This window comes from Shinella granuli (assembly GCF_004341885.1).
Taxonomy (GTDB): Bacteria; Pseudomonadota; Alphaproteobacteria; order Rhizobiales; family Rhizobiaceae; genus Shinella; species Shinella granuli.
Genome location: NZ_SLVX01000001.1, coordinates 510,990 through 624,893, shown reverse-complemented (window position 1 = coordinate 624,893; position 113,904 = coordinate 510,990). Strand labels below are relative to the sequence as shown.

Annotated in this window: 107 protein-coding genes and 1 riboswitch (2 of these 108 running past the window's edge); of the genes, 40 read left to right on the top strand and 67 right to left on the bottom strand. The window is 66.4% G+C overall.

The genetic code is table 11. The annotated features are described in order from the left end of the window. The 8 genes from EV665_RS02940 to hemN form a co-directional block, all read right to left on the bottom strand. Positions 1-608 carry the 5' portion of a PAS domain-containing protein gene (locus tag EV665_RS02940; RefSeq protein ID WP_084437910.1) on the bottom strand. It extends 16 nt beyond the left edge of the window, so the window shows 608 of its 624 coding nt (coding positions 1-608); the start codon lies at positions 606-608; its stop codon lies beyond the left edge, outside the window. A 322-nt stretch (positions 609-930) separates the two neighbouring features. Further along, on the bottom strand, positions 931-1,860 hold the full coding sequence (locus EV665_RS02935) for a lipid A biosynthesis lauroyl acyltransferase (protein ID WP_133033066.1): 930 nt from the start codon (positions 1,858-1,860) through the stop codon (positions 931-933). Positions 1,861-1,870: 10 nt separating this feature from the next. Then, complete coding sequence (locus EV665_RS02930) at positions 1,871-2,899, bottom strand: zinc-binding dehydrogenase (protein WP_133033012.1); 1,029 nt, start codon at positions 2,897-2,899, stop codon at positions 1,871-1,873. A 13-nt stretch (positions 2,900-2,912) separates the two neighbouring features. After that, entirely contained in the window at positions 2,913-4,199 is a 1,287-nt protein-coding gene (locus tag EV665_RS02925; RefSeq protein ID WP_064330333.1) for a beta-ketoacyl-ACP synthase, read from the bottom strand. Between the two features lie 9 nt (positions 4,200-4,208). After that, positions 4,209-5,408, bottom strand: a complete 1,200-nt coding sequence (locus EV665_RS02920) for a beta-ketoacyl-ACP synthase (protein ID WP_133033011.1) — start codon at positions 5,406-5,408, stop codon at positions 4,209-4,211. A gap of 2 nt (positions 5,409-5,410) precedes the next feature. Then, entirely contained in the window at positions 5,411-5,893 is a 483-nt protein-coding gene (locus EV665_RS02915; RefSeq protein ID WP_133033010.1) for a 3-hydroxyacyl-ACP dehydratase FabZ family protein, read from the bottom strand. A gap of 116 nt (positions 5,894-6,009) precedes the next feature. Further along, the gene (locus EV665_RS02910) at positions 6,010-6,294 is read right to left on the bottom strand and encodes an acyl carrier protein (protein WP_133033009.1); all 285 of its coding nucleotides are present in this window, start codon (positions 6,292-6,294) and stop codon (positions 6,010-6,012) included. 125 nt (positions 6,295-6,419) lie between these two features. After that, positions 6,420-7,769 carry an oxygen-independent coproporphyrinogen III oxidase gene (gene hemN / locus EV665_RS02905; RefSeq protein ID WP_133033008.1) on the bottom strand — a complete coding sequence of 450 codons (1,350 nt, stop codon included), beginning with the start codon at positions 7,767-7,769 and terminating at the stop codon, positions 6,420-6,422. Positions 7,770-7,979: 210 nt separating this feature from the next. On the opposite strand from hemN, the gene EV665_RS02900 reads away from it, so the two are divergent. Beyond that, positions 7,980-8,705 (top strand): Crp/Fnr family transcriptional regulator, encoded by a 726-nt coding sequence (locus EV665_RS02900; protein ID WP_064330336.1) that lies wholly within the window; start codon positions 7,980-7,982, stop codon positions 8,703-8,705. A gap of 9 nt (positions 8,706-8,714) precedes the next feature. Here the strand turns inward: EV665_RS02900 and EV665_RS02895 are convergent, their stop codons facing one another. The 6 genes from EV665_RS02895 to EV665_RS02870 form a co-directional block, all read right to left on the bottom strand. Then, entirely contained in the window at positions 8,715-9,143 is a 429-nt protein-coding gene (locus EV665_RS02895) for a L,D-transpeptidase (protein WP_133033007.1), read from the bottom strand. A gap of 150 nt (positions 9,144-9,293) precedes the next feature. Continuing rightward, positions 9,294-10,274, bottom strand: a complete 981-nt coding sequence (gene cbiB / locus EV665_RS02890; protein WP_133033006.1) for an adenosylcobinamide-phosphate synthase CbiB — start codon at positions 10,272-10,274, stop codon at positions 9,294-9,296. Next, the gene (gene cobD, locus EV665_RS02885) at positions 10,271-11,284 is read right to left on the bottom strand and encodes a threonine-phosphate decarboxylase CobD (RefSeq protein WP_133033005.1); all 1,014 of its coding nucleotides are present in this window, start codon (positions 11,282-11,284) and stop codon (positions 10,271-10,273) included. Before cobD ends, cbiB begins: the two co-directional genes overlap by 4 nt. Continuing rightward, a complete protein-coding gene (locus EV665_RS02880; protein WP_133033004.1) occupies positions 11,281-12,588 on the bottom strand; it encodes a cobyrinic acid a,c-diamide synthase CobB in 1,308 nt (435 codons plus the stop codon). The genes cobD and EV665_RS02880 overlap by 4 nt, the downstream gene beginning before the upstream one ends. Continuing rightward, complete coding sequence (cobA, locus tag EV665_RS02875; protein ID WP_064330341.1) at positions 12,585-13,427, bottom strand: uroporphyrinogen-III C-methyltransferase; 843 nt, start codon at positions 13,425-13,427, stop codon at positions 12,585-12,587. The genes EV665_RS02880 and cobA overlap by 4 nt, the downstream gene beginning before the upstream one ends. Continuing rightward, entirely contained in the window at positions 13,427-13,903 is a 477-nt protein-coding gene (locus EV665_RS02870; RefSeq protein WP_133033003.1) for a cobalamin biosynthesis protein, read from the bottom strand. Before EV665_RS02870 ends, cobA begins: the two co-directional genes overlap by 1 nt. 321 nt (positions 13,904-14,224) lie before the next feature. On the opposite strand from EV665_RS02870, the gene EV665_RS02865 reads away from it, so the two are divergent. After that, positions 14,225-15,010 carry a TSUP family transporter gene (locus EV665_RS02865; protein ID WP_064330343.1) on the top strand — a complete coding sequence of 262 codons (786 nt, stop codon included), beginning with the start codon at positions 14,225-14,227 and terminating at the stop codon, positions 15,008-15,010. A 153-nt stretch (positions 15,011-15,163) separates the two neighbouring features. Here the strand turns inward: EV665_RS02865 and cobO are convergent, their stop codons facing one another. The 8 genes from cobO to EV665_RS02825 all read right to left on the bottom strand — a co-directional run bounded on the left by cobO (position 15,164) and on the right by EV665_RS02825 (position 26,745). Further along, a complete protein-coding gene (gene cobO / locus EV665_RS02860; protein ID WP_133033002.1) occupies positions 15,164-15,805 on the bottom strand; it encodes a cob(I)yrinic acid a,c-diamide adenosyltransferase in 642 nt (213 codons plus the stop codon). Between the two features lie 26 nt (positions 15,806-15,831). Next, entirely contained in the window at positions 15,832-19,953 is a 4,122-nt protein-coding gene (gene cobN, locus EV665_RS02855) for a cobaltochelatase subunit CobN (protein ID WP_133033001.1), read from the bottom strand. 253 nt (positions 19,954-20,206) lie between these two features. Next, entirely contained in the window at positions 20,207-21,256 is a 1,050-nt protein-coding gene (cobW, locus tag EV665_RS02850; RefSeq protein ID WP_133033000.1) for a cobalamin biosynthesis protein CobW, read from the bottom strand. Between the two features lie 3 nt (positions 21,257-21,259). Continuing rightward, on the bottom strand, positions 21,260-21,784 hold the full coding sequence (gene cobU / locus EV665_RS02845; RefSeq protein ID WP_133032999.1) for a bifunctional adenosylcobinamide kinase/adenosylcobinamide-phosphate guanylyltransferase: 525 nt from the start codon (positions 21,782-21,784) through the stop codon (positions 21,260-21,262). Between the two features lies 1 nt (position 21,785). Next, a complete protein-coding gene (locus EV665_RS02840) occupies positions 21,786-22,580 on the bottom strand; it encodes a CbtA family protein (RefSeq protein ID WP_133032998.1) in 795 nt (264 codons plus the stop codon). A 12-nt stretch (positions 22,581-22,592) separates the two neighbouring features. Then, a complete protein-coding gene (locus EV665_RS02835; RefSeq protein WP_064330349.1) occupies positions 22,593-22,769 on the bottom strand; it encodes a CbtB domain-containing protein in 177 nt (58 codons plus the stop codon). A gap of 47 nt (positions 22,770-22,816) precedes the next feature. Next, positions 22,817-23,184, bottom strand: a riboswitch (cobalamin riboswitch). Between the two features lie 79 nt (positions 23,185-23,263). After that, positions 23,264-25,144, bottom strand: coding sequence for a peptidoglycan-binding domain-containing protein (locus tag EV665_RS02830; protein WP_133032997.1), 1,881 nt, complete (start codon positions 25,142-25,144; stop codon positions 23,264-23,266). A gap of 137 nt (positions 25,145-25,281) precedes the next feature. After that, positions 25,282-26,745 carry a cobyric acid synthase gene (locus EV665_RS02825; RefSeq protein WP_133032996.1) on the bottom strand — a complete coding sequence of 488 codons (1,464 nt, stop codon included), beginning with the start codon at positions 26,743-26,745 and terminating at the stop codon, positions 25,282-25,284. Positions 26,746-26,991: 246 nt separating this feature from the next. Here EV665_RS02825 and EV665_RS02820 point away from each other — a divergent pair, with 246 nt between their 5' ends. The 6 genes from EV665_RS02820 to EV665_RS02795 all read left to right on the top strand — a co-directional run bounded on the left by EV665_RS02820 (position 26,992) and on the right by EV665_RS02795 (position 32,958). Continuing rightward, entirely contained in the window at positions 26,992-27,135 is a 144-nt protein-coding gene (locus EV665_RS02820; protein ID WP_023517380.1) for a hypothetical protein, read from the top strand. Positions 27,136-27,886: 751 nt separating this feature from the next. Continuing rightward, positions 27,887-28,885, top strand: a complete 999-nt coding sequence (locus EV665_RS02815; protein WP_064330352.1) for an ABC transporter substrate-binding protein — start codon at positions 27,887-27,889, stop codon at positions 28,883-28,885. 256 nt (positions 28,886-29,141) lie between these two features. Next, the gene (locus EV665_RS02810; RefSeq protein WP_064330353.1) at positions 29,142-30,053 is read left to right on the top strand and encodes an ABC transporter permease; all 912 of its coding nucleotides are present in this window, start codon (positions 29,142-29,144) and stop codon (positions 30,051-30,053) included. Then, positions 30,046-31,089: a quaternary amine ABC transporter ATP-binding protein gene (locus EV665_RS02805; RefSeq protein WP_064330354.1), complete on the top strand. Its 1,044-nt coding sequence runs from the start codon at positions 30,046-30,048 to the stop codon at positions 31,087-31,089. The genes EV665_RS02810 and EV665_RS02805 overlap by 8 nt, the downstream gene beginning before the upstream one ends. 355 nt (positions 31,090-31,444) lie before the next feature. After that, positions 31,445-32,458: a betaine--homocysteine S-methyltransferase gene (gene bmt / locus EV665_RS02800; protein WP_064330355.1), complete on the top strand. Its 1,014-nt coding sequence runs from the start codon at positions 31,445-31,447 to the stop codon at positions 32,456-32,458. A 170-nt stretch (positions 32,459-32,628) separates the two neighbouring features. Beyond that, the gene (locus EV665_RS02795; protein WP_133032995.1) at positions 32,629-32,958 is read left to right on the top strand and encodes a DUF1330 domain-containing protein; all 330 of its coding nucleotides are present in this window, start codon (positions 32,629-32,631) and stop codon (positions 32,956-32,958) included. On the opposite strand, the gene EV665_RS02790 is transcribed toward EV665_RS02795, so the two are convergent. After that, positions 32,955-34,094, bottom strand: a complete 1,140-nt coding sequence (locus tag EV665_RS02790) for an aminotransferase class I/II-fold pyridoxal phosphate-dependent enzyme (RefSeq protein WP_133032994.1) — start codon at positions 34,092-34,094, stop codon at positions 32,955-32,957. The genes EV665_RS02795 and EV665_RS02790 overlap by 4 nt on opposite strands. Then, entirely contained in the window at positions 34,091-34,738 is a 648-nt protein-coding gene (locus EV665_RS02785) for a helix-turn-helix transcriptional regulator (protein ID WP_133032993.1), read from the bottom strand. Before EV665_RS02785 ends, EV665_RS02790 begins: the two co-directional genes overlap by 4 nt. Before the next feature lie 185 nt (positions 34,739-34,923). Here EV665_RS02785 and EV665_RS02780 point away from each other — a divergent pair, with 185 nt between their 5' ends. Continuing rightward, positions 34,924-35,271, top strand: coding sequence for a hypothetical protein (locus tag EV665_RS02780; protein ID WP_133032992.1), 348 nt, complete (start codon positions 34,924-34,926; stop codon positions 35,269-35,271). Here the strand turns inward: EV665_RS02780 and EV665_RS02775 are convergent. Continuing rightward, on the bottom strand, positions 35,256-36,140 hold the full coding sequence (locus EV665_RS02775) for a LysR family transcriptional regulator (protein ID WP_133032991.1): 885 nt from the start codon (positions 36,138-36,140) through the stop codon (positions 35,256-35,258). The genes EV665_RS02780 and EV665_RS02775 overlap by 16 nt on opposite strands. Positions 36,141-36,237: 97 nt before the next feature. Here EV665_RS02775 and EV665_RS02770 point away from each other — a divergent pair, with 97 nt between their 5' ends. Continuing rightward, on the top strand, positions 36,238-36,537 hold the full coding sequence (locus tag EV665_RS02770; RefSeq protein ID WP_133032990.1) for a hypothetical protein: 300 nt from the start codon (positions 36,238-36,240) through the stop codon (positions 36,535-36,537). Between the two features lie 145 nt (positions 36,538-36,682). Here the strand turns inward: EV665_RS02770 and EV665_RS02765 are convergent, their stop codons facing one another. The 5 genes from EV665_RS02765 to EV665_RS02745 all read right to left on the bottom strand — a co-directional run bounded on the left by EV665_RS02765 (position 36,683) and on the right by EV665_RS02745 (position 42,565). After that, entirely contained in the window at positions 36,683-38,770 is a 2,088-nt protein-coding gene (locus tag EV665_RS02765) for a YfbK domain-containing protein (RefSeq protein WP_133032989.1), read from the bottom strand. A gap of 14 nt (positions 38,771-38,784) precedes the next feature. Next, positions 38,785-39,306 (bottom strand): RNA polymerase sigma factor, encoded by a 522-nt coding sequence (locus tag EV665_RS02760; RefSeq protein ID WP_133032988.1) that lies wholly within the window; start codon positions 39,304-39,306, stop codon positions 38,785-38,787. An 81-nt stretch (positions 39,307-39,387) separates the two neighbouring features. Then, positions 39,388-40,140: a phosphodiester glycosidase family protein gene (locus tag EV665_RS02755; RefSeq protein ID WP_064330364.1), complete on the bottom strand. Its 753-nt coding sequence runs from the start codon at positions 40,138-40,140 to the stop codon at positions 39,388-39,390. 53 nt (positions 40,141-40,193) lie between these two features. Continuing rightward, positions 40,194-40,886: a 4Fe-4S dicluster domain-containing protein gene (locus EV665_RS02750; protein WP_133032987.1), complete on the bottom strand. Its 693-nt coding sequence runs from the start codon at positions 40,884-40,886 to the stop codon at positions 40,194-40,196. 107 nt (positions 40,887-40,993) lie between these two features. Beyond that, positions 40,994-42,565 (bottom strand): trimethylamine methyltransferase family protein, encoded by a 1,572-nt coding sequence (locus EV665_RS02745; RefSeq protein WP_133032986.1) that lies wholly within the window; start codon positions 42,563-42,565, stop codon positions 40,994-40,996. Between the two features lie 368 nt (positions 42,566-42,933). Here EV665_RS02745 and EV665_RS02740 point away from each other — a divergent pair, with 368 nt between their 5' ends. Next, positions 42,934-43,629 (top strand): corrinoid protein, encoded by a 696-nt coding sequence (locus tag EV665_RS02740; RefSeq protein ID WP_064330367.1) that lies wholly within the window; start codon positions 42,934-42,936, stop codon positions 43,627-43,629. A gap of 51 nt (positions 43,630-43,680) precedes the next feature. Here EV665_RS02740 and EV665_RS02735 read toward each other — a convergent pair whose 3' ends face one another. After that, entirely contained in the window at positions 43,681-43,815 is a 135-nt protein-coding gene (locus tag EV665_RS02735) for an entericidin domain-containing protein (protein ID WP_244769674.1), read from the bottom strand. 92 nt (positions 43,816-43,907) lie between these two features. Between EV665_RS02735 and EV665_RS02730 the strand changes: the two genes are divergently transcribed. The 8 genes from EV665_RS02730 (at position 43,908) to EV665_RS02695 (ending at position 51,079) form a co-directional block, all read left to right on the top strand. Further along, positions 43,908-44,498 carry a DUF1638 domain-containing protein gene (locus EV665_RS02730; RefSeq protein WP_133032985.1) on the top strand — a complete coding sequence of 197 codons (591 nt, stop codon included), beginning with the start codon at positions 43,908-43,910 and terminating at the stop codon, positions 44,496-44,498. Between the two features lie 242 nt (positions 44,499-44,740). Further along, the gene (locus EV665_RS02725; protein ID WP_162852948.1) at positions 44,741-45,508 is read left to right on the top strand and encodes a formyl transferase; all 768 of its coding nucleotides are present in this window, start codon (positions 44,741-44,743) and stop codon (positions 45,506-45,508) included. Between the two features lie 110 nt (positions 45,509-45,618). Continuing rightward, positions 45,619-45,921, top strand: a complete 303-nt coding sequence (locus tag EV665_RS02720; RefSeq protein WP_133032983.1) for a virulence factor — start codon at positions 45,619-45,621, stop codon at positions 45,919-45,921. After that, positions 45,914-46,498, top strand: coding sequence for a methylenetetrahydrofolate reductase C-terminal domain-containing protein (locus tag EV665_RS02715; protein WP_133032982.1), 585 nt, complete (start codon positions 45,914-45,916; stop codon positions 46,496-46,498). Before EV665_RS02720 ends, EV665_RS02715 begins: the two co-directional genes overlap by 8 nt. 3 nt (positions 46,499-46,501) lie before the next feature. Continuing rightward, positions 46,502-47,596, top strand: coding sequence for a methylenetetrahydrofolate reductase (locus EV665_RS02710; protein ID WP_064330371.1), 1,095 nt, complete (start codon positions 46,502-46,504; stop codon positions 47,594-47,596). A gap of 90 nt (positions 47,597-47,686) precedes the next feature. Further along, entirely contained in the window at positions 47,687-48,646 is a 960-nt protein-coding gene (locus tag EV665_RS02705; protein ID WP_133032981.1) for a methyltetrahydrofolate cobalamin methyltransferase, read from the top strand. Between the two features lies 1 nt (position 48,647). Beyond that, entirely contained in the window at positions 48,648-48,971 is a 324-nt protein-coding gene (locus tag EV665_RS02700) for a hypothetical protein (RefSeq protein ID WP_064332534.1), read from the top strand. 38 nt (positions 48,972-49,009) lie between these two features. Further along, the gene (locus EV665_RS02695) at positions 49,010-51,079 is read left to right on the top strand and encodes an ASKHA domain-containing protein (protein ID WP_133032980.1); all 2,070 of its coding nucleotides are present in this window, start codon (positions 49,010-49,012) and stop codon (positions 51,077-51,079) included. 277 nt (positions 51,080-51,356) lie between these two features. On the opposite strand, the gene EV665_RS02690 is transcribed toward EV665_RS02695, so the two are convergent. Beyond that, positions 51,357-52,274 (bottom strand): LysR family transcriptional regulator, encoded by a 918-nt coding sequence (locus EV665_RS02690; RefSeq protein WP_064330374.1) that lies wholly within the window; start codon positions 52,272-52,274, stop codon positions 51,357-51,359. A gap of 116 nt (positions 52,275-52,390) precedes the next feature. On the opposite strand from EV665_RS02690, the gene EV665_RS02685 reads away from it, so the two are divergent. Next, on the top strand, positions 52,391-52,609 hold the full coding sequence (locus EV665_RS02685; protein WP_133032979.1) for a hypothetical protein: 219 nt from the start codon (positions 52,391-52,393) through the stop codon (positions 52,607-52,609). Between the two features lie 105 nt (positions 52,610-52,714). Next, the gene (locus tag EV665_RS02680; RefSeq protein ID WP_133032978.1) at positions 52,715-52,918 is read left to right on the top strand and encodes a hypothetical protein; all 204 of its coding nucleotides are present in this window, start codon (positions 52,715-52,717) and stop codon (positions 52,916-52,918) included. Between the two features lie 88 nt (positions 52,919-53,006). On the opposite strand, the gene EV665_RS02675 is transcribed toward EV665_RS02680, so the two are convergent. Then, positions 53,007-53,615, bottom strand: coding sequence for a GNAT family N-acetyltransferase (locus tag EV665_RS02675; RefSeq protein WP_133032977.1), 609 nt, complete (start codon positions 53,613-53,615; stop codon positions 53,007-53,009). A gap of 298 nt (positions 53,616-53,913) precedes the next feature. Here EV665_RS02675 and EV665_RS02670 point away from each other — a divergent pair, with 298 nt between their 5' ends. Continuing rightward, a complete protein-coding gene (locus EV665_RS02670; protein ID WP_133032976.1) occupies positions 53,914-54,921 on the top strand; it encodes a GlxA family transcriptional regulator in 1,008 nt (335 codons plus the stop codon). 28 nt (positions 54,922-54,949) lie between these two features. On the opposite strand, the gene EV665_RS02665 is transcribed toward EV665_RS02670, so the two are convergent. The 5 genes from EV665_RS02665 to EV665_RS02645 form a co-directional block, all read right to left on the bottom strand. Beyond that, positions 54,950-56,194, bottom strand: coding sequence for a GGDEF domain-containing response regulator (locus EV665_RS02665; RefSeq protein ID WP_133032975.1), 1,245 nt, complete (start codon positions 56,192-56,194; stop codon positions 54,950-54,952). 221 nt (positions 56,195-56,415) lie between these two features. Continuing rightward, positions 56,416-57,243, bottom strand: a complete 828-nt coding sequence (locus tag EV665_RS02660; RefSeq protein ID WP_064330378.1) for a response regulator — start codon at positions 57,241-57,243, stop codon at positions 56,416-56,418. Between the two features lie 184 nt (positions 57,244-57,427). Further along, the gene (locus EV665_RS02655; protein WP_064330379.1) at positions 57,428-57,691 is read right to left on the bottom strand and encodes a hypothetical protein; all 264 of its coding nucleotides are present in this window, start codon (positions 57,689-57,691) and stop codon (positions 57,428-57,430) included. A 146-nt stretch (positions 57,692-57,837) separates the two neighbouring features. Then, on the bottom strand, positions 57,838-60,315 hold the full coding sequence (locus tag EV665_RS02650) for a mechanosensitive ion channel family protein (protein ID WP_245507635.1): 2,478 nt from the start codon (positions 60,313-60,315) through the stop codon (positions 57,838-57,840). Positions 60,316-60,422: 107 nt separating this feature from the next. Then, complete coding sequence (locus EV665_RS02645) at positions 60,423-60,980, bottom strand: DUF924 family protein (RefSeq protein WP_064332537.1); 558 nt, start codon at positions 60,978-60,980, stop codon at positions 60,423-60,425. 152 nt (positions 60,981-61,132) lie between these two features. Between EV665_RS02645 and EV665_RS33045 the strand changes: the two genes are divergently transcribed. Continuing rightward, positions 61,133-62,530 (top strand): calcium-binding protein, encoded by a 1,398-nt coding sequence (locus tag EV665_RS33045; protein ID WP_133032973.1) that lies wholly within the window; start codon positions 61,133-61,135, stop codon positions 62,528-62,530. A gap of 203 nt (positions 62,531-62,733) precedes the next feature. After that, entirely contained in the window at positions 62,734-63,060 is a 327-nt protein-coding gene (locus tag EV665_RS02635) for a DUF3307 domain-containing protein (protein WP_064330382.1), read from the top strand. 37 nt (positions 63,061-63,097) lie between these two features. On the opposite strand, the gene EV665_RS02630 is transcribed toward EV665_RS02635, so the two are convergent. Continuing rightward, positions 63,098-63,997 carry a hydrogen peroxide-inducible genes activator gene (locus EV665_RS02630; protein ID WP_133032972.1) on the bottom strand — a complete coding sequence of 300 codons (900 nt, stop codon included), beginning with the start codon at positions 63,995-63,997 and terminating at the stop codon, positions 63,098-63,100. A 168-nt stretch (positions 63,998-64,165) separates the two neighbouring features. On the opposite strand from EV665_RS02630, the gene katG reads away from it, so the two are divergent. After that, positions 64,166-66,340, top strand: coding sequence for a catalase/peroxidase HPI (katG, locus tag EV665_RS02625; protein WP_064330384.1), 2,175 nt, complete (start codon positions 64,166-64,168; stop codon positions 66,338-66,340). 116 nt (positions 66,341-66,456) lie between these two features. On the opposite strand, the gene EV665_RS02620 is transcribed toward katG, so the two are convergent. From EV665_RS02620 to EV665_RS02605, 4 genes are all read right to left on the bottom strand, one after another. Continuing rightward, on the bottom strand, positions 66,457-66,636 hold the full coding sequence (locus tag EV665_RS02620; protein ID WP_133032971.1) for a hypothetical protein: 180 nt from the start codon (positions 66,634-66,636) through the stop codon (positions 66,457-66,459). Positions 66,637-66,707: 71 nt separating this feature from the next. Next, positions 66,708-67,739, bottom strand: coding sequence for an ABC transporter ATP-binding protein (locus EV665_RS02615; protein WP_133032970.1), 1,032 nt, complete (start codon positions 67,737-67,739; stop codon positions 66,708-66,710). Continuing rightward, on the bottom strand, positions 67,727-69,421 hold the full coding sequence (locus EV665_RS02610) for an ABC transporter permease (protein ID WP_133032969.1): 1,695 nt from the start codon (positions 69,419-69,421) through the stop codon (positions 67,727-67,729). Before EV665_RS02610 ends, EV665_RS02615 begins: the two co-directional genes overlap by 13 nt. A gap of 17 nt (positions 69,422-69,438) precedes the next feature. Further along, positions 69,439-70,416 carry an ABC transporter substrate-binding protein gene (locus EV665_RS02605; protein ID WP_133032968.1) on the bottom strand — a complete coding sequence of 326 codons (978 nt, stop codon included), beginning with the start codon at positions 70,414-70,416 and terminating at the stop codon, positions 69,439-69,441. Positions 70,417-70,784: 368 nt separating this feature from the next. On the opposite strand from EV665_RS02605, the gene EV665_RS02600 reads away from it, so the two are divergent. Further along, a complete protein-coding gene (locus EV665_RS02600) occupies positions 70,785-71,675 on the top strand; it encodes a DMT family transporter (protein ID WP_133032967.1) in 891 nt (296 codons plus the stop codon). 114 nt (positions 71,676-71,789) lie between these two features. Here the strand turns inward: EV665_RS02600 and EV665_RS33040 are convergent, their stop codons facing one another. Together EV665_RS33040 and EV665_RS02590 are read right to left on the bottom strand one after the other, a co-directional pair. Next, positions 71,790-72,023 (bottom strand): tautomerase family protein, encoded by a 234-nt coding sequence (locus EV665_RS33040; RefSeq protein WP_064330390.1) that lies wholly within the window; start codon positions 72,021-72,023, stop codon positions 71,790-71,792. A gap of 131 nt (positions 72,024-72,154) precedes the next feature. Beyond that, entirely contained in the window at positions 72,155-72,766 is a 612-nt protein-coding gene (locus EV665_RS02590; protein WP_064330391.1) for a TerC family protein, read from the bottom strand. Between the two features lie 293 nt (positions 72,767-73,059). On the opposite strand from EV665_RS02590, the gene EV665_RS02585 reads away from it, so the two are divergent. The 12 genes from EV665_RS02585 to argE all read left to right on the top strand — a co-directional run bounded on the left by EV665_RS02585 (position 73,060) and on the right by argE (position 87,182). Further along, a complete protein-coding gene (locus EV665_RS02585) occupies positions 73,060-74,535 on the top strand; it encodes an NAD-dependent succinate-semialdehyde dehydrogenase (protein WP_133032966.1) in 1,476 nt (491 codons plus the stop codon). A gap of 223 nt (positions 74,536-74,758) precedes the next feature. Beyond that, on the top strand, positions 74,759-76,015 hold the full coding sequence (locus EV665_RS02580; RefSeq protein ID WP_133032965.1) for a flavin-containing monooxygenase: 1,257 nt from the start codon (positions 74,759-74,761) through the stop codon (positions 76,013-76,015). Between the two features lie 158 nt (positions 76,016-76,173). Next, the gene (locus tag EV665_RS02575) at positions 76,174-77,133 is read left to right on the top strand and encodes a LysR family transcriptional regulator (protein ID WP_064330394.1); all 960 of its coding nucleotides are present in this window, start codon (positions 76,174-76,176) and stop codon (positions 77,131-77,133) included. Beyond that, entirely contained in the window at positions 77,130-78,611 is a 1,482-nt protein-coding gene (locus EV665_RS02570) for an aldehyde dehydrogenase (protein WP_064330395.1), read from the top strand. The genes EV665_RS02575 and EV665_RS02570 overlap by 4 nt, the downstream gene beginning before the upstream one ends. A gap of 270 nt (positions 78,612-78,881) precedes the next feature. Continuing rightward, positions 78,882-80,963 (top strand): oxidoreductase, encoded by a 2,082-nt coding sequence (locus EV665_RS02565; protein ID WP_133032964.1) that lies wholly within the window; start codon positions 78,882-78,884, stop codon positions 80,961-80,963. 10 nt (positions 80,964-80,973) lie between these two features. Further along, positions 80,974-82,065, top strand: a complete 1,092-nt coding sequence (locus EV665_RS02560; RefSeq protein ID WP_064330397.1) for an ABC transporter ATP-binding protein — start codon at positions 80,974-80,976, stop codon at positions 82,063-82,065. Beyond that, positions 82,062-82,991 carry an ABC transporter permease gene (locus EV665_RS02555; protein WP_133032962.1) on the top strand — a complete coding sequence of 310 codons (930 nt, stop codon included), beginning with the start codon at positions 82,062-82,064 and terminating at the stop codon, positions 82,989-82,991. Before EV665_RS02560 ends, EV665_RS02555 begins: the two co-directional genes overlap by 4 nt. Beyond that, a complete protein-coding gene (locus EV665_RS02550) occupies positions 82,988-83,797 on the top strand; it encodes an ABC transporter permease (RefSeq protein WP_133032961.1) in 810 nt (269 codons plus the stop codon). The genes EV665_RS02555 and EV665_RS02550 overlap by 4 nt, the downstream gene beginning before the upstream one ends. Before the next feature lie 34 nt (positions 83,798-83,831). Further along, positions 83,832-84,848 carry an extracellular solute-binding protein gene (locus tag EV665_RS02545; RefSeq protein WP_133032960.1) on the top strand — a complete coding sequence of 339 codons (1,017 nt, stop codon included), beginning with the start codon at positions 83,832-83,834 and terminating at the stop codon, positions 84,846-84,848. A gap of 58 nt (positions 84,849-84,906) precedes the next feature. Further along, entirely contained in the window at positions 84,907-85,329 is a 423-nt protein-coding gene (locus tag EV665_RS02540; RefSeq protein ID WP_064330400.1) for a RidA family protein, read from the top strand. An 11-nt stretch (positions 85,330-85,340) separates the two neighbouring features. Then, positions 85,341-86,018, top strand: a complete 678-nt coding sequence (locus EV665_RS02535) for a DUF1028 domain-containing protein (protein ID WP_133032959.1) — start codon at positions 85,341-85,343, stop codon at positions 86,016-86,018. 3 nt (positions 86,019-86,021) lie between these two features. Next, positions 86,022-87,182 carry an acetylornithine deacetylase gene (gene argE, locus EV665_RS02530; protein WP_133032958.1) on the top strand — a complete coding sequence of 387 codons (1,161 nt, stop codon included), beginning with the start codon at positions 86,022-86,024 and terminating at the stop codon, positions 87,180-87,182. Positions 87,183-87,279: 97 nt separating this feature from the next. Here the strand turns inward: argE and EV665_RS02525 are convergent, their stop codons facing one another. The 13 genes from EV665_RS02525 to EV665_RS02465 form a co-directional block, all read right to left on the bottom strand. After that, entirely contained in the window at positions 87,280-89,469 is a 2,190-nt protein-coding gene (locus tag EV665_RS02525; RefSeq protein ID WP_133032957.1) for a VWA domain-containing protein, read from the bottom strand. Between the two features lie 26 nt (positions 89,470-89,495). Continuing rightward, positions 89,496-90,296, bottom strand: a complete 801-nt coding sequence (locus EV665_RS02520; RefSeq protein WP_162852946.1) for a CbbQ/NirQ/NorQ/GpvN family protein — start codon at positions 90,294-90,296, stop codon at positions 89,496-89,498. Between the two features lie 58 nt (positions 90,297-90,354). After that, the gene (locus EV665_RS02515) at positions 90,355-91,374 is read right to left on the bottom strand and encodes an alpha/beta fold hydrolase (protein ID WP_133032955.1); all 1,020 of its coding nucleotides are present in this window, start codon (positions 91,372-91,374) and stop codon (positions 90,355-90,357) included. A gap of 46 nt (positions 91,375-91,420) precedes the next feature. Next, positions 91,421-92,752 (bottom strand): purine-cytosine permease family protein, encoded by a 1,332-nt coding sequence (locus EV665_RS02510; RefSeq protein ID WP_133032954.1) that lies wholly within the window; start codon positions 92,750-92,752, stop codon positions 91,421-91,423. Between the two features lie 71 nt (positions 92,753-92,823). Continuing rightward, the gene (locus EV665_RS02505) at positions 92,824-93,858 is read right to left on the bottom strand and encodes an aliphatic amidase (protein WP_133032953.1); all 1,035 of its coding nucleotides are present in this window, start codon (positions 93,856-93,858) and stop codon (positions 92,824-92,826) included. Between the two features lie 11 nt (positions 93,859-93,869). Next, entirely contained in the window at positions 93,870-94,565 is a 696-nt protein-coding gene (urtE, locus tag EV665_RS02500; RefSeq protein WP_064330407.1) for an urea ABC transporter ATP-binding subunit UrtE, read from the bottom strand. Then, positions 94,558-95,322, bottom strand: a complete 765-nt coding sequence (urtD, locus tag EV665_RS02495) for an urea ABC transporter ATP-binding protein UrtD (protein WP_064330408.1) — start codon at positions 95,320-95,322, stop codon at positions 94,558-94,560. Before urtD ends, urtE begins: the two co-directional genes overlap by 8 nt. Beyond that, complete coding sequence (gene urtC / locus EV665_RS02490; RefSeq protein WP_133032952.1) at positions 95,319-96,446, bottom strand: urea ABC transporter permease subunit UrtC; 1,128 nt, start codon at positions 96,444-96,446, stop codon at positions 95,319-95,321. Before urtC ends, urtD begins: the two co-directional genes overlap by 4 nt. 27 nt (positions 96,447-96,473) lie before the next feature. Next, a complete protein-coding gene (gene urtB / locus EV665_RS02485) occupies positions 96,474-97,343 on the bottom strand; it encodes an urea ABC transporter permease subunit UrtB (protein ID WP_133032951.1) in 870 nt (289 codons plus the stop codon). 64 nt (positions 97,344-97,407) lie between these two features. Beyond that, a complete protein-coding gene (locus EV665_RS02480; protein ID WP_064330411.1) occupies positions 97,408-98,655 on the bottom strand; it encodes a transporter substrate-binding protein in 1,248 nt (415 codons plus the stop codon). Positions 98,656-98,935: 280 nt separating this feature from the next. After that, positions 98,936-99,640, bottom strand: coding sequence for an ANTAR domain-containing response regulator (locus EV665_RS02475; protein WP_084437922.1), 705 nt, complete (start codon positions 99,638-99,640; stop codon positions 98,936-98,938). Then, positions 99,641-100,792, bottom strand: coding sequence for a transporter substrate-binding domain-containing protein (locus tag EV665_RS02470; protein WP_064330412.1), 1,152 nt, complete (start codon positions 100,790-100,792; stop codon positions 99,641-99,643). Between the two features lie 321 nt (positions 100,793-101,113). Then, positions 101,114-101,440, bottom strand: a complete 327-nt coding sequence (locus EV665_RS02465) for an ArsR/SmtB family transcription factor (RefSeq protein ID WP_133032950.1) — start codon at positions 101,438-101,440, stop codon at positions 101,114-101,116. 76 nt (positions 101,441-101,516) lie between these two features. On the opposite strand from EV665_RS02465, the gene EV665_RS02460 reads away from it, so the two are divergent. Next, the gene (locus EV665_RS02460; RefSeq protein WP_210234597.1) at positions 101,517-102,713 is read left to right on the top strand and encodes an MFS transporter; all 1,197 of its coding nucleotides are present in this window, start codon (positions 101,517-101,519) and stop codon (positions 102,711-102,713) included. 57 nt (positions 102,714-102,770) lie between these two features. Here the strand turns inward: EV665_RS02460 and EV665_RS02455 are convergent, their stop codons facing one another. From EV665_RS02455 to EV665_RS02440, 4 genes are read right to left on the bottom strand one after another with little or no spacing between them, the layout of a single operon-like run. Next, a complete protein-coding gene (locus tag EV665_RS02455) occupies positions 102,771-103,505 on the bottom strand; it encodes a molybdate ABC transporter substrate-binding protein (protein WP_133032949.1) in 735 nt (244 codons plus the stop codon). After that, complete coding sequence (locus tag EV665_RS02450) at positions 103,498-104,289, bottom strand: ABC transporter ATP-binding protein (protein WP_064330415.1); 792 nt, start codon at positions 104,287-104,289, stop codon at positions 103,498-103,500. The genes EV665_RS02455 and EV665_RS02450 overlap by 8 nt, the downstream gene beginning before the upstream one ends. Next, positions 104,279-105,313 (bottom strand): FecCD family ABC transporter permease, encoded by a 1,035-nt coding sequence (locus EV665_RS02445; RefSeq protein WP_133032948.1) that lies wholly within the window; start codon positions 105,311-105,313, stop codon positions 104,279-104,281. Before EV665_RS02445 ends, EV665_RS02450 begins: the two co-directional genes overlap by 11 nt. Next, complete coding sequence (locus EV665_RS02440) at positions 105,310-106,368, bottom strand: ABC transporter substrate-binding protein (RefSeq protein WP_133032947.1); 1,059 nt, start codon at positions 106,366-106,368, stop codon at positions 105,310-105,312. The genes EV665_RS02445 and EV665_RS02440 overlap by 4 nt, the downstream gene beginning before the upstream one ends. Positions 106,369-106,567: 199 nt before the next feature. On the opposite strand from EV665_RS02440, the gene EV665_RS02435 reads away from it, so the two are divergent. Next, entirely contained in the window at positions 106,568-106,777 is a 210-nt protein-coding gene (locus EV665_RS02435; RefSeq protein ID WP_064330418.1) for a TOBE domain-containing protein, read from the top strand. Between the two features lie 52 nt (positions 106,778-106,829). On the opposite strand, the gene EV665_RS02430 is transcribed toward EV665_RS02435, so the two are convergent. The 5 genes from EV665_RS02430 to EV665_RS02410 all read right to left on the bottom strand — a co-directional run. Then, positions 106,830-107,843, bottom strand: a complete 1,014-nt coding sequence (locus EV665_RS02430; protein ID WP_133032946.1) for a FecCD family ABC transporter permease — start codon at positions 107,841-107,843, stop codon at positions 106,830-106,832. Next, the gene (locus EV665_RS02425; RefSeq protein ID WP_133032945.1) at positions 107,844-108,875 is read right to left on the bottom strand and encodes an iron ABC transporter substrate-binding protein; all 1,032 of its coding nucleotides are present in this window, start codon (positions 108,873-108,875) and stop codon (positions 107,844-107,846) included. It abuts the gene before it with no gap. Between the two features lie 84 nt (positions 108,876-108,959). Continuing rightward, on the bottom strand, positions 108,960-110,195 hold the full coding sequence (locus tag EV665_RS02420) for a molybdopterin molybdotransferase MoeA (protein ID WP_133032944.1): 1,236 nt from the start codon (positions 110,193-110,195) through the stop codon (positions 108,960-108,962). A gap of 9 nt (positions 110,196-110,204) precedes the next feature. Further along, positions 110,205-110,552, bottom strand: coding sequence for a gamma-glutamylcyclotransferase family protein (locus EV665_RS02415; RefSeq protein ID WP_133032943.1), 348 nt, complete (start codon positions 110,550-110,552; stop codon positions 110,205-110,207). A gap of 308 nt (positions 110,553-110,860) precedes the next feature. After that, a protein-coding gene (locus EV665_RS02410; protein ID WP_133032942.1) for an efflux RND transporter permease subunit crosses the window boundary here: on the bottom strand, positions 110,861-113,904 show its 3' portion. Its footprint extends 103 nt past the window's final position; only the last 3,044 of its 3,147 coding nucleotides appear in the window; the start codon falls outside the window, past its right edge; the stop codon is at positions 110,861-110,863.

Below are 113,904 nucleotides of genomic sequence, written 5' to 3'. Positions count from 1 at the left end.
CCCTGCTGCGCCGTTTCCTGCAGGACCAGAATGGCGCCGAGCACGTTTCCGGCCGCCGACAGGCAGGGCGTCATGCGGCAGCGCGTGATCGCCTGGCCGCGGCGCGGGGACACATAGTCGTATTCCACCACGTCGCCGGCGAAGCAATGGTCGAGATTGCGCTTCACGCGGCTCTCGAATCGCTGCACGCCGATGAACTCCACGATGTGCCGGCCGACGAGGTCGATGGGCTTTTCGCTGAAGCGCTCGGCATTGAGCGGGTTGGAATAGAGATAGCGGTAATCCGTCGTGATGACGGCGACGCGGTCGGGAAGGCTGTCGAGGATCGCCTCGTTGAGCAGCCCGTCCTCCGCCACGCGCGGCGTGATGGCGGGACGCCCGGCCCCCGGCATGTCGATCCGGAAGGGCGCGGCGGCCTCCTCGGTCCCGAAATACCGATCCAGCAGCAGCTTGAAATGATGCGCCTGCCGGAGCACGCAGGCCTTGTCATCCGCCTCTTCCCGAAGCAGGTCCACCACGAATTGGAACTGGGAACGAAGTTCGGAAGCGTCGCTCGCCTCCTTCCGCAGCACGGCCGCCAGGGCCGGCTCGATTTCCCTGTCCAGCATGGAAACGAGCCTTTCGTTCCCGGCCCTCACGGCATGCTGGAGTTGTGAATACTTAAACCAGAACAACTCTACAAGAGCTTTCAATTCATGCTCCCCGAATTGCTGAAATCTACAGCAATTGCGCCACTACACTATTTGAAATGTTCAGAAACGAGATAAAGCTTTGACCCTCTCCTCCCGAAATATGCTGTCGAAAGCGCTTACATTAGCAAAATGGTAACAGCGTACGGAAGGATGTCAAACCCCAAATTAGCCTAAAGTCGCATATTCCGGGAAACTGAACGTATTCAAAATTGAGGTGGAAAGAAACGATCGTAAGCAGTCAAGTAATAAGGCCGCGCTTGATATTCCACCGGTCGTGATACCAGAGCCACTGGCCGGGATATTCGCGCACCCATTGCTCGACCTTGTCGTTCAGCATCTGCGCGGTCGCATCGACGTCGACGGCGCCGTTCTCCTTGCGGGGGATGTCCATCGCCGGCTCCAGCTCCAGGCGGTAGCGGTTGCCGGGCAGGCGGATGCAGCGGGCGGGATAGACCTCGCAATCGAACTGGCGCACCAGCTTGGCGAGCAGCGGGTTGGTCTGCACCTTCCGGCCGAAGAATGTCGTGTGCAGGCCCTTGTTGAACTTCTGGTCGACCAGCACGCCGACCGGACCGCCCGCCTCCAGCTTGCGGGCAAGCGTGAAGGACGAACCGGCATGGGAGGGCACGAGGTCGCCCATGCGTGCGCGGCGGAACTCGAAAACCTTGTCGGCGACGTAGGGGTTGTTCGGCGGACGGAAGAGCACCGTCACATCGAGGCCGAAGGACGCGCCGGCGACCGGCAGGAGCTCGAAATTGCCGGTATGGGCGGTGAAGACGATGAAGGGCCGCGGATTGTCGCGCAGGTCCACGAAGAGCGGAATGCCGGAGACCTCGATGCGGCCAGGCGCCGTGCGCGCGGGATCGAAGTCGAACAGACGGTCGAGAAAGACATATTCGGCCGCAAGCCGGCCCATATTGCCCCAGGCATCGAGCGCGATCGCCGCGATCTCCGCCTCGGGCTTTTCCGGAAAGGCGTTCCGGAGATTGGTGAGCGTCAGCATGTGGCGGCGCGTCTTCGGGCCGATCCAGCGCGCCGCGCGATCGGCGAAGTTGATCGCACCGTCCGCCGGCAGGATCTTCAGGAGGCTGAGCAGGCCGAAGACGAACTGCGCCACCAGCCATTGCTTGAACTTCCTGAGCGCCAGGACGAGGCGTGTGACGATCATCCGCACGGCATCAATCCAGCTTCAGGACGATCTTGCCGAATATCTGGCGCGATTCCATGCGCTCCAGGGCCGTCGCGATGCCGTCGAAGGTCACTTCGGTATCGATGACCGGGTGGACGAGGCCCCGCGCCATCTTCTGCATGGCATTCGCCATGTTCTCCATGCGGCAGCCGAAGGAACCGAAGAGCTTCAATTGCTGCTGGAACAGCATCATCAGGTTCATGTCGGTGGAAACGCCGGAGGTGGAGCCGCAGGTGACGAGCCGCCCGCCGCGCTTCATGCAGAGCATGGAGCCCGCCCAGGTGTCCTTGCCGACATGTTCGAAGACGACGTCGACGCCCTTCTTCCTGGTCAGCTTGCGCACGACGCCCTCGAAGCGGTCCTCGCGGTAGTTGATGACGTGGTCGGCGCCGAGCGCTTTGGCCTTCTCGATCTTGTCGTTCGAGCCGACGGTGGTGATGACGGTGCAGCCGATCTTCTTGGCAAGCTGGATCGCCGCCGTGCCGATGCCGGAGCCGCCGGCATGGACGAGGATCGTCTCGCCGGATTCGAGTTTCGCATTGTCGAACAGCATATGCTCGACCGTGCCGAAGGTGACGGGAGCGAGCGCCGCGCCGACCGCATCGACGCCGGGCGGGGCCGGCACGAGAAGGCGGGCGGGAAGGTTGACCTTCTCCTGCGCAAAGCCGTCGAGATGGAAACCGTGCACGCCGCCGACATGTTCGCAGAGATTGTCGCGGCCTTCTCGGCAGGGCTTGCAGAGGCCGCAGGTGCGCGCGCCGTAGATCGAGACGAGCTGGCCGGGCAGGACATTCGAGACGCCCGGACCGAGCGTTTCGACGACGCCGGCCGCTTCCGCGCCGATGACGAGCGGCATCTTGCGCTTGGCAAAGGCCATGCCGCGCCAGCCCCAGACGTCGATATGGTTGAGCGCGACGGCCTTGACCCGCAGCGTCACTTCGCCGGGGCCGGGCGCCTCCGGCTCCGGGATATCGGTGAGTTCGAGCTTGCGGTCGTCGAGAAGCTGGAGGGCGCGCATGGCAAAATTCCTATCAGGCGGGTTCGGCCGTCATGACGAGGCTGGCGTTCTGGCCGCCGAAGCCGAAGGAGTTGGAGAGAACCGCGGAAACGCGCGCATCGCGCTTCACGTTCGGCACGACGTCGAGCACGATGGCCGGGTCGGGGTTCGTGTAGTTGATCGTTGGCGGCAGGGTGCCGGTCAGCATGGTCTGGATGGAGAACACGGCCTCGACGGCGCCGGCCGCCGTCAGCGTGTGGCCGATCATCGACTTGTTGGAGGAGACCGGGATATTCGCCAGCGTGTCGCCGAAGACCGTCGACATGGAGAGATATTCCATCTTGTCGTTTTCCGGCGTCGAGGTGCCATGGGCGTTGATATAGCCGATGCCGCTCTCGTCGATGCCGGCATCTTCCAGCGCCGCGCGGATCGTCGCGATGGCGGGGCCGCCATCCGGCGAGGAGCGGGTGCGGTGGAAATGATCGGCCTTCTCGCCGCAGCCCTTGAGGATGCCGAGCACCTTCGCACCGCGGGCGACGGCGGATTCGAGCGATTCCAGCACCAGCGTCGCCGCGCCTTCGGCGATGACGAAGCCGTCGCGATCCTTGCTGAACGGCTTGGAGGCTTTGGTCGGCGGGTCGTTCTGGGTCGAGAGCGCGGAGAGCAGCGCGAAGCGGATCAGCGCCTCCGCCGTCACCGAGCCGTCGGTGCCGATGGTGAGCGCGCGGTCGGTACGGCCCTGGCGGATCGCCTCGACGCCGAGCTGGATGGCCGTCGCGCCGGAGGCGCAGGCGGTCGACAGCGTGACGGGCAGTCCGCGGGTGCCGAAACGGTCGGCGAGGCGTTCGGAGATCGCGCCGAAGGCCCAGGCTTCGTGCAGAGCGGGTTCGGCCTTTTCTCGCAGCACCGCAAGGAAGCGGTCATAGGCATCGCCCGGACGCTGCGACGGCGGGGCGCGGTCGGCAAGCGCGAAGCGGTCGCGCCAGTCAGGCTCGATCGGCGGGGCGGCAAGAAAGAGCGGACCGCCGAAATCGCCGGAAAGGCCGGCTTGCGCCAGTGCCTCGTCCGCCGTCTCGCGGGCATAGGCATAGGAGCGCTCGACCGGGTTCTCGACGGGCAGCTCGATGAAATCGACCGTGCCGGAAATGCGGGTGTTCAGCCCGTCGACCGGAAAGCGCGTGATGCCGTGGATGCCCGACACGCCGCCGACGAGCGCGGTCCAGTTGTCCTTGAGGCCCTGCCCCAGCGAGGTGATGACGCCCATGCCCGTGACGGCGACGATCGGGCGGCCGAGATGATCCCTGTAAGCGGCTTTCGTCATGGCCGGCTCCTACTTCTCTGCGGAAAGGATTGCGACGCCTTCGCCGCGCGCATGGCCGACCGTGGTGACCACGGCGCTTTTCGCCGCTGCGGTCATCGCGGCCTCGGCCGTCGTATCGAACGGCGCGACCTTGACGTCCGCGCCGAGCGTCAGGGCGGCGATGGCAAGGCCGAGCGGGAACTGCGCTTCCAGCGCCTGGCCGGTGACCGCGCTGAAGCCGCGCACCGGGCTGCCGGAAAAACGCGTGTCGAGCCAGGCTTTTTCACGTGCCGTCACGCCATGCTGGCCGGACGCGCCCGAGAAGACGACGGTCCCGGCACCGGCCGCAGCGCCGTCGGCCAGCCGTTCGAGGCGGGCTTCCAGCCGACCCTCGTCCCGCGGGCCGCGGTCGCCGCCGATGGCGTCGATGGTCGCGTAGATGCGTGCGCCCCGCGCTTCGGCATGGGCGCGCGATTCCAGCACGAGGAAGGCCGCGGCCGTGCCGGTGACGATGCCGCCGCCGGCCTTCTCGTCGCGCGACCAGAGCGGCGTCCAGCCGCCCGTCGCATGCGCGCCGATCGCTTCGTAAAGCAGGATGACATCCTGCCGCTCGGCCACCAGCGCGCTGCCGACGAGCGTGTGCGTCGACTGGTCGGAGCGGATGCGGTGGAAGGCGGTCTCGATGGCGGAAATGCCGGCCGCCTCCTCGCCCATGAAGGTGCGGGAGGAGCCGGTGACCTTGTGCACGATGGAGATATTGCCGGCGAGCAGGTTGGAAAGCTGGGCGAGGAAGAGCGTGGGCCGCAGCTCGGTGGTCAGCTTCTCGTTGAGCAGGCGCTCGCGGTCGTTGCGCTTCAGGCCCTCGTCGACGATCAGCGAATCGACCGCGATATCGCGCTCGCCGCCGCCGGCCGCCACGATCATGTCCATCGTGCCGCAGGCCTCCGCGTCGTCCTTGAAGCCGGCATCGTCGAGCGCGAGGCCGGCGGTGAACACGCCGAGGCGCTGCCAGTTCTCCATCTGGCGCTGGTCGCCGCGCTTGGGAATCTGCTGGTTCCAGTCGATGTCAGGCATCGGGTGCACCGGATAGGGCGCGAAGCGCTCCGTCTCGATCTTCAGCGCCGGCGCGCGCGCGCCGCCAAGGATTTCCACATGCGCCGCCGCGCCGACACCCTGACAGGTGACGATGCCGACGCCGGTGATCACCACATCATTGTTCGCCTTCGCCATGCTCACTTTCCTTCCGCCGACGCGTCGAGCGCCTCGAACAAACCCACCTCGCCCGCGCGCGCCCGCACGATATCGGCAAGCGGCACTTCGGCAAACGGCATGGTGCGCAGCTTCAGTTGCGCATCGCAGACCTTCTTGCCGGAAGACGAGATCTTCGCCTTGGTGACGGCATAGCCCGACCCGTCATGCTCCAGCACCGCCTCGATGTCGAGCACGGCATCCGGCTCGACGAAGCTGCGCATCTTGGCGCCATCGACGCTCATCAGGAAGGGCATGGCGGCAAAATCCGTCGCGGCGAGCACGAGGAAGCCGGAGGCCTGCGCCATGGTCTCGATGAGCAGCACGCCCGGGACGAGCGGCATGCCGGGAAAATGGCCTTCGAAAACAGGGCTTTTCGCGGGCACCACAGAGCGGGCCTTCAGCACGCGGCGCGCGCCGTCGACAGCCTCCACGCGATCGATCATCTGGAAATATTCGAGCAGCATCGGGATACCTCCGGCAGGTTCCGGAAATCGAAAGGCCTGCCGGAAACGGCAGGCCGTGCGCCACAAGCACCGGGATCGTCTGGAGCACGGCCGCGAGGGCGGCCGACGCCGTTGCCTCAGGCCTTGGCGGCCCGCAGGTCGTCGATCTTGGCGCAAAGGTTCTTCAGGACGAAATACTCTTCCGTCGCGACCTTGCCCTCGTTGACGTCCTGGGTCCACTGTTCCAGCGGGATCTTGATGCCGAATTCCTTGTCGATCGCAAAGACGATGTCGAGGAAGTCGAGGCTGTCGATGCCGAGATCGTCGATCGTGTGGCTGTCGGGCGTGATCGTCTCGCGGTCGATCTCGCTCGTCTCAGCAATGATGTCGGCAACCTTGTCGAATGTAGCAGTCACGCCCATACCTCATGAATCTATAGTCGGGCGATCCTATATGGAAATAAGACGCAATTGCCAATGGGTTTGATGAGGGCCCTGCGCAGTCGGCGATGCTGTGTTGCGCAAACAGCATGGCCGTGGGCCGCCGGTCAGACCGCGATGGAATGCCGCCCGCGCCCGCTCGCCAGATGCGCATCGAAGACCGCGGCGACGGTGCGCGCGAAGGGCCGCCCCGCCGCGGTGAGGACGAACCGATCGCCCTCGATGCGGGCGAGCCCGTCGCGGTCCGCCGCGGCAAAGCCGACCGCCTCCGCCCGGATGATGCCGGAGAAGGCCGGATGGCACGCGGCAAGGGCAGCGAAGGAAAAGCCGAAATCGCACATGATCTTCTCGATCACGAAGGCGCGGGCACGGTCCTCCTCGGTCAGTGCATAACCGCGGACGGCGGCAAGACCGCCCTCCTCCACCCGGCGCAGGTATTCGCCCGTCGCCGGCATGTTCTGGATATAGCCTTCGGGAAGCTGGCCGATGGAGGAGGCACCGAGCCCGACCAGCGCATCCGCCTGGTCGTCGGTATAGCCCTGGAAATTGCGGCGCAGCGTGCCCTGCCGCGCCGCCACGGCGAGCCGGTCGGCGGGAAGCGCGAAATGATCGATGCCGATGGCCTCGTAGCCGGCCGAAACCAGCATGTCGGCCGCCATCGCCATCTGCTCGAACCGCGCGACGACGCCGGGCAACGCCGCCTCGTCGATCATCGTCTGGTGCTTCTTCATCCACGGCACATGGGCATAGCCGAAGAGCGCGATACGGTCGGGCGCAAGCGAGAGGACGGCCCGGACCGTCTCGGCCAGCGTCTCCAGCGTCTGGTGGGGCAGCCCGTAGAGGATGTCGCAATTGACCGAGCGCACGCCCCGCGCCCGCGCGGCTTCCACCACGCCGCGGGTCTGCTCGAAGGTCTGGATGCGGTTGATCGATTTCTGGACCTTGGAATCGAAATCCTGGATGCCGAGGCTGGCGCGCGTCATGCCGATATCGGCCAGCGCATCGTGCCGGGCTTCGTCCAGATCGTTCGGATCCATCTCCACGGAGATTTCCGCATCCGCCGCGAAGGAAAAATTCTTCTCCAGACAGGCCTTCAGCGCCCGCATGTCATCCGGTCGCAGGAGGGTCGGCGAACCGCCGCCGAAATGCAGCGCCGTGACCGACACCTCCCGCGAGACCCGCGCGCCGATCGCGGCGATCTCCGCATGGAGGCCCTTGAGATAGGCCTCGACGGGCTCGTAGCGCAGCGTCTGCTTGGTGTGACAGGCGCAGAACCAGCACAGCCGGTCGCAATAGGGTATATGGGCATAGAGCGAGAGGCGATTCTCCGCCGCAAGACGCCCCAGCCAGTCCGCATAGACCTCCGGCCCGATACTTTCGTTGAAATGCGGCGCGGTCGGATAGCTTGTATAGCGGGGAACCGGCGACGAAAGGCGTTCGACGAGGGCGTGCTGCATGGTCATCTCCTTGCTCACACGGCAAATAAACCCGAAACGGTCGTCACCATTTGATTTTGATCAAGTGAAAGCCGGAATGAGTGCGCTAGGATTTGACAATAGTCAGGAAGCGCTATTTTGCCGCGAGGCGGCACGCTTTATGTTCACGGTCGCGTGCGGTAGCACGGCATTGTTGCGCCGCGGGAACCGCCGGGCGAAAGGAAAGCCGACATGGAAATTCGCCGCCAAGATATCCATAATTCCGACATTCCTCTTGTCTGCCGTGCCTGCGAGGCGCGCCATGGCGGCGTGTGCGGCGCGCTGACCTCCGAGCAGCTCTCCGAACTCAACAAGCATTCCTTCCGCAACCGCCTGGAAACCGGCGCCGAAGTCATCGGCCAGGGCGAGACGGTGGTGAACTATTCCAACATCATGCGCGGCGTCGTGAAGCTGACCAAGGTGATGGCGGACGGCCGCCAGCAGATCGTCGGCCTGCAGTTCGCCCCCGATTTCCTCGGCCGCCCGTTCCTGGAGGAAAGCGCCATCACGGCGGAAGCGGCGACGGAAAGCGAAGTGTGCAACTTCCCGCGCCATGTGCTGGACCGGCTGGTCAAGAGGACGCCCGAGCTGGAGCACAAGCTGCACCAGCAGGCCCTGAAGGAGCTGGACGAGGCGCGCGACTGGATGCTGACGCTCGGCCGCAAGACGGCGCAGGAGAAGGTGGCGAGCTTCCTCTACCTGATCGCCACCCATATCGACCCGGAGAGCGTCGACAGGTCGGCCTTCGAGCTGCCGCTCTCGCGCGCCGACATCGCCGATTTCCTCGGGCTGACGATCGAGACCGTCAGCCGGCAGTTCACCAAGCTGCGCAAGGAAAACGTCATCCGCATCGAGAACAACCGTCACGTCACCGTTCCCGACATGGACCGGCTGATGCGCTACGCCGGCAACGACTGAGCGAAACGCTCAGCGCGTGATGACGATGCGCGTGTTGGACAGCCCGTTGCGGTTGGCCATCTGGAAGAAGGTCGCCGCATTGTCCGGGTGCAGGCGCACGCAGCCATGCGAGGCCGGGCGGCCGAGGCGCTTCGTCTCGTAGGTCGCATGCACGGCATATCCCCCCTTGAAGAAGATCGCATAGGGCATCGGCGCATTGTTGTACTTGCGCGAGCGGTGGTTGCGCGAGGCCCATTTCGCCGACCAGGCGCCCGTCGGCGTGCCATAGCCCTTGCGACCGGTCGAGACGGGCCAGCGATATTTCACCGCGCCGTTCTGAGTAACGACCATGGTCTGCGAAGAAAGGCTGATCCGGGCGGTCAGATTGGCCGACAGAGCGGTCTGGGTCTGGAACAACACAAGAAGGAACGCGACAGCGGTCGCAAAGAAGATACGCATGACTTCCCCTCTATTCGTTTGCGCATGGCTTTGATGCCAGTCTCGCGTCGAGACAGAATATAGACGTTTCAGCCTTCCACAATATTGGCGGGGCCACGAAAAGAAAACGAAGTTAAGATGTAAAATTCTATTGAATGCCGCGCGGCGCGCTCACAACAAAGCGGCAAGAAGCGCCGCCAGCAATACAGCTGCAGCAAGAGCAGCACAGGCGGCCGAGAAGATCCGCAAGGACAGATCGATATCCGCCACCGTCGCGACGGTGCGGCCGCTCGCGTTCATCATCGGTTCGTCGACGCGCGTGCCGCCATAGATGCGCGGGCCGGCAAGGCCGATGCCGAGCGCGCCGGCCATGGCCGCTTCCGGCCAGCCGGAATTGGGCGAACGGTGGAGGCCCGCATCGCGCAGCGCCGTGCCGATCGCATGGCGCGCCGCCGCCCTGCCCTTCACCGCCCATGCGCCGGCGGCGAGGAAGAGGATGGAGAGGCGTGCGGCGGGCCAGTTGGCGAGATCGTCCAGCCGGGCGGAGGCCCGGCCGAAATCGAGATATTTCGCGTTTTTGTGGCCGATCATCGAATCAGCCGTGTTCAGCATCTTGTAGGCGAACAGGCCCGGCAGGCCGAAGAGCGCATACCAGAGCGCCGGCGCCACCACGCCGTCGGAAAAATTCTCCGCCAGGCTCTCGATGCCGGCGCGGCAGATGGCCGGCTCGTCGAGCGTCGCCGGATCGCGGCCGACGATCATCGACACGGCCTGCCGCCCGCCCGCAAGGCCGCCGCGCTTCAGGCCGCTGGAGACGGCACGCACATGATCGTAAAGGCTCTTCTGCGCCAGGAAGATCGCGACGATGACGATCTCGACGAGGGCGCCGACGATGCCGAGCGGCGCGAGCAGCCGGTGCACGAAGAAGCCGAGGAAGACGCTGGCGGCGAGCAGCACGGCAATGCCGGCGGCACCGTTGAAGCGCTTCGTATCGGCCGAGAGGCGCTTGCCGTTGAAGAGCTTGTCCATCAGCCCGATCGCCCGGCCGAACAGCACGACCGGATGCGGCACGCGCCGCCAGAGCCTGTCCGGATCGCCGACAAGGCGGTCGAGCAGCAGGGCCAGGAAAAGGAGGAGAAGCGTTTCGCTCATTGCCCGGCCATCACCTCCGCCAGCGCCGCCGCCAGCCGGGCATCCGAGGCGGCATCCGGCGCAAGGCCGAAGCGCAGCCAGCGCGCATTGTAGTCGAAGGGACGAACGAGGATATGGCGGCGGCAGAGCCCTTCGTGGATGGCAGGCGCATCCGCATGGTCGACCAGCGCGAAAAGGCCGGTGCCGCCGACGATATCGAGGCCGGCGCCGGCAAGGACGGATTCGAGCGCCGCCTTGCGCGCGTCGATCGACCGGCGGATGGCGGCGGTGTCTGATGTCATCAGGCCGGTGGCGATGGTGAGCGCCGGGCCGGACACCGCCCAGGGGCCGAGCCCGTCCTCGATGCGGTCGACGACCGGCGCCTCGCCGATCACGAAACCGAGGCGCAGGCCGGCAAGGCCGAAGAACTTGCCGAAGGACCGGAAGACGAGAAGGCCCGGCATGTTGTCGCCGGCCAGCGGCGCGATGGCGGCTTCGGGGCGCATGTCGCCGAAGGCCTCGTCGACGACGAGAAGGCCGCCGCTGCCGGCAACGCGCCGGTGAAGGTCGAGCAGCGCCTCGCGCGAGAACAGCCGGCCGTCCGGATTGTTCGGGTTGACGACGACGACCAGGCCATGGGCATCGCTCACGGCATCGAGGCCTGCAATGCGATCCACCGCCACGCCGGCATTTTCCAGCACGCGGGCATATTCGCCATAGGTCGGCGAGACGACGGCGGCGCGCCGGCCGGCGGCGGCGAAACGCGGCAGGAGCTGGATGACGGACTGCGTGCCGGGAACAGGAAAGGGCAGCGCGCCCGATGTGCCGTAATAGCGGGCGGCGGCAGCGCGGGCGGCATCCTGGCGATGGCGATCCGGCAGGCGGTGCCAGGCGGCGGCATCCACCGCAGGCAACGCCGCGGAATTGGGGTTGATGCCGGTGGAAAGGTCCAGCCAGTCCTCCGGCCGGCCGCCGAAGCGCTGGGCGGCGGCGGCGATACCGCCGCCGTGAACGATGCGCGGCGCGGTCATGCCGCCTCCGGCGCAAGGTCGATGAGATGCATGTAGGAGCCGCTGACGGTTCCGCGGCGAAGGCCCGCCTCGCCGAGGTCCTCGCCGATCGCGTCCGTGACGGCAAACAGGCGCTCCGCGGCGCCCTCGCTGGCGACGGTCGAATAGTGGAACTCGTGGGCGGTCATCGGCGCCGAAAAGCCCGCGCCGGCAAGCGGCGTCACGCGGCGGTAGCCGAGATGACGACGGCGCGCGGCAAAACTGGTGACGAGCGGCAGGAGGCCGAGCATGCCGTAGCGGGATCCATCCGCCGCAACCAGAGCCTCCCCCAGAGTCATATAGCCCCCGCATTCGCCATAGATGCGCGCCCCCCGGCGCGCTGCCTCCTGCATGCCTAGACGGAAGGCAGCGGCATTGGCAAGAGCGGCCCCGTGCAGTTCCGGGTAGCCGCCGGGCAGATAGACGGCATCCGCATCGGCCGCGGGCGCCTCGTCGGCCAGCGGCGAGAAGAAGGAAAGGCTCGCCCCCGCCATGCGCCAGCCCATCAGGAGATGTTCGTACGTGAACGCGAAGGCGACGTCGCGGGCGATCGCGATGCGCTGGCCGAGCGGCGGCAGGTACGACACGGCGCCCTCCACCCGCGCCCCTCCCCGTCGCGCGGCGACGGCGACCAGGCGCTCCAGATCGCAGCACCGCGTCACCACGGCGGCGGCATGGGCGATGAAGGTCTCCAGCATGCCATGCTCGCCGGCCTGCACGAGGCCGAGATGCCGTTCCGGCAGGGCAAGCAGCGGATCGCTCCGCAGCACGCCGAAGATCTCGATGCCGCTCGCCTCCAGCGCCCCGCGCAGCATGGCCTCGTGCCGGGCACTGCCGACCTTGTTGAGGATGACGCCGGCGACGTGGACATCGCCGCGATGGTCCCGGTAGCCCTTCACCAGCGCGGCAACGGACTGGGACATGCGGCTGCAATCGACGACGAGCACGACGGGCAGGCCGAGCATCGCCGCAAGGTCGGCGGGCGCGCCGGTGCCGTCGGCGGCGGCGTCGAAAAGGCCCATCATCGCCTCGACCAGCAGGAAATCCCCCGCGCCGGCCTGCTGCGCGGCATTGGCGCGGATGAGCTCGGGACGCATCGCCCAGGGATCGTAGTTGAGGCAGGCCTTGCGGCTGGCGGCGGCGTGGAAGGCCGGATCGATGTAGTCCGGCCCCGCCTTGCCGGAAACGAGGCCGAGACCGGCATCGGCGAAGGCGCGCGCCAGGCCCAGCGTCACCGTCGTCTTGCCGGAGCCGGAGGCGGGCGCAGCGATGAGCAGTCCGCTCATGCCAGGTCCTTCAACTCGCGCGAGCCGAACGGGTCGGGCGCCAGCGCGCGACCCTGCGTCAGCGCACCGAGCCAGTCGAGCGAGGCGCGCAGGCGCACGACCTCGCCGACGACGACGATGGCCGGCGGTTCGAGGCCGGCGGCCGTGACATCCGCCTCCGCGCGCGCCAGCGTCGTTTCCAGCACCTGCTGTTCGGCGGTCGCGGCATTGCAGACGAAGGCGACGGGCTCCTCCGGCGCGCGGCCGCCGGCGATGAGGTTGCCGGCGATCTGGCCGATATGCTTCATCGCCATGTACATGACGATGACGGGCGAGCCCTTGGCGATGCCCTCCCAGTTGATGCGGTCGGGCACGAGGCCGGAGGAATCATGGCCGGTGAGGAAGGTGACGGCATGGTTGACCTCGCGATGCGTCACCGGGATGCCGGCATAGGCAAGGCCGCCGATGCCGGCCGTGATGCCCGGAACGATGCGGAAGGGAACGCCGTGCTCGATGAGGGTCAGCGCCTCCTCGCCGCCGCGGCCGAAGACGAAGGGATCGCCTCCCTTCAGCCGCAGCACGCGGTTGCCGGCGCGCGCGAGCTCGACGAGCCGCAGGGAAATGTCCCGCTGCTTGTGCGAGGGCTTGCCGCCGCGCTTGCCGGCGAATTCCAGCACCGCGTCCGGGCCGGCAAGCGACAGGCACTCGGCATTGACCAGCGCGTCATGCACGATGACATCCGCCTGCTGGAGGGCATGGGCGGCGTGCAGCGTCAGGAGGCCGGGATCGCCCGGGCCTGCGCCGACAAGCCAGACGCTGCCCCTTTCCATGGGCGGGAGGGCGGCAAACAGGGTATGCATCAGGCAGGCTCCCGGCTTGAATCAGAAAACGAAGGCGCGGAATCGATGCCGCAGGAAAATGCCGCAAGCGGCTGGAAAGTTTCAGCGATCGCCGCCGTGGCATGGGCCGATTTCGTCTTTTCCACGATGAGCCTGCCGCCGCTGCCCGCCTGCGCCAGCGCCGCCGCCTCCGCGACGCCGTGGCAGCCGGTGATGGCGAAGACGCGGTCGGAAGGATTGGCAAGCCGCGGCGTCTCGGCTTCGAGCCGGGCGGCCGGAAAGGTCACGAGCGGCACGCAGAAATGCCGGGCGACGGCATGCATGGCCGGCTCTTCCGCGCGTGCGTCCAGCGTCGCGACGAAGGCGATGTCCTCGGGGTCCGGAATGACGGAGAGGGCGAGATCGAGCAGTTCTGCCGGCGGCGTGCCGCGTTCGCAGCCGAGGCCGAGGACGAGCAGACGTCGTCCGGTGTCAGGGGATGGGGCCTTGGCGCGCATGGCGGTCTCTCGCAAAATTCCACGCGAAAGGGCCCGGCCTTGCCGTCCACCGACGGTTCCGGATGAAGCCCCTCTGGGTCGGCCGCACCGGACACCGCTCGGCCCGCCCTGCGGGCACCGTCGCTAGGCTTCTTAGTACCGGAGGGCGTGAAGCCGGTCAAACCGGATTGCGGCATCGCCCGCGCCGGATGCGCCACGCCGCAGGCCGAGACGAGATTGGCCGGCACGCTCTCCCGCGGCGGGCGCACCGGGCTTTGCTTTTGCCGCGCAGTCTGACAGAAGGGCTGAAAATCCGCTCCTCGCATTCCCCCGAGTCCCGCCTTGGCCGATATCGCCCTTCATATCCTCGTCTTCCTGTTTCTTGCCGCCTTCCTCGCCGGCTTCATCGATTCCATCGCCGGCGGCGGCGGCATGATCACCATTCCGGCCATGCTGATCGCCGGAATTCCGCCGCTCGAAACGCTCGGCACGAACAAGCTGCAATCCCTCTTCGGCTCCGGCTCGGCAACGCTCGCCTATGCCCGCGCCGGCCATGTCCGGCTGCGCGAGCAGATGCCGATGGCCGTGGTCTCGGCGGTGGGGTCGGCCTTCGGCGCCCTGCTCGCCACCGTGGTGCCGGGCGACGTGCTGAAGGCGATCCTGCCCTTCCTGCTGGTGGCCATCGCCGTCTATTTCGGGCTGAAGCCGAATATCGGCGATGTCGACAAGCACCGCCGCATGAGCGTCTTCCTGTTCACCGCCACCATCGTGCCGCTGATCGGTTTCTATGACGGCGTGTTCGGCCCGGGCACCGGCTCGTTCTTCATGCTGGCCTTCGTGACGCTGGCGGGCTTCGGCGTGCTGAAGGCGACGGCGCACACCAAGCTGCTGAACTTCGGCTCGAATGTCGGCGCCTTCGCCGTCTTCCTCGCCTATGGCGTCGTCCTGTGGAAGGTCGGCCTCGTCATGGGCGCCGGCCAGTTCCTCGGCGCCCAGGCGGGCTCGCGCGTCGCGATGAAGAACGGCGCCAGGATCATCAAGCCGCTCCTCGTCGTCACCTCGATCGCGCTCGCCATCCGCCTGATGGCCGATCCGAGCCATCCGCTGCGCGTCTGGCTGGGGTGGTGAAAGGCGAGCGACCAACCAAAGCCCCTCACCTGCCTGCCGGCATCCTCTCCCCGCAAGCGGGGCGAGGAGCGATGGGCGCGCCGTTTTCCTCCTTCTCCCCACCTGCGGGGAGAAGGTCCCGGCAGGGGGATGAGGGGCAACGCCCCCGGGGGTTCAGTATTCCACGCCCTGCTGCGCCTTGATGCCCGAGCGGAACGGGTGCTTCAGCAGTTCCATCTCGGTGGCAAGGTCCGCGATCTCGATCAGCTCGTCCTTGGCGTTGCGGCCCGTCAGGATGACATGCGTCATGTAGGGTTTTTCCGTCTTCAGGAACTCGATCACCTCGCCCACATCGATATAATCGTAGCGCAGCGCGATGTTGATCTCGTCGAGCAGCACCATGGAATTGCGCTCGTCGCGGATCAGTTCCTTCGCCTTCTCCCAGGCCTTCTGGGCCATCGCGACATCGCGCGCGCGGTCCTGCGTTTCCCAGGTAAAGCCCTCGCCGAGCGTGAAGAACTGGCAGAGATCGGCGAAATGCGCCTCGATGAGGTCGCGCTCGCCCGTCGCCATGGCACCCTTGATGAACTGCACGACGGCGCAGGGCTTCTTGTGCGCGATATGGCGGAAGATCATGCCGAAGCCGGCGGTCGACTTGCCCTTGCCCTTGCCGGTATGGACGATGACGAGGCCCTTCTCGTCCGTCTTGGTCGCCATGATCTTTTCGCGCGCCTGCTTCTTCTTCGCCATCTTCTCCGCGTGGCGGGCGAGCTCGGCTTCGGTCATGCCGGCGGTTTCGTCGTGGTTTTCGCTCATCGTTCTTCCCTTCGTCTCAATCGCAGTCACGAGGCCCTGCGGGCGCCCAGCATGTCCAGTTCGAAGCGTGCCGAGTTCGAGCGCGGCGTCCACAGGCCCCGGTCGATCGCCTCGGCGAACCGCGCCGCCATTTCGGCCAGCGCCGCCGGGTTCTTCTCCATCAGGAAGGCGCGCACCCGTTCGTCGAGCACATAGGCCTGATAGGCGGCCTCGAAATGGTGGTCCTTCACCGCACCGGTCGTGGCGGCGAAGGCGAACATGAAATCGACCGTCGCGGCGATCTCGAAGGCGCCCTTGTAGCCATGGCGCATGACGCCGTCGATCCATTTGGGATTGACGACGCGGGCGCGCACGACACGGCCGATCTCGTCCTCCAGCGTGCGCACGACCGGCTTTTCCGGCCGCGACAGGTCGTTGTGATAGACGACCGGCTGCTTGCCGGAAAGATGCTCCGCCGCCGTGGCCATGCCGCCCTCGAACTGATAGTATTCGTCGCTGTCGAGCAGGTCGTGCTCGCGGCTGTCCTGGTTCTGCACCACGGCCTGGAGGCTCTTCATGCGCGCCTCCAGCCGCTCGCGCATCGGCACGCCGTCGCCCGTCCCGTCATAGGCATGCGCGCCCCAGGCAAGCCAGGCCTCGGCAAGGTCGCCGCGCTCCGTCCACAGTCCCTCGTCCATCATCGTCTGCAGGCCGGCGCCGTAGCCGCCGGACTTGGCGCCGAAGATGCGGAAGCCGGCCTGCTTCAGCGCCTCGTCCTGCGACGCGCCCCTGGCCGCCAGCGCCGCCGCTTCCGCCCGCATGCGGGCGGCGATCGGGTTGTCGGCATCGTCCTCGTCCAGCGCGCCGACGGCGCGCACGGCCCGGTCGAACAGCGCGATCTGTTCGGGGAAGGCATCGCGGAAGAAGCCGGAAATGCGTAGCGTCACGTCGACGCGCGGATGGCGCAGCACGGCCGGCGGGATGATCTCGAAGCCGGTGACGCGGCGCGAGGCCATGTCCCAGGTCGGCTTGACGCCGATCAGCGCCATGGCCTGCGCGATGTCGTCGCCGCCGGTGCGCATGTTGGAGGTGCCCCAGGCCGTGATGCCGAAGGAGGTCGGCCATTCGCCGTGATCCTGCGCATAGCGGGTGACGATGAGCTCGGCGGATTTCCGGCCGAGCTCCCAGGCGGCCGGCGTCGGCACCGCGCGGCTGTCGACGGAGTAGAAGTTGCGGCCCGTCGGCAGCACGTCCGGCCGCCCGCGCGTCGGCGCGCCGGAGGGGCCCGGCTCGATGAAGCGCCCGTCGAGGCCGCGCAGCAGCGCGGCGATCTCGGCCGGGCCGCAGGCGGCGATGGCGGGGCGGATGGTGGCCTCGATCACATCGAGCACGGCGCGGGTGGCGTGCCAGCCATCGGGGCAGGCGGTCGCGCCCTCCACCAGTTTGGCGGCCAGAAGTTCGATCCGCTCGACCGTGTCGCCCTTGCTGCGCCAGGGGGCGTCGGTCTGCGTGGCGAGGATGCCGGGACGCGGGCCGGTCCAGGGATCGGAGGGGATGCAGTCGAGCGGGTCGAAACGGAAGCCACCCCCCTCTGCCCTGCCGGGCATCTCCTCCTCAAGGGGGGAGATCGGCTGCGAGCCTGTTTCCGTTTTCCCCGCCGCGTCGAAACCAACCGCCTTGGCTGCTGATGGAACAGGGTGCGTGCCCCCATCGATCTCCCCCCTTGAGGAGGAGATGCCCGGCAGGCCAGAGGGGGGTAAGCCCCGGAACGCATCCGCCGCGATCGCCCGCTGCAGGCTCGCCTCGCCGCCCTCGCCGAGGCCGCGCGGCACGCGGGCGAGCGCCAGCGTCAGGTCGGTCAGAAGCCGCCCCTCGGGCGAGACGCCGAAGACGTGCAGGCCGTCGCGGATCTGCATTTCCTTGAGGTCGCAGAGATAGGCGTCGAGCTTCTGCAACGCCGTCTCCTCGCCATCGCCCCGGGCGATGCCGGCGTCGCGGTCGAGGCCGATATCGCGCACGAGGTCGAGGATCTGCTTCGTCAGCAGCTTGATGCGCCGCGGATCGCCGCCGGAGGCGTCGTAATATTCGTCGACAAGCGCTTCGAGGTCCTTCAGCGGGCCGTAGGTCTCCGCGCGGGTCAGGGGCGGCGTCAGGTGATCGATGATGACGGCGGCGGAACGGCGCTTGGCCTGCGTGCCCTCGCCCGGATCGTTGACGATGAAGGGATAGAGATGCGGCACCGGGCCGAGCACCGCTTCCGGATAGCAGGCCTCCGACAGCGCCAGCGCCTTGCCCGGCAGCCATTCGAGATTGCCGTGCTTGCCCATGTGCACGATGGCATGCGCGCCAAAGTGCAGGCGCAGGAAGGCATAGAAAGCAAGATAACCGTGCGGCGGCACGAGGTCCGGCGAATGATAGGTGTCCTTCGGGTCGATATTGTAGCCGCGCGCCGGCTGGATGCCGACCAGCGTCTCGCCGAAACGGGCGAGCGGCAGGGCGAAGACGTCGCCGATGACGAAGGGATCGTCCTCCGGCGCGCCCCAGCGGGCGGTCATCTCCGCCTGAATCCGTTTCGGAAGGAAGGCGAAGAAAGCCTTGTAATGGTTGAGGGAAAACGTTTCGCGGATTTCGCGCCCGTCGCGCGCCGCATTGGTCGGGCCGGCCATCAGATGGGCGATCAGCGCGTCGCCGTCGGCCGGCAGGCCTTCGACCGCATAGCCTTCCGCCGCCATGGCGCGCAGCACCTCCATCGTGCCGGCGGGCGTGTCGAGGCCGACGCCGTTGCCGAGACGCCCGTCGCGGTTCGGATAGTTCGCCATGACGAGCGCGATGCGGCGTTCCGCCGGCGCCGCACGCCGCAGCCGCGCCCAGCCGGCGGCCAGCCGGGCGGAAAAGCGGATGCGGTCTTCGACCGGATCAAGGCTGACGATGTTCGTCTCGACGCGTTCGTCGTAGCGCGCGGCGGCCTTGAAGGAGACGGCCCGGGTGAGCACGCGGCCGTCGACTTCCGGCAGCGAGACGTTCATGCCGAGGTCACGCGCCGTCAGCCCCTGGCCGGAGGCCTCCCAGGCCGCGCGCGAGGAGCCGGAGAAGACGACCTGCAGGACCGGCGCGCCGGTCTCGTCGAGCACGGTCGGCTTGCGGCCGGCGCCGGGGGCGGACACGGCAAAGCTGGTGGCATTCAGCACGACCTCCGGCCGGGCCGTGGCGAAGGCGGCCCGCACCGTCTCGATGGAGACGGGCTCCTTGAGGCTGGAAACGAAAAGCGGCAGGGCGCGGACACCTTCGGCGGCCAATGCCTCGATCAGCATTTCGACGGGGCGTGTCTCGCCGCTCTGGACATAGGCGCGGTAGAAGCAGATGGCGGCGGTCGGAGGTTCGAAGCCCTCCTCCCGGTCCGTGCCGACAATCTCCCCCTCTGGCCTGCCGGCCATCTCCCCCTCCCGGGGGGAGATCGATGGGGCAGCGGTTTCCTTCCCATCTACCGACCCGGCAGATCCGGACGGAATTGAGGGCGTAAGGCCTTGCTTCCTGCCGATCCCCCCCCCGGAGGGGGAGATGGCCGGCAGGCCAGAGGGGGGGAGCGCCGCCAGCACCCGCCACGCCTCGATATCGACAACACCCCGCCCCGGCCACCAGATGCCGGCCTTTTCCAGCGGCGTGGCCGGTTCCGGCCTGTCGCCGCCGAAGACCAGGGCGTCGGCATAGGCGAGGAAGCGGTCCGCATTGTCGGCGCCACCCTCGTTGAGATAGGCCCAGAGGGTCTGGCGGTCGGTGTCGTCGATGCGGTTGAACGGCGCGAGGCCCTCGTCCGGCCGGTCGTCGCCGGGCAGCGCCACGAGCCTGATGCCATTGGCAACGGCGGTCGCCAGCAGCGCTTCCAGCACGTAGCGGAAATAGCTGGCGCCGCCGAGGGCTCGGATGACGATGAGTTTGGCGTGGCGGGCGGTGCGCTCGATATAGGTGTCCACCGACATCGGATGGGAGAGCGTGGCGAGGCTGGCGAGCCGCAGCCGCGTTTGCTTGTCGCGCGCGCGATGGGCGGCGGCGATGGAGGCGAGCTCCGTGTCGGCGGCGGAAAGAAAGAGGATGTCGCCCGGCGTCTGGCCAAGATCGATCGCCTCGCTGCCGTCGGCGATGGTGCCCTTCTGCGCTAGGAGGAGGTGCATGCGGCGCCTCCCCTTTGCCGGCGTGCCGTGCCGGTGGATCCTCGGGTCAAGCCCGAGGATGACGACAGAAGGACGGGGCGGCGGACAACAGCCACGGTTGTCCCTGCCGCACCGATCGATAGGCTCTGCGGCCTCTCCTCCCCTCCGTCATCCTCGGGCTCGACCCGAGGATCCGCCGGCACGGCACGCCCAAAAAGGCCAAACCGTACCTGAAACGCCGAGGAAGGAGACTGCCGCATGCTCATGCCGAAACTCACACCGCCGCGGCGATGGCCGCGCGCACGGCGGCTTCGTCCATGTCGTGCAGGCCGATGACGACGAGGCGGGTGCCGCGGGTCTCGCCCGGGACCCAGGCGCGCTCGAAATAGTGGTCGATGCGGCTGCCGACGGCCTGGACGAGCAGGCGCAGCGGCTTGCCGGGCACGTCGGCGAAGCCCTTGACGCGCAGCACGTCATGTTCGGCGATCACGCCCTTGAGGCGCTCGATGAAGGCGGCCGGCTCGGCGATGGCGGGCAGCTCGACGACGAAGCTGTCGAATTCGTCGTGGTCGTGCTCCTCGCCATTCTCGTGCTCCAGTTCGTGGTGCGACTTGCGGTTGGCGATGTCGTCCTCCGTGCCGACGCCGAGGCCGAGCAGCACGGCGGCGGCGACCTCGCCGTTCTTCGCCTCGATCATCGAGGGCTTGCGGGCGGTGCGGGAGGCGACCTCGTCACGCACCGACTTCAGGCCGTCGGCATCGATCAGGTCGGTCTTGTTGAGCACGATGAGGTCGGCGGCGGTGAGCTGGTCCTCGAACAGTTCTTCCAGCGGGCTTTCATGGTCGAGGTTTTCGTCTTCGACGCGCAGCGCATCCACCTTGTCGTGATCGTCGGCAAAGCGGCCGGCGGCGACGGCGGCGCTGTCGACCACGGTGATGACGCCGTCGACCGTCACCTGCGTCTTGATTTCCGGCCAGTTGAAGGCCGCGACGAGCGGCTGCGGCAGGGCAAGGCCCGAGGTCTCGATGACGATGTGATCCGGACGGTTCTCCCGCTCCAGGAGCTTCGTCATGGTGGGGATGAAGTCGTCGGCGACGGTGCAGCAGATGCAGCCGTTGGTGAGCTCGATGATATCGTCCTCGCTGCAGGCCTCCGCGCCGCAGCCCTTCAGCACGTCGCCGTCCACGCCGAGATCGCCGAACTCGTTGATGATGAGCGCGATGCGTTTCCCCCCCGCATTCTGCAGGAGGTTGCGGATCATCGTCGTCTTGCCCGCGCCGAGGAAGCCGGTGATGACGGTGGCGGGGATCTTCTGTTGCAGCATGGCTCAACCCTTCATTTTCAGCGGCAGTCCGGCCGCGACAAAATAGACTTCAGGCACGAGGGCGGCGACCTGCTGGTGCAGCCGCCCAGCATGGTCGCGGAATTCGCGCGCCATGCGATTGTCAGGCACGATGCCGAGGCCGACCTCGTTGGAGACGAGGACGATGCGGCCGGGCGCCTGCCGGATGGCCTCCAGGAGTCCGGAGAATTCGGCGGCGATGTCCCGCTCTTCCAGCATCAGGTTCGTCACCCACAGCGTCAGGCAGTCGACGAGCACGGCCCTGTCGGCCCGCGCCACGTCCCTTATGCGCGCGGCGAGCGCCAGCGGCTCCTCATGCGTCTGCCAGCCGTCGCCGCGGTCTTCCCGGTGCCGCGCGATGCGCGCGCGCATCTCGTCGTCGAAGGCGCGGCCGGTGGCGATATAATGACGCGAGAGGCCGGTCTCGACGACCAGCCTCTCGGCAAAAGCGGATTTTCCGGAACGCGCACCGCCCAGAACCAGGACGGCTCCGGGCGATGTCGATGTCATGTCAGGCAGCCTTGGCGATCTTCTCGTTGGCAAAGCCGAGCGAGAGGCCGAGCACGATCCAGAAGAACAGGGTCGTGGCCAGGGCGGCGACGGCGAATTCCGCGCCGAGCACGGCCGGAACGTTGCTGGAGATGTCGCCCGGCTGCGGCGCGCCATAGACCTGCGGCGCCGCGATCAGCACGATTCCGATGACCTTGGCGACGATGTTCTGCTTGAGGAACAGCAGGTAGAGGCCGGCCGCCGACAGGATGACGGTCGCGATCCACCAGACCTGGCGGTCGCCGAGATCGGCGGCGGGGAAGCCCGGAAGCTCCGGCGGCAGGCCGATGGCCGGCAGCATGTGCACGGCAAGCCACCCCGCCGCGCCCCAGAGCGCGCCGTTCGCCACCGTGATCGGATGGCCGGAAACGAGGCTGAAGCCGGCGAGCAGGAGGCCGAAACCGGCGCCCGTGACGAGGTTGGCGAGCAGCGTGCCGGAGAACCGGCTCATGCCAAACATGATGCCGCCCTCCTCGTGGTCCTCGCCCTCGTGGGCATAGGCGACGGAGACCGGCGAGAGCGCGGAGACGACGTCCAGGATGACGGCGCCGAGCGAGGAATGGTCCTGCGTCTGGGCGGCGCCTTCCGTGCCGGTGCCGGGCGTCGTGCCTTCCGCAGCGGGCGCGGCTTCGTCGCCGCCCTCGAATTCCTCGGCATGCAGGATGAGCGGAACGACCCGGGCCTCCTGGGCGGCCGTCATCAGCACGCCGGAGAACAGCCCGGCCACCAGGGCAGCCAGGAGATAACGAACGATCATGTCAAGAACTCCTTAGTGGCAGGGAAAGCCGTAGGAGTGACGCGTATCGTGGGCCGTGTCGTGCAGCACGGCGGAATTCGCAAGGCCGGCACCGAAGACCAGGAAGGCGCCGAGCAGGAGAGCGAGGACACCGGCGACGAGACGATCGTTTGCGGAAAGGGTAACAGAAGACGTAGTCGAAACAGCCATGACAACCTCCGTGCAGGCAGCGGGGAAACCTCCCCAGGTCGGACGAAATGCCCTTACATTGGCTGGCAGGTCTCCTGGCTCGCAGCGTCCGGCGTCCAAAAACGCCTGCGGGGCACCCTCGCCTTCCCAGGCTCCGGCATCGCGAAAAGGCGGACGATTCGTAGAGAAAGAGGCGTCCAACCCCTGCTGATCGCGATGCCACCCAGTGGCTTTTCCGGCTGGTCGTCAAGACGCGGGGCGAAGGCACCATTGCCCCGTTCCGCGCAGATCCTCCCGTCCAGATGGGCGTCCCTCGCCACTCTACAGTCGCGGGGTCGGCCGTGATTGCAGCGCCCTGATTGGGTCCGCCGCGTCACATTCCCATTTACTCCCCGATCCGTTTCCGGATCCGGGAACCATCCAATATTCCGGATGATTATGCTTCCGCCCCTGCGAAGTCAATCGACCGGCAGCGTCATCATCTGTGCTGAAACCGCCGTCCGGCCGTCGCGATCTCAATAGCCGGGGATGATCACCACGCCACCGCCGCCATTGTAATAGCCGTCGTCGCGGTAGTAGCGCTCGTAATAGCCGTCGACCGGGCCTTCGAGCACGTCATAGTCCTGCTGGTAGCGGCGCTGGCGATTCTGCCGGGCCTCGGCATATTGCGCCGCCTGCCGGAGGGCGCGGTACTGCTGGCGGGAGAGATAACCGTCGGCGCGGTAACCGGACGAGCCCTGCCAGGCGGCGATCGCGGCGCGGGTGCGCGAACCGAAGACGCCGTCGACGCCATAGGTGTTGAAGCCGAGCATGCTCAGCCAGCGCTGCGCCTGCACGCGGGTCGAGCGATCCATATAGGCCTCGCGGCGATCGACGACCGGCTGCTCGGCCTTGCGCTCGGTCTCGACGGTGGCCGTTTCGCTTTCCTGCTTCGGCTTGGCCGCCTGCCGGGCCGTGTCTGCCAGCGCCGCAAGGCGCTCGCGCGCATCGGCGACGAAGCGGCCGTCCGGATATGCGTCGAGATAGGCGCGGAAGGCCTTTTCCGAACCGTCGAGCACGGCCTTCTGGAAGGTCTCCTCCTCGCGTTTCGCCGCATCGTCGGCCCGTTCTACGGCAAGGCCGCGGTTCTTCGTGTCCGCGTCCTGCGCTTCGTTTTCGCGGGCCGCGGTGTCGTTCGCCTGCGCGGCCCGTTCGGCGGCGGCCGCTTCCTCGGCGCGTTTTTCGGCTTCCTCGGCAAGGCGGGCCGCCTCGGCGGCCTTGGCCTCGGCGTCGGCAGCGGCCTTGGCGGCTTCCGCCTTCAGCCGTTCCACCTCGGCGGCCTTTTCCTCCGCAAGCTTGCGGGCAGCGGCGGCCTCCTCCTCGATCCGCGCCTTCTCGGCCGCGGCAGCCTTTTCCGCTTCGACGCGCCGGGTCTCGGCCTCGCGCCGGGCAGCGGCTTCCTCTTCCGCACGCGCCTTTTCCGCGGCGGCGGCCTCTTCGGCCTTCTGGCGCTCGGCCTCGGCCTTCAGGCGGGCGGCTTCCTCCGCCTTGGCCTTCTCGGCAGCGGCAGCGGCCTCCGCCTTCAGCCGCTCGGCCTCGGCGGCCTGCTCCTCGGCAAGCTTGCGGGCGGCCGCTTCCTTCTCTTCCGTCTCCGCCTTCAGGCGGGCGGCCTCTTCGGCGCGGGCCTTTTCCGCCGCAGCGGCTTCCGCGCGCGCCTTCTCCTCGGCCGCAGCCTTTTCCTCGGCAAGCTTGCGCGCCGTGGCGGCTTCCTCCGCCTTCTTGGCGTCCGCTTCCGCCTTCAGGCGCGCCGCCTCTGCATCGGCTTTCGCCTTTTCGGCTTCCGCCGCTTTCTGCGCGTCCTCTTCGGCCTTCAGGCGCGCGGCTTCCGCATCGGCCTTCGCCTTCTCGGCCTCCGCCACCTTCCGCGCCTCTTCCTCGGCCTTCAAGCGCGCCGCTTCCGCATCCGCCTTGGCTTTCTCGGCCTCCGCGGTCTTGCGGGCCTCTTCTTCGGCCTTGGCCTTGTCCGCAGCAGCCAGTTCCTCAGCCTTCGCCTTTTCGGCGGCCGCCGCCGCGTCGGCCTTGGCCTTGGCATCCGCCTCGGCCTGCTCGGAGGCGCCCGTCGCCGGCTTCGCCTTGGCGGCGGCCTGCAGTTCGGCGATGCGCAGGCGCGCCATGGAGGCGAAGGTACCGTTCGGATATTGCTTCAGATAGCCTTCATATTGCGCGACATCGCTGCCGGCCGAGACCTTCTGCCAGAGCGAGAACTCCTCTTCCCAGCGTTTGCCGGCGCTGCCGGCCTCCTTGCCGGTCGCAGCCTGGGCAAAGGCGACCGCCGGCTGGCCGGCGAGCGAGAGCCCGACGATGCCGGCAATGCCGAGCCGCACCAGAACGGAGCGTGCGAGAGGTCCAGAACCCATATATCCCACCCTTTCGGATCGCGCGAAGGCGCCAGCGCCCGGCGATCCCGGGCGGATTTCCGTCACTCCTCGCACCGAATTCTGGCGCAACTTTGGTGCGGCAGGCCGGCAGCGGAGGAACCCGATGTCTGAACGTTTCAGAAGGCCGGTTTAATCAGGCCATCGAGCCAGCGCGGATCGAGAACCGCCTCCAGCTCCGCCGCCACGCCGTCGAGCGCCGCATCGACGCTCGCCCGGTAATCGAAGCCGCCGCCCTCGATGCCGAAATCGGCAAGCAGCCCGGCGCGATAGGCGTCGCTCGACAGAAGACCGTGCAGATAGGTGCCCATCACCCGTCCGTCGGGCGAGAGCGCGCCGTCCGGCCGCCCGTCGATGCTGACGGAGGGACGCAGCGCATCCGGCCCGGTGGTGCGGCCGAGATGGATCTCATAGCCTTCGAGCGGCACGTCATATTGCAGCGAGCGGGCCGTGCTGTTGCGCACGGTCTTTTCCGGCGCCATCTCGGTCTCGACCGCCAGCAGGCCGAGCCCCTCGACCTCCCGTTCACTGCCCTCGATGCCGAGCGGGTCGGTGACGCGGCTGCCGAGCATCTGGTAGCCGCCGCAGATGCCGATGACCCGTCCGCCGCGGCGCATGTGCAGGGCAAGGTCGCGGTCCCAGCCGGCGGCACGGAAATCCCTGAGATCCGCGATGGTGGATTTCGAGCCCGGCAGGACGACAAGGCCGGCATCGGCCGGAAGCCGCTCGCCCGGCCGCACGAAGACGAGGTCCACCTCCGGCTCGGCCTTCAGCGGATCGAGATCGTCGAAATTGGCAATGCGGGAGAGAACGGGCACGGCGACCTTCAGCGCCCCGCCCTCGCCCCTGGCCAGCCGCTCCAGCACCACCGAATCCTCGGCCGGCAGGCGCGCCGCCTCTCTCAGCCACGGCACGACGCCGAAACAGGGCCAGCCGGTGAAGCGGGCGATCTCGGCAATGCCGCTGTCGAACAGCGTCACATCGCCCCGGAACTTGTTGATGAGATAGCCGGTGACCATGCGCCGGTCCTCTTCCGGCAGGATGGCATAGGTGCCGACAAGCGAGGCGATGACGCCGCCGCGGTCGATGTCGCCGACGAGCACGACCGGCACGCCGGCGCGCGTGGCAAAGCCCATATTGGCAATGTCCCCGGCCCGGAGGTTGATTTCCGCCGGCGAGCCCGCGCCCTCGACGACGACGAGATCGGCGCCGTCCGCGATCGTCTCGAAGCTTTCCATGACGGCGCCCATCAGCTTCGGCTTCAGCGCCTGGTAGTCGCGCCCCTTCGCCTGGCCGAACACCCTGCCCTGCACGATGATCTGGCTGCCGACGTCCGATTGCGGCTTCAGGAGCACCGGGTTCATGTGCACGGAGGACGGCACGCGGGCGGCCAGCGATTGCAGCCACTGGGCCCGGCCGATCTCGCCGCCATCGGCCGAGACGGCGGCATTGTTCGACATGTTCTGCGGCTTGAAGGGGCGCACCTTCAGCCCGCGATTGGCGGCAATGCGGCACAGCCCCGCCACCAATACCGTTTTTCCGACATCCGAGCCGGTGCCCTGGAGCATGATCGTTCTGGTCATGCGGTCCTCGTAGCATTCCCGCCCATTGCCGAAAAGCCCTGACCTACCGCAATTTAGCCGCAATCCGCGCCCGGCTGCTCGCGCCTTTTCCCGGCGAACCGCCATGCGCCGGGAGCATGGCTGTCATGCTGTTCCTTTTGCGACATATTGCGCCGTGAACAACCATGGTTTTCCGCGTGGAGAACGCCTATATCAACGCCATCACACAGCCGAGGCGCGTGGCTTCGGGTTTCAAGGACAAAGACAATGCTGTTCATCTTCAGCAAGCCGAACTTCGTACAGATCGCCTGGAACGGCGAAGCCCCCCAGAGCCAGTCCCGCGTGCGCAACGTCGTCATGGACGCGCCGCTCGGTCCCCTCGGCTTCATCCGCACGCGCAACGTCGGCTGATCCTTCGAGCGCGACGTCAGGTCCCGCTCGCATAGCGCCGTCTCTCTCCGGGAGGCGGCGTTTTTTATTGCCCTGAAACGGCGAAAGCCGTGCATCCCTTCCGGTGATGCACGGCTTGCCAAAATACGCATGGCGGCGTCCGACAAAAACGCGTCGGAGCCCAGGCACCCCGGTACGCAATACCTTTCCGGAGCAGGCGGCGATGTCCCCCGCCGTGAGAGAACCAATAGCGGCACATCCTTACCGGACCGTTATCGGGAGCTTAAGCAAAGATGAATCGCGATTATTTTTGAAAATTTTTGCGATAATTTTCCTAAGGCCCGAAGCGGCGCATTCGGAACAGGATTTGTCCGCTTTCAGCGACCATCGCGCCTTACCGTGCGAACCACCCCCTGATCATTTGCCCTGATGCGAGCAAACGCCCATTTTTTCCACCGCAAGGTTGCTGGAATTTCAGCCTTTCGGGCGGCCGGAGCAGCCCGTCGGCCATATGCCGGCCGCGCAGGAGGTTGATTTCTCTATGAGAACCCGTAGGCTGCCCTTGTGACGCACGAAGATAGGTTGTCGGCGACAGGGTTCCGCCGGCAAACCAGAAAAAGGCTCGGCGTCGCTGCAGCAGGGGGATTGGCTCGCCTCACCTGGCATCGGATCCCCGTGGCTGTCGCAAAACTTTCGGGCAGTCGGGACAACGCAGTAGCCTGCGCTGCCTTCCGGGTTGATCGCTGCATCCAAGACTGGGAGGTCTTAATCCATGAAGAAGCTCCTTGCTTCCACCATCCTTGCCGCCGGCCTTTACGGCTTTGCCGGTTCTGCCCAGGCGGCAGACTGCGGCGACGTCTCGATCGCCGAAATGAACTGGGCCTCGGCGGGCGTCGCCGCCCATGTCGACAAGCTCATCCTCGAAAACGGCTATGGCTGCTCGGTCACGCTGGTGACCGGCGACACGATGCCGACCTTCACCTCGATGAACGAGAAGGGCGAGCCGGACGTCGCGCCCGAAATGTGGGTCAATGCCGTGCGCACGCCGCTCGACGCGGCGATCGCCGAAGACCGCCTGATCCAGCTTGCGCCGCTGCTTTCGGAAGGCGGCGTCGAAGGCTGGTGGATCCCGAAATTCCTCGCCGACGCGCATCCCGACATCAAGACCGTGCAGGACGCGCTGAAGCATCCGGAACTCTTCCCCGCGCCGGAAGACTCCTCCAAGGGCGCCGTGCACAACTGCCCCTCGGGCTGGAACTGCCAGGTCTCGACGGACAATCTCTACCGCGCGCTGGATGCCGACAAGGACGGCTTCACGCTCGTCGACACGGGCTCGGCGGCGGGCCTCGACGGCTCGATCGCCAATGCCTTCGAGAAGAAGAGCGGCTGGCTCGGCTACTACTGGGCGCCCACCGCCATTCTCGGCAAGTACGAGATGACCAAGCTCTCCTTCGGCGTCGAACACGACAAGGCCGACTGGGACGCCTGCACCGCCGTGCCGGACTGCCCCAACCCGAAGGTCAACTCCTATCCGACCTCCGACGTCTTCACCGTCGTGACCAAGGCCTTCTCCGAAAAGGCCGGCGTTGCCATGGACTACATGAAGACGCGCCAGTGGGACAACGGCACGGTCGGCAAGGTTCTCGCCTGGATGGACGAGAACCAGGGCACCAACGAGGACGCCGCCAAGCACTTCCTCGAAACCTATCCGGACATGTGGACCAAGTGGGTCGCTCCGGATATCGCGGAAAAGGTCAAGGCCGCGCTCTGACGACGGCCTGCCGGCAGCCCTTTCCGGCTGCCGGCTTTCCGGCGACCTGAACGAGGGTGCAGGCAAACCGCCCGACGCCCGCTCAAAAAACTGCAGAGGTCGCAAACAGCACAGTATCAAGCGGCAGTTCGTGAGAAGACGGACTGCAAGCCGGGAACCAGAACAAGAATATCCCTGTGCGCGCCGTCCCGTTCGCAAGGCAAGAAAGCGCTCTTGCGGTGCGGGACAATAACTTCCGGTAGAAGAGGGGAAGAGGATGGCAGGCTTATGCGAACTGTTGCCAGGCTTTCTTTGCAAGTTTCCAGCCTTCAGTGACGCCAGCATCCGCGGCGCAAGAAAAGTCATAGACGACGGCTTCAAGAGCCTCGTCAGGAGTTACGTCAACATCATCGATGCGATGGTCCAGCCATTGCAGTGGTTCCTGAACTATCTGGAGCGGCTGTTCGTCAGCTCGCCCTGGCCGATCATCCTGATCGCGATGCTGGCCATCGTCTATTTCGGCAGCCGCAACATCAAGATCACCGTCGGCACCGCCCTCTCCATGTTCGCCATCGGGCTGCTCGGCCTGTGGAACGACACGATGGTGACGCTCGCCATGGTGACGGTCTGTACGCTGATCGCCGTCATCGTCGGCATCCCGATCGGCATTCTCATGGCCCGCTCCGACCGGGTGCAGTCCTTCGTCAACCCGGTCCTCGACGTGATGCAGACGATGCCGAGCTTCGTCTACCTCATCCCCGTCGTCATGATCTTCGGCATCGGCAAGGTGCCGGGCCTCATCGCGGTCGTCATCTATGCCGTGCCGCCGATGATCCGCCTCACCAATCTCGGCATCCGCCTCGTCGACAAGGAAGTGCTGGAAGCGGCCGACGCCTTCGGCTCCTCCGGCTGGCAGAAGCTGAGGAACGTGCAGATGCCGCTCGCCCTGCCCACCATCATGGCCGGCATCAACCAGACCATCATGATGTCGCTCGCCATGGTCGTCGTCGCCTCGATGGTCGGCGTCGGGGGGCTCGGCAAGAACGTGCTGCAGGCCATCAACAACCAGTTCTTCACGGTCGGGTTCCTCAACGGGTTCGCGCTCGTGGCCATCGCCATCATCTTTGACCGTACAAGCCAGGCCTATGGCAAGCGGCTGCAGAAGCATTCGGAGGTAATTCATGGTTAGTCATGCAATCGAGGTCCGCAATCTCTACAAGATCTTCGGCCCGCGGGGCGGCGACTATGTCGATGCGGTCAAGAACGGCCTCGGCAAGGCGGAACTGAACCAGAAATACGGCCATGTGCTGGGCCTGCGCGACATCAACATCTCCATGCCCGCCGGCGGCATCATGGTGGTGATGGGCCTGTCCGGCTCGGGGAAATCGACGCTGATCCGCCACATCAACCGGCTGATCGACCCGACCGCCGGAGAGGTGCTCTATGACGGCGTCGACGTCTGCAAGATGAGCGAGAACGACCTGCGCGAATTCCGCCGGCACAAGACGGCGATGGTGTTCCAGAAATTCGCGCTGCTGCCGCACCGCACGGTCCTGGAAAACACCGTCTACGGCCTGGAGATCCAGGGCGTGGCGCAGGCGGAGCGTGAGAAGCGCGCCAGGCAGTGGATCGCCCGCGTCGGCCTCGCCGGCTTCGAGAACCACTATCCGAACCAGCTTTCGGGCGGCATGCAGCAGCGCGTGGGCCTTGCCCGGGCGCTGACCAACGACGCCGACATCCTCTTGATGGACGAAGCCTATTCGGCGCTCGACCCCTTGATCCGCGTCGACATGCAGACCGTGCTGCTCGACCTGCAGAAGGAGCTGAAGAAGACCGTGGTCTTCATCACCCACGATCTCGACGAGGCGCTGCGCCTCGGCGACAAGATCGCGATCCTGCGCGACGGCATGGTCGTGCAGCAGGGCACCGGTCAGGAGATCGTGCTGAACCCGGCGGACGAATACATCACCGCCTTCGTGAAAGAGGTGAACCGCGGCCGCGTCGTCAACGTCGAGACGATCATGGCGCCGCTCTCGGGCAATCCCGAGGGCATGCCGATCGCCAAGGGCACGGTGCTCGAAATGGCCGCCCGCGCCATGACGGCGGCCAACCAGACGCTCGCCCATGTCGTCGACGAAGCCGGCCGCCCGATCGGCGCGCTCAGCCTCAGCGCCATCATCTCCAGCATGGTGACGCCCACGAGCCACGAGGCGCAAGCGGCCTGAACCGCCCGGCAGACGAACAGAGAGGGCGCCCGGGGCGCCCTCTCCTCGTTTGGGAATGGGCCTGCTCCCTCTCCTCACCCTCTTCCCCTCTTCCCCCTCTTCCCCCTCTTCCCTCTTTTCCCTCTCCTCGCATTCCTCCCTCTCCTTCGTCACCCTCGGGCTTGACCCGAGGGTTCACTCGGCACCCAGGCTGTGGATGGCCGGGTCGAGCCCGACCATGACGGAGGAGAGGGAGTCACCTGGATTCCCGTCGACTGGAAGCGTCCTCCGGGACACCCTCTTCTTTGCCGCCAATCCATCATTGCAATCACATAAAGAAATCTTTATATGATGTGACAAACAGAAGGATATGCCGATGACCGCGACGAACCCGCTTGCCCAGCTTCTTGCCGAAAAGCCCTTCCTGCTCGCCGATGGCGCGACCGGGACCTCGCTCTTCGCCATGGGCCTCGAAGCCGGGGAAGCGCCGGAACTGTGGAACGAGGCCAGGCCGGAGAACATCACGAAGCTGCACCAGGACTTCGTCGATGCCGGGGCGGACATCATCCTCACCAACACGTTCGGCGGCACGCGCCATCGCCTGAAGCTGCACCATGCGCAGGACCGCGTCTTCGACCTCAACAGGAAGGCCGCCGAGATCGCCCGCGCGGTCGCCGACAAGGCGCCGCGCACGGTGATCGTCGCCGGCTCCGTCGGCCCGACGGGCGAACTGCTCGTGCCGCTCGGCGCAATGACCTATGACGACGCCGTTTCCGCCTTCGCCGAGCAGATCGAGGGCCTGAAGGCCGGCGGCGCGGACGTCGCCTGGATCGAGACCATGTCCTCGCCGGAGGAAATCCGCGCCGCGGCCGAAGCCGCCACCAAGGTCGGCCTGCCCTTCGTCTATACCGGCTCGTTCGACACGGCCGGCAAGACGATGATGGGCCTGCATCCGCGGGATATCCACGGCGTTGCCGGCGATATCGGCGCAGGTCCCCTCGCCGTCGGCGCCAATTGCGGCGTCGGGGCGTCCGACATCCTCTCCTCGCTGCTCGACATGACCGGCGCCGACCCGTCCGCGACCGTCGTCGTCAAGGGCAATTGCGGCATCCCGGAATATCGCGGCGCGGAAATCTACTATTCCGGCACGCCGCCGCTGATGGCCGAATATGCCCGCCTTGCCCGCGATGCCGGCGCACGCATCATCGGCGGCTGCTGCGGCACGTCCTGCGAACACCTTGCCGCCATGCGCGTGGCGCTCGACGCGCACGAGCCGCGCGAACGCCCGACGCTCGCCGCGATCATCGAGACGATCGGCCCGCTGCGCAACAAGACCGCCGACGAAAGCGCCGCCGCGCCCGCCCGCGAACGCAGCCGCCGCCGCGGCTGAGGCCAGCCGCCGGCACGAAGGATCATCAGCCGCCCCGGCCACGCCGCGGGCGGCTTTCCTTTGCCCTGACCTTTGGAAGCAGATAGGCGCCGGCATTACCTGCAAGGTAATCGATCTGCTGCGGAAGGCGCCGTAGGGTTCTCCCATACCGCCACGCACAGGAGAGCCCCATGACCACCTACGCCCTCGCCCACCTTCGCAATGTCGCCTTCGGCGCGGAGATCATCGCCTATCTCGAGGCGATCGACGCCACCATGGCGCCCTTCGGCGGCCGGTTCGTGCTGCACGGCGACGGCAACAAGCGCGTGCTGGAAGGCAGCTTCTGCGGCGACGTCGTCATGCTGTCCTTCCCGAGCCGCAGCGCCGCCGAGGCCTGGTACGCGTCACCCGCCTACCAGGCGATCCTGCCGCTTCGCACCCGCAACGCGGATGGCGACGTGCTGCTGATCGACGGCGTCGACGACACTCACAAGGCGACCGATATCCTGCAGAAGGGCTAATGCGCTTCCTCAGCAAGAAACGCCCGCCAGGCCGCCAGCCCCGCCTCCATGTTGCGCCGGCCGAAGCCGACGCGGAAGCGATCCGGCGGCACGGGCAGGAGGTCCGAGACGTAGAGGCTGGAGGGCAGCAGCAGCACGCCCTTCTCCTCCACCAGCCGGCGGCAATGCGCCTCGACGCCGTCGGCGCCGCGATAGCGCGGAAAGGCAACGCAGCCGCCGTCCGGCTCGGCCCATTCGTAGAGATCCGGATAATCGGCGAAGAAGGCGCCGAGCCTTGCCATGTTCTCCGCGCAGAGCGCGCGATTGCGGGCGAAGATCGTTTCGCGCGCCTTGATCGCGATGCCGGCCAGCACCTCGGAGGGGCGCGCATTGCAGATGGAGAGGTAGTGCTTCATCTTCTCCATGCGCGCCAGCAGGGCATGGTCCTTGCTGGCGATCCAGCCGATGCGCAGGCCCGGCAGGCCGTAGGCCTTGGACATCACGTTGAGCGAAATGCCCTTGTCGAACAGGTCGGCCGCCTGCGGCAGGCGTTTTGCGGCGTCGATCTCCAGCCCGCGATAGACCTCGTCGGAAAAGAGATGGATGCCGCGCCCGGCGCAAAGATCGACCAGGCCGTGGAAGATTGCCTGGTCGGCGATGGTGCCCGTCGGGTTGTTGGGGAAATTGACGGCGATGAGTTTTGTTTCGGGGCGCAGCGCGGCGCGCACGTCGTCGAGATCGAGCTGCCAGCGGTTTTCCGGCCGGAGCGCGATGCCCGTGACATGGCCTGATATGGTGACCGGCATCGTCTCCATCGACTGGTAGTTCGGCACGGTGACGATGGCATGGTCGCCGGGCGCAAGCAGCGCCAGCATGGCGCAGTAGAGCCCCTCCTCCGCACCGGCGAAGGTGAGGATATCGGCGCCCGACAGCGTGTCATAGGTCGTCGCGATGGCCTCGCGCAGTTCGGGCGCGCCCCAGGTCTCGGTATAGCCGAGCGCGACGCGCTCCCAGGCCTCGCGATCCTCGGGACCAGCCAGCGCCAGGAGGTCCGACATGGTCATCGTCTCGGCATCGCTTGCCGTCATGTGATGGCGCGCCTTGAATTCCCAGCGCGAGAAATGGGTTTCGAGGCGGAAATCCGGCAGCGTGGTCACGGGGTCCTGTCCTTCTGGCTCTGGCGCCGGGCATCGGCGAGATAATTGTAGATCGAGGCGCGCGAGGCACCGATGAGGCCGGCGAGATGGTCGACGGCATTGCGGGTCTGGAACAGGCCGCGTTCGTCGAGCGCGGCGACGAGCGCCACCCGGTCGCCCTTCTTCAGCGCCGTCAGCGCCAGCCCGCGGGTGCGCAGCCAGTCGTGCAGCGCCGTGTTGATCTCCTCGCGCCAGTCGCCGGCGAAAAGCGATGCCGGGCGGGCGGCCGCCGCGCCGGCAAAGGCCGAAAGCAGCTTGGCCGCGGCGTCGAAATGCGACACGTCCATGTTGATGCAGAAGAGGCCGAGCGCCTGGCCGAAATCGTCCTTCAGCACCGCTGTCACCGATTTCAGGCGCCGCCCGTCCTCGCCGGTCTTCTCATAGGGGCCGTAGATGCCGCCCTCGCCGGCCTCCTCCAGCGCCTCCTCGACGAGCGATTCCATGCCCGCCTTGCGGCCGGAAAAGGCGTTCCAGATACCGGCGATCAACCCCGTTTCGAGATCGTGCAGCACGACCTCGGCATGGGGATAGAACAGGGTCGAGATGGCCGCGGCCGTCGCGGTGTGCTGGCGAAGCAGCAGGTCGGCATTTGATGAGTCGTACATGCGGGCAAACAATCCAAAGATAGATAATTTGTCAATATTGGATTTTTAGTCCAAACATTCGGTCACAGGCTTGCGACCCGCTTTCTCCCTGTCCTATCCAGAGCAATTCCAGCAAGAGTGCGCAGCGGTCTTGCGTCCGGAATTGCGTTAGAAATAGAAGTCAGAACGATTCTTGGGAGACGATCATGAGCGCCGATCTTGCAGCCTTTCCCGACCGGGAGACCGTGGCCGACAAGCTGGCTGCCCTCGGCGAAGCCGACCAAGCCTATCTGCGCCTCCTGATGGAAAATCCCAAGCAGGACGAGAACCTGCTCGAAGGCCTCGACCTGTATCTCGACCGCGCCGCCGCCGCCCGTTTCCTCAATTCCCTGAAGCTGGAAAGGCTCGGCGAATGGCTGGGCGAGACGGCGCCGGCACGCCTGCAGATGCGGCTGACCGAGGCGGCCCGCTCCAGCCAGCATGCCGCCCATGCCGCCTTCCGCGCGGGCCTCACCCGCTCCGGTGGCCTTGAAAAGGCCTATCCGAAGGCCTGATCCGCCGGCACCGCCAGCGGGCCGAAGGATTTGCGGATCATGTCGGCCATGCCGTCGATCGTCGGCCCGCCGCGCCGCGGATTGCGCTTCAGCACGACGCGGGAGGAATCGATCGGCGGGAAGCCGTCCGCCGCGGTCAGCTCGCGCGTGCCGGGCGGGATGTTGCTGCGGGAGAGCGGCGCGACGGCAAGCCCGCTTGCCACCGCCGAGCGCAGCCCGCCGCTGGTGTCGCAGGTATAGGCGATGCGGTAGGGGATCGCGTGCCGCTCCAGCGAGCGCAGGGCAAAGTCCCGGCACCAGCTCGAACGCCAGTAGACGGCGATCGGCATGGGGCGCTCCAGATGCCGGTTGTGCGCCACGGAGGTGACCCAGACCGTCGGATCGATCGCCAGAAGCTCGCCGGAAACCCCGTCGCACCAGTCGAAGATGATGGCAAGGTCCAGTTCGTCGGCCTCAAGCGCTGCCATCTGCTGGGCGGTGTAGCCGCACAGCACCGTCACCTCGGTATCCGGATGGATTTCCGCGAAGGCGGCCAGCGCATTGGGCAGGACCGTCTGGTTGTATTCCTCGGGGATGCCGACGCGCACCGGCCCGTCCAGCGGCACCGTGCGCATCGCCGCCGTGGTCTCGTCGACGAGCCCGACGATGCGCCGCGCATAGGGCAGCAGCCGCTGGCCCTCCCGCGTCAGGGCGACGCCGCGCGGGCCGCGCTCGAAGAGCGTCGCGCCCACCGAGTCCTCCAGCTTGCGCACCTGCATGCTGATCGCCGACTGCGTTCGCCCAAGCCTTTCGGCGGCATGGGTGACATTGCCGGCCTGGGCGACGGCAACGAAGATGCGGAGCAGGTCGCTTTCGAGAGGTGGGTACATGACGCCATCGCTTTTCCTGATGCCTGCCATAATCGCTATTCGTTTGTGAAATGTCTACGGTTTTGCTTGGCTTTGTCCTGAAAGGGAAGGCAAGGCCATGGGAATCATCGCAAAACTCTTGGAACAATGGATGCGGTTTCGCCGCAGGCAGGCGGAGCGGGAGGCCTTGCGGCTGCTCGTTGCGCGGCGGGATATACGGCTGCTGCGCGATGTGGGGCTGACCTTGGTCGAAGGCAGCGAGCGCGGCTATGCCCTGCTGCCACAGGTCAGGGAGCGCCGCTGGACCGCGCCCCTCATCCGGCTGCCGCCGCCTTCTCCCCGCAGGCGGGGCGACGGCGATGCCGCGCCCGCTTCCGCAAGCAACATTCACAATGTGAAGGAAAAGCCTGCCGCGTAGGTCGTTCCTTCGGCTTGCGGCATATGGCGAGATCCCCCCTCTGGCCTGCCGGCCCTCTCCCCTTGAGGGCCGGGGGCAAAGGGAGTACCGATTGCCTCTACCCGCGAGGACAAGGTCCGGCGGGCCAGGGGCAAGGCGGCCTGCCCTATTCCGCCTTCTCGCCGGAAAGGCCGCCGGCGAGCTGGACGAGCTTCAGGAACTCCGCGCGATAGCCGAAGGGGTCGTTGCCCTTCGCCGCTTCCGCAAGGCCGAGGATCGAGCCATAGGCATAGTCCTGCAGGGCGCTCACGCCCTTCAGCTTCTGGCCGAAGGCGGCGACGGCGACGGAGAAGCGCACATCCGGCGCAGCGGCGTTCACGTCGGCGACGGCATCGGCATCGGTCACCGGCAGGGTGGCGAGTTCGCTCGTCTCGCCATCCGGCTTCTTCCAGCGCATCTTCAGGAAGGCGAGCTCGCCGCTCTCGGCCACAGGCGCCGCTGCGGCGTTCTCCTTGCCGTAGCGCAGCGGATCGTTCAGCACGGCGGGGCTGCCCTTCGGCGTCACCTCGTAGATCGCCGTCACCCGGTGGCCGGAGCCGATGTCGCCCGCATCCACCTTGTCGTTGTTGAAATCCTCGCGGTTGAGCACGCGGGTCTCATAGCCGATCAGGCGGTATTCGGCGATGCGCTCGGGATTGAACTCGATCTGGAACTTGACGTCCTTGGCGATGGGGAAGAGCGAGGCGCCCGCCTCCTCCACCAGCGTCTTCTGCGCCTCGGCCAGCGTGTCGATATAGGCGGCCGTGCCGTTGCCGTTCTGCGCCAGCGTCTGCATCATGCCGTCATTGTAGTTGCCGCGGCCGAAGCCGAGCACGGAGAGGAAGATGCCGCTCTTGCGCCGCTCCTCGATGATGCGCTTCAGGTCATCGTCGTTTGCGGGGCCGACGTTGAAATCGCCGTCCGTCGCCAGCATGACGCGGTTGACGCCATCCGTCTTGAAGGCTTTTTCAGCCAGCCGGTAGGCCGCCTCGATTCCCTCCGCGCCTGCCGTCGAGCCGCCCGGCTGCAGCGTGTCGATGGCGTCGAGGATCTTCTGCCGGTCCTTCACCGCGGTCGGCTCCAGCACCACGCCGGCATTGCCGGCATAGGTGACGATGGAGACGGTGTCCGTGTCCTTCAGCTTGCCGACCAGCAGGCGGAAGGCGCCCTTCAGGAGCGGCAGCTTGTCCGGCGCGTCCATCGAGCCGGAAACGTCGATGAGGAAGACGAGGTTGGCCGCGGGCTGCGCCGTCGCCGCGGTCTCGAACCCCTTGATGCCGATATGCAGCAGCTCGGTGTCCTTGTTCCACGGCGTCGGCAGGACGGTGACGGTGGCGTTGAACGGCTTTTCCGCCGTCTCCGGCCCCTTCCAGTCATAGGGGAAATAGTTGACCAGTTCCTCCACCCGAACGGCCTCCCGGTCCGGCAGGCTGCCGCCGAGCAGCGCGCGGCGCACATAGGAATAGGACGCCGTGTCGACATCGGCGGAGAAGGTCGAGACCGGATCGGTGGCGACGCTCTTCACCGGGTTGGGATCGGCCGAGGCGAAACGCTCGCGGTCCTCCGCGGGCACGGGCATCGCGATGGCGTCCGCCGTCGCGGAGGGCTGCGTGATGGCGCGGCTCAGCGGCTGCGTGGCGACCGCCCCGCCCAGCGCAAAGGAATCCGGCGCGGCCGCGAGGGCCTCCTCTTCCCGGCTCTCGGCAAGCGGTACAGGCTCGGCAGCCAGCATGTCGGTCGGCTGCGCGGCCTCCGCTTTCGCCTCCGCCCCGGTCGCCTGCCTTGCGCTGCCGTCCCGGGCCTCGCCGCTTTGCAGGGCCTCGGAAAGCGCGCCGGCGTTCGGCGTGGTCTTCTTGGCCTCCTGCTGGCGGGTGCGCAGATCCTGGTCGCCGGACGTTTCGGCGACCTCCGTCGTCACGGTGAGCGGCACCGTGCCGTTGTTCACCAGTTCATAGGTCACGAGGCCGGCGACAGGCACGACGAGCAGCGTGGCAAGGGCCGAGCCGGCGAGAAGTCTGCGGTTCATGATGGGGCTCCATATCCGGTTGAAGATGGAGCTTTGACGCCCGCCTGCGGACGATCCTTGGGAGCTGGCAGCATTTTTTTCCGCGCCGTCGAACGCCTCCATGGCGGCGGCGAGCGCACGGGCACGGGCCGCGGGGTCGGCGGCCGGCGCCCTGTCGCGGGCGAGTTTTTCGAGGTCGAGATCGCTCATCGTCTGTCCTTCCGTCACGCGGCCGCATCGCGCAAGAGCACCTTCAGGCGCTTGCGGGCCTCGTGCACATGCCAGGAAATCGTCGTTTCGGCGCAGCCGAGCACATCGGCCGCGGCCGCATGGCTGAGGCCTTCGGCGTAGATCAAAAGCACCGCGTCGCGCTGCTTGTCGGGCAACTGGCGCACCGCCTGCCAGAGTTCCTCGTTGCCGTCCTCCGCGGGGGTGCCGTCGAGCACCGCCTGTTCGCGCAGATAGGCAGCGTCGCGCCATTCGGCCCGGCGCCGCTTGCGCAGCTGGTCGCGCGCGGCATTCAGCGTCACCGTATAGAGCCAGGTACCGAAGCGGCTCGCGCCCTTGAAGCCGCGGATGGCGCTTGCAAGGCGTATGCAGACCTCCTGCGCCACGTCCTCGGCGTCCTGCCGGTCGCCGCACCATCGCCAGGCAACGGCATGGATGAAATCATAGCGGCTTTCGACAAGCGCGGCGAAAGCCTGCCTGTCGCCCGATGCCGCCTTTTCGACGAGTTCTGTTTCCACGGGTCCATCCCGATTGCTGTGCACTGTCCTTTCAGACGTGCGTCGGGCCGCGATCCTTGGGTGCCCTTCCGAAAAAATTTCTCACCAGGGCAGATTTTTCACGACGGCGATGATGGTGCCCATCACGGCATCCCGGTCGTGGCGCCGGATTTCCGGGGCGTAGAGGCTGGAAATGCTGCCATCGAGGAAAAGCGCGTTGCGGCTGTGCAGCCGGTCCCGGAAGAGCGTCGCGAAGTCGTGGAACCGGACGGGATCGTTCGAGATGACGAAGGCGATCCGCCCGTCGGGAAGGCTGCCGACCCCGTTGCGGATCTGCAGGCTCGTGCCGTCGGCAAGGAACCGCGGATGGATGTTCCCGTCGATGACCAGCATCGGCCCGGATTGCGTCGCCTCACGCGGCGAAAGCCCTGCCCTGGCGAAAGCCTCCGTCTCCATCACGCCGGCCCTGCCCTCGCCAACCCAGAACACGCCGTTCGGCTTGAGGAAGAAATTGCCGAACGCATCGCCCCGGTTGAGCGCGCCGGCCTCCCGCCCCCCTTCCACCAGAAGGCCGACCGGCCCGTAATCGGGGTGATACATGCCGCCGTTCATGGCGAAGGTCATGTGCTGCCCGTTGCGCAGGAGATGGGTGTTGAGCTGGTCATAGCGCGCGCCGCGGCTGACGAGCGTGGCCGCACCGAAGAGCCGGATCGTCTCTTGCGCCGGGTCGAATGTGCAGACGGTGTAGCGGCCCGAGAGATGCTCGATCTCGGTACATTTCGGCGGTTCGGCCATGGCAATGCTCCGCAGGGTCAGGGCGGCAAGAAGAAGAAAGAGGAACAGAAGGACGCGCATGCCCCTGGCTCCGCCGGCAATGCGGCGAATTTAGCAGCAGGCCCGACAAAAGATCAAAGCGACAGCGCCGCCATGTGAAAGCGAAGCTGGGCCTCGTCGTAACGATAGGCCGCCCCCACGGGACAGGCCGCGCGGGAAAGGCAGCCGGCGACCATGCAGCCGCCCTGCCCCGCCGGCATGCGCAGATGCGCCCGGCAGGCGGGCACGTCGAACATGTCGAGACGGACGGCACCGGCGGGACAGGCCGCCAGGCACGGCTTGTCGGGACAGTGCGCACAGGGGTGCGGCGCAGTGTGCAGGGGGGCGTCCGCGATCGGCGTCGAAAAGCCGAGCGCACCGCGATAGCCGTGCCAGAGGCCGTAGACGGGATGGATGAGGATGCCGAGCGGCGATGCCTTCAGGCCTTCCGCCCGCATGGCCCAGCGCTGGAACGGCTGCCAGGGCGGATCGGAGGGAAACCAGGCGGTCGCGCCGGCCGCCGCGGCGACGGCCTGGATGACCTCTTTCGACCAGGCGTCGAGCGGGTCCGGGCCGCCGCGATCCGCCTGTTCGGCCCGCCAGCGCGAAAAGGCCGGCCAGATCGAGCTGCCGATATTGCCGACGAGCACGACGCCGGCCGCAGGGCGGCCATCCGCAAGGTCTGGTGCCGTCTCGTCTCCGGACAAATCGACGGTGCCGCGCAAAAAAAGACCGTGCGGCTTGAGAGCCGCACGGATCGTATCGAGATCGGGGCGACGCCCCCTCACCGGGTCACGTCCCCCTTGAGTTCATAGTGGGGACGCCAGACTTCCTTCTGGATCATGTCCGCCACCCGCGTTGCTCCGCCTTGCTCCCTGGCGCGATCGGGACCCTTTCAGGTGAAGGCGTCCGGCATCGAGTCCTTGCGGCTCTTGACGTAGGCGAGCAGCGCCTCGTCGATCGCCGGGTCGAGATAGGGCGCCTCGTAGCTCTCCAGCCAAGTGCGGCAGAGCGCGTTGGCGCGGTCCTCGATGCGCTTCTGGCCCTCGATCTCCCACTGCTCGAACGAGTTGTTGTCGGCGAGCGGCGAGCGGTAGAAGGCGGTCTGGAAGTTGGCCTGGGTATGGGCGCAGCCGAGATAGTGGCTGCCCGGGCCGACCTCGCGGATCGCGTCGAGCGCCTGGGCATTCTCCGAAAGGTCGATGCCCTCGGCGAACTTCTGCTGCATGCCGAGCTGGTCCTGATCGATCATGAACTTTTCGTAGGAGGCGACGAGGCCGCCTTCCAGCCAGCCGGCCGCATGCAGCACGAAGTTCGTGCCGGCGAGCAGCGTCATGTTCAGCGTGTTGGCCGATTCGTGGGCAGCCTGCGCATCCGGGATCTTCGAGCCGCAGAGCGAACCGCCGGTCCGGAACGGAATGCCGAGACGGCGGGCAAGCTGCGCCGCGCCGTAGGAAACGAGCGAAGGCTCGGGCGAGCCGAAGGTCGGCGCGCCCGACTGCATGGAGATCGAGGCGGCGAAGGTGCCGAACAATACCGGCGCACCCTTGCGGATAAGCTGGGTGAAGGAGGCACCGGCGAGAACCTCGGCAAGGATCTGCGTCAGCGTGCCGGCGACCGTCACGGGGCTCATCGCGCCCGACAGGATGAACGGCGAGACGACGCACGCCTGGTTGTGCCGCGCATAGACCTTCAGCGCGCCCACCATGGTCTCGTCGAAGACCATCGGCGAGTTGGCGTTGATGAGGTTCATCATGACCGTGTTGTTTTCGACGAACGCGTCGCCGAAGACGATCTTGGCCATGGCGATCGAGTCTTCCGCGCGTTCCGGTGCGGTGACCGAGCCCATGAACGGCTTGTCGGAATATTTGATGTGGCTGTAGACCATGTCCAGGTGACGCTTGTTCACCGGAACGTCCACCGGCTCGCAGACCGTGCCGCCGGAAGAATGCATGGACGGCGCCATATAGGCGAGCTTCACGAAATTGCGGAAATCCTCGATCGTCGCATAGCGGCGGTTGCCTTCGAGGTCGCGCACGAAGGGCGGGCCATAGACCGGCACGAAGACGGTGGCCTTGCCGCCGATATGCACGCTGCGCTCGGGATTGCGGGCATGCCAGGTGAAGCTGGACGGCGCGGTCTTCAGGAGCTCGCGGCAAAGGCCCTTCGGAAAGTGCACGCGCTCGCCCTTGACGTCGGCGCCGGCTTCCTTCCAGAGCTGGAGCGCTTCCGGATCCTCGCGGAACTCGATGCCGATCTCCTCCAGCACCCGGTCGGCATTCGCCTCGATGAGCTGCAGGCCTTCCTCGTCGAGGACCTCGTATTCCTTGATCTTGCGGGTGATGTAGGGCAGCGACGGGCCCGGACCGCCCCCCGTGCGCGAGGCACGCCGCGCGGCCGCGCCGCGCCCCTCACGCGAGCGGCGACCACCACCCTCGCTTGCCACCTGCTGAATGTCCTCGCTCATGATCCGTCTTTCCTTGTTATCCCGGTGCCGAAAGCACCGCGGGCCTTGTTCTTCCGGCGCCCGAACGCGCCTTTCTTTCTATGCTAGCAAGCCGCCGGGGCGGGGCGGTTCTCAATGCGCCAAGCGGTGGCGCACGCGGGATACCGGCTTGCCCGGAACTATAGCGGGTTTGCGACGGGCAGCGTAGCGGCATTCACGTGTTTGCACTGTCAATTCACGGCTTTACCGGCTATGCATGCAAGAAGTGGGAGGCTGGTCGCTTTTCACCATATGCGACGTCGCTTTCAAAATCAGGTTCGCGCAAGAGGAAGGTTATTCCTTGTGGTGAGAGCCTGCCGCCGCAGCGCCACTGGAGACGAGGAAACACAATGTCTGACGACGAAATCATTCTCGCCGATCTCTCCGACGAAGAGCTCGTGCAGCAGATGCACGACGACCTCTACGACGGCCTGAAGGAGGAAATCGAGGAAGGAACCAACATCCTGCTCGAGCGTGGCTGGGCCCCTTACGACGTCCTGACCCAGGCCCTCGTCGAAGGCATGCGCATCGTCGGCGTCGATTTCCGCGACGGCATCCTCTTCGTGCCGGAAGTTCTGCTCTCGGCCAATGCGATGAAGGCCGGCATGGCGATCCTGCGCCCGCTGCTCGCCGCCACCGGCGCGCCGAAGCAGGGCAAGATGGTCATCGGCACCGTCAAGGGCGACATCCACGACATCGGCAAGAACCTCGTCGGCATGATGATGGAAGGCGCCGGCTTCGACGTCATCGACCTCGGCATCAACAACCCGGTCGAGAACTATCTCGAAGCCATCGAGCGCGAGCAGCCGGACATCCTCGGCATGTCGGCCCTGCTGACGACCACCATGCCCTATATGAAGGTCGTCATCGACACGATGAAGGAAAAGGGCCTGCGCGACGACTACGTCGTTCTCGTCGGCGGCGCGCCGCTGAACGAGGAATTCGGCAAGGCCGTCGGCGCCGATGCCTACTGCCGCGATGCGGCCGTGGCCGTGGAAACCGCCAAGGAATTCATGAAGCGCAAGCACAACATGCTTGCCGGCTGATATTGAACTCGACGGCGCCGGTCTTGAATCGGCGCCGTCCGCTGACGACCTTTAGTTTGCGGCGTTGTCGATATCCTGGCCGGCGGCCTGCGTCGCATCCACGGCATTGGCCGTATCCCGACCCATGCCGCGAATGGTGTTGCCGCAGGCGCTGAGCGCCAGGAGGGCGGCGAGAACGATGGTCATACGGGTCAGGTTCGTCCCAGTCATGATTGGAGTCCCTTTTCATGGATGTGGTTGACGCAGAACTTCGGGATGGAAGTCCCACCGGTGAACGCATGAACGCGGAAAAGGTTCGCGTCATCGCCTGCGGCGCCATCGCCCGCGAGGTCATCGCCATCCGCGAAGCGAACGGTCTTTCCCATATCGACCTTCTCTGTCTTCCCGCCATCTGGCACGCCCATCCGGAAAAGATTACCCCCGGCGTGGAACAGGCGATCGCCGAAGCGCGCGCCGAGGGGTTTTCGCGCATCTTCGTCGGCTATGCGGATTGCGGCACCGGGGGCCTTCTCGACCGGCTCTGCGAGCGCGAGGGCGTCGAGCGCATCGCCGGCCCGCACTGTTATTCCTTCTTCGCCGGCAACGAGGCCTTTGCGGCCAAGGACGACGACGTCACCTCCTTCTTCCTCACCGATTTCCTCGCCCGCCAGTTCCGCGCCTTCGTCATCGAGCCGCTCGGCCTCGACCGCTACCCGCAGCTGAAGGACATGTATTTCGGCAACTACACCAAGCTCGTCTATCTCTCGCAGGTCGAGGACGAGGGCCTGCAGCAGAAGGCGAAGGAGGCGGCGGACTATCTCGGCCTCACCTACGAATATCGCTTTACCGGCTATGGCGACCTGACGGGCGAGCTTTTGCGCGCGCGGTAAGGAAGCGTTATCCAATCCGGCAGGATCCCCCCTCCCCTTAAGACGGCGATAAACTCCGCGCGCGACAGTGTCGGCCGAAATTGCCCCTCACCCTAACCCTCTCCCCGCAAGCGGGGAGAGGGAACGTGCCCGACGAACCGGTCATGATCGAGGAAACCGACGCGGCATTTCCTTCTCCCCGCTTGCGGGGAGAAGGTGGCGGCAGCCGGATGAGGGGCGGACGCAAATGCATAGGCTCCTCGATGACGGCACCGACCATCGCCATTCTGATCCAGCCCGGCCCCAACCCGGAAATCGTCGTCAACGCCCTCAAGGCCGCTTTCCCGAACCTCGTCGTCATCGAGGAACAGCCCGAATCGCAAAAGCTGTTCATCCGGCGGCGGGCGAAAAAACTCGGCTGGGTGCAGGCCCTCGGCCAGCTCGCCACCATGGTCGTCTCCCGATACGGCAAGCGCTTCACCACGAAACGCGCCGCGGAAATCCTTGAGGAATTCGGTGCAAACCCCTCGGTGGACCCGGCAATCCGCCGCATCGCCGTCCCCTCGGCCAACAGTCCCGAACTGCTGACGGCGCTTGGAGAAATCCGGCCGGTCGCGCTGCTTCTCGTGAGCTGCCGCATCATGAAGGCGCAAACGCTTGCCGCGACCCCCTGTCCCGTCCTCAACTTCCACGCCGGCATCAACCCGCAATATCGCGGCCTGCAGGGCGGCTACTGGTCGCGCATCGAGCGCGACGAGGAGAATTTCGGCGGCACCGTGCACCTCGTCGATCCGGGCGTCGACACCGGCCACGTCCTCTACCAGCAGCGCGTCAAACCTTCCAAACGCGACACGATGCACACCTATCCGCTGCTCCAGACGGCGGCCTCGACCGGCATCATCGTCGAGGCGATGCGCGATGCGGCGGCCGGCAATCTCAAGCCCTTGAAAATAGCGGCGCCCTCGCGGCAATGGTATCATCCGCCGATCTGGACCTGGCTCTGGAACGGCGTGACCCGCGGCATCTGGTAAAAGCTTCTGTATAGTCGAATCCCGCGTCGTTTTTGAGCATGGGGCAGTCGTGGCGGGTGAAGCCCGCGACGCGGCAAGATCGCATTGTCAGCGCGAGGAGAATTTTCGACATGGCAGACCGCATCATCGTCTACTGGCGCGACATCCCCGCCCAGGTCATCATCAAGAAGGGCCGCACGAGCGCCAAGCGGGAACTGTCGCTGCGCTTCACCGAGGCGATCGACATGTGCGCCATGCGCACCGGCGCGGCCGAAACGGACGACTACCTCGCCGAATGGCGCAAGGCCGATCCCGTTCCGGTCTCCGACGACCTGGAGGCGGAAGCCGACAGGGCCGCAACCGAGCTGGAAGCCGCCTATGACCGCGAGCGGCTCGTCGCCCTCGTCAAGGCCGGAGGCCGCGACAATGGCTGACACCGTCCAGAAACCGGGCAATGCCGCCCCCGCCAAGAAGGCCGCCACCGGCGCCTTCACGCCGGCCGGCGTCTCGCCGAGCCGCCGGGCCCGGCACAAATACACCGTCCGCCTGTGGGCCGTGCGCCATTCCCGCTTCTTCGAATGGTTCTACCACCGCTTCGCCCAGGGCTTCCTGCTGCTGCACCCGGTCTGGAAGCTTCTCGGCTACCAGCGCGTCGAGCGGCCGATCACCTTCGTCGAGCGCCATGTGAAGGGTTTTCTCTTCGACTGTCGCATGTGCGGCCAGTGCGCGCTGTCGTCGACGGGCATGTCCTGCCCGATGAACTGTCCCAAGCAGCTTCGCAACGGCCCCTGCGGCGGCGTTCGCGCCAACGGCAATTGCGAAGTGGAGCCGGACATGCCCTGCGTCTGGGTCCAGGCCTGGAAGGGATCGCAGAACATGGCGAAGGGGGATGCCATCATGAACGTGCAGAAACCGGTGAACCAGTCGCTGCGCGAAACCTCCTCCTGGCTGCGCGTGACGGCAGAGGCCGCCGCCGCCAGGGAAGCCGCCGCTGCCGGAAAGGACGCCTGATCCATGGCGCATATCGATGAAAACCCGCTCGGCCCCCATCTGCCGCTCGATCCCCTGCCCGGCCATTCCTCGCTCGGCCGGCTGGAGCGCGTGCTGCGCCGCGGCGAATTCGCCGTCACGACGGAACTCAACCCGCCCGACAGCGCCAATCCGGAAGACGTCTACGAGCGCGCCGCGATCTTCGACGGCTGGGTGGACGGCATCAACGCGGTCGACGCGTCGGGCGCCAACTGCCACATGTCCTCCGTCGGCATCTGCGCGCTGCTCACCCGCATGGGCTATGCGCCGATCATGCAGATCGCCTGCCGCGACAAGAACCGCATCGCCATCCAGGGCGACGTCCTCGGCGGCGCGGCCATGGGCGTGTGCAACATCATGTGCCTGACCGGCGACGGCGTGCAGGCCGGCGACCAGCCCGGCGCAAAGCCTGTCTTCGACCTCGACTGCATGTCGCTGCTCGAAACCGTGCGCATCATGCGCGACAATTCGAAGTTCCTCTCCGGCCGCAAGCTGACGACGCCGCCGAAGGTCTTCCTCGGCGCGGCGATCAACCCCTTCGCCCCGCCCTACGACTTCCGCCCCTATCGCCTCGCCAAGAAGATCGAGGCCGGCGCGCAGTTCGTGCAGAGCCAGTACTGCTTCGACGTGCCGATGTTCCGCGAATACATGAAGAAGGTGCGCGACCTCGGCCTGCACGAGAAATGCTACATCCTCGTCGGCGTCGGCCCCATGGCCTCGGCCAAGACGGCGAAGTGGATCCGCTCCAACGTGCCGGGCATCCACATTCCCGATTCCGTCATCGCGCGGCTTGAGGGCGCCCAGGACCAAAAGAAGGAAGGCAAGCAGCTCTGCATCGACATCATCAACGAGGTGAAGGAGATCGAGGGCGTTTCCGGCATTCACGTCATGGCCTACCGGCAGGAAGAATATGTCGCGGAGATCGTGCATGATTCCGGCGTGCTGAAGGGCCGCCAGCCCTGGAAGCGCGAGCCGAACCCGGTCGACCAGCTCGTCGCCGAACGCATCGAAAGGACCCGCCAGGGCGTCGAACAGAACCAGCAGCAGATGGCCGAGACCGCCGCCCATCACCCCCATTGATCCCATGCCGGCCGCCGCCGGGCATGCCGCTTGTAACACCGGAAATCGCGCGCTAGACCAGACCCAGCGCCCCGCCCCAGAGGACCCTATATGACACGCACCATCGTCGCCTCGGCCACCCGCGAAATCGTCATCGGTTTCGACCAGCCCTTCTGCGTCATCGGCGAACGCATCAACCCGACCGGCCGCAAGAAGCTGGCCGCGGAAATGCAGGCCGGCAATTTCGAGACCGTCATCAAGGATGCGCTGGAACAGGTCGCCGCCGGTGCCACCATGCTCGACATCAATGCGGGCGTGACCTCGGTCAACCCGAACGAGACGGAGCCGGGCCTTCTGGTGCAGACGCTGGAGATCGTCCAGGGGCTCGTCGACATCCCGCTCGCCATCGACAGTTCGGTCACCGCCGCCATCGAGGCCGGCCTGAAGGTCGCCAAGGGCCGTCCGCTGGTCAACTCCGTCACGGGCGAGGAGGAGAAGCTCGAAGCCATCCTGCCGCTCGTCAAGAAGTATGATGTCCCGGTCGTCGCCATCTCGAACGACGAGACCGGCATTTCCATGGACCCGGACGTGCGCTTCGCCGTCGCCAAGAAGATCGTCGAACGCGCCATGGACCATGGCATCAAGCCGCATGACATCGTCGTCGACCCGCTCGTCATGCCGATCGGCGCGCTGGGCGATGCCGGCCGCCAGGTCTTCCAGCTGCTCTATCGCCTGCGCAACGAGCTGAAGGTCAACACGACCTGCGGCCTCTCCAACATCTCCTTCGGCCTGCCGCACCGCCACGGCATCAATGCCGGTTTCATCCCCATGGTCATCGGTGCCGGCATGACCTCGGCCATCATGAACCCCTGCCGCCCGCAGGAGATGGAAGCCGTGCGCGCCGCGAACGTGCTCAACGGCACGGATGCGAACTGCACCAACTGGATCATGACCTACCGCGACCACAAGCCCGCCGAAGGCGGCGCCGTCGCGGCCGCATCCGCAGCACCGGCAGCCGGCGGCGGTCGCCGCGGCGGCCGCGCAGCCCGCGCCGGCGCGGCGCGAGAATAACGTGGCCGGCGGGCGCCAGTTTCGTCGCGACGCCTTCAGCCTCTGGCTGCAGGCGCCGCTGGTCATCGCCATGCGCTGCCACGAGATGCAGATGGCGGCGCTGACGGGCTCGACGCAGAACACGGCCGAAATGACCCGGATGGTCACCGAAAAGATGGCTGCCACGGCGGAGAGCGTCGTGGCAGCCAATTTTGCCGTTGCAAAGGCCGTGATGACGGCGGCCTCGCCGCAAGCCACGGCCCGCGCCGTCTCGGAGGCCGCGCTGAAGCCCTACGGCAAGCGCGTGCGCCGCAATGTGCGACGTCTCTCGGCCAGGAAGGGCTGAGGAACGCCGTTTCAGGCCGAAAAAAGAGAGTACGACCGATGCGCATCGAAGGTGAGAACGAGACCAACATGACCGAAACGTCGGTGAAGGAGCCGCTCGTCCTCTTCATGCCCTCGGGCAAGCGCGGCCGCTTCCCGGTCGGCACCCCCGTCCTCGAAGCGGCGCGCAAACTCGGCGTCTATGTCGAGAGCGTCTGCGGCGGGCGTGCGACCTGCGGGCGCTGTCAGATCGAGGTGCAGGAAGGCAATTTCGCCAAGCACAAGATCGTCTCCTCGCTCGACCACATCTCGGAAAAGGGCCCGAAGGAAGAGCGCTACGAAAAGATCCGCGGCCTGCCGGAAGGCCGCCGCCTCTCCTGTTCCGCCCTCATCCTCGGCGACCTCGTCGTCGACGTGCCGCAGGACACCGTCATCAACGCGCAGGTCGTACGCAAGGCGGCGTCGGACCGCGTCATCGAGCGCAACGCCGCCGTCCAGCTCTGCTATGTCGAGGTGGACGAGCCCGACATGCACAAGCCGCTCGGCGATCTCGACCGCCTGAAGGTGATGCTGGAAAAGGACTGGGGCTGGAAGGACCTCCTGATCGCCCCCCACCTTATCCCGCAGGTGCAGTCGATCCTGCGCAAGGGCAACTGGGGCGTTACCGCCGCCATCCACCGCGACATGGATTCATCGCGCCCCTTCATCGTCGCCCTCTATCCGGGCCTGAAGAACGAGGCCTACGGCATTGCCTGCGATATCGGCTCGACGACGATCGCCATGCATCTCGTCTCGCTGCTGTCGGGCCGCATCGTCGCCTCCTCGGGCACGTCCAACCCGCAGATCCGCTTCGGCGAAGACCTGATGAGCCGCGTCTCCTATGTCATGATGAACCCGGACGGAAGGGAAGCCATGACGAAGGCGGTGCGCGAGGCCGTCAACGGCCTGATCGGCAAGGTCTGCGCCGAAGGCGAGGTCTCCCGGCACGACATCCTCGACATGGTGTTCGTCGCCAACCCCATCATGCACCACCTCTTCCTCGGCATCGACCCGACGGAGCTCGGCCAGGCGCCCTTCGCGCTCGCCGTGTCGGGCGCGCTGCAATACTGGGCGCATGAACTCGACATCGAGGTGAACCGCGGCGCGCGGCTCTACACCCTGCCCTGCATCGCCGGCCATGTCGGCGCGGATGCGGCGGGCGCCACCTTGTCCGAAGGCCCCTACCGGCAGGACCGCATGATGCTGCTGGTCGATGTCGGCACCAATGCGGAAATCGTGCTCGGCAACAGGAACCGCGTCGTCGCCGCCTCCTCGCCGACCGGCCCCGCCTTCGAGGGCGCGGAAATCTCCTCCGGCCAGCGCGCCGCCCCGGGCGCGATCGAGCGCGTGCGTATCGATCCCGCGACGCTGGAGCCGCGCTTCCGCGTCATCGGCGTCGACAAGTGGTCGGACGAGGACGGTTTCGCCGAGGCCGCCGCCAGCGTCGGCGTCACCGGCATCTGCGGCTCGGCGATCATCGAGGTCGTCGCGGAGATGTATCTTTCCGGCATCATTTCGGAAGACGGCGTGGTCGATGGCACGATGGCGGAGAAGAGCCCCCGCATCCTTGCCAACGGCCGCACCTTCTCCTACCTGCTGCATGACGGCGAGCAGCGCATCACCGTGACGCAGAACGACATCCGCGCCATCCAGCTCGCCAAATCCGCGCTCTATGCCGGCATCAAGCTGCTCATGGAAAAGCAGGGCATCGACCATGTCGACACGATCCGCTTCGCCGGCGCCTTCGGCTCCTTCATCGATCCGAAATACGCCATGGTGCTCGGCCTCATTCCGGACTGCGATTTGAACGAGGTGAAGGCGGTCGGCAATGCCGCCGGCACCGGCGCGCTGATGGCCCTCCTCAACCGCGACCACCGTCGCGAGATCGAGCGCACCGTCGCCCGCATCGAGAAGATCGAAACCGCGCTGGAGCCGAACTTCCAGCAGCTCTTCGTCAACGCCATGGCGCTGCCGAACAAGGTGGATCCCTTCCCGGAGCTCGCCAAGGTAGTGACCCTGCCGGAACGCAAGGTGCTGGCCGACGACGGCGGCGAAGGCGGCGGCCGGCGCAGGCGGCGCAGCAGGGAATAGGGCTTCGACGTTTTTCCCAGCCTCCCGCCCCCTGAGGATTGCCGCTTGTCGGGTTTTCCCTCTCTCCCCGCAAGCGGCAGGGCCTTCGTACAAGCAGCGAGGTTGCCGCTCGTCTTCTTCTCCCCCGTGGGGAGAAGGTGGCCCGAAGGGTCGGATGAGGGGGGATTTGCACGGCGTCTCAACGTCTGCGCCACCCCCCTCATCCCGCTGCCGCGACCTTCTCCCCACAGGGGAGAAGGGGCAGGAGGCACCCTCAGAATTCCATAGGCGATTTCCCTCAGCAGGCGACCTGCAGCATGTCCATCGGCCGGCGCTCGATGCGGGCGAAGGCGGCGCGGATGTAATCCGCCACGGCGAGCGCCGGCGTATCGGCCTCCTCGCTGACGACGAGGCCGATGAGATAGTGGCCGAGGTCCGGCAGGCCGTCCTTCTCGCCGAGCGCCACCATGTCGTCCCCGACCAGGAAGCGCGCGAGTGGCGCGACCGCAAGATCGGCGCGGATGGCGGCGCGCTGGCCCATGTGATGGGCGCAGAAATAGGCGACGCGGAAATCGCGGCCTGAACGGCTCAGTTCCTCCAGCGCCCGCGCCCGCCAGATGCAGCCCTCTTCCCAGACCGACACCGGCAGCGGGTTCTTCAGATGCGCATTGCCGCAGTTCTTGCCGGCCCAGACGAGCTGTTCCTTGAGCAGGATCTCGCCCGGAACGGGGAGCGTGCCGTCGGAGGCATTGAAGATGGCAAGGTCGAGCCGGCGCTCGGCGACGGCGCGGCGCAGGTTGCCGCTCGTCTCGATCGACACGTTGACGGCGATCGACGGATAGGTATCGGCAAAGCGGCGCAGCACTTCCGGCAGGATGAGTTCGCCCACGTCGTCGGGCGCGCCGAGCCGCACCACGCCGTTCATTTCCGGCATCATGAAGCGCGACACCGCCTCGTTGCTGAGCGCGATCAGCCGGCGCGCATAGGAGAGCAGCACTTCGCCATGATGCGTCAGCACCACGGAGCGCGCATCGCGGCGGAACAGCGTGCAGCCGAGCAGTTCCTCCAGCTTCTTGATCTGCATGGAGACGGCGGACGGCGTGCGGTGCACCGTTTCGGCGGCGGTGGTGAAGTTGCCGGTCTCGGCAATCGCCACGAAGGTTTTCAGGATATCGAGTTCCAGCAAGGGGAGCGTCTGGCGCATCAGCAGGTTCATGCCTACCTCCATGGATCAGAAAATCTGAAGCAAAGCGTCACTTCATTTCGTTTGATTGAAAACCGAGACGGGCGGATAGTCAACCTCACAAGCCAACGAGTGGAAGGAAAAACGCCATGGATACGCAGAAATCGTACAAAAACGGCGCCGATCTCGCCGTTACGGTTCGTGGAAACGGATTTTACTACGCAATACGGCGCTTCGTGGGCGACGCGATCGAAGCCCGCCGCCGGCGCAATGCGGTCCGCCACACGGCCAAGGAACTGGCCCAGCTACCGCCCTACCTCAAGGACGACATCAACTGGCCGGCCATCACAAACCATGAGGAACGCTGATCAATCCAATCAAATATATTCGTTTGATTGATGCATGAGGTTGCGACATAGTCACGATCAAGGTCGCGACCTTTCGAAACCTCCCAAGCTCGAAAGGACCCTGAAATGGCACTAGCATTGGAACATCGTCCGGTACGGCATGCGTCTCGCACCCGTCACGCCGGCAGCCCGTCCCATCCCCTGCGGGACACCTTCGAACGGATCGTCTCCGCCTGGCGGCGCTATCGCACCGAGCGCGAACTGGAAGGCCTGTCCTTCGACCAGCGCAAGGATATCGGCTTCCGTTCGTCGGACAAGACCACACGATGACGGACGACTGCAGCGGCAACACGCCGAAGGAAGACGACGCCACATACCGCCGGAGCTGACCGTAAAACGTCCCTCCGGCGGTTTTCTTTCATGGCCGCAGGATCGGCACCTGGGGCGCCACGGTTTCCGGCAGGATGCCCGTCACCCGCGGATCGTCGAAGACCTCCACCTGGCGCTTCACGGGCGCGAAGCCGGAGCGGATATAGAACGACAGGGCCTGCGGCGCATCGAGCGTGCAGGTATGCACCCAGAAGCGGCGGATCGGCGGATGCCCGTCCCGCGACCAGGCCCGCGCGATCGCCCGGTTCATCAGCCAGCGCCCCGTTCCATTGCCGATCGTCGCCGGCGTCAGGCCGAAGAAGGCGAGTTCGCAGACGCCCGCCTCGCGAAAATCCAACTCCAGCAGCCCCTCGCCCCGCCCGTCCTTCATCACGGCATGGACCTCGACATCCGGGTGATGGAGGATTTCGGCCAGATCGGCCTCGGCCATGGCGAGGCGCGAGGCCCAGAGCCATTCGGCGCCGATGCGGCCATAGAGGTCGCGATACCAGGCGATCTCCGGCCGCACGATGCGTTCGAGCGTGATGCCGGCCTGTCCGGGATCGGCGCGCTCGGGCGGCGGCGCCCGCATTTCAAGGCAGGTCACCACGGCAGCGAGCTTTCCCGCCGGCACGTCCGAATATCCATCTGGCAGCATCGACATCACCCTGCAAAAATCCTGCTTCCTATGTCGCGAGGCGGGCCTGGTTGTCAAACGGAACGACGCGGTTCCCGTATATCGGGGCAAGCTGTCGCAATCGGACGATGCCGGCGGCAGGGTCGCAAATGTGCAAGTGCGAAGGCATGGACACAATTCCGCCGGAAGGCACTGGCATTTCAGCGATACGTAGCGGGATTCAGTCGTAACCATCCCTTTCGGTGTCGCAAAAATACTAGCGCGCCTGCCGGACTGCCTGCAACGATTGCGACATCGCGCCTCCAGCATGGACACTCCGATGAACAAGCCAAACGTCAAGAAGCGTTCTCTCGTTTTCTTCCTGGTGCCCAACTTCTCCATGCTGCCCTTCTCGGCGGCGATCGAGACCCTGCGCATCGCCAACCGCATGCTCGGCTACGAGGCCTATACCTGGCGCCTCGCCTCGACGGACGGCCAGCAGGTGCTCTCCTCCAGCGGCATCGGCATCGAGGTGAACTCCTCGCTCGCCGACGAGCGCAAATATCTCGGCGGCGAGAACCGCCCCTCCATGGTGCTGGTCTGTTCCGGCATCTATGTCGAGGACTTCTCCAACAAGTCGGTCAATGCCTGGCTGCGCGAGGTCTACAACCGCGGCATCGCCGTCGGCTCGCTGTGCACCGGCGCCCATGTGCTCGCCCAGGCGGGCCTGCTCACCGGCAAGCGCTGCGCGATCCACTGGGAGAACCTGCCGGGCTTTGCCGAGGCCTTCCCGCAGGCCGACGTCTATGCCGACCTCTACGAGATCGACAGCAACATCTATACCTGCGCCGGCGGCACCGCCTCGCTCGACATGATGCTGAACCTGATCGACCAGGATTTCGGCGAGAATCTCGTCAACCGCGTCTGCGAACAGGCGCTGACCGACCGCGTACGCGGGCCGCACGATCGCCAGCGCCTGCCGCTGCGCGCCCGCCTCGGCGTGCAGAACGCCAAGGTGCTGTCGATCATCGAGCTGATGGAGAGCAACCTCTCCGAGCCGCTGTCGCTGCTGGAGATCGCCGACAGCGCGGACCTCTCGCGCCGCCAGATCGAGCGGCTGTTCCGCCAGGAGATGGGCCGTTCGCCCGCCCGCTACTATCTCGAGATCCGCCTCGACCGTGCGCGCCACCTGCTCGTGCAATCCTCGATGCCGGTGGTGGAAGTGGCGGTCGCCTGCGGCTTCGTCTCCGCCTCGCACTTCTCCAAGTGTTATCGCGAACTCTACAACCGCTCGCCCCAGCAGGAGCGCGCCGAGCGCAAGCTGACGCTGTCGGCCATCGCCCGCTGATCGACCAAAGGCCCCGCCACGGCGGGGCTCAGCTTGCCAGCGCGCTCATCAGCGACAGTTCGGAGAAGACTCGGTTCCGGCCGGCATGCTTGGCCATGTAGAGGAACTGGTCGGCAGCGTTCAGGTAGTTGTCGAAGGTTTCCCGGCCGGAAATCGCCGCAAGACCGGCGGAGACGGTGATCGTCAGGGGCTCGCCATCCGCATTGATCGGCTGGGCCGCCAGTTCCAGGCGCAGCTTTTCGCAATATTCCAGCGCCCCTTCCAGCTCCAGGCCGTGGAAGATGATGCCGAACTCCTCGCCGCCGAGCCGCGCCAGGAGATGGCGGTCGCCGACCCGGTGCTTGAGCCGGCGCGAGACGGCCTTCAGCACGATGTCGCCGACCTCGTGGCCGTAGGTGTCGTTGAGACGCTTGAAATGGTCGATGTCGAGGATGGCGATCGACATGGGCTCGCCCCGGCGCAGCGCCTGGTCGACGAGCCGCGGCCCCGCCTCGAAAAAGTAGCGACGGTTGTAGATGTCGGTGAGATAGTCCCGCGCGGCGATGCGGTGCAGCGACTGGACACGCTTCTGGATCGCCGCGACGTGGAAGATGCGGCTGTTGAACTCTTCGATGAGGAACGGCTTCTGGATATATTCATCGCCGCCGGCGCGCAGGAATCGGGCGGCGACCATGCGGTCCTCCGAGGTCGACAGGCCGACGACCCGCACGGCATCGTCGCCGTGGCGCTGGCGGATCTCGCTCAGGAGGTCGAACCCGTCCATGTCGGCAAGCGCGAGATCGCAGACCACCATGTCGATGCCGCCATGCGAATCCAGCGCATCGAGCGCCGCCGCACCGCTTTCGACCGCGATGATCTGGAACCGCTGCTTGGCGATCAGGCTCACCTGCCGCTGCAGGCTCTCCGGATTGGAATCGACGACGAGCACCTGCGTCTTGCCGCTCGTCAGGATGCGATCGACGGCAACCACCAGTTGCTGGATCGCTGCCGGATTGTCCTTGACGACATAGTCCAGCACGTTCTTGGCAAGGATATGGTCGCGGGTGGCATCGCTGAAGGAGCCGGTGAAGACCAGCGGCGCGATGCCCTTCGAGATCACATAGTCGAGCGCTTCGCAGTTCGGCGCGTCGGGAAGGTTGAGGTCGAGAACGGCCAGAACGAATTCCGGCGCCTCGCCCTGGAAGATCGCCCGGACGGCGGCCATGCTGGAACAATGGGTGACGGAAAGGCCGAGCTCCCGCTCAAGCCGGTACTTGAGCGCGGTGGAAAACATGCGCGAGTCTTCCACAAGCAGCACCTGCTGGCCTGAATGGCGCAGAAATGCAGGCCCTCGCTGCGGATTTGGATCCACTCCCACGTCGTCCAGTACCCTGATGATGTTCCGGTCTGGAACGCATTACAAACCACCGGTTTTACCAACTGGTTAATCCGCAAAGAAATATCTTACGCTACGTAAGGGACATATAAGGGTGGATTGCGGAAACAGCAGGGAAATCAAGCCGTAAGACGCCGCTGGGCCGTCTTGATCTGGGTCAGCGTGTCGAGGTTCTGATTAACGCGGCAGTAGAATTCCTCATCGATGAACGGGCGCATGATGAAGTCGTTGCCGCCGGCCTTCAGGAAGCGGGCGGACAGCAGGCGATCGGTCGAGGACGACACGCCGATGATGCGCAACTGGTGCGATCCGATCGTGCCGCGGATGCGCCGCGTCAGCTCGAAACCGTCGATGTCGGGCATGTTGTAGTCGGTGATCATCAGGCCGATATCGGGATTGGCCTTGAGCAGCGCGAGCGCAGCCGAACCGTTCTCCGCCGTGCTGACGCGGAAGTTGTAGCGCTTCAGGCGCGTCGTCAGCAAGGCCCGGGCCGTCGCGCTGTCGTCGACGATCAGGACGTGGTGGTTGTGGTTGGTGAGGAAGCGGCAGACCGATTCGGCCAGCATGTCGACGGCGAAGATATTGTCCTTCAGGATGTAGTCGACGATTTCCTTGGAGAGTAACTGGTCGCGCGTCGTCTGCTGGAACGTGCCGGTGAAGACGATCGTCGGAATGCTGAGGTCGACCAGGTAGTTCAGCGCCTCGCCGTTCTCGGCGCCCGGCAGGTTGATGTTCGAGATCGCGAGCGTGATCTTCTCGCTGGACTTGTCATAGGCAAGCTCCAGTTCCTCGAAGCTGCGGCAGATCTCGACATCGATGTCGAAAAGCTCCTTCAGGCGCTTGGAGATCATGGAGGTGAAGACATTCGAGTCCTCGGCAACAAGAATACGGTGATGCGAGAGAGACGCGCCGGAATACTGCATTCCGGAAATGCCGATAAACGCCATGATATGCCTTCGTAACAGAATGTTCCCCAGGTTAAGACCTAGCGGCAACCCTTTGCGAAAGCGTTAAATTTAGAGGGCATGAAAAAGCGGGAGGCGAAACTCGGCCGCATCGCGCAAAACCAGCCGCACAAAAGCAAAACGGCGCGGTTCGACTTCCGCGCCGCAGCAAAAACCGTCCCGAAGCTTACTTGACCGAGGCGGAACCGCCCTCGATCTCGACATTTTCGCCGCCGTTCAGGGCGATGCGGTCGCCGTTCGGCAGGGTGACGAAGCAGCCGGACGGGCAGATCGTCTCCGTCGCACCGGGCTCCAGCGCGACCTCCATGCGGCTGCCGCCCTCCACGATGACGAGCACCTGGGTGTCGCCGTCCTTGTTGGTCACCGAGGCAGCCATGGCCGGAGCGGACACAGCGGCCGACACCAGCAGCATCATGATCATTCGCTTCATCTTCGCCCGGCGCTTTAGCGCCGCCCCTGTTCACAAGCCCTTGCAGAACACTATCGTTCCTCGCCGGGATTTGCATGTGTTTTATGGGGCCACGGCTGAATGCAGCGTGAATGCGGCGTTCATGTGCCGCAAATCGGGCGCGGCGGTCAGGTGCCGGATGCGTCGTCCGCCGGCTTGCCGCGCCGGCCTGCTGCCGGCGGGCGGACCTTCTGCGTCGCCTGGTCGAGCAGCGTGGTGATGAGATCGGCCCCTTCCGGCGAGATCTTGATCGGCACCTCCGCCGCCGCCGGCGCGCCGATGGCGATGCCCTCGGTCCGGAAACGTTCGAGGATGGCGGCGCGCAGATCGGATTTCACGCCCGTGCCATTGAGGATATCCGCAAGGAAGGCTCGGATCTCGAAGTCGAGCGTCGCGGAGGAGAACGCCTGGAAGACCACCATCGGCTCGGGATTGCGCAGCAGCCCCTGCTGCCCGCGCACGACCTCGACGAGGATCTCCTGCACCCGGCGCGGATCGTTGCCGCCATGCACGCTGATCGCTATGTCGATGCGGCCGAGCTTGTTGCGGTGCGTCCAGTTGCCGACCTGCCCGTTGATCAGTACCGAGTTCGGCACGATCACCGTCTGGCGCTGGAAGGTCTCGATCTCGGTGGCGCGCACGGAGATGCGGCGCACGAAGCCCTCGGTCGTGCCGGCCACCACCCAGTCGCCCACCTTGAACGGCCGCTCGGCGAGCAGGATGAGGCCCGAGACGAAGTTCGAGACGATGTTCTGCAGGCCGAAACCGATACCGAGCGAGAGGGCGCCGGCAACGAGCGCGAGGCTGGACAGGTTGATGCCCGCCGCCGATATGCCGACAAGGCCGGCCAGCGCCACGCCGGCATAGCCGACGGCGGTGCGGACGGAATTGCGCACGCCGGCATCGACCTGGCTGCGCGCCAGGACATTGCCGTCCACCCATTTCTGGAACCAGCGCGTGACGACGAGGCCGGCGACGAAGAGCAGGATGCCCGCAAGGATGCCGATCAGCGAGATGGTGATGCTGCCGATACGGATTTCCGTGAAGATGCGGTAGGTCCAGGATTCGATATCCGCGACCTGGAAGCCCCATTGCAGCAGCACCATCGGCACGAAGACGACGAAGATCAGCAGATAGATGCTGAGCCCCGCGGCAAGCCCGACCTGGTCGAGCGCCACCTGGCCGAGGCCGAAGCGCTGCTCCAGCCGCTTGCCGACCGCCGTTTCGGCAAAGGCATTGGGCGCGGAGACGGCGCGGCCGGACAGGAAGCCGATATACATGGTCACGACGATCGCGCCCGTCACGACGATCTGCGTGGCGATGAAGCGCGCCATGCCGACATAGCCGAGCAGCGAGGCGAAGATGAGCCCGAGGCCGGTCAGCATCAGGAGGATGAAGATCGACCGCGGCCACGGGCGCCCCTGCGAATCATGCGCTTCCCCCTGGTGCAGCACCGGCTTGATGAAGGCGGTGACAACGAGCAGCGCGCCGATGACGATCGAGGCGAAGAAGCTTTTCACCACCGTGAGGACGACCGGGGAGCCCAGCACCTCGCTGATCGTGCCGAGGAAATAGTCCGCGCCGTTGACGATGGCCATGCTGAAGATCAGCAGCCACAGAAGCTGCGCGCCGCGATCGGAAACCCGCACCAGCCGCCAGTGCCCGTCGCCGGGCGAAAGCACCGCATTGGCAAGCTGGGCGACGAAGAAGATCGCCACCATCACCGCCAGCGCGATCGAGATGATCGGCGCGATGTCGGAGCGCAGCACATTGAACGTATCGAGGAAGAAATAGCTCGTGCCGGCAAAGGCACCCGCCGCCATGCTCGGCAGGATCGTCGACCAGAAGGCGACGGAAAGCCGCGTGATGTAATGCGGCTTCTCCTGCTGCACGGCGCGCGTGATGAAGGGGGAGAACAGCCGGTAGCTGCCGGACAGCAGCACCAGCGCGGCCACCAGCGACAGCGCGACGGCACCCAGAAGCTGCATGCGCTTGAATTTCCAGACGAATTGCAGCCACGCCGTCACCGTGCGGCCGAACGTCGCCGCCTCGTGGGTCAGCGCACCGGAGGCTTCCGTGAAGAGCGCGGTGTTGACGCCCGTGCGCTTGAGGATGGCGTCGGTGAAGAGCTGCCGTCGGATTTCCGTGATGCGGTTCGAAAGCTTCGTCGCCTCGATGGAGAGGTTTTCCGCCTCGCCGGTCAGCGCGTTGATTTCGTTGCGCTCTACGGCAAGCTTCTTGCGCTCCTCCACCACGACGGCGCCTTCGGCCGGCGCACCCTCGGCCGGCGGGTCGCCAAGTTCGGCCTGGCGCGCCTTGATCGCCTCCAGCCGCGGCCGCGTCGCGACGGAAATGGCCAGGATCGTCCGGTTCAGCGCCTCGGCCTCGATCTTCAGCTCCACGAGCCGCGCATCGTCGTCCTTGTGGCGCTCCACCCGCTCGCGAATCGCATTGAGCTGGCCGCTGGCGCGGTCGAGATCGTTGCTCGCCTGCTCGATCTGCGTCGCATCGACGAGGGCGGGCGCGGCGGCGGTCTGCGCCCGGGCCGGCGCGGCCGCAAGCAGGAGGACCGTGAGAAGGACGCAGAGAAGGCGGAAGGTCGGCAACAGGCCATCCTCGATTGAACGGAAACAGACGATGCAGCGCGGGACACGCGATTGCGCCCCCGTTCTACCCGCGAATGCGGCCATTTTAAACCGGGCTGCCCGTGTTGCTAGAATCCGGCGCCCGGCTCGGCGAGATAGGCCGCCTCCTCCCGGGTCGAGACACGGCCGAGGAAGGCATTGCGATGCGGAAAGCGGCCATATTCGACGATGACGTCCCGGTGGCGGACGGCATAGTCGAGATACATCTCGTCGCCATGCGCCTCGAAGAGCGCGACGGAGAGGTCCTGGTCCGCAAGATCCTCGGAATGTTCGAGCGGCATGTAGAAGAAATGGCGGCGGTCATAGGGGACAGCCTTGTCGGCGCCAGCCTCCAGCGCAAGGCGCGCTTCGCGCCGGGCGATCCAGTCCGTGGCGAAGGCCAGCGGCGAGGCGCGGTACATGTTGCGGGGAAACTGGTCGAGCACGATGATGGCGGCAAGCCGCGCCTCCGGGCTTGCCTGCCACGGCGCCGTCACCGCCTGCGAGAGGGCGAAATGGGTTTCGGCGAAGGTCTCGCGCACATGCGCGTCGAGCGCCGGCGTCGATTGCCACCAGTCCTTGGCCGTCAGCGTCTCGCACCAGAAGTCGACGACCTCCAGCGGTGTCCTGATCCTGCTCTCGCCCATGCCATCCGTCTCCATTCGTCCTGGCGGCAATATGGCGGTGTGCGACCGGGTTGCAAGGGGGCGGCGTTAGCAAAGCGTTTCCCCTTTTCGTGAGCGGTGCCTTTACCTCGCCCGCGCTAGGCTGTGCGCACGCGACGAAAGCAGGGCAAGCGATGCTGAAATTCACCGGTCTTTCCACCTCCGCCTATCGGAAGACGGGTTTCGACCTGCTCCTTGCCCTGGAGGGCTCGACGCGGCGGGCCTATCTCGACACGGCGGCCGATCCGGCGCCGACGATCGGCATCGGCTTCAACCTGCGCTACAATCTCGAACCCGTGCTGAAGGCGATCGCCGGCAGCGGCTGGAGCGCGGCGCTGCAGGCGAAGCTGAAGGCCGTCATCGACCAGGGCTACGCCAGGGGCGAGACCGCGCTGCTCAACAGCCGGCTCGACAAGGTCATGGCCGACTGGAACGCCACGCGCGATCCGGGCGTGCCGAAGGCCTTCGCCTTCTCCTCCGATGCCGAGATCCAGACGGCGCTGGCCGCGCTCTCGCCGCGCTACGAGGCGGCGATCGACAAATGGCTCGCCGGCATCCCGAACTCCACCGAGCGCGCCGTGCTCTTCAGCATGGCCTACAATGCACCCGCCCTGCTCGGACCGAAGCTGAAGGCCGCGATCCTTGCAGGCGACCGGGCCGAGGCCTGGTACGAGATCCGCTACAATTCCAACGGCAGCGGCCATGCCGGCATCGCCAACCGGCGTTATGTCGAGGCCGAGCAATTCAAGCTCTTCGCCAGAGAGGGCACGGCGACGACGGCGGAGGCGCTCGACGCGGGCCGCATGTACGCCGCGCACCGGGAAAAGATCCTCTCCTATGAAAGCCGCTTCGACGCTGACGCCGCCGGCCGCATCAAGGGTTTTTCCGGCATCGATTCGATTTTCGAGGAGTATGCCCCCGCCATCGCCCGGCTGAAGGCCGCCTACGGCATAACCAGGGGCATGGCACTTGAGGAACTGCAGGTCGCCTCCGCCACAGCGCGCAATCTTACGGGCGACGGCACGGCGCATGATTCGGCCGCCAACGACGCCGACCTCCTCGTCGGGTCCTCGCACGCCAACACGCTTTCCGGCGGCCGCGGCGATGACGCGCTCGTGGGCCTTGCCGGCAACGACCGGCTCGACGGCGGCGCCGGCAACGACTGGCTGAACGGCGGGGCGGGTGCGGACCGGCTGACGGGCGGGGCGGGCGCCGACACCTTCGTCTTCCGCAGCGCCGCCGAGATCGGCCTTGCGACGCGCGACCGCATCACGGATTTCGAGCCCGGCCGCGACCGCATCGACCTTTCCGCCATCGACGCCAACGGTCCCGAGGCCGGCCACAGCTTCACCCTTCTTGCGCGGGGCAAGGCCTTCACGGGCGATGCCGGCGAATTGCGCTGGTACACGACGACGGCAAACGGCAAGGCCGTCACCATCGTGGAAGGCGACATCGACGGCGACAAGGCCGCCGATTTCCGCCTCGACCTCGACGGCAAGCTGGCGCTGAGCAAAGGCGACTTCCTGCTCTAGGACATGCCCTGACCCGAAGGCCTTTGGCGCGGCGCAGAGCAATCGCATATGGCGCAACAAAAGGTCTCCGGGCGGCCACGCTGTTCCCCAGGGAACAGCGCGACGCGGATGGTGCAATAGAACAGCGGTTCAGCCCCGCCGATTGCATGGATCCCCGGCCACCGGCGGCATGACCATAACGCCCAAACCGCACAGTTCATTCGATGACGAACGAAATTCTGACCATGGGTCTGTTGCTGTGCGCAGGGCACTGGCTGGCCGACTATCCCCTGCAATCGGACTTCCTGGTGAAGGCGAAGGTCGAGGGCCCCTTGCGGGCCTACCACCTCGTCGCCCATGCCGGCATCCACGGCGCCGTGGTGCTGCTGGTGACGGGAAGCGCCCTGCTCGGCCTTGCCGAATGGGTCCTGCATGTCCTGATCGACGAGACCAAGATCAGGCGGAAGATCAGCTTCGCGCAGGACCAGGCCCTGCATCTCCTATGCAAGCTCGTCTGGCTGGTTGCAAGCCTGGCCCTGATGGCGCCATGACGGGGACCGGGCGCCCTTCCGGGACGCGCCCGCCCGCTCATGCCTGCTTCTTCAGGCCGGTATCGCGGACGATCTCGGCGATCGTGGCGAACTGCGCCGAAAGCGGGTTGCTCTTGCGCCAGACCATGCCGATCGTCCGCGTCGGCCGGGGTTCGGCCAGCGACGATATGCAGACCGATGCGGACCGGGTTTCCGTATCGACCGCCATCTGCGGAATGAGCGTCACGCCGATGCCCGCCCCGACCATCTGCACCAGCGTCGAGAGCGAGCTTCCCTCCATCAGATCGCGCACCGACGATGCCCCGATATTGCAGACCGAAAGGGCCTGGTCGCGGAAGCAGTGCCCCTCCTCCAGCAACAGCAGGCGCATTTCGTGCAGCCTGTCGGAACTCGGCACCGGTTTTCCGGCATCCTCCAGAGGCCGCACCAGCACGAATTCCTCGTCGAAGAGCGCGATCTCCTTGAGGGCCGGCTCCGAAATCGGCAGCGCGACGATGGCGGCGTCGAGCTTTGCCTCCGTCAGGTCCTCGATCAGCCGCTGCGTGATCGCCTCGCGCGGCCGCGGGTCGATGCCGGGATAGTGCCGCGCCAGCGCCTTGATGATGTCCGGCAGGAGATAGGGCGCGACCGTCGGGATGACGCCGAGGCGAAGGCGGCCCGCGATCGGCCCGTGCGCCGCCCGCCCGAGATCCTCCAGCTCGTCGACCGAGCGCAGGATCGCCCGCGTCCGCTCGGCGAATTCCTCGCCAAGCCCCGTCAGCCGGATGCGCCGCCCGCCCCGCTCGACGAGCGGCACGCCCACCAGTTCCTCCAGCTCGCGGATCTGCACGGAGAGCGCCGGCTGCGAAATGGCGCAGCTCTCCGCCGCCCGGCCGAAATGGCCGATGCGGGCAAGCGCCTCGAAATAGCGCAGATGTTTCATGGTCAGGCCATTCATAACCTGAGCATATCGGAGCCTTTAGTTTTTACAATTGGAATTTATGACTGGCCTTTGCTACGCCTTGGCAACCCGGAAGACGCTTCACCGCGGCGCCGACCCAAGAGGCGCGCCTGCAAGTCCCCTTCCGGTGACCTGTCGAATCAAGAAAATCCGTTGGAGGACCAAATGGATACGAAGACGACGACGACCGGCAAGTGTCCGGTCATGCACGGCGGCGCCACCGCCCTCAACAATTCCGTCATGGACTGGTGGCCCAACGCGCTCAACCTCGACATCCTGCACCAGCACGACACGAAGACCAATCCGCTGGGCAAGGGCTTCAACTACCGCGAAGAGCTCAAGACGCTGGACGTCGAGGCGCTGAAGGCGGACCTGCGCGCCCTGATGACGGACAGCCAGGACTGGTGGCCGGCCGACTGGGGCAGCTATGTCGGCATGATGGCGCGCGTCACCTGGCATGCCGCCGGCTCCTATCGCGCCGCGGACGGCCGCGGCGGCGCCAATACGGGCAACCAGCGCTTTGCCCCGCTCAATTCCTGGCCGGACAACGTCAACACCGACAAGGGCCGCCGCCTGCTCTGGCCGATCAAGAAGAAATACGGCAACAAGATCTCCTGGGCCGACCTGATCGCGCTCGCCGGCACCATCGCCTATGACGTGGCGGGCCTGAAGACCTTCGGCTTCGCCTTCGGCCGCGAAGACATCTGGGCGCCGGAAAAGGACGTCTACTGGGGTGACGAAAAGCAGTGGCTCGCCCCGAGCGACGGCCGCTATGGCGACGTCTCCAAGCCGGAAACGCTGGAAAACCCGCTCGCCGCCGTGCAGATGGGCCTCATCTACGTCAACCCGGAAGGCGTCAACGGCAAGTCCGACCCGCTGGCGACGGCCGCGCAGATGCGCGAGACCTTCGCCCGCATGGGCATGGACGACGAGGAAACCGTCGCGCTGACGGCCGGCGGCCACACGATCGGCAAGTCGCACGGCAATGGCAGCGCGGGCGATCTCAGCCCGGATCCGGAAGCCGCCGGCCCGGAATTCCAGGGTCTCGGCTGGATGAACACGAAGGGCCGTGGCATCGGCCGCAACACGGTCGTCTCGGGCATCGAAGGCGCATGGACCTCCGAGCCGACGAAGTGGGACAACGGCTTCTTCGAAATGCTGTTCAAGCATGAATGGACGCTGACCCACAGCCCGGCCGGCGCATCGCAGTGGGCGCCGATCGTCATTGCCGAGGAAGACAAGCCGGTCGACGTGGAGGATCCCTCGATCCGCACCATCCCGATGATGACCGACGCGGACATGGCGCTCAAGGTGGACCCGATCTACCGCGAGATCTCGCTGCGCTTCAAGAACGACTTCGCCGCGTTCTCCGATGCCTTCGCCCGCGCCTGGTTCAAGCTGACCCATCGCGACATGGGCCCGAAGTCGCGTTACTTCGGCCCGGACGTGCCGGCGGAAGACCTCGTCTGGCAGGATCCGATCCCGGCCGGCCGCACGGACTATGACGTCGCCGCCGTCAAGGCGAAGATCGCCGCCTCCGGCCTTTCGGCCGCGGACCTCGTCGCCACCGCCTGGGACAGCGCCCGCACCTTCCGCGGTTCCGACTTCCGTGGCGGCGCGAACGGCGCGCGCATCCGCCTTGCCCCGCAGAAGGACTGGGAAGGCAACGAGCCGGCGCGTCTCGGCCGGGTGCTTGCCGTCCTGGAGCCGATCGCGGCCGCTTCGGGCGCAAGCCTTGCCGACGTCATCGTGCTCGCCGGCAACTGGGGTGTCGAGCAGGCGGCGAAGGCCGCGGGCTTCGACGTCACGGTCCCCTTCGCACCGGGCCGCGGTGATGCGACGGCCGAGCAGACCGATGTGGACGGCTTCGCCCCGCTGGAACCGCTCGCCGACGGTTTCCGCAACTGGCAGAAGAAGGACTATGTGGTAAGCCCGGAAGAGCTGCTGCTCGACCGCGCCCAGCTCATGGGCCTGACGGCACCGGAAATGACGGCCCTCGTCGGCGGCCTGCGCGTCATCGGCACAAACCATGCCGGCACCGCCCATGGCGTCTTCACCGACCGCGTCGGCGCGCTGACGACGGACTTCTTCGTCACGCTCACCGACATGGCCTATTCGTGGATCCCGACGGGCAACAACCTCTACGAGATCCGCGACCGCAAGTCGGGCGCCGCCAAATACTCGGCGACGCGCGTCGACCTCGTCTTCGGCTCGAACTCGATCCTGCGCGCCTATGCGGAAGTCTATGCCCAGGACGACAGCAAGGAAAAGTTCGTCAACGACTTCGTCGCCGCCTGGGTCAAGGTCATGAACGCCGACCGGTTCGATCTGGCCGCCTGACCGGCAGGCCATCAGACGCACGCCTTCCCCCGCATGAGCGGGGGAAGGCTTCAGCAGGAATGCAAGGCCGCAAGGCCGGAGCAATTCCGGCAAAAGGGCGGAAAAGCGGAAACGCCCTACGACGGATTTGCCGGGCTCTTCGGCTGCACGTCCCCGGATTTCGGCTTGCGCCCCTCCGGCGCCTTTCCGGCGCGCTCGCGCGCATGGGCCTCCGGGCCGGCAACGATCACGCCGGGCTTCTTCTCGTCCCGGCGCCTGTCTTCCTTCGACTTCGAAACCTGTGACTTCTCGTCCATGGCAACCTGTTCTCCATTGAAAGATGAGAGACGAACGATTCTGCCGGACGCTGGTTCCCGGAGATTCTTCGCTAGAGCCGCCAGGCGGACGTGATCGTCACGGATACGGTGTCACCCGGCATCGGCCTTTCGCGGCTGAAGGCCCGGAGGGTCTGGCCGTCCGCCAGGTCCAGCGTCACGCTGTAGCGCTCCCCCTCATAGAGCGATGAGCGGACACGCGCGGCAGCCCCCTCGCCGCCCAGCCTGACATCCTCCGGCCGGACCAGGACGTCGGCCAGAACGCCGCCGTCAGGCGCGGATGCGCCCAGCAGCGCGCAGATCGCGTCCCATTCGAGCTTGCGTGGCGCCGCCGCGGGCACGGCAAGCGAGAGGATGGCGCCGCGGCCGATCAGGCTGCCGACAAGCCGTCCTTCCGGACGCGCATAGATCTCCTGCGGCGACGCGACCTGCAGCAGTTCGCCCCGGGACATGACCGCGATGTCGGTGGCAAGCGCCATGGCCTCGCTCTGGTCATGCGTGACATAGACCATCGTCGCGCCGGAGCGCTGATGGAACTCGCGGAAGGTCTCCTCCATCTCCTGGCGCAGATGCCGGTCGAGATTGGCGAGCGGCTCGTCGAGCAGCACGACATCCGGCTGGGTGACGAGGCAGCGCGCGAGCGCGACACGCTGGCGCTGGCCGCCGGAAAGCTCCGCGGGGCGACGGTCGGCGAGATCGGCAAGGCGCACCGTATCGAGTGCCTCGCATATCCGGCGGCGGCGGACATCCTTCGAAACGCCACGCACCTTCAGCGGATAGCCGACATTGTCGGCGACGCTCATATGCGGCCACAGCGCATAGGACTGGAACACCATCGCCATGTTGCGCCGCTCGGGCGGCAGCGACTGGGCGGGATCGGCCAGGAGCCGTTCGCCGAGGAAGATCGCGCCGTCGCTCGGCGCCTCGAAGCCGGCGATCATCCGCAGCACGGTCGTCTTGCCGCAGCCGGACGGGCCGAGCAGCGCGAGGAAACCGCCCTCGCGCACGTCGAGCGAAACGCCGTTCACCGCCGGCCGGCCGGTGCCGAAGTCCTTGCTGACATGGTTGAGGATCAGCTTCGCCACGGCACCGCCCCCTTCGGCAGGTGCTTCGCCATCGCTTCGAGCAGCAGCATCATGGCGACGACCATGAGGACGACGAGCACGGAAAGCGCGGAGGCAAGATCGGAGCCGCCGCTGTCGTCGAGATTGTAGATCACGACGCCGAGCGTCTGCGTGCCCGCGGACCAGAGCAGCGCCGAAACCGTCAGTTCGTTGCAGGCGATGAGGAACACGAGGATGACGGAAGCGCCCGCGGCGGGCGCGACGAGCGGTATCATGATATCCCTGAGGCGCGTGAGGAAGCCGGCGCCGGCAAGGCGCGCCGCCTCCTCCAGCGCCGGGTCGAGCTGGCGATAGGCGCTGACGACGGGCTTGAGGCTGACCGCGAAGAAGCTCGCGAAATAGGCGACGAGGATGATCCAGATCGTGCCGTAGAGCGTCACGTTGAAGACCGGCAGCGGGGCCGCGAAGACGAGGATGAACGCCACGGCGACGACGATGCCGGGAAGCGCATAGGGGATCTCGATCAGGCTCGCCACCATGCGCGATGCCGCGTCCCGCCGGCGCGTCAGCAGATAGCCCGCAAGCACCGACAGGACGAGCAGGCCGATGGCAGTGACGGCGGCGAGAAACAGGGAATTGGCGAAGGCGGTCCGGGTGATCGCCTGCCGCAGCAACACCTCCTCGAAGGCGTGGAAGGACAGGGTCTCGACTGTCAGCGGCACACCATAGGCCGGCACCAGCGAACCGGCGAGCAGCGCGAGGAAGGGCGCGACCAGCATGAAGAAGAGCAGGATCGCCAGCACGGGCAGGAAGACGAACCGCCACCGGCCGACGGGAAGGCATGCCGCCGCGCCGGACTGGCCGAGAATGCGGTAATCCCGGCCGCCGAGCGCGCGCTCCTGCACGGCAAGCCCCGCCACCGAGATCAGCGCGATGACGCCGGAAAGCACCGCGACCTCGCCGAAGGTGCGATCCGTGAAGGCCGCGAACTTGGTGAAGACGAGGGTCGAAAGGGTGTAGATCGAGGCGGGGATGCCGAGGATCGCCGGGATGCCGAAATTGCCGATGCAGGAGACGAAGGCGATGGCGGCACCCGCGATCATGCCGGGCAGCGCCAGCGGCAGGACGATATCCCGGAACGTGCGCAGGGCCGAAGCGCCGGAAAGCCGCGCCGCCTCCATCCCGTCGCGGGGCACGTTCATCAGCCCCGCCCTGAGGGCGAGATAGACGAGCGGCGCATGCTGCACGCCGTAGAGCAGCGCGATCCCGCCCACCGAATAGAGCGGCTGCGGCGAGCCGAGGGGCGGCGCGATGTGCAGCGCCTTCAGGAGCGGGCTCGATGGGCCGGACATCTGCACCCAGGCGAGCGCCGTCACCTGCGGCGGGATCATCATGGGCAGCACGAAGAGAAAGCTCAGCGCCCCCCGGGCCGGCATGTCGGTCAAGGTCAGCAGGAAGGCGAAGAGTGAGCCGATCGCCAGCGAGACGAGGGTGCCGATGATGGCGGTGACCAGCGTGAAATAGGTTGCCGACCAGAGCGTGCGATCGAAAAGCACCTCGATGGCGCCGCCATCGGCAAACGCGGCGATGCCGGTCACCGCCAGCCGCATGAGGGGCAGCACACTGAGGACGACGACCACGCTTGCGATGAACGGAAACAGCCAGATGGGCTGGCTGTTTCCCGGACGAACATATCCATGCATGAAGCTGGCGGCGTGCCTCAGTTCGAGCCGAAATAACCGGAGAACGTCTTCAGGTCCGCATCGGTGTTGTTCAGCGCCGTCGCCGCATCGAGCGGCAGCACGCGGATCGTCTCGCGCGCCGGGAAACCGTCCGGCATGGCGATGCCGTTGCGGGCCGGAATGTAGCCGAGCTTGACGAAGCCTTCCTGGCCCTCGACCGAAAGAACGTAATCGACGAACTTCTTCGCCGCCTCGGCATTCTTCGAGGAGGCGAGGATGCCGACGGGCTCGGTGACGGCGGAAACGCCTTCGGCCGGGAAGACGAACGCGACCGGCGCGCCCTTCGCCTTTTCCCGGATCGGCATGTAGTCGACGACCATGCCATAGGCCTTCTCGCCCGAGGCGACGGCCTTCAGCACTGCGCCGTTGCCGCCCGCCGCCGTCGCGCCGTTTTCGGCAAGCGCCTTGTAGTAGTCCCAGCCGAGGCCGTCGACAGAGGCCAGCGTCTGGGCGTGGATGAGGGCGGCGCCCGAGGTCAGCGGGCTCGGCATGGTGGCAAGGCCCTTGGCCTCCGGCTTTGCGAGGTCCTGCCAGCTTGCCGGCTTCATCGCGGCCGCGGTATTATAGACGATGCCGGTGGTGATCAGCTTGGTCGAATAATAGTAGCCGTCCTTGTCGTAGAGGCTGGCATCGTAGTTGCCGGCTTCCGGCGAGGCATAGGCGAGCAGCTTGCCGTCCTGCTTCAGGCGCTCGAGCGTGACGGTATCGGCGATCAGCAGTACGTCGGCAACCGGATTGCCGGCCGCGATCTCGGCCTGGAGCTTGGCCATGATCTTCGGCGTGCCGTCGCGCACCCAGTCGACCTTGATATCGGGGTTGGCGGCCATGAAGCCGTCGACGGTCGCCTGTGCGTCCTCGTTCGGCTGGCTGGTGTAGAGCACGAGATTTGCGGCAGAGACCGGCAGGGCGGCAAGGCCGGCGGCGAGAAGGGCGAAGGCGGAAACAAGGGTTTTCATGAGAGCATCCTTCCGGGAACGTCATCGCTCCCTACCCCCATCGCTTGACACCTATGTGACACTTTTCCCGCATCGAGGTTCCGCGAACAGGACGCGAAGGCGGCTGGGAAGGCCAAGACCAGCGACGAGATTGAGCCGGCTAATGATTGCCAAAGCCGGCAAATCCGCCATTCGCCCCCCCGATCTCCCCGTCTCCGGCAAATTTTGTTTCGCCGGCACAGGGCCGTGTCTTCGACGAGGTCGCCATCCCCCCGACCGAAAGTCCCTGTTGACGGACACAGGCAGCTCTGGACGAAAGCCGCGCGATCCCGCTTTAACGGCGTGACACGCAATCATCTCCCGGACCGTCCTTCACCGATCGGAAAGCCATGCCAATCCACGAACTTGCCGCGCTGGGCGCCGCGACCTGCTGGGCCTTGACCGGACTGATCTCGGCCGGTCCCGCAGGCCATCTCGGCGCACCGGCCTTCAACCGGGCCCGCCAGGTCTTCGTCACCGGGCTCCTGGCATGTTACGTCCTGCTCATGGGCGTCTGGCGCGAGCTGGACATGGGGAGCGCCGGCCCGCTGCTTTTGTCCGGGCTGATCGGCATCTTCGTCGGCGACACGCTGCTCTTCGAAACGCTCAACCGTCTCGGCCCGCGCCGCTCCGGCATCCTCTTCGCCCTGAACGCACCCATCACCGCCCTGCTCGGCTGGCTGGTGCTCGGCGAAACGCTGTCGGCCTTCGCGGTGACGGGCATCCTGCTGACGGCATCGGGCGTGTTGCTCGCCATCGTCTTCGGCAAGCGCCGGGCGCAGATGCATCAATGGGAAACGATCAAGGGGCCGCTGTCGATCGGCGTGCTGCTCGGCATCGGCGCGGCGACGGGCCAGGCCATCGGCTCGATCCTCGCCCGGCCGGTCATGGCGACCGGCATCGATCCCTTCCTTGCCTCGCTCCTGCGCGTCGGCGTCGCCGCCTTCTGCCTCAGCATCCTCATCCAGTTGCCGATCCCCTCCATAAAACCGAAGGGACCGCTGACGCTCAAGGTCGCGGCGATGACCGCCCTGACCGGCATCCTCGCGCTCGCCATCGGCATGACGCTGCTGCTGTTTGCCCTGTCCGGCGGAAAGGTCGGCATCGTCTCGACGCTGTCCGCCACCTCGCCGGTGATGATCCTGCCCATGCTCTGGCTGAAGACCGGCGAACGGCCCGCCGGCGGCGCCTGGGCCGGCGCCGTCCTTGTCGTCATCGGCATGGGGCTGATCTTCATGTGAAAGGCGCCGGAGGCACGAGCAGAAGCATCGCCACTGCCGGCGCGGCCGCGCAGAACTCGCGGACCGGTCGACGACCTTGCCGCGGCGCCGAAAGGCAGGTGCCTGGTTCGAAGTCTAATCTTCGGGGCCGTAGCCCGGCATCCGGTAGATCGTATCGGGCCGCTGCTGAATATCAGGCACATAGACCCTGGCCATCCATTCCGCATCCTTGAAGTCCTCGATCGCGACCGATACGAGGTCTTCGCCGCATCCGAGCGTCGTCGTCACGGCCCGGGTGAGCGCCTCGGCGAGCGCCTTCTTCTGCTCTTCAGTGCGCCCCTCGACCATCTTGAGAATCACATGCGGCATTGCTGTCTCCCCGTTGCGATCTGCCTGTCGTCCTTCGCCGTGCTCACGGCCATGGCCTTGTCCATTCCTTCACCCACGCAAATCCCTCACGGGAACGCGAAAAACCGCTTCGCCCTTCTGCCGGAATTGCTCTAGCCGACCGCCAGATAGGGCATCACCTCCATCGCGCCGCGATAGATCATGTCGAGCGCGACATAGAGGATGATCGCAAGACCGATATAGGCGATCCAGCGGTGCTTGTTGAGCAGGTTGGCGATGAAGTTGGCCGCGATGCCCATCAGCGCGATGGAGAGCGCAAGGCCGATGATCAGCACGCTCGGATGCTCCCGCGCCGCACCGGCGACGGCCAGCACATTGTCGAGCGACATGGAAACATCGGCGACGACGATCTGCGTGGCGGCCTGCAGGAAGGTCTTTTTCGGCGTGTCCTGAAGGCTCACCTCCTCCTCGCCGCCATGACCGGCATGCAGCTCGCGCCACATCTTCCAGCACACCCAGAGCAGCAGCAGGCCGCCGGCGAGCAGGAGGCCGATGATCGCGAGCAGATGCACCGCAACCGTGGCGAAGGCGATGCGCAGCACGGTCGCCGCAAGGATGCCGACCAGGATCGCCTTCTTGCGCTGCTCGGCCGGAAGGCCCGCCGCCGCAAGACCGATGACCACCGCATTGTCGCCGGCAAGGACAAGGTCGATTGCGATGACCTGCAAAAGCGCCGTCAGGCCGGCGGCCGTCAGAATTTCCATGCTCCGTCACCCATTGGTATGCACCGGCTGGCGAGTACCGCGAAGACGGCCGGCGATTGTCTCTTTCATGCGCGAACGGATTGGATGCCGTAGCGGTCCCGCCCCTTCCCGCCCGTCCATTCATCGCCGAAAGCCGGGAAGAGGTCAAAGCGTCACGCCGACAATCCCCTGCCCCTTTTTCATTGCGGCAGGACGGCCGGTTCCGGAGCTCTCCCCGGATGCATCATCCCGATTGCAGGCGGCCGGCTGCTCCCCTATTGCATCGTCAAGACGTCTCATCGGGAGGACACCGCTTGGCCCTGTCTCACAATCTCATTCGCCGCCTGCAGAACCCGGCGCTGTTCGAAGCGATCGCCGAGCCCGCCTGGCTTGGCCTTGCCGCCGACAATCCCACGTTCGCGGTCTTCAATCCCGCCACCGGCGCGCTGCTGGCCGACATTCCCGACATGGGCACCGCCGAGGCGCGCGCGGCGATCGACCGGGCCGGCGAGGCCCAGACCGAATGGGCCGCGCGCACGGCGCGCGAGCGCTCCGATACGCTGTGGCGCTGGCACCAGCTCATCGTGCAGCATACGGACGACCTCGCCACCATCCTGACCGCCGAGATGGGCAAGCCGCTCGCCGAAGCGAAATCCGAGGTCTCGCATGCGGCAGCCTATCTGCAATGGTATGCGGAGGAAGCGAACCGGGTCTATGGCGAGACGATCCCGGCGCCCTCCCGCGACCGGCGCATGATCGTCATCAAGCAGCCGATCGGCGTTGTCGGCGCCATCACGCCCTGGAACTTCCCTGCCTCGATGGTGGCGCGAAAAATCTCGCCGGCGCTTGCGGCCGGCTGCACGGTCGTGCTCAAGCCGGCCGAACAGACGCCGCTGGTGGCGGGCGCGATGTTCGCGCTTGCCGAAAAGGCCGGCTTTCCGGCCGGCGTCGTCAACCTGGTCTATGCCTCCGAGGGGGATGCCATCGGGCGGGAGCTCTGCGCCAATGCCAAGGTGCGCAAGATCAGCTTCACCGGCTCGACGGAAGTGGGGCGGCTCCTGATGCGGCAATGCGCCGACCAGGTGAAGAAGCTCAGCCTGGAGCTCGGCGGCAACGCACCCTTCATCGTCTTCGACGATGCCGATGTCGAGGCTGCCGTGGACGGCGCCATCCAGGCCAAATTCCGCAATGCCGGCCAGACCTGCGTTTCCGCGAACCGGCTCTACGTCCAGGCCGGCGTGCACGACGAATTCGCACGGAAATTCACCGAGCGGGTGCGCACGCTCTCCGTCGGCGACGGTTTCGATCCCGATGTCGCGATCGGCCCGCTGATCGACACGCGGGCGCTCGCCAAGATCGAGGCGCATGTCGCCGATGCGGTCGAGCGCGGCGGCAGCGTCCATTGCGGCGGAACACGCATCGAGGGCGCCGGCACCTTCTTCGCGCCCACCGTGCTCACCGGCATTTCCCGCGACATGCGCATCGCGCAGGAGGAAACCTTCGGCCCGCTCGCCCCGATCATCCGCTTTACGGATGCCGATGCGGTGGTGCGCGAGGCGAACGACACGATCTACGGCCTCGCCGCCTATTTCTACGCCTCCAATCTCAGCCGCGTCTGGCGGGTGGCCGAGGCCCTGGAATACGGCATGGTCGGCATCAATACCGGCCGCATGTCCTCGGAGGCCGCCCCCTTCGGCGGCGTCAAGCAATCCGGCATGGGCCGCGAGGGCTCCCGCCACGGCCTGGAGGACTATCTGGAGATGAAGTACCTCTGCATGGGCGGCATCTGACGACCTGCCCCGGCGGCGCGCCGGGGCGCATCCGGCAAGACCCCGTCAATCCACCGGCGCCCACGGAGGCCCCGGCAAAACGCGCGCAGCTTAGCGGCCGCCTAATCAGCGCTGAATCAAACGCTCATGTCGGCGCTTTCCGCCTTCCACTACACATCGACCCCGACACAGCGGTAAGGGCCGGTCGCCGGGCCGGTGCTCCGGAAACGGGAAGGAAAGCGGCATGGCAGTGGAAAAAGTGGATACGCTCGTCATCGGTGCCGGTCAGGCGGGCGTGGCGATGAGCGAACATCTCGGCAGGCGCGGCATTGCCCATCTCGTGCTCGAAAAGGCCCGCATCGCCGAAAGCTGGCGCACCGCCCGCTGGGACAGCCTCGTCGCCAACGGCCCGGCCTGGCACGATCGTTTCCCCGGCCTGACCTTCGCCGGCCTCCACGACGACGCCTTCGCCCCGAAGGAGCAGGTGGCGGACTACTTCGTGACCTATGCGGAACAGATCAAGGCGCCGATCCGCTGCGGCGTCGAAGTGCGGTCCGTGCGCAAGGAGGGCGACACCTTCCGCGTCGAAACCTCCGACGGCGTGATCGAGGCGCGGAACGTGGTCTCCGCCACCGGCGCCTTCCAGCGCCCGGTCATGCCCGCCCTCGTGCCGGCGCAAGCGGGCCTCACGCAGATCCATTCCAACGCCTACCGCAATCCCGGCCGGCTGCCCGAGGGCGCGGTGCTGGTGATCGGCGCCGGCTCCTCCGGCACGCAGATCGCCGAAGAACTGCTGCGGTCCGGCCGGCGCGTCTACCTTTCCATCGGCCCGCACGACCGGCCGCCGCGGCGCTATCGCGGCAAGGACTTCTGCTGGTGGCTCGGCGTGCTCGGCATCTGGGACCTCAAGGTGCCCGCGCCGAACACCGAACACGTCACCATCGCCGTCAGCGGCGCCTATGGCGGCAACACCGTCGATTTCCGCCGCCTCGGCAATCGCGGCATGACGCTGCTCGGCCGGGCGGAGCGGTTTGCGGGCGGCGTGCTGCATGTCGCCGCCGATCTTGAGGAGAACATTGCGCGGGGCGATGCCAATCACCTCTCCCTGCTCGATCGCGCCGACGCCTATGTGGCCGAAAACCATCTCGACCTGCCGGAGGAGCCCGAGGCGCGCCGCAAGGAGCCGGATCCGGCCTGCCTGACCGATCCGATCCTTACGCTGGACCTCAAGGAAGCCGGCATAAGCACCATCATCTGGGCGACGGGCTATGCGGTCGACTACGGCTGGCTGAAGCTCGACGCGCTCGACGAGAAGGGCCGCCCCATCCACGACCGCGGCGTCTCCAAAGTGCCCGGTCTCTTCTTCGTCGGCCTGCCCTGGCTCTCGCGCCGTGCCTCCTCCTTCATCTGGGGCTGCTGGCACGATGCGGACTACCTTGCCGGCTACATCGCCGAGCATCGCAGCGCAGAGAGAACCGCCGCCGCCGCCGCGGCCTCCTGAAAGGCACCGGCACCGGCCGCCCGCAAGGAGGAAGCGAGCATGCCATGAACCGACATCCCGCCCCCGAGGACGACCCTGCCGTCCACAGCCCCGAGGCGCGCACCCTTTCCGCGCGTGCGAATCTGTTCCTTAATTGGCGCCTCAACAGGGGAACAGACATGGTGTTGCGCTTCACGCTCCGGCAACTGGAATATCTCGTCGCGGTCGGGGAATTCGGCTCGGTCACGGAGGCGGCCGAACGGGTGAACGTATCGGCCCCGTCCGTCTCGGCCGCGATCTCGCAGCTCGAGAAGGAATTCGGCATCAATCTCTTCGTGCGCCGCCACGCCCATGGCCTGTCGCTGACGCAGGCCGGCCACAGCTTCGTCGCGCAGGCACGGCAGATCCTCTCGGAAGCCGCCAAGCTCAACGCCCTTTCCAACGAGCTGACCGGCCAGGTGCGCGGGCCGCTGCATGTCGCCTGTCTCGTCACCTTCGCGCAGGCCGTCATCCCCTCGCTGCGCCGCGCCTTTTCCGATGTCTATCCCGACGTCGATTTCTTCCAGTACGAGCGCGACCAGGCGCGCATCCTCGAAGGCCTGCGCATGGCGCGCTTCGACATCGCGCTCAGCTACGACCTCGACATTCCCGCCGACGTGACCTTCCACGAGCTTGCCGTGCTGCCGCCCTACGCGGTGCTGCACGAGGACCATCCGCTGGCCGGCCGTCGCGGCGTGACGGTGGAGGAGCTCGCCCCCCATCCGATGATCCTGCTCGACCTGCCGCACAGCTCGGCCTATTTCCTCTCGCTCTTCCGCGAGGCCGGCGTGACGCCCCATATCGCCGAGCGCACGCGCGACATGTCCGTCATGCGCGCCATGGTCGCCAACCGCTTCGGCTATTCCATCGCCAATATCAGGCCGGTTTCCACCTATGCGCTGGATGGCGGCCGGCTCACCTTCGTGCCGCTGACCGGGAACCTGCGCCCCATGCGCATGGGCATCCTCTCGATGGCCGGCGCGACCCCGGCGCTCACCGTCCGGCGCTTCATCGATTTCTGCGGCGAGACGATCCGCGGCATGGGCATGGACCTGCCGGTTTGCGCCGACGACCCTCAGCAAGAGAAAGGCAGTTCATGACGACGACCACCGATTGGCGCGAACGCGCGGCACGCCTGAAATTCCGCAACGGCCTCTATATCGACGGCGGCTTTCGCGACGCGGCGAAGGGCGGCCGGTTCGAGACCGTGAACCCGGCCAATGCCGAAGTCCTGACCGCCGTTTCCCGCGGCACCGCCGAGGATATCGACATCGCCGTGGCATCCGCCCGCCGCGCCTTCGACGACGGCCGCTGGTCGGGCAGGTCGCCGGCCGAGCGCAAGGAGGTGCTGCTGCGCCTGGCCGCCCTCATCCGCGACAACATTCCGGAACTGGCCCTTCTCGAGACGCTCGACGTCGGCAAGCCGATCGGCGACAGCTCGACCATCGACGCCCCCGGTTCGGCCCATTTCTTCCAATGGCACGCCGAGGCCATCGACAAGCTCTATGACGAGATCGCCCCCACCGGCCGCGGCGATCTCGCCCTGATCCGCCGCGTGCCGCTCGGCGTCATCGGCGCCGTGGTGCCGTGGAACTTCCCGCTCGACATGGCGACGTGGAAGCTCGCGCCGGCGCTCGCCACGGGCAATTGCGTGGTGCTGAAACCGGCCGAACAATCGCCGCTCTCCGCCCTGATGCTGGCCGAACTCGCCTCCGAGGCCGGCCTGCCGGACGGCGTGCTCAACGTCGTGCCCGGCTATGGCGAGGATGCCGGCCGGGCGCTCGGCCTGCATGCGGATGTCGATGCGCTGGTCTTCACCGGCTCGACCAAGGTCGGCAAGCTCTTCATGACCTATGCCGGGCAAAGCAACATGAAGCAGGTCTGGCTGGAGACCGGCGGCAAGTCGCCGAACCTCGTCTTCGCCGACGCCGATCTCGACAAGGCGGCCGAGATGGCGGCCTTCGGCATCCTGTTCAATTCCGGCGAGGTGTGCTCGGCCAATTCGCGCCTGCTGGTGCACCGCTCCGTGCAGGAGGAATTCACGCAGAAGGTGATCGCCGCCACCGCCGCCTGGCCGCTCGGCGACCCGCTCGACCCGGCGACCCGCATGGGCCCGCTCGTCGAAAAGGCCCATGCCGACCGCGTCGCCTCCTATATCGAGATCGGCCGCAAGGAGGCCCGCCTCGCCCATGGCGGCCAGCGCGAGACGCGCGACGGCTCGGATTGCTATATCCGGCCGACGATCTTCAACGAGGTCGCGCCGGATGCCCGCATCGCGCGGGAGGAGATCTTCGGCCCCGTGCTCGCCATCACGCCCTTCGACAGCGACGAGGAGGCGCTGCGCATGGCCAACGACAGCGAATACGGCCTGGCCGCCTCCGTCTGGACGAAGGACCTTTCGCGCGCGCTCTGCGTTTCCGATCGCCTCCATGCCGGGACGGTTTCGGTCAACACGGTCGACGCGCTCTCGGCCATGACGCCCTTCGGCGGCATGAAGCAGTCCGGCTTCGGCCGCGACCTTTCCCTTCACAGCTTCGACAAATACTGCGCGCTCAAGACCGTGTGGGTGAAATACTAGGCACCGATCCACCGGGCCTTCGCCGCGCCCGGATCTCAGCCATCAAGGGCGCCGGTTCTCCACCGCGGGATCCGGCGCCCATCCTTTTCATAATTGACTGAAATCAAAAGATATTTTTCAAGCCGCTGAATAATCTCGCCCCGATCGGGAAAACCGGGCCGCCACACGGCCGGTCTCGATTAGCCTGAACCTAATCCATGCTTCCGGAACGCATCATTTACCCGAAGCCCTTCCGCCAATCCTATAGCCGCACAAACCCCGAGGATTGCCATGTGTGACGCCAAATACGACATCCTGTTCGAGCCCCTCGCGATCGGCCCGCATGTCGCGAAAAACCGGTTCTATCAGGTGCCGCACTGCAACGGCGGCGGCTATCGCGATCCGTCCGCGGCCGCGGCCATGCGCGGCATCAAGTCCGAGGGCGGCTGGGGCGTCATCTTCACCGAGCAGACCGAGATGCACCACACCTCGGAGATCACGCCCTTCATCGAGCTGCGCCTGTGGGAAGACAAGGACATTCCGGGCCTGCGCCGCATGTCCGACGCGATGAAGGTGCATGGCGCCCTCGCCGGCATCCAGCTCGCCTATTCCGGCATCAACGGCCCGAACTTCTATACGAAGGAAGTGCCGCTCGCCCCCTCCGCGCTGCCGATCCGCACCTTCACCAACGACCCGGTGCAGGCCCGCGCGCTCGACCGCACCGATATCAGGAATCTGCGCCGCTGGTTCGTCAACGCGGCCAAGCGCTCGAAGATCGCCGGCTTCGACCTCATCTGTCTTTACGGCGCGCACGGCTTCGGCATCTTCCAGCACTTCCTGTCGCGCGCCACCAACCAGCGCACCGACGACTATGGCGGGAGCCTGGAAAACCGCTCGCGCTTCGCCCGCGAGGTGGTGGCCGATATCCGCGAGGCCGTCGGCGACACGACCGCGATCACCATGCGCGTCAGCCTCGACGAGACCATCGGCGAGCTCGGCTTCTCCAATGCCGAGGTGCGCGAATTCGTCGAGATGAACGCCGACCTGCCGGATCTCTGGGACCTCGCGCATGGCGCCTGGGAGGACTGTTCCGGCCCCTCCCGCTTCAAGGAGGAGGGGGCGCAGGAAATCCTGGTGAAGGGCATCCGGGAACTCTCGACGAAACCCGTCGTCGGCGTCGGCCGCTTCACCTCGCCGGACGTGATGGCGCGCATGATCCGCCAGGGCGTGCTCGACTTCATCGGCTGCGCCCGTCCCTCCATCGCCGATCCCTTCCTGCCGAAGAAGATCGAGGAGGGTCGCATCGAGGACATCCGCGAATGCATCGGCTGCAACATGTGCATCACCGGCGACATGACCATGTCGATCAGCCGCTGCACGCAGAACCCGACCTTCATGGAGGAATGGCGCAAGGGCTGGCATCCCGAGCGCATGAACGCGAAGGGCGAGAGCCAGACCGTGCTCGTCGTCGGCGCCGGCCCGGCTGGGCTGGAGGCGACAAGGGCGCTCGCGCTGCGCGGCTATGACGTGACGCTGGCCGAGGCCACCACCACGCTCGGCGGCCGTGTTGCCCGCGAACGGCTGCTGCCCGGCCTTTCCGCCTGGGGCCGCGTCGTCGATTACCGCCAGTACCAGATTTCCCAGCGCACCAATGTCGAGACCTATTTCGACAGCCGCCTGACCGCCGAGGACGTGCTGGGCTTCGGCTTCGAGCATGTCGCCATCGCCACCGGCTCGCACTGGCGCCGCGACGGCGTCGCCCGCCAGCATGTCGTGCCCATGCCGATCGACCCGGGGATGACGCTCTGGACGCCCGACGACATCATGGCGAAGATCCATCCCGAAAACCTCGCGGGCAAGACCGTCGTCGTCTATGACGACGACCACTACTACATGGGCGGCGTCATGGCCGAGGTGATGGCGAAGGCCGGCGCGACGGTCATCCTCGTCACGCCCTCGGCCTATGTCTCCGACTGGACGCGCAACACGCTGGAACAGGGCGCGATCCATGTGCGCCTCGACGATCTCGGCGTCGATATCCGCCTCAACCGCGGCGTCACCGCCATCCGCGCCGGCGAGGTCGAAACGAACTGCACCTATACCGGCCGCCGCAAGGCCATCGGCTGCGACGCCGTCGTCATGGTCGCCTCGCGCCTTTCCGAGGACGCGCTCTACAACGACCTCCTCGCCCGCCAGGCGGACTGGCGGGACGCCGGCATCAGGACGGTCGAGATCATCGGCGATGCGAGCGCCCCCGCGCCGATCGCCTGGGCGACCTATGCCGGCCACCGCTATGCGCGGGAACTGGACACGCCCGACATCGGCGATGCCCTGCCCTTCCGCCGCGAAGTCACCCAGCTCGAACCGGCGTGAGGAACACGGCATGACCCAGCCCCATTCCACTGGAGCCCAAAAGGCCATCGAAGTGAAATCGGTCTCCAAGAGCTTCGGGGCCTACCAGGCGCTGAAATCGGTCAGCTTCGACATCGGCAGCAACGAGTTCTTCACGATGCTCGGCCCGTCCGGCTGCGGCAAGACCACGCTCCTGCGCATGCTGGCCGGTTTCGAAAGCCCGGATTCGGGCTCGATCCTCCTCAACGGCAAGGAGGTCGTCGCCATCCCGCCGCACAGGAGGCGGGTCAACACCGTGTTCCAGAGCTACGCGCTCTTCCCGCACATGACGCTGGAGCAGAACGTCGCCTACGGCCTCGAAAACCTCGGCTGGGAGCAGGCGCGCATCAAAAACCGCGTCGGCGAGATGCTGGAGCGCGTGCATATGGGCCCGATGGCCAGGCGCAGGCCCGCCCAGCTTTCCGGCGGCCAGCGCCAGCGCATCGCGCTCGCCCGCGCGCTTGCGCCCGAGCCGGAGGTGCTGCTGCTCGACGAGCCGCTTTCGGCGCTCGACCTGAAGCTGCGCCAGGCGATGCGCGACGAGTTGCGCACGCTCCAGCGCGACACCGGCATCACCTTCGTCTTCGTCACGCACGATCAGGAAGAAGCGCTCGACATGTCCGACCGCATCGCGGTTCTCGGCGGCGGCGAGGTGCAGCAGATCGGCACGCCGACGGAAATCTACGAGGAGCCGGTAAACCGCTTCGTCGCCGATTTCGTCGGCGAGACGAATTTCCTGGAAGTCGAGGTGCTGGAGACCGCTGGCGGAGAGGCGACCATCCGCACGCCCTTCGGCCTGTCGATCACCGTGCCGGCCACCGGCCCCACCGCCCGGGGCCGCGCAACGCTCTCCGTGCGCCCGGAAAAGATCAATCTCGGCAACCAGGCCCAGGGGCTCATCTTCGAAGGCCGCATCGTCAACAAGAACTATATGGGCGGCTACACCCATTACACGCTCGACGTTTCGGGAACGGAGCTGCGCGCCTCGCGCCGCAACGCCTCGCGCGAGGGCGACACGATCCCGCTCGGCGCGACGGTTCCGGTCGGCTTCGTGGCGGGTTCGGCGCGGGTGCTGGCGGCATGACGGACAGCGCCCTCCACGCCCCCGCCGAAACGGAGCACGCGCCCCGCGCCCGTTTCTGGCACGACCTCTCCTTCTGGGGGCTGTTGCCGTCGCGGCTGCTGATGGGCTTTGCGCTGATCCTGCCGATCTTCATCATCGCCGCCGTCTCGCTCGCCACGCGCGGCGCCCATGGCGGCTTTGCCTGGGACCTCAACCTTGCCGGCTACCGCCAGATCCTCTTCAACGAGGGCTGGACGGGCGAGCTGGAATTCACCCCGCAATACCTCCTGATCATCGGGCGCACCTTCCTGCTCGCCGGCGCGACGACGGTGATCTGCCTCCTCTTCGCCGTGCCGGTCGCCTATTTCATCTCGCGCCAGCCGCCCGGCCGCAAGGCGGCGCTCGTCTACCTCGTGACGCTGCCGTTCTGGGTCTCGATGATCCTGCGCGTCTATGCCTGGATGATCATCCTCGGCAAGGACGGCACCCTGCCGCGCCTCTTAGAGACCCTTGGATTTCCCGCCGGCATGAGCTTCATGTTCAACGACGGCGCGACGCTGACGGCGATGGTCTATACCGCCATGCCGCTGATGGTCCTGCCGGTCTTCGCCTCCATCGAGAAGCTGGACGGCACGCTGATCGAGGCCTCGCACGACCTCTACGGCGACCGCTGGGTGACGCTGCGCCGGGTGATCCTGCCGTTGACCGCCCCCGGCCTTACGGCCGGTGCCATCCTCGTCTTCGTGCCCTCACTCGGCGCGGTGCTGGAACCGACGCTGATGGGCGGCGGCAAGCAGATGATGATGGGCTCGCTGATCCAGCTGCAGTTCGGCGGCGGCCGCAACTGGCCTTTCGGCGCGGCGATCGCGATGACGCTGATGGCTCTCGTCATGATCTTCCTGATCGTCACGTCGCTGCGCGCTGCCCGTAGGGAGGTGGCGCCATGAGCATCAGCCACGACGTCAAGCGCTATCCGGGCCTCAGGCCCCTCACCGCCGTCTTCTTCCTCTATCTCTATGCCCCGCTCGCGGTCATCGTCGTCTATTCCTTCAACGCCAACCGCGTGGCCGGCGTCTGGACGGGCTTTTCGCTCAAATGGTACGGCTCGGCGCTCGACAATGCCGCGCTGGTGAACGCGCTGAAGACCTCGCTGACGGTGGCCGCCATCGCGACCGCCGTCTCCACCCTCATCGCGCTTTCCGCCGCGCTCGCCATCATCCGCGGCAAGAACCTGCGCTTCCGCAAGCTTTCCGAGACCATCGTCAACCTGCCGCTGCTCCTGCCGGAAATCGTGCTTGCCGTCGCCACGCTCATCCTCTTCTCGCTGCTCGACATCCAGAACGGCATGCTGCGGCTCGTCGTCGCCCACGCCGCCTTCTGCACGCCCTTCGCCTTCCTGCCGATCCGCGCCCGCCTGCAGGGCATGTCGCTCGATCTGGAAGAGGCGAGCGCCGACCTCTATGCCGATCGCTGGACGACCTTCCGCCGGGTGACGCTGCCTTTGATCTTTCCGGGCGTCTTCTCCGGCGCGATGCTCGCCTTCCTCATCTCGATGGACGACTTCATCACCTCGAACCTGCTTGCCACCGGCGGCTCGACGACGCTGCCCGTCTACATCTTCTCGCTGATCCGCGCCGGCACTTCGCCGGAATTGAACGCCATCGCGACGCTGTTGATCCTTGCCTCGCTCGTCCTTGCCACCGTCGCGCTGCTGGTCGCGGCGCGCGGCGCCCGTGAAGACGCCGAACCATGACAGGCCAAACCATAACCAAAGAGAGGAACAGACAATGAAGACATATCTCGCAGCCACGGCCCTTGCCCTCTGCTTCGCCACCGGCGCACAGGCGGCAGGAGAGCTGAACATCTACGCCTGGGCCGAATCCATCTCGCCGGCCCTCATCGAAAAGTTCTCCAGGGAGAACGACGTGAAGGTGAACGTCGACAGCTTCACCTCCAACGAAGACCTCCTGACCAAGCTGCAGGCCGGCTCTTCCGGCTACGACATCGCCACGCCCTCGCAGCACTTCCTGCGCGTGATGATCGACGAGGGCCTCATCGAGAATTTCGAGGCCAGCAAGCTGAAGGCCTTCGAGAACATCGAGGAGAAATGGCGCAACCAGTGGTGGGATGAGGAGCAGGCCTATTCGATCCCGCTCGCCTACGGCACCGCCGGCTTCGTGGTGAATACAGCCGAGTACAAGGGGCCGACCGACAGCTTCAGATATTTCTTCGAGCCGGACGGCGAACTCAAGGGCAAGATCGCCATGCTCTCCTATCCCGACGAGGTGATCGGCGCCGCCCAGCTCTATCTCGGCGTGCCCTTCTGCTCGGAGGACCAGGCCGAGATGAAGAAGGTGCTGGACCTGCTGATGGCCCAGAAACCGTCCGTCGCCGCCTATTCCTCCGACAATATCGCAAGCCGCCTCGCTTCCGGCGAGGTCTCGGCCCATTTCTGGTGGGACGGCGATTCGCTGAAGGCACGCAAGGCCGGCTCGCCCGTCAGCCTCGCCATGACCAAGGAAGGCCTCGTCGGCTGGATGGACAGCCTCGTCATCCCCAAGGGCGCGCCGAACCGCGACAATGCCGTGAAGTTCATCGAATTCCTCTCCACGCAGGAGAATGCCACCGACCAGATGAACTTCTACGCCCATTCCTCGCCGATGAAGGTCATCCAGGAAAAGGTCGTCTACACCAGAGACGAGGCGCCGGAACTCTATCCCGAGGTGCCGATCACCTTCTCGCGCACCTGCTCGGCCACCGCGCAGGATCTCGTGACCCGCGTCTGGACGCAGCTTCTGCAATAGCCCCGCCGCCGCGCCGCGGGCGACCGCGGCGCTTGCCGCCATCATCAAGGAGACATCCATGCCCGTGCACACCCGCATCCGCCCCTTCAACACGAAGGACACCTATCCCGAGCAAAAGCTGAACAACGACCTCTGCCAGGCGGTGGTGGCGCGCGGGGCGACGGTGTTCGTGCGCGGGCAGATCGCGCAGGATCTCGACACGCGCGAGAGCCTGCATATCGGCGATGCCGGCGCGCAGGCCCGCAAGGCCATGGAAAACATCAAGATGCTGCTGGAAGAGGCAGGCTCCGACCTCAGCCATATCTGCCGCGTCGTCGTCTACCTCGTCGACATCCGCTACCGCGAGGCCGTCTATACGGAGATGGGAAAATATCTCCAGGGCGTGTTCCCCGTCTCCACGGGCCTGGTGGTCTCGGCGCTCGCCCGGCCGGAATGGCTGGTCGAGATCGAGGCGACCGCCGTCATTCCCGACGAAGCCTGACGGAGGACGGCATGACCTTTTCCGTCTCCGGCCGCTGCGCCGACACCGGCATGTTCGGCATCGCCGTCTCCTCCTCCTCGCCGAGCGTTGCGGCGCGCTGCGCCCATGTGCGCGCCGGCGTCGGCGCCGTCTCGACGCAGAACGTCACCGATCCCCGCCTCGGCCCGAAGGGGCTCGACCTGATGGCGGGCGGGCTCTCGGCGGAGGCGGCCCTCGAGCGTCTCGTCGCGGAAGCCCCGCACATCGAATACCGCCAGCTCGCCCTCGTCGACGCGGCCGGCCGCACGGCCGCCTATTCGGGCGCAAGGACCCTCGGCACGCATGCGACCGCGCGCGGGAAGGACGTGGTCGCCGCCGGCAACATGCTGACGACGACGGAGATCCCGCGAAAGATGGTCGAGGCCTTCGAGGCCACGGCCGGGCAGCATCTCGGCGACCGGCTGATCGCCGCGATGCGCGCGGCCGTCGCCGCCGGCGGGGAGGAAGGACCGGTCCATTCCATGGGCCTCGTCATGGTCGACAAGGTCTCCTGGAACGTCGCGGACCTGCGCGTCGACTGGACCGACGGTGACCCGATCGAAGACTGCGCCGCGCTGTGGGAGCGCTGGCGCGGCGAGATGGACGCCTATGTCACGCGCGCACTCGACCCTTCGGGGGCCCCCAGCTACGGCGTGCCGGGCGACCTGTGAACCATGATCCCCGCAACCCCTGACATCCTCGCCCGCCTCGTCGCAAAACCGACGATCTCCCGCCGCTCCAATCTTGCGCTGCTCGATCATGTGGAAGGGTTGCTGCGCCCGGCGGGCGCGCGCATCGAGCGCTTCGCCCATCCGGACGGCAGCCGCGCCAACCTCTGGGCGAGCATCGGCCCGGAAGGACCGGGCGGCGTGGTCCTGTCGGGTCATACGGATGTGGTGCCGGTCGAGGGGCAGGCCTGGAGCAGCGATCCCTTCACGCTGACGGAGCGGAACGGGCGTCTTTACGGCCGCGGCACGGCGGACATGAAGGGCTTCGTCGCGGCAAGCCTGCGGGCCGCGCTCCTTGCCGCCGGCCGGCCGCTGAAACGCCCCCTGCATCTCGCCCTTTCCTACGACGAGGAGATCGGCTGCATCGGCGTGCGCGGCATGATCGCGGCGCTGGCGGGACGGGCCGAGCGGCCGGCGCTCTGCATCGTCGGCGAACCGACGCAGATGCGCATCGCCACCGGCCACAAGGGCAAGCAGGCGCTGCGGGCCTGCTGCCACGGACAGGAGGGCCATTCCGCCCTCGCCCCGAACGCCCTCAACGCGCTGCATCTCGGCGCCGCCTTCATAAGCGCGCTCCAGGCGCGGCAGGAGGCCCTTGCGGCAAGCGGCGTCCGCGACCCCGGCTACGACATCCCCTATTCCACCATCCATGCGGGCATGATGCGGGGCGGCACCGCGCTCAACATCGTGCCGAACCGCTGCGAGATCGATTTCGAGATCCGCACCATCGCCGAGGATGACCCGCGCACCATCCTCGACGGCATCGCAGCCGATGCCGAGGCCATCGCCAGCCCCTATCGCGACCGGTTTCCCATGGCCTGCATCGAGATCGAGCCCGTCTCGGACTATCCCGGCCTCGACACCCGCGCGGACGCGCCCGCCGTGCGCCTCCTGAAGAGGATTCTCGATGACGACGGCACGCACAAGGTCGCCTTCGGCACCGAGGGCGGGCTTTTCGAGCAGGGCCTTGGCCTTTCCACCGCGATCTGCGGCCCCGGCTCGATGGAGCAGGGCCACAAGCCGGACGAGTTCGTCAGCCGCGCCCAGCTCGATCGTTGCGATGCGGCGCTGGCTCGCCTGGTGGCCGAACTCGAAACGGCTTTTTAGAGAGTTTCCGCTTTTCTTCGAAGCGCGAAAACGCTCCAACTCTTTGTTTTAACGCAATTCCGGACGCAAACCACTTCGCACTTTTGCTGGAATTGCTCTAGGAACGCAGCCTCAGATAAACCGCCGGCAGCAGACGATCGAGCCGGTCGATCGTATCGATGACGGTCGCGCCGCGCGGGCCGAAAATGCGCTGGGCGTAGGAATCCGCATCGCAGTCCAGCGCCACGCAGAAGGTGTCGATGCCCTCGCGGCCAAGTTCGTGCACCGCCATCCGGGCGTCCTCCACCAGATAGCGCCGGTCGTCAACGTCGATGTCCGAGGGTTCGCCGTCCGTGACGACGAGCAGCAGCCTGCGATAGCTCCGCTGCCGGCGAAGATCGCGGCCGGCGTGGCGGATGACTGCGCCGAGCCTCGTCGAATAGTCGCCGGCAAGCCCCGCGAGGCGGGCCATGGCAAAGCGGTCGAAGGGACGGTCGAAATCCTTGACGCGCACATAGCGCACGTCCTCCCGCCCGTTGGAGCAGAAGGCGGCGATGGCGAAGGGATCGCCGACATCCGTCATCGCGCGGGCGAGCAGCGCCGTCGACAGCCGCTCCATCTCCAGCACGGAGCCTTGCGATCCCCGCACCCTCTCCGTCGTGGAGCGCGAGGCATCGATCAGCACGAGCACCGACATGTCGCGCGAACGCCGCTCGTAGCGGCCGTAGACCCGCGTATCCGGCACCTCGCCCGCCCGCCGCGCGATCATGGCGGCGATGCTCGCGTCCATGTCGAGGAACTCCCCCTCGGTCTGGCCGCGGACCCGCTGCTGGCGGCTGATCCGCGACGCCTTGATCAGCGTCGAAAGCCGCTCGACGATGTCGGAGCGCGCCTCGCCGAGGGCCGACGCCACGCGGGGCGCGCCGATCCCGCCCGGCATCTCGCGCACCCGGCACCATTCGGGCCGGTAGCGGCCGGTGACGTGATCGTATTCCGGATAGCGGGCGACGAGCAGGCCGTCCTCGTCCTGCGCCTCGGCCAGCCGCCCGCTCGCCGTATCGCCGTCCTCGCCCTCCTCGCGGCGGCCGTCGTCGCCGGCCTGCTGCTCGATCCGCGCCCCTTCGAGCATGGCCTCGATCTCGACCGGCGCCTGGCTGTCGTCCGGGCCGAAATCCCAGATGCCCATATTGTCGTCGCGATAGGCCGGCTGGACCACATAGGCCCTGGCGTCGAACTGCAGGCGCATCTGGCCGATATCGTTGCCGAGCAGCCCGCCGACGCGCCGGCTGAGCTGCTGGTCGCCGATATTCTCGCGAACGGCCTCGGCAAACAGCGCCCGCCCCTTTTCCACCCAGCCATGCGGGTCGGCGTAGTCGGGGTCCGCCAGCGCCCGCGAGAGCCGGGCCATCAGGGCGATCGCGATGGGCGGGCCTTCCGGCCGGGCGACGTGGAAGCGCCGCCAGAGGGCGGCAAGACCGGGCATCGTCCGGGCAGCGAGCCTTTCGACGCGCGCGTCCTCGATGAGGGAAACGAGGGCGATCTGCAGGGGTTTCAACCCGGTTGCGGGGAATTTCTCCCGCGTGAAACGGTGGTGGGCGCCGATATGGGCGACGGCGGCGCGATAGAGCAGCTTGGCCTCGCCATCCTCGAAGCCGGCGAAGGCGGCCGGCAGGCGCACGCCGCCGCCGCCGAAACCGGGCCTGCGCCGCATCTGGTCCGGCGCATCCGGGGGCGCCTCGGCGATCGGTGGCGCAAGGCCCCAGAGCGCATTGAGATAAAGGCCAAGGCCGTGGCGCAGACCGGCAAGGCCGCCATCGGCACCGCGTCCCTCGACCAGGCGGATCGCCTCGCCGCTTTCCAGCGCGAAGAAGGCGCGCCGGCGGCCGGCATCCTTGTCCCCGAGATGGAGGCCCATGCGCACGAAGGCGATGAAGTCCGGCAGAGCCAGCGCCTGGGCGAGCCGGCCGGTGTTTTCCAGAAGGGCAAGCACGGCCTCCGGCGCCCGGCGCGCGACATCCTCCACCGCCGCCGCCCAGGAATTCAGCGCCGCCTCGTCGAAATGCCGCGAGGCGGTCCGCGCCGCCTGCGGCACGAGGCTTGCGGCGAGCCGGCCCGAGCGGATCGCGACGTTCGAGATCGTGGCGGCGAGCCGTATGGCAAAGGCCGGGCCAACCTCGGCGGCAAGGGCCGGACCGGCGCGGCGATAGGCATCGGCGACGAGGTCGCCGTAGCCGGCCTGGTCGATGCGACCATGCGCGACATGCCAGCGCTCCCGCCATTCCGGCGGAAATCCATCGGACGCATTCATGGTTGCGGCCTCCTGCATGGCGCGCCTCAGAGGCAGGCGGCGATCGCGCCGGTGAGCGCGTCGCGCAGGTCCGGGTCGTCGGTGATCGGCACGACCATCGCCACCTGGCAGGCCGCCTCGATGGCGATGCCGGCGGCAACGAGCAGGCCGGCATTGATGAGCATGCGCGTGGAGGCCCCTTCTTCGAGGCCCTGCCCCTTGAGATTGCGCGACCGCTCGGCGATGCGCACCAGCACCTCCGCTGTGCGACGGTCGATGCCCGCCTCCCGGGCGACGATCTCCGCCTCGATATCCGGCGACGGATAGCCGAAGGCGATGGCGCCGAAGCGCTGCTTGGTCGATTCCTTCAGGTCCTTGAGCACGCTCTGGTAGCCCGGATTGTAGGAGATGACGACCTGGAAATCCGGGTGCGCCCGCACCACCTCGTTCTTCTTCTCGAGCGGCAGGATGCGCCGGTCGTCGGTCAGAGAATGGATGACGACGGTCGTGTCCTGCCGCGCCTCGACGATCTCGTCGAGATAGCAGATGGCGCCCTCGCGCACGGCGAGCGTCAGCGGCCCGTCGTGCCAGACCGTGCCGTCCGTATCGAGCAGGTAGCGGCCGACGAGGTCGGAGGCGGTCATGTCCTCGTGGCAGGAGACGGTGATCAGGGGCTTGCCGAGCCGCCAGGCCATGTGCTCGACGAAGCGCGTCTTGCCGCAGCCGGTCGGCCCTTTCAGCATGACGGGCATGCGGCTCTTGTGGGCGGCCTCGAACAGCGCGATCTCGCTTTCGACCGGCCGATAGAAGGGTTCGCTGGAAATGCGATAGGCATCCAGGTTCGTCACGATCAGACCTCATGGAGTTGGCGCCGCGATGCTCCCGGCCATCGCGGCGCGGGAAAATTCAGGACGCCAGCAGTTCCTTCAGCTTGTCGTCCAGGAACTTGACGTCGACGGGGTTGGTGCCCGGCCCGCCGGCAAAATGCCCCCAGATCGAGGGGATCGGCACATAGGTCGCGTTCGGCATGTTCGCGACCTCGTTCTCGCTGTCCTCCGGCGGAAAGTAGAGGTCGGTTCTGCCCGGCATGACATAGGTCTTCGCCTTGATCGCGCCGAGCGCGGCCTTGTAGTCGCCGTTGTAGAGTTCGTTTGCCGAGATGTCGCCGTTCTGCCAGGTCCACAGCATGGCGAGCAGGTTGTTCGGATCCTTAGGCAGGAAGAAGCCCTCCCAGAAGGAGACGAGAAAGTCCTCCAGCGAGGCGTAGCCCAGCGTCTTCAGGTCGAGCTCCTCGCGGTAGAAGGATTGCGAGAAGCCCCAGCCGGCATAGACGCGGGCGGCGGCGCGCAGGCCCTTGTGCGGCTTTTCCGTATACCAGCCGTCCTGGAAGGCACCGTCCGCCGTCAGGGCCGCCTTCACGCCTTCGAGGAAGACGAAGTTGTGGCGCGAGCATTTCGCCGAGCCGCAGAAGGGCGCCAAAAGGTCCATCATGTCGGGATACATCGCCCCCCAATGGAAGGTCTGGAGCCCGCCCATGGACCAGCCTGTCACCAGGCGCAGATGCGAAATCCCCAGATGCTCCGTCACCAGCCGGTGCTGGGCGCGCACATTGTCATAGGCCGTCACCTTCGAGAAGCGCGCGGCATTGTAGGGCTCCGGCGTGTTGCTCGGCGAGGAGGACAGGCCGTTGCCGAACATGTTGGGGATGATGATGAAATACCTGTCGGGATCGAGCGCCATGCCCCGGCCGACCAGCCATTCGTTGTCGTAGTGCTGGCCGGAATACCAGGTCGGGTAGAGGATGGCGTTGTCCTTCGCGGCATTGAGGCTGCCGAAGGTCTTGTAGGCGAGTTTGGCATCGCGCAGGATCGCGCCGTTCTGCAGGGCGAAATCGCCGAGTTCGAAGATTTCGTAATCAAGCGTCATGTCTGTTTTCCTTCATTGAAATTGCGCGTTCAGCACGCCGCCGCTTTCAGACGGATGCATCCACGGCGCGCCGCCGGTCCTTCAGCGAGGAGAGCGCGAAATGGGCGATGCCGGCGACGATGCCCGCGCTGATCGCGGTGGAAAGCTGCGGCGCATAGAACTCGACGAGGAAGCCGACCGCCGCGCCGATCGCCCAGGAAATGAAGGGCGTCGAGCGCCATTCCCTGTCCGCCATGCCGCCGCTTTTGAAGATGTAGGCTTCGACGAGGAGGATCATGCCGATGGGCGGGACCACGATGCCGAGCAGCGACAACCACTGGATGAAGAAGGCCCAGACATTGCCCGCGGCGATGACGATGCCGAGGATGCCGAGCACGACGGCGAGCAACCGCATCTTCGAGCCGAGGATGCGCGACCAGCCCGTCGCCGCATTGTAGAGGCAATGCGAGCAGACCGAGCCGAGGTTGATGTAGAGGAACAGGAAGGCGAGCGCGCTGAGCCAGCCGATCTGCAGCGTGTTCATGTAGCCGAACATGTTGTCCGCCCCGAACGGGTTGGCGTCCGGCACGGCAAGGGCCGCCGTCAGGATGCCGCCGACCAGCATGGCGACAAGGTTGGAGACCGGAAAGGCCGAGAAGGTCGCGATGAGGGAATGGGTGCCGGTCCGGGCCCAGCGGTTGAAGTCGGCGGTGACCGTGCCGGCATCGATGAAGAGGGCGATGACGACCGTCAGCCCGACGCCCATCGACATGGTGGCGACGCCGTTGTTGCCGGCATAGTTCCAGATCGCGTCGAAGGTGGTGGTCGAGGCGGAATGCACGACGACGAAGAGGCCGAGCACGAAGAACAGCGGCACCGAGACGAGGCCGATCAGGTGCAGGCCGCGCACGCCGATGAAGGTGATGGCGATGTAGAGCAGGCCCGCCACGATGGTCATCGCCACATAGTTCATCTCGTAGGTGCTGGCGATGAGCGCGCCGGTAATGCCGGTCTGCACGGCGAACCAGCCGAGCAGCAGCGTCGAGAGCAGGCCCGAGGCGAGCGCATAGCCCTTCGTGCCGAAGACCCCGGAGGCGATCAGCGCGAAATTCCGCCCGCTCCGCGTCGCCGAAAGCCCGAGCGCCCCGACATAGGCGAACATGATCAGGTTGCCGATGACCATCGCCGCGAGCGCGCGGGAAAAGCCCATGCCGAGCACGAGGATCGAGCCGGTCATGGAGCCGGTGATGATCGCCGGGAAGCCGGCCCAGACCGTCACCATGGAAAACAGGCTGTGCCGGGCCGAAAGCGGCACCGGCGCATGTTCGTATTCCTCGCCGAGCACATGGTCGGCATCGAGCGGCGACGGATCGCCAGGCCCTTTGGAGTGTGTAGACATGTTCGTTCCCCTCATGTCTTTCTTGTTGAGGAAGGCCATCCGGTTCCCAGGACCGGATGGCCCGGTTGGCATCAGCGATGGGCGGTGGCGTGCGGGATGCCGTCGATCGGGCATTCGTCGGTGCCGACCGTGCCGCGGGTCATGGCCTCGACCATCTCGCGCGTCCCGTCCGGATCGTTCACCCACCTGGCGTAGAAGTTGTACGGGCAGGCCGCCACGCCGCGGTCGCCGTCGCCGGAATTGATCGTGCCGGTGTAGCCGCGGTGCAGGAGCTTGAAGAGATGGTTCTGCGACTGGCCGTTGCGGCGGGCGTCGCGGATGGCCGAGACGGAGAGCTGGGCATATTGGATGCCGTTCTCCTCCGTGCCGCATTCGCCGAGCGTGCGCCCGTCGAAGCCGATGATCGCGGAATGGCCGAAATAGGAATAGACGCCGTCGAAGCCGGCGGCATTGGCGACCGCGACATAGACATTGTTCGCCCAGGCCATCGACTTGGAGATCTGCACCTGCTGCTCCTTGGCCGGATACATGTAGCCCTGGCAGCGGATGATGAGCTCGGCGCCCCGCATCGCGCAGTCGCGCCAGATTTCCGGATAGTTGCCGTCGTCGCAGATGATGAGGCTGATCTTCAGGCCCTTCGGCCCCTCGGAGACATAGGTGCAGTCGCCGGGATACCAGCCCTCGATCGGCACCCAGGGCATGATCTTGCGGTATTTCTGGACGATCTCGCCCTTGTTGTTCATGAGGATGAGCGTGTTGTAGGGCGCCTTGTTCGGGTGCTCCTCGTGGCGCTCGCCCGTCAGCGAGAAGACGCCCCAGACATCGGCCTTGCGGCAGGCCTCGGCGAAGATCGCCGTCTCCTCGCCCGGAATCTGCGAGGCGGTCTCGTACATCTCCTTGGAATCGTACATGATCCCGTGGGTCGAATATTCCGGGAAGACGACCAGATCCATGCCCGGCAGGCCGATCTTCATGCCCTCGATCATGGCGGCGATCTTGCGGGCATTGTCCAGCACTTCGGCCTTGGTGTGCAGCCGCGGCATCTTGTAGTTCACGACAGCAACGCCGACGGTATCTTTGCTGCTGCTGATGTCACCATGGTACATTTCAAGTCTCCTTAGACGACGAGGTGGCTCTGGATGAGCTCATCGCTGAGCGCGCCGATGTCGTCGGACAGGGCCACGCTTCCGCGATTGAGGATCGCGAAGCGGTGCGAGGCCCGCCGCGCGAATTTGATGTTCTGTTCGACGAGGATCACGGCGAGGCCGTGCTTGCGGTTGAGATCGATCAGCACGTCCTCGATCTGCTCGACGATGTTGGGCTGGATGCCCTCCGTCGGCTCGTCGAGCAGCAGGATCTTCGGCTCCGACAGGAGCGCCCGCGCGATGGCGAGCTGCTGCTGCTGGCCGCCCGAGAGATTGCCTCCGCGCCGGCCGAGGAACTCCTTGAGGATCGGGAAGAGATCGAAGATGTGGTCGGGGATCGTGCGGGCGGGCTTTTCCGCCGCGAAGGTGCCGATGAGAAGGTTCTCGCGCACGGTGAAGCTCGGCAGGATGCCCCGCCCCTGCGGCACGTAGCCGAGCCCGGCGCGGGCCCTCATGTGCGTGGGGAGATGATTGATCTCCGCCCCGTCGAGCCGGATCGAGCCGGCGCAGCGCGACATGAGGCCGAGGATGGTGCGCAGCAGCGTCGTCTTGCCGACGCCGTTGCGCCCGAGCACCGTCAGGAATTCTCCCTCCCGCACCGAGAGCGAGACGGACTGGAGCGCGCGGCTGCGGCCGTAGAAGCCGTCGACATCGGAAAGCTCAAGCATGGCCGATGCCTCCCGAACCGAGATAGGCCTCGCGGACCTTCGCATCCTGCGAAACCTCGTCGGCGGTGCCCTGCGCCAGCAGCTTGCCCTGATGCATGACCGAGATCGTCTCGGCGATGTCGCGCACGAAGCCCATGTCGTGCTCGACGACAATCAGCGTGTGCTTGCCGCGCAGCCGGTTGAAGAGCTCGGCGGTCATGTTGGTCTCATGCGCCGTCATGCCGGCCGTCGGCTCGTCCATCAGGATGAGCGCCGGGTCCTGGGCGAGGATGAGGGCGATCTCCAGCCACTGCGTCTGGCCGTGCGAGAGTTGCGCCGCCTGGGTTTCGAGATGATCCTCCAGCCCGACGAGGACGGCGAGGCGTTCCAGCCGCTCGGTATCCACCCCGCCGGTGAAGCGGAACAGGTTGCGCCAGACGCCCGGATCGCGCGAGCAGCCGATCTCCAGGTTTTCCCGGACGGTCAGTTCGCGAAAGACGCTCGGCACCTGGAACTTGCGGCCGATGCCGGTGCGCGCGATCCGGAACTCCCGGAAGGCATGGATCGGCGCGCCCCGGAAGGCGATCTCGCCGGCCGTGATGCGGGACTTGCCGCAGATGAGGTCGAGCGTCGTGGACTTGCCCGCGCCGTTCGGCCCGATCAGGCAGCGCAGTTCGCCCGATGCAACCTCGAAGTCGAGCCGGTCGACCGCGATGAAACCGGAAAAGGCCACGGTCACCTGTTTAAGCGCAAGGAGCTGTTCGCGGGCGGCCGTCATAGCGCACCTCCGAGATGGGGTTGGGATTTGGGGGATTGTTCGGCGGCATGGCGGGCGCCGCCCTCGCGCGCTGCCTTAGGGAAGCGGCGCACGAGGGCTTCGAAGGCGCCCGCCAGCCCCTTCGGCATGAACAGCACGATGAGGACGAAGAGGCCGCCCATGACGAGGGTCCAGGTTTCGAGGAAGGCCTCGGTTTCCGACAGTGCCCCCTGCACGCCGGTGACGAGCACCGCGCCCAGCATGGCGCCGAGAAGGCTCTGCCGGCCGCCGACGGCGACCCAGATCACGATGGAAAGGCTGAGCGGCACGCCGAGGAAGGTCGGCGAGGCGAATTCCATGATGATCGTGTAGAGCATGCCCGCAAGGCCGGCGATGGCGGCCGAAAGCGCGAAGACGAAGGTCTTGTAGAGCGCCACGTCATAGCCGAAGAAGCGCACCCGCTCCTCCTGGTCACGCACCGCCTGGAGGATGAGGCCGGTCTTGCTGCGCGAGACGGCGAGCGCGAGGAACAGCGTGACCGTGAGGCAGATCGCGACGAGATAGTAGGTCGAGGCCGAATAGGCATCGAAGGTCAGGCCGAAAATCTCGAACCGCGCGAGGTCGGTGATGCCGTTGAAGCCGCCGGTATAGCTCTGCTGGTCGATGATGATGAGATTGACCACCACCATGGCGGCAAGCGTGATGATCGCTGCATAGACGCCGGCAATGCGCCCGCCGAACATGAACCAGCCGAGCAGCGCCGCGAAGAGCGCCGGGACCAGGATGCCGGCAAGGAGCGCAACGGGCATGGAATGGAACGGCACCCAGATCCACGGCAGTTCGGTGACGTTGTTCCAGACCATGAAGTCGGGAAGGCCGTCGCTGCCGGTGTGGATCGGCACCGTCTTCAGCTTCAGGAACATGGCCATGCAGTAGGAGCCGAGGCCGAAGGTCGTCGCCTGGCCGAGATTGAGGATGCCGGCATAGCCCCAGGACAGGCTGAGCGCGATCGCCAGCATGCCGAAGATCAGGTAGCGGGCATATTTGTTGAGCAGGAAGGCGTCGTCGACCAGCACGGGCACGATGAGGATCGCCAGACAGACGACGCCGTAGAGGAGGATTTGGCGGGAGACTTTTCCAGACAAGACGGAACCTCTCGTTGACGCAGGCGGTCAGGCGCGCACACGCGGGGCGAACAAGCCCTGCGGCCGGAACCGGATGATGATGACGATGGCGACGAGGACGAGCGCCTTGGCGATCGTGTCGTTGCTGTAATAGGCAAGGAGCCCGGAGGTCTCGCCGAGCACGGCGGAACTCGCGAGCGTGCCGACGAGGCTCTGCACGCCGCCGAGCACGACCACCATGAAGGCATCGACGACATAGGTCGTGCCCATCTCGGGCGAGACGCTCTTCAAGGGCGAGATCAGCGCGCCGGCGAGCCCGGCGATGCCCGCCCCATAGGCAAAGGTCAGCCGGTAGGCTCTGGCGGAATTGATGCCGAAGCTCGACGCGATGGCGCGGTTCTGGGTGATGGCCCGGAGCTTCAGACCGAAGGACGTGTAGCGGTAAATGCACCAGGTCGCGAGGAAGAGGCCGAGCGCCACGGCGAGCACGAAGAGCCGGTAGGCCGAATCGGTCGCGCCGAGGATGTCGACGCTGCCGGACAGCGACGGCGGCATCTGGACGTAGCGCAACTCGCCGCCGGCCGTCAGACGCACGATCTGCTGGGTCATCACGCCAAGACCCCAGGTGGCAAGGATCGTGTCCAGCGGCCGGTCGTAGAGATGGCGGATGACGGCGACCTCGATCAGCCAGCCGAGCGCGGCGATCAGGAGGAAGATCACGGCAAGGCTCGCCAGCAGGCTCCAGCCGAACTGGACCTGCAGCAGCCAGGCGCAATAGGCGCCGAGCATCACGAACTCGCCGTGGGCAAGGTTGATGACGCCGGTCACCCCGTAGATGATCGCAAGCCCGAGGGCCACGAGAAGCAGGATCGACGACAGGCTGAGGCCCGTCAGGATTTGCGAAACGACGAAGTCCATATGCACCTTCTCCGCAGGTTGGGCCGGCGGCCGACCGACAGACGGCCGCCGGCTGCTTGGGGGATCAGACCTCCTTGAGGCCTTCGGCGGTGCACTTCTGGTTGGGATAGGCGCTGTACGGGTTGGGCTCCAGCCAGTCGGCGGACTGTGTCAGGATCTCGAACTGCCCGTCCGCCTTGCATTGCCCGATCTTCGGGCGCAGCCAGCAATGCAGGTTCTCCGGCTCCACCTTCACGAGGCCCTGCGGCGCCTTGTATTCCTCGCTCTTCACCGCCTCGCGGATGGCGAGCGGGCTGATGTCGCTCGCCGCAAGCTTGGCGACCGCCTGCTTGAAGAGGTGGATCTGGAAGTAGGAGGATTCCGACACGAAATGCGTGACCTTGTCGCCGCCCCAGCGGGAGCGATAGGCCTCGACGAAACGCTGGTTCTCCGGGGAATCGAAAACCATGAAATAGGGCGCGGAGGTGAAGTGGCCGGCGGCGGCGTCACCGCCCATCGCCGCGACCTCGTTCTCCGAGGTGGTGAGGCTCGCCATCGGCATGGTCGCCGGGTCGAGGCCGGCCGCACGGTACTGCCGGTGCAGCGCCACGACGGAATCGCCGACCACCGTCGAGAAGATGACGTTCGGCTTTTCCGAGCGGAACTTGTTGATGACGGAGGAGAATTCCGAATGGCCGAGCGGCACGTATTCCTCGGCGATGACCTCCGCGCCGAGCCCTTCGAGCAGCTTCTTGCAGTAGTTGTTCTCTTCCTTCGGATAGATGTAGTTCGAGCCGATCAGGTACCAGCGCTTGCCGAACTTCTCGACGAGCCAGGGGATGAAATCGTCCTGCTGCTGGTTCGGCACGGCGCCGGTATAGATGACGTTCTTGGAGCATTCGCGGCCCTCGTAGAGCGTCGGATACCAGAAGAGGTTCTCCTGCTTCTCGAAGACCGGCAGCACCGCCTTGCGGCTCGCCGAGGTATAGGAGCCGAAGACGGAGACGCAGCGGTCGGAGAGCACCAGCTTGCGGGCCTTCTCGGCGAAGGTCGCCGGGTCCGATGCCGGGTCCTCCACGACCGGCGTGATCTTCAGCCCGTTGATGCCGCCATTGGCGTTGATCTCCTCGATCGCCATCAGCGTCGCCTTGTTCAGCGACTCCTCGATGATCGCCGTCGTGCCGGTCAGCGAGAAGAGCACGCCCACCTTGATCTCGCCGTCCTGTGCGAAGGCCAGCGAGGAATTCTTCGACCAGATATGGGGAAAGCCGACCAGCGACACCGCGCCTGCTGCAGCTCCAACTTTCAGAAATTCGCGCCTGTTCTTGTTCACCCTCTGTCTCCATCAAAAAACAAAGGCCCCGAAGCGCTCCGCCGGTTCCGGCAGATCGTTTCGGGGCCTCTTCGCCTCTGGATTTGTTTGCGGCGTCCTCGCCGCGGGGAATGCGCTTCGTCTGGGCACGGACCGGATGCAACGCTGTTGCGTGCGTTCACCGGCTGTGCGTCAGGCCATGCAGAAAAACAAAAAACCCCACGTTCCGCTTTCGGCGGACCCGCGGGGTTTCGTCACCCTTTATGTGCGCAGCGTCTTTGCCGCGGACAATTTTGAAACGCTAACTGAGAAGTTCGTGCGAGTCAATCACCGCCGCAGCGACGGCGCCGATCGTCACGCGCTTCTCCATCGCCTGCTTGCGCAGGAAGTTGTAGGCCTCCTCTTCGCTCAGGTTTTTCAAGCGGATGAGCAGCGCCTTCGCCCGCTCGACGAGGCGCATGGTGCGCAGGTTCTCGTCGAGCTTGTCGATCCGCCCGCGAAGGCGCCGCTCATATTGGAAATGCTCGCGCGCCATCATCAGCACCGACTGGATCATCCGGGCGGTGGCCGGATAATGCAGCATGCCATGCGCCGCGCAGTTGTGGACGAGCTTGAGGTTGAGCGGCGCCTTGCCGTCATCCACGAGGATGAGCGCCGAGGACGGCTCGCCCGGCACCCAGGGGATGCGCTGGGGAAGATCGTCCGACAGGAGGCAGAAGATCGCATCATATTGCAGGGGGATCTGCGCCGGCTTCGGCCAGATGTGCCGCACGGCGACGCGCTGGCGCTGCAATTCCCGGATCAGGAACTCGCCGTTGTCGTCCCGCTCGACGATGACGGCGACCGTGAACTCGGCCGGCAGGCCGGCCTGCCGCGGGCGCTCCTCCACGGCAACGCGATTTTCCGGTCTTTGCCCACCGATCCAGCGGTCGTGTCCATAGTCCGCCCTCGACATGTCCGGCACCTGCTCCTCCCGCGCGGGATAGCGCGTTCCTGTACGCTGCATTCAACAATTCTCCAGACAACGGCCGTAGCCGATGAGATAGGGATCGGCTTTCACGCTCGCCTGCGACTCGAAGACGATATCGAACTGGCCCTGGCGGTTGGCCCGCCCGATGCGCGTCCAGACATCCGCATGGCCCCAGACGGGATTGATCGACACGCTGCCCTGCGGCGCCTCGAACTCCGCGCCCATGACGAAGGTGCGCAATTGCCTGGTGTCGAGGGAATTGGTCTCTTCGAGCGTGCGCGCGAAGAGGTTGACCTGAAAATACGAGGCTTCGAGGCACATATTGGTCGGCTCGTCGCCGCCGTAGCGTTTCTGGTAGTGGCTGACGAAGCTGTTGTTGCGCGCCGTCTCCACGCCCTGGAAATAGGACGCGGCCGTATAATGCCCCTCCCCGACATCATATCCCATGGCGCGGATCTCCGCCTCGGTCGTGGTGAGGCTGGCGATGGGCACCGTCTTCGGGTTGAGTCCGAGATCGTGATAGGCCTGATAGAGGAAGGTGGTGGATTCGCCGACGACGGTGGAGAAGATCACGTCCGGCTGCGCCTCCTTGATCTCGCGAACGAGCGGCACGAATTCACTGCGGTCCGCCTCGAGACGCAGATATCGCTCGCCCACGACCGTTCCGCCGTTGTTGCGCACCAGTTCCCGCATCACCCGGTTGGATTCACGCGGATAGACATAATCCGACCCGACGAAGAAGAAGCGGTTGCCGAACTGGCTCATCAGCGCCTTGCAAAGCTGCACGGAGTTCTGGTTCGGCGTGGCGCCCGTATAGATCACATTCGGCGAGAACTCGAAGCCCTCGTAGAGCGTCGGATACCACAGAAGGCCGTCCAGCCGTTCCACGACCGGCAGAACCGCCTTGCGGCTCGACGAGGTGTAGCAGCCGAAGATCGTACTCACGCCGTCCTCGACCATCAGGCGCTTGGCATATTGTCCGTAGGACCGGATCTCCGAGCCGGGATCGTAGACGATCGGCTCGATCGGGCGTCCGTTGACACCGCCCCGGTCGTTGATTTCATCGATGGCGATCAGCGTGCCGCGCAGTTGTGTTTCCTCTATGACCGACATGAAGCCGGTCTTGGAGAACAGAACCCCGACACGCCATGGCGCAGAAGTCCGTTGGTTTCGGTTTAGAGCTCCCATTGTCTCGGTTCATCCCTTTACTTGACCCCTCTTTTTATCGGTCACCGCTGGTGAGGTCTGATCGCCTCTTCGCCCCAGCTCGCCGAAGTGCCGCCCGTCCGCGTACCCCGGATGCGCCCGTTTTCTTTCTCCCGCCAGAAAACAAAAAACCTCCCAGCCTCGGAACGATGCGAGGCACGGGAGGCGACATTGCGCTCAGAAGTCCTGCGGCAACATTGCCGCCTCGTCAGCGGACTGACGTGTCGTCACGATAAGATCGACAAAGACGGAATGTCAACATGCGGCCCTTCGAGACCCCGTCCGCGGCCGTCGATGGACCGGCTACGTCTCGGCGGAGGCGGAGAGCACCGAACCGATCAATCCCGGAAACCGCGCCTCCAGATCGTCCCGCCGGAGGCTGAGGCGGCGGCCGCGTCCCAGGGGTTCGTTCCGGATGATGCCGGCCTCGCGCAGCACCTTCATCAGATGCGACTTGGTCGATTTCGGCATCGAGGGGTCGGAAAGATGGCATTGGGCCATTTCGAGCGGACCGCCGGCGAGCTGGCGCACGATGGCCAGGCGTTCGGGATCGCTCAGCGCAAAGAGCACGTCGGTCAGCCGCAGGTCGCTGCGGTCGGGATGCGAAAGTTCTGGGATCTCGGTTGCCATGGTTCGAATTTAGTTGAACCGTCACGAAAATGATAGTAGGGATTGGTTCGAAATTATTCGAACAATCAGGTGCCCTGTGACCGATACGACGCTCTCCCTGGCGATGCGCAACCTAGCGGGCTTCCGCATCACGCTTGCCGGCATGGCGGTGATGATGGCCGGCGCCAGCGCGCCCTCGCCCTTCTATCCCTCGCTGCAGCAGGAGATCGGCTTTTCGGCGGCAACGCTGACCGGCATCTTCGCGGTTTACACCGTCACGCTGCTGGCCTCTCTGCTCGTCACGGGCTCGCTGTCGGACCATGTCGGCCGGCGACCGGTGATCTCGACCGGCTTTGCCCTGTTGGCGCTGAGCCTGCTGTTGTTCTGGCAGGCGGGCGACGTGGCCGGATTGATCGTGGCGCGGGCGCTGCAGGGCGTCGCGGCAGGCCTGCTGCTCTCCGCCCTGTCGGCCGCGGTGGTCGATCTCGAGCCGAAGGACAGGCCGGGCAGCGCCTCGGTCTGGAACGCGGTCGTTCCGCTGGGCGGGCTTGCCGTGGGCGCCCTCGCGGCAGGCATCCTGATGGACGTGACGGACATGGCGGAAGCGGATGTGTTCGGCACGCTGGTCGCCGCCTATGCGCTGTTTGCCGCTGCGATCTGGCTCATCCCGGAGACCGCGCCGCGGCATGAGGGCGTCTGGGCCTCGCTCCGGCCGCGAGTCGGCATACCGGCCACCGCCGCCAGCTCCTTCTGGCGCAGCGCGCCGGCCGTCATCGCCGGCTGGGCGACGGGCGGGCTCTACCTCTCGCTCGGCGCGCCGATCATCCGGCACGTCTTCGGCGCGAAGGATCATGTGACCCAGGCCAGCGTGATCGTGCTGCTCTGCGCCGCCGGCGCCGTCGCCTGCTATGTCGCGCGCGGGCATTCCTCGCGGCGGGTGACGCTCTACGGAACCGCGGCGCTTTCGATCGGCACGGCACTGACGCTCGCGGCGATCGGCTGGCAATCGCTGCCCGCCTATCTCGCGGCCCTGGTGATTGCCGGAACGGGCTTTGGAACCTGCTTCTACGGCGTGCTGCGCTCGATCGTTCCGACCGTGCGTCCGGACGAGCGCGGCGAACTCTTCGCCTCGCTGTTCACGCTGAGCTACCTCGCATTCGGCCTGCCCACCCTGCTCGCCGGCATCGCGGTCGGCATCTTCGGGCTGACGGCGACGACGCTGGCCTACGGCACGCTGATCGCCCTGTTCTCGGCGACGGCGGGTCTGTTGCGAAGGTTCGGCACATCGGATTGAATTTGCCCGGCCAGGCCGGCGCCGTCTCCTGCCAGGCCGTCGATGATGCCGGAACCGTCAAGGCCCCGCGCCGACGCGGCTTTCGAAGCCGTGCCGCACCAGAAGCTGCTCCGCATGGTCCGACATCAGGAAATCGCGCAGGGCAACGGCTTCGTCCGCCGCCCCGTTGCGAAGCACGAGGCCATATTCGATATTCGGCGAATATTCGGGCGGGATGTCCACGATGCCAAGATCCGGATCTTTTTCATGGAGACGGGCATTCGAGGCATAGCCGAGGAAAAGATCGACCGCGCCGCCGGCGATCAGAGCGGCCGCGCTCCGTCCCGCCGGCGTGTGACGACCGCCGACCAGTTGCAGGGCGCGGGTCTTGAGCGCGTCGCCAAGGCCCGGATGGCAGATCTCCAGTCGGTCGAACATTTCGAACGCATAGTCGCCCGACGGGTCGTCGCCCGGCGTCGACGTGCCGATCCGGGTCGAGGGAGCCGAAAGCACGGTTACGAGATTTTCCATGGTCAGCCCGAGGCCGGCGCGCGCGAGGATGACAAGGCGATTGCGCGCGAAACAGATCGCCTCCTTCGCCAGTCCGATCGAAACGAGATGCCGCGGATGAGCCATGTTGGCGGACGCGAAGAGATCGAACGGGTCCCCCGCCTCGATCCGTTCGCGCAGCAGCCCGGCGGGTCCCAGCGACAGGGAGACCGGAATGCCGGTGGTTTCCTCGAAGGCGGCGGCGATGTCCGGCAGGGCATGCCGCAGGCTGCCGGCAGCGAGGATTCGGACGGGCTCAGCCATGGCGCCCGCTCCTGCGCGCCCGTTGCCGGAAGAGCGGCACGAAAGCGGTCTCCTCCCGGTCGCCGCTGCCGAGCCGTACCGCGCTGACGGGAACGCCATAGAGCGATTCCAGGCTCGATTCCGTCATGACGACCTCCGTCGGGCCGAAGAGGGTCTGCGTGTCCGGAAGCATCAGCAGGACCCTGTCCGCGATCGCCGTGGCATGGTTCGGCTGGTGCGTGGTGAAGGCGATCGCCAGCTTCTGGCCGTCGGCCAGCCTGCCGAGCAGGGAAAGCACGATGTCCTGGTTCTTCAGGTCGAGCGCGGAAGCCGGTTCGTCGAGCAGCAGGACGTCGTTCTCGCCGGCCAGCGCACGGGCGATCAAAACGAGCTGGCGCTCCCCGCCGGAGAGCGACCCGATGCTGCGTGCCGCATAATCCGCCATGCCCGTGGCATCCAGCGCCGCCATCGCCTTCTCGACATCGGCGGGGCCGGGCGTGCCGAAGAGCGCGATGTGCCGGGCACGCCCCATCAGCACGATGTCCAGCACCGAATAGGGAAAGGCGCCGGAAAACTCCTGCGGCACGAAACCGGTGCGCGGATTGCAATCGACGACACCGGAGGTCGGCTTCAGCAGCCCGGCAAGCACGCGCAAGAGCGTGGATTTGCCGCGGCCGTTCGGACCGAGGATGGCGGTGATCTCGCCCGCGCTGAGGCCGAGGTCGAGCGCGCGGAACTGCCAGCGCTCGCCGTCGTAGGAATGACCGGCCTTGTCGAGGCGGAGCATGACGAGGTCAGAGGCCATGGTTGCCCCGCTGCGTCTGCCGCAGCACCAGCGCGAAGACCGGCGTACCGATCAGCGCGGTCAGGATGCCGAGCGGGATCTCCGTGCTGGTGGCGGTGCGGGCCACCGTGTCGATCACCAGCAGGTAGAGGGCGCCCGTGATCAGCGAGGCCGGCATCATCACGCGATGATCCGGCCCGACCAGCAGGCGCGCCATATGCGGCACGACGAGACCGACCCAGCCGATGACGCCGCTGACGGCGACCTGCGCGGCGACGATGCACGAGACAAGCACCAGCACCAGCCAGCGCAGCGGCTCGACGGGGACGCCGAGGGTGCGGGCGTCCTCGTCGCCCATCGACAGGAGGTTGATGCGCCAGCGCAGGCCGATCAGCAGCAGGCCGCCAAGCACGACCGGCGCGGCGACCAGCAGAAACTTGTCCCGGTTCGCCGTGGCGAAACTGCCGAGCAGCCAGAACACCATGGCCGGAAGCTTGTCCTCGGTATCGGCGAGATATTGCACAAGGCTCACCAGCGCGCCGAAAAAGCCGGTGACGACGACACCGGCGAGGACGAGCGCAAGAATGTTGCGGCGCGCGACGATGCCGTTGAGGGCGTAGACGAGGACGATGGCCGACAGTCCGAAGGCGAAGGCCGAGGCGAGAAGCCCATAGCGCGGGAGACCGAGGAGGATGGCGAGCGTGCCGCCGAAGGCGGCGCCCGAGGAGACGCCGACCACCTGCGGCCCGACCAGCGGATTGCGGAACACGCCCTGCAGCGCCGCGCCGGACAGGGCAAGCCCCGCCCCCGCCAGCACCGCCATGAGAATGCGGGGCAAACGCACCGTGAACACGACATTCGCCTCCATCGGCGTGACGGCGATATCCGGCGGACTGACGGGCGCAAGCAGGATGGCGATCACGCGTAGAAAGGGAATGTCGTAGCGGCCGATGCCGAGCGCGGCAACGGCGGTGACCGCCAGCGCGATCACGAGAAGGACGATCGTTGCCCGGGCCGGCCGCCGCGCGGCACCCTCACTGCTCATTGCGCGGCGCGGTAGTCGGTGCGGTAGAACTCCTTGTAATAGGCGTCCGCCTCCTTCTGCATGTCGATGTCGGCGAAACGCTCCGGATAGAGCGTCTTCGCCATCCAGAGTTCGCCGAGCGCCATGGCTTCCGGCATCGGATAGCCCCAGGCCTTGGCATATTGCGGCATCAGGTGGATGCGGCCGTTCCTGACGGCGTCGATCGTCTGCCAGGATGCCGTCGTCTTGATCTCGTCGACCACGGCCGGATAACGCTCCTGCACGAAGATGACCGACGGGTTCCATTTGAGCACATCCTCCATCGTCACCTGCTTGAAGCCGGCAATCTCGTTGGCGACGTTGCGGGCGCCGGCGCGCTCCATCATCAGCCCGGTATATTTGCCGCGGCCATAGGTCGAAAGATCCGGATTGGCCATGTAGACCGGCACGCGCTGATCCTCGGGAATGTCGGCAAGACGCTCGGCGACGAGCGCACGGGTCTTCTTGGTGACCGCGATCATCGCCTCGCCCTTCTCCTTTTTATCGAGGATGTCGGCGATCAGCCGCACGCCCGCGGCAAAACCGGCATCGATCGCCGCCGGCTCGTCCGCGACGCTCGGGTTCATCTTGACGGCCTCTTCCGGCGGCACGTCGAGCAGCGAGATGGCGACGACGGCAAGCCCGGCATCCTCGATCTGCTTGACCATGTCGGCCGGCGCATAGTTCGTGACGAACACCACGTCCGGCTTCAGCGTCAAGAGCTCCTCGATGTTCACCTTGGTCAGGCCGCCCGGCATGGCAAGGTCCGGAAGGTTCGGCGCCAGCCGCACATAGTGCGCGCCGAGCTGCTTCTTCCACTCGTCGAGCACGCCGACGACCTTGTCCATTGCATCGAGCTGCACCGCGATGTTGAGGGTCTGGTGCTGCAGGATGACGACGCGGTTCACCTGATCGGGAACGTGCACCTCGCGGCCGATCTGGTCGGTGACGACCCGATCGGCCCAGGCGGGCGTGGCGAAGAGAAGGCCGGCGATCGCGAGCGCGATCTTCGGGGTTGCGGCAAGGCGAGCGAGCATGAAGAAATCCTCCCGTTAAGGCGCAGGGATAGCAGGTAGCCCCGGCAAGCGACAACGTTATATTTTCAGAAATATTACGTTGAGCGGCTTGCGGGAAAATGCCGGCAAATCTGGAGGTGTTTTCCCGGTTTGCATGGTAGTCACCGGGTGGCCCGGCATATTATGGCGCGCCGTCAACACACCAGCACAGGAGAACCCGATGAAAATCAGCGCACGCAACCGCCTCAAGGGCAAGATCGTCGAAGTGACCAAGGGCGCGACCACCGCCCATGTCCGCATCGAAGTCGCCGGCGGTGCCATCGTCACCGCGTCGATCACCAACGAATCCGTCGACGAGCTGGGCCTTGCCGTCGGCGGCGAGGCCTATGCGGTCGTCAAGGCGTCCGACGTGATGGTCGCGGTCGACTGAAACCTGCCTGGAAGATCGCTTGCCGCGACGCAAAGCGCGGCGAGCGGTCTCCTCACCAGCCCCGCTTTCCGGCGATCAGCAGCCACAGGAAGAAGGGCGCGCCGACCGTGGCCGTGAGAATGCCGAGCGGCACCTCGATGGCGGCGATGGAGCGCGCCAGCATGTCGACGACGAGGAGATACGCCGCCCCGAGCAGCATGGCGGCCGGCAACAGGCGGCGGAAATCCGGCCCGACGAGCATGCGGGCGATGTGCGGGATGACGAGGCCGATCCAGCCGATGATGCCCGTCACGGAGACCGTCGCTGCCGTCACCAGCGTCGCGCCGGCGATGAGCACGATGCGGGTCTTGCGCGTATCGATGCCGAGCGCGCGCGCCTCCTCCTCGCCGAGCGTCAGGATGTTCATGCGCCAGCGCAGCAGCACCAGCGGCACCAGGCCGACGACGACGGCGGGCAGGACGGAGACGACGTCGAAGCGGGTGATCGCCGTCATGCTGCCGAGCAGCCAGTAGGTGATGGCCGGCAGTTGATCGTAGGGATCGGCCAGCACCTTGATGAGCGAGATGCCGGCGCCGATCAGCGCCTGGATGGCGATGCCGGCCAGCACCAGCGTCAGCACCGGGTCCCGCTCGCGCACCAGCGCGCCGATGCCGGCGACGACAAGCACGGCCATGAGCCCGCCGGCAAAGGCGGCAAGCTGGATGGCGAGCACCGGCAGCGACAGAAAAATGCCGAGCACCGCCCCGAGGCTGGCGCCGACCGAGACGCCTAGCAGGTCCGGCGAGACAAGCGGATTGCGGAACAGCCCCTGATAGGTCGCCCCCGCCGCCGCCAGCCCCGCGCCGACGACCACCGCCGCCATGACGCGCGGCAGGCGCACGTTCCACAGCACGGTGGCAAGCAGCGGGTCCGTCGTCTCGCCCGTCACGAGCTGCCGCAGGGCCGAAAGCAGCGGCCGCGGCCCGTCGCCATATTTGCCCACCATCATCGACAGGAGGACCAGCGCGAGAAGGCCGCCAAGGCCGAGCCCTGCCGCCAGCCGGCCCGGCAGGGCGCGCACCCGCATCTACTTCGCCGCGCCTTCCCCGAGCAGCGTCCCGAGCTGTTCGTCGCTGAGCTCCACCTGGTAGAACAGCTTGAAGAAGGTCCGCACCTCCTCGTCGAGCGCGGCGGGAAACACGTCCGGATAGAGCGTGTGCTCCAGCCAGGCGACACCGATCAGGCGGTTGATGCCGGGCGGGGAATCGATCCAGCCGAAGGGCAGCGTCGGCGTCGCGTGGATGCGGCCGGCCTTCACCGCCTCCAGCCCCGCCCAGAGCGGATCGTCCTTCACGGCTTTCGCGAATTGCGGCGAGGCGGCGAGGATGACATCCGGCTTCCAGGAGAGCACCTGCTCCAGCGAGACCTGGGTGAGCCCGCCCGCGCCCGCGGCGGCCGCGACATTGCGCGCGCCGACCGCCTCGAGGATCTCCATGTTGATCGAGCCGGCAAGACCCGTTTCCAGCCCTTCCGCGCCGCGGCCGTAATAGACCGATGGGCGCCTGTCTCCCGGAAGGCCCGCAAGGCCTTTTTCCAGGGCGGCAAGCGTCTCGTCCGCATAGGCCGCCAGCGTTTCCGCCCGCACCTCGGCGCCGAGCAGGACACCGGCCTCGCGCAGCATCGCCCCGGTTCGGGCAAAGGCACCGTCGACGAGCACATAGGGAATGCCGGTCTGCGCCTGCACCTTGTCAGCGAGCGAGGCATAGGTCGGGTTCACCGTACCCACATCGATGATGATGTCGGGCTTGGCCGCCAGCACCGCCTCGATATTGGCCGTGCCGCCCTTGCCGGTCAACTGGCCGAAGGTCGGGAGGTCGCGCGTGGCGGGCAGCAGGAAGGCCTTCTCCTCCGCCTTCGGTTCGCGCACCCAGCCGGCAAGTTTTTCCGGCGCCAGCACGTAGACGAGCACCGAAGCCGGCGGGCCGGCGGCAAGCACCCGCTCCACCTTGTCCGGAATATCCACGACGCGCCCGGCCGCATCGGTGATCGAGCGCGCCGCAGCGGGCAGGACCGAGAGGAGCAGGGCAAGAAGAACGGCAAGGCAGCGCAGGGCCGGCATGAATCTCTCCCACGATATGTTCCGGGGAATATATCCGTGCTTTGCGTCCACATGGCAACAGCGCGGATCCTCGCACGCGCCCGATCAGCCGGCAAAACCCTGCCAGACCGGCAGGATGTCGACGAGTTCGCCCGCGCCGATCTCCGCCTCCCCGGGCTGGAGAAGGATCATGACATCCGCAAGCGCGAGAAAACGCAGGCCCGCCGATCCGGCATGAGGCAGCGGCTCCACCGTCGTCGCCCCGCCCTGCGGATCGAAGCGGAAGCGCCCCAGGCGCACATCGATCCGCCCGACGGGCCTTGCGAGCGGACGATCGACCGGCAGGCGCAGGAAGCCGCCGTCATTCGCCGGCCGCCCTTCGAGCCGCGCGAGGATCGCCCGGCCCACCAGCGCGAAGCCGACGGCGGCGGCAAGCGGGTTTCCAGGCAGGAGGAGGATCGGACAGTCGTCGATATCGCCGAAGCCGATCGGCTTTCCCGGCCGCATGTCCAGCTTCCAGAATTCGAGAAAGCCGCGGCGGGCGACGATTTTTGTCAGGTGATCGGCAAAACCGACCGACGCGCCGCCGGACGACAGCAGGAGGTCATGATCGGCCGCCGCCTCGACGAGCCGCGCAAGGATCGCCTCCGGGTCGTCCCGCGCAATGCCGAGATCCGTCACCTCGGCGCCGGCCGCAAGCAGCATGTGTGACAGCATGGGGCGGTTGGTATCGAAGATCTGGCCCGCCGCCAGCGCACCGGGATTTTCCACGAGCTCGTCGCCGGTGGAAAGCACGGCCACCTTCGGCCGGGGCGCCACCAGGACGGAGCGCAGGCCAAGGGCGGTGAGGAGCGCCATCTGGGCCGGACCGATGCGCATGCCGGCCCTGAGCAAGGTGTCACCCCGCGAAACGTCCTCGCCGACATGGCGGATATGCGGCCTGGCGCCGGCCTGCACGAGAAGGCGCACCGTGTCGCCATCGACCGCAGCGGCTTCCTGCACGACGATGCGGTCGGCCCCCGGCGGGACCGGCGCACCGGTCGTGATGCGCGCCGCCTCGCCCGCGCGAAGCTCGGGCACGGTGGCCTCGCCCGCCGTGATCGTCTGCGCGATCCTCAGAACGGCCGCCCCGTCGGGACCGATATCGCCGGAGCGGATGGCAAAACCGTCCATCGCGGCATTGTCGAAGCGCGGCAGGAAGACGGATGCGACGATATCCTCCGCGAGGACATGGCCGAAGGCAGCGGACAATGCCATCCGAACGGCCGGTAACGGCGTTTCGATATAGCCGGCGATGAAGGCCCGTGCGTCCTGCAGCGATTTCGGTGCATCCTCGGTCATGCGCTGCTCCTACGCCTTCACGTAGGCGAAGGCCCGCCGGCCCGATTTCAGGGTCACCTCGACGCGCTTGTAGTCCGAGACCTCATAGGCATCCGCCGCCGCCAGCTCTCGCGCGGTGATGCGAAAGACCTTGCCCGGCACTTCGTCTGCGGCTGTGCCCGAGGGCACGACGAGCGGATGAAAGCGCTCGCCGCTCCGGCGCAGCACGTCGGGATCGGTGATCTCGACCATGTCCTTGCGATAACCGGTCATCGCGTCGTCCTCCCCGTCGAGCAGGCGGCCGAAGGAGGAGAGCTGGACGCTTTTCAACTGCAGCGTGCCGTAGGAAAACAAGAGGATATCGGCGGGTTCGGTCATTCCAGGGGCCTTTGCACGACGGGTCATTGCGAAAGCGCGGAACGTCTTTCCCGTTGACAAGACGGCCGCGGTCGCCTTTTCGGTGGCGCGCTGTATTCGCAACGATATAGCGATGACAATGCCTCTACAAACCGAATCCGTCCCTCATGGCCGAATGACGACCGCCGCGCCGCCGCCCGGGGACTGCTGCCCATGATCATCCGCCCCGGCCCCATGCGCCGCCGGCGTTCAGGCCGCGTTCGAAACATTTCCTGGGTCAGTGGCAGGCATCGCCCTGATCGGCTGAAGCGACCGTTCTGGCCGGATGTCTATTCGGCGGCCATCGCAAGCGGGGCGTAGGCTCCGGCTGCGCCCTCCTCGCTCTCCGCCGGCTCCGGGTTTTCGCCCACCTTCTGCCGCTCCCGGCCGAAGAACAGCGCATAGCCGGCGGGCAGGACGAGGATGGTCAGCACGGTTGCGACCAGGATGCCGCCCATCATCGCATAAGCGAGCGGCCCCCAGAAGACGCCGCGCGAGATCGGGATCAGCGCTAGCACAGCCGTCAGCGCGGTCAGCATGATCGGCCGGAAGCGCCTGACCGCGGCGCCGACGATCGCCTCGGCGCGCGCCACGCCCGCGGCGATGTCCTGGTCGATCTGGTCGACGAGGATGATGGAGTTGCGGATGATGATGCCGAGCAGCGCGATGACGCCGAGGATGGCGACGAAGCCGAAGGGCGCGCCGCTGACCAGCAGGGCCGCCGCCGCGCCGATGATGCCGAGCGGCCCGGTGGCGAGCACCAGCATCGCCTTGCCGAAATGCTGGAGCTGCACCATCAGGAGCACGACGATGACGAGCAGCATGACCGGTGCCTTCGCCGCGATCGAGGCCTGGCTTTCCGCCGCATCCTCGGCCCCGCCCTGGATCTCGATCCGATAGCCTTCCGGCAGCCGGTCGCGCAGGTCCTGCATGCCGGCATGGAGCCGCATGGCGACGTCGTTGGCCTGCACGCCGTCGGGCAGCGTCGCCCGCACGGTGATCGTCGGCAACCGGTCGCGCCGCCATTCGATACCGGGTTCGAGCACCGGCACGACGCGGGCGACCTGCGACACCGGCACGAAGGCGCCCGTGTCGGTCGGCACATAGACCGAATTGACGGCCGACAACAGCGAGCGGCTCTCCGCCGGCTCGCGGGCGATGATCGAGATGGTCTCCTCGCCGTCGCGGAACGTATCCAGCGGCACGCCGGTCATCGCCGCCTGCAGCATCTGGCGCACGCGCTGCGAGGTGACGCCGAGCGCGCGGGCGCGGTCCTGGTCGATCACCAGGCGCATGGCCGGCACCGGCTCCAGCCAGTCGTCATGCACGGCGCCGAGCAACGGTTCGGCGTCGAAGCGCGCCTTCACCGCGTCGGCGATCCGGCGCACCTCGGCGCGATCCGGCCCCATGACGCGAAGCTGCACCGGCCAGCCGGTGGGCGGGCCGAGGAACAGGCGGTCCACCTTGGCGCGCACCGAGGGGAAGTCGGCGGCGAGGATGGTGCGGAGTTTCGTGATCAGCCGCTCGCGGGCCGGCTCGTCCTTCGCCATGACGAGAAGCTGGGCGAAATTCGGATTGCGCAATTGCTGGTCGAGCGGCAGGAAGAAGCGCGGCGCGCCCTCGCCGATATAGGTGGCGATGAAACGCTTGTCCCCGTCGTCCATCATCCGCGCCTCCAACGCCTTGGCCTGGGCTTCGACCTCCTTGATGCTCGTGCCCTCGGGCAGCCAGAGATCGACGAGGATTTCCGGCCGCTCGGACTGCGGGAAGAAATTCTGCGGGATGAACTGGAAGCTCCAGAGGCTGGCGGCGAAGACGGCGAGCGTCAGGGCGAGCACGGCGACGCGGTGGCGCACCGCCCAGCCGACGGTCGCACCGAGGCGTCGGTAGAAGGGCGTATCGAAGACGTCGTGATGCCCGCCGGCATGGCGGCGCTCCTTCAGGATCATGTGGCCGAGCCAGGGCGTGAAATAGACCGCCACGAACCAGGACACGACCAGCGCGATGCCGACCACGAAGAACAGCGAGCGGACATATTCGCCGGCGGTCGATTCGGCAAAACCGACCGGGATGAAGCCCGCCGTGGTGATCAGCGTGCCGGTCAGCATCGGGAAGGCGGTGGACCGGTAGGCGAAGCTCGCCGCATCGAGCTTGCCGAGCCCCTCTTCCAGCTTGCGCTCCATCAGTTCCACGACGATCATCGCGTCGTCCACCAGGAGGCCGAGCGCGATGATCAGCGCGCCGAGCGAGATGCGCTGCAGGTCGATGCCGAGCTGGTACATGACGGCGAAGGTGGCGGCCAGCACCAGCGGAATGGTGATGGCGATGACCAGCCCCGAGCGCCAGCCGATCGACAGGAAGGAGACGACGAGAACGATCAACAACGCTTCGCCGAGCGCCTTCATGAACTCGCCGATCGCGTCCGTGACCACCTCGGGCTGGTTGGCGATCTGCTCGATCTCGACGCCGTAGGGCAGCGCCTGCTCGAAGCGGCGGTAGGTCGCCTCCACCTCCGCGCCGACATCCGTCACCTTGAATCCCTTGGCCATGACGACGCCGATCTGCACGCTGTCCTTTCCGTTGAACCGGAACTTGCGCTCGTAGGGGTCTTCGAGGCCGGCCGTCACCGTGGCGATGTCGCCGAGCCGCGTGACGCTTTCCCCGGCACGAAGGCGCAGCTCCCGGATGTCCTCGACCCGCGTGACGTCGCCCGCGACGGAGATGCGCACGGAGCGCGTGCCGGTGTCGACGGAACCGGCCGGATCGACGCTGTTCTGCCCCCTGATGGCGTTCTGCACGTCCATCAGCGTCAGGCCGCGCTCGGCCAGCACCTTGGACGAGATGTCGATATGGATCGCCTGCGGCTGGTCGCCGATGACGACAGCCTTCTCGACGCCGGGTGTCGTCAGCAGCATGTCGCGCGCCTCGATGGCGAACCGCTTCAGCTCCTGATAGGAATAGCCCGCGCCGCTCACCGAATGCAGCGTGATGAAGGTGTCGCCGAATTCGTCGTTGAAATAGGGGCCGAGCAGGCCCGGCGGCAGGTCGCCTTCGATATCGCCGACCTTCTTGCGCACCTGGTAGAAGGCGTCCGCGACCTCGTCGGCGTCGGTGTCACCCTTGACCTGCAGCAGGATGACGGCGCTGCCGGCGCGCGTGTAGGAGCGCACGAAATCGAGATGCGGCGTTTCCTGCAGCTTGCGCTCGATCTTGTTGACCACCTGGTCCTGCATGTCCTCGATGGAGGCGCCCGGCCAGACGGCCTGCACGACCATGACGCGGAAGGTAAAGTCCGGATCCTCGCTCTGGCCCATGCGCAGGAGGCCGAAGCCGC

Coding starts and splice junctions, on each gene's coding strand:
- EV665_RS02935 (WP_133033066.1), bottom strand. CDS start 1,860: ATGATCGTCACACGCCTCGTCCTGGCGCTCAGGAAGTTCAAGCAATGG.
- EV665_RS02930 (WP_133033012.1), bottom strand. CDS start 2,899: ATGCGCGCCCTCCAGCTTCTCGACGACCGCAAGCTCGAACTCACCGAT.
- EV665_RS02925 (WP_064330333.1), bottom strand. CDS start 4,199: ATGACGAAAGCCGCTTACAGGGATCATCTCGGCCGCCCGATCGTCGCC.
- EV665_RS02920 (WP_133033011.1), bottom strand. CDS start 5,408: ATGGCGAAGGCGAACAATGATGTGGTGATCACCGGCGTCGGCATCGTC.
- EV665_RS02915 (WP_133033010.1), bottom strand. CDS start 5,893: ATGCTGCTCGAATATTTCCAGATGATCGATCGCGTGGAGGCTGTCGAC.
- EV665_RS02910 (WP_133033009.1), bottom strand. CDS start 6,294: ATGGGCGTGACTGCTACATTCGACAAGGTTGCCGACATCATTGCTGAG.
- hemN (WP_133033008.1), bottom strand. CDS start 7,769: ATGCAGCACGCCCTCGTCGAACGCCTTTCGTCGCCGGTTCCCCGCTAT.
- EV665_RS02900 (WP_064330336.1), top strand. CDS start 7,980: ATGGAAATTCGCCGCCAAGATATCCATAATTCCGACATTCCTCTTGTC.
- EV665_RS02895 (WP_133033007.1), bottom strand. CDS start 9,143: ATGCGTATCTTCTTTGCGACCGCTGTCGCGTTCCTTCTTGTGTTGTTC.
- cbiB (WP_133033006.1), bottom strand. CDS start 10,274: ATGAGCGAAACGCTTCTCCTCCTTTTCCTGGCCCTGCTGCTCGACCGC.
- cobD (WP_133033005.1), bottom strand. CDS start 11,284: ATGACCGCGCCGCGCATCGTTCACGGCGGCGGTATCGCCGCCGCCGCC.
- EV665_RS02880 (WP_133033004.1), bottom strand. CDS start 12,588: ATGAGCGGACTGCTCATCGCTGCGCCCGCCTCCGGCTCCGGCAAGACG.
- cobA (WP_064330341.1), bottom strand. CDS start 13,427: ATGCATACCCTGTTTGCCGCCCTCCCGCCCATGGAAAGGGGCAGCGTC.
- EV665_RS02870 (WP_133033003.1), bottom strand. CDS start 13,903: ATGCGCGCCAAGGCCCCATCCCCTGACACCGGACGACGTCTGCTCGTC.
- cobO (WP_133033002.1), bottom strand. CDS start 15,805: ATGAGCGAAAACCACGACGAAACCGCCGGCATGACCGAAGCCGAGCTC.
- cobN (WP_133033001.1), bottom strand. CDS start 19,953: ATGCACCTCCTCCTAGCGCAGAAGGGCACCATCGCCGACGGCAGCGAG.
- cobW (WP_133033000.1), bottom strand. CDS start 21,256: ATGCTGCAACAGAAGATCCCCGCCACCGTCATCACCGGCTTCCTCGGC.
- cobU (WP_133032999.1), bottom strand. CDS start 21,784: ATGACATCGACATCGCCCGGAGCCGTCCTGGTTCTGGGCGGTGCGCGT.
- EV665_RS02840 (WP_133032998.1), bottom strand. CDS start 22,580: ATGATCGTTCGTTATCTCCTGGCTGCCCTGGTGGCCGGGCTGTTCTCC.
- EV665_RS02835 (WP_064330349.1), bottom strand. CDS start 22,769: ATGGCTGTTTCGACTACGTCTTCTGTTACCCTTTCCGCAAACGATCGT.
- EV665_RS02830 (WP_133032997.1), bottom strand. CDS start 25,144: ATGGGTTCTGGACCTCTCGCACGCTCCGTTCTGGTGCGGCTCGGCATT.
- EV665_RS02825 (WP_133032996.1), bottom strand. CDS start 26,745: ATGACCAGAACGATCATGCTCCAGGGCACCGGCTCGGATGTCGGAAAA.
- EV665_RS02820 (WP_023517380.1), top strand. CDS start 26,992: ATGCTGTTCATCTTCAGCAAGCCGAACTTCGTACAGATCGCCTGGAAC.
- EV665_RS02815 (WP_064330352.1), top strand. CDS start 27,887: ATGAAGAAGCTCCTTGCTTCCACCATCCTTGCCGCCGGCCTTTACGGC.
- EV665_RS02810 (WP_064330353.1), top strand. CDS start 29,142: ATGGCAGGCTTATGCGAACTGTTGCCAGGCTTTCTTTGCAAGTTTCCA.
- EV665_RS02805 (WP_064330354.1), top strand. CDS start 30,046: ATGGTTAGTCATGCAATCGAGGTCCGCAATCTCTACAAGATCTTCGGC.
- bmt (WP_064330355.1), top strand. CDS start 31,445: ATGACCGCGACGAACCCGCTTGCCCAGCTTCTTGCCGAAAAGCCCTTC.
- EV665_RS02795 (WP_133032995.1), top strand. CDS start 32,629: ATGACCACCTACGCCCTCGCCCACCTTCGCAATGTCGCCTTCGGCGCG.
- EV665_RS02785 (WP_133032993.1), bottom strand. CDS start 34,738: ATGTACGACTCATCAAATGCCGACCTGCTGCTTCGCCAGCACACCGCG.
- EV665_RS02780 (WP_133032992.1), top strand. CDS start 34,924: ATGAGCGCCGATCTTGCAGCCTTTCCCGACCGGGAGACCGTGGCCGAC.
- EV665_RS02775 (WP_133032991.1), bottom strand. CDS start 36,140: ATGTACCCACCTCTCGAAAGCGACCTGCTCCGCATCTTCGTTGCCGTC.
- EV665_RS02770 (WP_133032990.1), top strand. CDS start 36,238: ATGGGAATCATCGCAAAACTCTTGGAACAATGGATGCGGTTTCGCCGC.
- EV665_RS02765 (WP_133032989.1), bottom strand. CDS start 38,770: ATGAGCGATCTCGACCTCGAAAAACTCGCCCGCGACAGGGCGCCGGCC.
- EV665_RS02755 (WP_064330364.1), bottom strand. CDS start 40,140: ATGCGCGTCCTTCTGTTCCTCTTTCTTCTTCTTGCCGCCCTGACCCTG.
- EV665_RS02745 (WP_133032986.1), bottom strand. CDS start 42,565: ATGAGCGAGGACATTCAGCAGGTGGCAAGCGAGGGTGGTGGTCGCCGC.
- EV665_RS02740 (WP_064330367.1), top strand. CDS start 42,934: ATGTCTGACGACGAAATCATTCTCGCCGATCTCTCCGACGAAGAGCTC.
- EV665_RS02735 (WP_244769674.1), bottom strand. CDS start 43,815: ATGACCATCGTTCTCGCCGCCCTCCTGGCGCTCAGCGCCTGCGGCAAC.
- EV665_RS02730 (WP_133032985.1), top strand. CDS start 43,908: ATGAACGCGGAAAAGGTTCGCGTCATCGCCTGCGGCGCCATCGCCCGC.
- EV665_RS02725 (WP_162852948.1), top strand. CDS start 44,741: ATGACGGCACCGACCATCGCCATTCTGATCCAGCCCGGCCCCAACCCG.
- EV665_RS02720 (WP_133032983.1), top strand. CDS start 45,619: ATGGCAGACCGCATCATCGTCTACTGGCGCGACATCCCCGCCCAGGTC.
- EV665_RS02715 (WP_133032982.1), top strand. CDS start 45,914: ATGGCTGACACCGTCCAGAAACCGGGCAATGCCGCCCCCGCCAAGAAG.
- EV665_RS02710 (WP_064330371.1), top strand. CDS start 46,502: ATGGCGCATATCGATGAAAACCCGCTCGGCCCCCATCTGCCGCTCGAT.
- EV665_RS02705 (WP_133032981.1), top strand. CDS start 47,687: ATGACACGCACCATCGTCGCCTCGGCCACCCGCGAAATCGTCATCGGT.
- EV665_RS02695 (WP_133032980.1), top strand. CDS start 49,010: ATGCGCATCGAAGGTGAGAACGAGACCAACATGACCGAAACGTCGGTG.
- EV665_RS02690 (WP_064330374.1), bottom strand. CDS start 52,274: ATGAACCTGCTGATGCGCCAGACGCTCCCCTTGCTGGAACTCGATATC.
- EV665_RS02685 (WP_133032979.1), top strand. CDS start 52,391: ATGGATACGCAGAAATCGTACAAAAACGGCGCCGATCTCGCCGTTACG.
- EV665_RS02680 (WP_133032978.1), top strand. CDS start 52,715: ATGGCACTAGCATTGGAACATCGTCCGGTACGGCATGCGTCTCGCACC.
- EV665_RS02675 (WP_133032977.1), bottom strand. CDS start 53,615: ATGCTGCCAGATGGATATTCGGACGTGCCGGCGGGAAAGCTCGCTGCC.
- EV665_RS02670 (WP_133032976.1), top strand. CDS start 53,914: ATGAACAAGCCAAACGTCAAGAAGCGTTCTCTCGTTTTCTTCCTGGTG.
- EV665_RS02665 (WP_133032975.1), bottom strand. CDS start 56,194: ATGTTTTCCACCGCGCTCAAGTACCGGCTTGAGCGGGAGCTCGGCCTT.
- EV665_RS02660 (WP_064330378.1), bottom strand. CDS start 57,243: ATGGCGTTTATCGGCATTTCCGGAATGCAGTATTCCGGCGCGTCTCTC.
- EV665_RS02655 (WP_064330379.1), bottom strand. CDS start 57,691: ATGAAGCGAATGATCATGATGCTGCTGGTGTCGGCCGCTGTGTCCGCT.
- EV665_RS02645 (WP_064332537.1), bottom strand. CDS start 60,980: ATGGGCGAGAGCAGGATCAGGACACCGCTGGAGGTCGTCGACTTCTGG.
- EV665_RS33045 (WP_133032973.1), top strand. CDS start 61,133: ATGCTGAAATTCACCGGTCTTTCCACCTCCGCCTATCGGAAGACGGGT.
- EV665_RS02635 (WP_064330382.1), top strand. CDS start 62,734: ATGACGAACGAAATTCTGACCATGGGTCTGTTGCTGTGCGCAGGGCAC.
- EV665_RS02630 (WP_133032972.1), bottom strand. CDS start 63,997: ATGAATGGCCTGACCATGAAACATCTGCGCTATTTCGAGGCGCTTGCC.
- katG (WP_064330384.1), top strand. CDS start 64,166: ATGGATACGAAGACGACGACGACCGGCAAGTGTCCGGTCATGCACGGC.
- EV665_RS02620 (WP_133032971.1), bottom strand. CDS start 66,636: ATGGACGAGAAGTCACAGGTTTCGAAGTCGAAGGAAGACAGGCGCCGG.
- EV665_RS02610 (WP_133032969.1), bottom strand. CDS start 69,421: ATGCATGGATATGTTCGTCCGGGAAACAGCCAGCCCATCTGGCTGTTT.
- EV665_RS02605 (WP_133032968.1), bottom strand. CDS start 70,416: ATGAAAACCCTTGTTTCCGCCTTCGCCCTTCTCGCCGCCGGCCTTGCC.
- EV665_RS02600 (WP_133032967.1), top strand. CDS start 70,785: ATGCCAATCCACGAACTTGCCGCGCTGGGCGCCGCGACCTGCTGGGCC.
- EV665_RS33040 (WP_064330390.1), bottom strand. CDS start 72,023: ATGCCGCATGTGATTCTCAAGATGGTCGAGGGGCGCACTGAAGAGCAG.
- EV665_RS02590 (WP_064330391.1), bottom strand. CDS start 72,766: ATGGAAATTCTGACGGCCGCCGGCCTGACGGCGCTTTTGCAGGTCATC.
- EV665_RS02580 (WP_133032965.1), top strand. CDS start 74,759: ATGGCAGTGGAAAAAGTGGATACGCTCGTCATCGGTGCCGGTCAGGCG.
- EV665_RS02575 (WP_064330394.1), top strand. CDS start 76,174: ATGGTGTTGCGCTTCACGCTCCGGCAACTGGAATATCTCGTCGCGGTC.
- EV665_RS02570 (WP_064330395.1), top strand. CDS start 77,130: ATGACGACGACCACCGATTGGCGCGAACGCGCGGCACGCCTGAAATTC.
- EV665_RS02565 (WP_133032964.1), top strand. CDS start 78,882: ATGTGTGACGCCAAATACGACATCCTGTTCGAGCCCCTCGCGATCGGC.
- EV665_RS02560 (WP_064330397.1), top strand. CDS start 80,974: ATGACCCAGCCCCATTCCACTGGAGCCCAAAAGGCCATCGAAGTGAAA.
- EV665_RS02555 (WP_133032962.1), top strand. CDS start 82,062: ATGACGGACAGCGCCCTCCACGCCCCCGCCGAAACGGAGCACGCGCCC.
- EV665_RS02550 (WP_133032961.1), top strand. CDS start 82,988: ATGAGCATCAGCCACGACGTCAAGCGCTATCCGGGCCTCAGGCCCCTC.
- EV665_RS02545 (WP_133032960.1), top strand. CDS start 83,832: ATGAAGACATATCTCGCAGCCACGGCCCTTGCCCTCTGCTTCGCCACC.
- EV665_RS02540 (WP_064330400.1), top strand. CDS start 84,907: ATGCCCGTGCACACCCGCATCCGCCCCTTCAACACGAAGGACACCTAT.
- EV665_RS02535 (WP_133032959.1), top strand. CDS start 85,341: ATGACCTTTTCCGTCTCCGGCCGCTGCGCCGACACCGGCATGTTCGGC.
- argE (WP_133032958.1), top strand. CDS start 86,022: ATGATCCCCGCAACCCCTGACATCCTCGCCCGCCTCGTCGCAAAACCG.
- EV665_RS02525 (WP_133032957.1), bottom strand. CDS start 89,469: ATGAATGCGTCCGATGGATTTCCGCCGGAATGGCGGGAGCGCTGGCAT.
- EV665_RS02515 (WP_133032955.1), bottom strand. CDS start 91,374: ATGACGCTTGATTACGAAATCTTCGAACTCGGCGATTTCGCCCTGCAG.
- EV665_RS02510 (WP_133032954.1), bottom strand. CDS start 92,752: ATGTCTACACACTCCAAAGGGCCTGGCGATCCGTCGCCGCTCGATGCC.
- EV665_RS02505 (WP_133032953.1), bottom strand. CDS start 93,858: ATGTACCATGGTGACATCAGCAGCAGCAAAGATACCGTCGGCGTTGCT.
- urtE (WP_064330407.1), bottom strand. CDS start 94,565: ATGCTTGAGCTTTCCGATGTCGACGGCTTCTACGGCCGCAGCCGCGCG.
- urtD (WP_064330408.1), bottom strand. CDS start 95,322: ATGACGGCCGCCCGCGAACAGCTCCTTGCGCTTAAACAGGTGACCGTG.
- urtB (WP_133032951.1), bottom strand. CDS start 97,343: ATGGACTTCGTCGTTTCGCAAATCCTGACGGGCCTCAGCCTGTCGTCG.
- EV665_RS02475 (WP_084437922.1), bottom strand. CDS start 99,640: ATGCAGCGTACAGGAACGCGCTATCCCGCGCGGGAGGAGCAGGTGCCG.
- EV665_RS02470 (WP_064330412.1), bottom strand. CDS start 100,792: ATGGGAGCTCTAAACCGAAACCAACGGACTTCTGCGCCATGGCGTGTC.
- EV665_RS02465 (WP_133032950.1), bottom strand. CDS start 101,440: ATGGCAACCGAGATCCCAGAACTTTCGCATCCCGACCGCAGCGACCTG.
- EV665_RS02455 (WP_133032949.1), bottom strand. CDS start 103,505: ATGGCTGAGCCCGTCCGAATCCTCGCTGCCGGCAGCCTGCGGCATGCC.
- EV665_RS02450 (WP_064330415.1), bottom strand. CDS start 104,289: ATGGCCTCTGACCTCGTCATGCTCCGCCTCGACAAGGCCGGTCATTCC.
- EV665_RS02445 (WP_133032948.1), bottom strand. CDS start 105,313: ATGAGCAGTGAGGGTGCCGCGCGGCGGCCGGCCCGGGCAACGATCGTC.
- EV665_RS02440 (WP_133032947.1), bottom strand. CDS start 106,368: ATGCTCGCTCGCCTTGCCGCAACCCCGAAGATCGCGCTCGCGATCGCC.
- EV665_RS02435 (WP_064330418.1), top strand. CDS start 106,568: ATGAAAATCAGCGCACGCAACCGCCTCAAGGGCAAGATCGTCGAAGTG.
- EV665_RS02430 (WP_133032946.1), bottom strand. CDS start 107,843: ATGCGGGTGCGCGCCCTGCCGGGCCGGCTGGCGGCAGGGCTCGGCCTT.
- EV665_RS02425 (WP_133032945.1), bottom strand. CDS start 108,875: ATGCCGGCCCTGCGCTGCCTTGCCGTTCTTCTTGCCCTGCTCCTCTCG.
- EV665_RS02420 (WP_133032944.1), bottom strand. CDS start 110,195: ATGACCGAGGATGCACCGAAATCGCTGCAGGACGCACGGGCCTTCATC.
- EV665_RS02415 (WP_133032943.1), bottom strand. CDS start 110,552: ATGACCGAACCCGCCGATATCCTCTTGTTTTCCTACGGCACGCTGCAG.